95 protein-coding genes, 1 tRNA gene and 1 pseudogene (2 of these 97 running past the window's edge) are annotated in these 115343 nt (G+C 69.3%); 48 read left to right on the top strand and 49 right to left on the bottom strand.

Annotation, left to right across the window (positions count from 1 at the left end; translation table 11 throughout):
• Together H0B54_RS12105 and H0B54_RS12100 are read right to left on the bottom strand one after the other, a co-directional pair.
• On the bottom strand, positions 1-10938 hold part of the coding region annotated (locus H0B54_RS12105) for a two-partner secretion domain-containing protein (protein WP_188260516.1) (this coding region is incomplete at its 3' end). 1154 nt of the annotated region lie to the left of the window's left edge; 10938 of 12092 annotated nt are visible.
• 21 nt (positions 10939-10959) lie between these two features.
• Positions 10960-12519, bottom strand: a complete 1560-nt coding sequence (locus H0B54_RS12100; protein ID WP_246472499.1) for a ShlB/FhaC/HecB family hemolysin secretion/activation protein — start codon at positions 12517-12519, stop codon at positions 10960-10962.
• Positions 12520-13639: 1120 nt separating this feature from the next.
• Here H0B54_RS12100 and H0B54_RS12095 point away from each other — a divergent pair.
• From H0B54_RS12095 to H0B54_RS12065, 7 genes and pseudogenes are all read left to right on the top strand, one after another.
• Positions 13640-14632 carry an ABC transporter substrate-binding protein gene (locus tag H0B54_RS12095; protein ID WP_188260515.1) on the top strand — a complete coding sequence of 331 codons (993 nt, stop codon included), beginning with the start codon at positions 13640-13642 and terminating at the stop codon, positions 14630-14632.
• Between the two features lie 8 nt (positions 14633-14640).
• Positions 14641-15465 (top strand): ABC transporter permease, encoded by an 825-nt coding sequence (locus H0B54_RS12090; RefSeq protein ID WP_188260514.1) that lies wholly within the window; start codon positions 14641-14643, stop codon positions 15463-15465.
• Between the two features lie 162 nt (positions 15466-15627).
• Entirely contained in the window at positions 15628-17913 is a 2286-nt protein-coding gene (locus tag H0B54_RS12085) for a TonB-dependent receptor family protein (protein ID WP_246472498.1), read from the top strand.
• 20 nt (positions 17914-17933) lie between these two features.
• Positions 17934-18707, top strand: a complete 774-nt coding sequence (locus tag H0B54_RS12080; protein ID WP_188260513.1) for an ATP-binding cassette domain-containing protein — start codon at positions 17934-17936, stop codon at positions 18705-18707.
• On the top strand, positions 18704-19918 hold the full coding sequence (locus H0B54_RS12075) for an NnrS family protein (RefSeq protein ID WP_188260512.1): 1215 nt from the start codon (positions 18704-18706) through the stop codon (positions 19916-19918). Before H0B54_RS12080 ends, H0B54_RS12075 begins: the two co-directional genes overlap by 4 nt.
• Before the next feature lie 25 nt (positions 19919-19943).
• Positions 19944-21125 carry an NnrS family protein gene (locus H0B54_RS12070; protein ID WP_188260511.1) on the top strand — a complete coding sequence of 394 codons (1182 nt, stop codon included), beginning with the start codon at positions 19944-19946 and terminating at the stop codon, positions 21123-21125.
• Positions 21110-21247: pseudogene (locus H0B54_RS12065) on the top strand (IS256 family transposase); the annotation flags it as partial. The gene H0B54_RS12070 and the pseudogene H0B54_RS12065, both read left to right, overlap by 16 nt.
• A gap of 50 nt (positions 21248-21297) precedes the next feature.
• Here H0B54_RS12065 and H0B54_RS30410 read toward each other — a convergent pair.
• The gene (locus H0B54_RS30410; protein WP_343068929.1) at positions 21298-21684 is read right to left on the bottom strand and encodes a carboxylesterase family protein; all 387 of its coding nucleotides are present in this window, start codon (positions 21682-21684) and stop codon (positions 21298-21300) included.
• Positions 21620-21985, bottom strand: a complete 366-nt coding sequence (locus H0B54_RS12055) for a cupin domain-containing protein (protein WP_246472497.1) — start codon at positions 21983-21985, stop codon at positions 21620-21622. Before H0B54_RS12055 ends, H0B54_RS30410 begins: the two co-directional genes overlap by 65 nt.
• A gap of 293 nt (positions 21986-22278) precedes the next feature.
• On the opposite strand from H0B54_RS12055, the gene H0B54_RS12050 reads away from it, so the two are divergent.
• From H0B54_RS12050 to H0B54_RS12010, 9 genes are all read left to right on the top strand, one after another.
• Positions 22279-22354, top strand: a tRNA-Trp gene (locus H0B54_RS12050).
• A 482-nt stretch (positions 22355-22836) separates the two neighbouring features.
• Positions 22837-23583, top strand: a complete 747-nt coding sequence (locus H0B54_RS12045) for an RNA polymerase sigma factor (RefSeq protein WP_188260509.1) — start codon at positions 22837-22839, stop codon at positions 23581-23583.
• Positions 23584-23669: 86 nt separating this feature from the next.
• On the top strand, positions 23670-24734 hold the full coding sequence (locus H0B54_RS12040) for a patatin-like phospholipase family protein (RefSeq protein WP_188260508.1): 1065 nt from the start codon (positions 23670-23672) through the stop codon (positions 24732-24734).
• Positions 24731-25912 carry an alanine racemase gene (gene alr / locus H0B54_RS12035; protein ID WP_188260507.1) on the top strand — a complete coding sequence of 394 codons (1182 nt, stop codon included), beginning with the start codon at positions 24731-24733 and terminating at the stop codon, positions 25910-25912. The genes H0B54_RS12040 and alr overlap by 4 nt, the downstream gene beginning before the upstream one ends.
• Positions 25909-27108 (top strand): ABC transporter substrate binding protein, encoded by a 1200-nt coding sequence (locus tag H0B54_RS12030; protein WP_188260506.1) that lies wholly within the window; start codon positions 25909-25911, stop codon positions 27106-27108. The genes alr and H0B54_RS12030 overlap by 4 nt, the downstream gene beginning before the upstream one ends.
• 2 nt (positions 27109-27110) lie before the next feature.
• Positions 27111-29639 (top strand): MFS transporter, encoded by a 2529-nt coding sequence (locus H0B54_RS12025; RefSeq protein ID WP_188260505.1) that lies wholly within the window; start codon positions 27111-27113, stop codon positions 29637-29639.
• Positions 29636-30163, top strand: coding sequence for a GNAT family N-acetyltransferase (locus H0B54_RS12020; RefSeq protein WP_188260504.1), 528 nt, complete (start codon positions 29636-29638; stop codon positions 30161-30163). The genes H0B54_RS12025 and H0B54_RS12020 overlap by 4 nt, the downstream gene beginning before the upstream one ends.
• 44 nt (positions 30164-30207) lie before the next feature.
• Positions 30208-32349, top strand: a complete 2142-nt coding sequence (locus H0B54_RS12015) for an adenylate/guanylate cyclase domain-containing protein (RefSeq protein WP_188260503.1) — start codon at positions 30208-30210, stop codon at positions 32347-32349.
• A gap of 15 nt (positions 32350-32364) precedes the next feature.
• Positions 32365-33399, top strand: a complete 1035-nt coding sequence (locus tag H0B54_RS12010) for a TRAP transporter substrate-binding protein (RefSeq protein ID WP_188260502.1) — start codon at positions 32365-32367, stop codon at positions 33397-33399.
• A gap of 22 nt (positions 33400-33421) precedes the next feature.
• Here the strand turns inward: H0B54_RS12010 and H0B54_RS12005 are convergent, their stop codons facing one another.
• Both H0B54_RS12005 and H0B54_RS12000 read right to left on the bottom strand, forming a co-directional pair.
• Positions 33422-34105, bottom strand: coding sequence for a hypothetical protein (locus tag H0B54_RS12005; protein WP_188260501.1), 684 nt, complete (start codon positions 34103-34105; stop codon positions 33422-33424).
• A 9-nt stretch (positions 34106-34114) separates the two neighbouring features.
• Positions 34115-34969, bottom strand: coding sequence for a helix-turn-helix domain-containing protein (locus tag H0B54_RS12000; RefSeq protein WP_246472496.1), 855 nt, complete (start codon positions 34967-34969; stop codon positions 34115-34117).
• 764 nt (positions 34970-35733) lie between these two features.
• On the opposite strand from H0B54_RS12000, the gene H0B54_RS11995 reads away from it, so the two are divergent.
• Positions 35734-36951, top strand: coding sequence for a plasmid replication protein (locus tag H0B54_RS11995; RefSeq protein ID WP_188260499.1), 1218 nt, complete (start codon positions 35734-35736; stop codon positions 36949-36951).
• 19 nt (positions 36952-36970) lie between these two features.
• Here H0B54_RS11995 and H0B54_RS11990 read toward each other — a convergent pair whose 3' ends face one another.
• From H0B54_RS11990 to H0B54_RS11980, 3 genes are all read right to left on the bottom strand, one after another.
• Positions 36971-37426, bottom strand: coding sequence for a MarR family winged helix-turn-helix transcriptional regulator (locus H0B54_RS11990; RefSeq protein ID WP_188260498.1), 456 nt, complete (start codon positions 37424-37426; stop codon positions 36971-36973).
• A gap of 114 nt (positions 37427-37540) precedes the next feature.
• Complete coding sequence (locus H0B54_RS11985; RefSeq protein WP_188260497.1) at positions 37541-37960, bottom strand: organic hydroperoxide resistance protein; 420 nt, start codon at positions 37958-37960, stop codon at positions 37541-37543.
• Positions 37961-38144: 184 nt separating this feature from the next.
• Complete coding sequence (locus H0B54_RS11980; RefSeq protein WP_188260496.1) at positions 38145-38825, bottom strand: lysozyme inhibitor LprI family protein; 681 nt, start codon at positions 38823-38825, stop codon at positions 38145-38147.
• 443 nt (positions 38826-39268) lie between these two features.
• Here H0B54_RS11980 and H0B54_RS11975 point away from each other — a divergent pair, with 443 nt between their 5' ends.
• From H0B54_RS11975 to H0B54_RS11965, 3 genes are all read left to right on the top strand, one after another.
• Entirely contained in the window at positions 39269-39439 is a 171-nt protein-coding gene (locus tag H0B54_RS11975; protein WP_188260495.1) for a hypothetical protein, read from the top strand.
• A 156-nt stretch (positions 39440-39595) separates the two neighbouring features.
• Complete coding sequence (locus tag H0B54_RS11970; RefSeq protein WP_246472495.1) at positions 39596-40294, top strand: response regulator; 699 nt, start codon at positions 39596-39598, stop codon at positions 40292-40294.
• On the top strand, positions 40197-42086 hold the full coding sequence (locus tag H0B54_RS11965; RefSeq protein ID WP_246472494.1) for an ATP-binding protein: 1890 nt from the start codon (positions 40197-40199) through the stop codon (positions 42084-42086). The genes H0B54_RS11970 and H0B54_RS11965 overlap by 98 nt, the downstream gene beginning before the upstream one ends.
• Before the next feature lie 25 nt (positions 42087-42111).
• On the opposite strand, the gene H0B54_RS11960 is transcribed toward H0B54_RS11965, so the two are convergent.
• From H0B54_RS11960 to proV, 3 genes are read right to left on the bottom strand one after another with little or no spacing between them, the layout of a single operon-like run.
• The gene (locus H0B54_RS11960; protein ID WP_246472493.1) at positions 42112-43008 is read right to left on the bottom strand and encodes a glycine betaine ABC transporter substrate-binding protein; all 897 of its coding nucleotides are present in this window, start codon (positions 43006-43008) and stop codon (positions 42112-42114) included.
• Positions 43009-43049: 41 nt separating this feature from the next.
• On the bottom strand, positions 43050-43988 hold the full coding sequence (locus H0B54_RS11955) for an ABC transporter permease (RefSeq protein WP_188260494.1): 939 nt from the start codon (positions 43986-43988) through the stop codon (positions 43050-43052).
• Positions 43989-43990: 2 nt separating this feature from the next.
• Complete coding sequence (gene proV / locus H0B54_RS11950) at positions 43991-45187, bottom strand: glycine betaine/L-proline ABC transporter ATP-binding protein ProV (RefSeq protein ID WP_188260493.1); 1197 nt, start codon at positions 45185-45187, stop codon at positions 43991-43993.
• 630 nt (positions 45188-45817) lie between these two features.
• On the opposite strand from proV, the gene H0B54_RS11945 reads away from it, so the two are divergent.
• Together H0B54_RS11945 and H0B54_RS11940 are read left to right on the top strand one after the other, a co-directional pair.
• Positions 45818-47857, top strand: a complete 2040-nt coding sequence (locus H0B54_RS11945) for a M3 family metallopeptidase (RefSeq protein ID WP_188260492.1) — start codon at positions 45818-45820, stop codon at positions 47855-47857.
• An 89-nt stretch (positions 47858-47946) separates the two neighbouring features.
• Entirely contained in the window at positions 47947-48522 is a 576-nt protein-coding gene (locus H0B54_RS11940) for a HutD/Ves family protein (protein WP_211109332.1), read from the top strand.
• A gap of 181 nt (positions 48523-48703) precedes the next feature.
• On the opposite strand, the gene H0B54_RS11935 is transcribed toward H0B54_RS11940, so the two are convergent.
• The 3 genes from H0B54_RS11935 to hutG are packed head-to-tail and all read right to left on the bottom strand — an operon-like array spanning position 48704 to position 51698.
• Positions 48704-49492 (bottom strand): IclR family transcriptional regulator, encoded by a 789-nt coding sequence (locus H0B54_RS11935; RefSeq protein ID WP_188260491.1) that lies wholly within the window; start codon positions 49490-49492, stop codon positions 48704-48706.
• The gene (locus tag H0B54_RS11930) at positions 49489-50886 is read right to left on the bottom strand and encodes a formimidoylglutamate deiminase (protein WP_211109331.1); all 1398 of its coding nucleotides are present in this window, start codon (positions 50884-50886) and stop codon (positions 49489-49491) included. The genes H0B54_RS11935 and H0B54_RS11930 overlap by 4 nt, the downstream gene beginning before the upstream one ends.
• 11 nt (positions 50887-50897) lie before the next feature.
• Positions 50898-51698, bottom strand: a complete 801-nt coding sequence (gene hutG / locus H0B54_RS11925) for an N-formylglutamate deformylase (RefSeq protein ID WP_188260489.1) — start codon at positions 51696-51698, stop codon at positions 50898-50900.
• 287 nt (positions 51699-51985) lie between these two features.
• Between hutG and H0B54_RS11920 the strand changes: the two genes are divergently transcribed.
• From H0B54_RS11920 to H0B54_RS11900, 5 genes are all read left to right on the top strand, one after another.
• Positions 51986-52783, top strand: coding sequence for a glutamine ABC transporter substrate-binding protein (locus tag H0B54_RS11920; RefSeq protein WP_094303573.1), 798 nt, complete (start codon positions 51986-51988; stop codon positions 52781-52783).
• A gap of 31 nt (positions 52784-52814) precedes the next feature.
• On the top strand, positions 52815-53477 hold the full coding sequence (locus tag H0B54_RS11915) for an amino acid ABC transporter permease (RefSeq protein ID WP_094303574.1): 663 nt from the start codon (positions 52815-52817) through the stop codon (positions 53475-53477).
• A 4-nt stretch (positions 53478-53481) separates the two neighbouring features.
• On the top strand, positions 53482-54291 hold the full coding sequence (locus H0B54_RS11910; protein ID WP_188260488.1) for an ATP-binding cassette domain-containing protein: 810 nt from the start codon (positions 53482-53484) through the stop codon (positions 54289-54291).
• A 13-nt stretch (positions 54292-54304) separates the two neighbouring features.
• Positions 54305-55498, top strand: coding sequence for an MFS transporter (locus tag H0B54_RS11905; protein ID WP_188260487.1), 1194 nt, complete (start codon positions 54305-54307; stop codon positions 55496-55498).
• Between the two features lie 65 nt (positions 55499-55563).
• Entirely contained in the window at positions 55564-56760 is a 1197-nt protein-coding gene (locus H0B54_RS11900; protein ID WP_188260486.1) for an ATP-dependent DNA helicase, read from the top strand.
• Between the two features lie 61 nt (positions 56761-56821).
• Here the strand turns inward: H0B54_RS11900 and H0B54_RS11895 are convergent, their stop codons facing one another.
• The 4 genes from H0B54_RS11895 to bla form a co-directional block, all read right to left on the bottom strand.
• Positions 56822-59929 carry a molybdopterin dinucleotide binding domain-containing protein gene (locus tag H0B54_RS11895; protein WP_188260485.1) on the bottom strand — a complete coding sequence of 1036 codons (3108 nt, stop codon included), beginning with the start codon at positions 59927-59929 and terminating at the stop codon, positions 56822-56824.
• A gap of 13 nt (positions 59930-59942) precedes the next feature.
• Entirely contained in the window at positions 59943-61076 is a 1134-nt protein-coding gene (gene nrfD / locus H0B54_RS11890; protein ID WP_188260484.1) for an NrfD/PsrC family molybdoenzyme membrane anchor subunit, read from the bottom strand.
• A complete protein-coding gene (dsrO, locus tag H0B54_RS11885) occupies positions 61076-61828 on the bottom strand; it encodes a sulfate reduction electron transfer complex DsrMKJOP subunit DsrO (protein WP_188260483.1) in 753 nt (250 codons plus the stop codon). The genes nrfD and dsrO overlap by 1 nt, the downstream gene beginning before the upstream one ends.
• Before the next feature lie 216 nt (positions 61829-62044).
• Positions 62045-62935 (bottom strand): class A beta-lactamase, encoded by an 891-nt coding sequence (gene bla, locus H0B54_RS11880; RefSeq protein WP_188260482.1) that lies wholly within the window; start codon positions 62933-62935, stop codon positions 62045-62047.
• A 107-nt stretch (positions 62936-63042) separates the two neighbouring features.
• Between bla and H0B54_RS11875 the strand changes: the two genes are divergently transcribed.
• Positions 63043-63918, top strand: a complete 876-nt coding sequence (locus H0B54_RS11875; protein ID WP_188260481.1) for a LysR family transcriptional regulator — start codon at positions 63043-63045, stop codon at positions 63916-63918.
• 9 nt (positions 63919-63927) lie between these two features.
• On the opposite strand, the gene H0B54_RS11870 is transcribed toward H0B54_RS11875, so the two are convergent.
• Positions 63928-64914 carry an aldo/keto reductase gene (locus H0B54_RS11870; RefSeq protein ID WP_188260480.1) on the bottom strand — a complete coding sequence of 329 codons (987 nt, stop codon included), beginning with the start codon at positions 64912-64914 and terminating at the stop codon, positions 63928-63930.
• Between the two features lie 344 nt (positions 64915-65258).
• On the opposite strand from H0B54_RS11870, the gene H0B54_RS11865 reads away from it, so the two are divergent.
• The 3 genes from H0B54_RS11865 to H0B54_RS11855 all read left to right on the top strand — a co-directional run bounded on the left by H0B54_RS11865 (position 65259) and on the right by H0B54_RS11855 (position 69816).
• Positions 65259-67286 (top strand): methyl-accepting chemotaxis protein, encoded by a 2028-nt coding sequence (locus H0B54_RS11865; protein ID WP_188260479.1) that lies wholly within the window; start codon positions 65259-65261, stop codon positions 67284-67286.
• Between the two features lie 116 nt (positions 67287-67402).
• Entirely contained in the window at positions 67403-68542 is a 1140-nt protein-coding gene (locus tag H0B54_RS11860) for an SbmA/BacA-like family transporter (RefSeq protein ID WP_188260478.1), read from the top strand.
• Between the two features lie 89 nt (positions 68543-68631).
• A complete protein-coding gene (locus tag H0B54_RS11855) occupies positions 68632-69816 on the top strand; it encodes an HPP family protein (RefSeq protein ID WP_188260477.1) in 1185 nt (394 codons plus the stop codon).
• Between the two features lie 57 nt (positions 69817-69873).
• On the opposite strand, the gene H0B54_RS11850 is transcribed toward H0B54_RS11855, so the two are convergent.
• The 3 genes from H0B54_RS11850 to H0B54_RS11840 all read right to left on the bottom strand — a co-directional run bounded on the left by H0B54_RS11850 (position 69874) and on the right by H0B54_RS11840 (position 72717).
• Positions 69874-70758, bottom strand: coding sequence for a ParB/RepB/Spo0J family partition protein (locus tag H0B54_RS11850; protein WP_188260476.1), 885 nt, complete (start codon positions 70756-70758; stop codon positions 69874-69876).
• Positions 70748-71782, bottom strand: coding sequence for an AAA family ATPase (locus H0B54_RS11845; protein WP_137142548.1), 1035 nt, complete (start codon positions 71780-71782; stop codon positions 70748-70750). Before H0B54_RS11845 ends, H0B54_RS11850 begins: the two co-directional genes overlap by 11 nt.
• Before the next feature lie 170 nt (positions 71783-71952).
• On the bottom strand, positions 71953-72717 hold the full coding sequence (locus H0B54_RS11840) for a M48 family metallopeptidase (protein ID WP_246472492.1): 765 nt from the start codon (positions 72715-72717) through the stop codon (positions 71953-71955).
• Positions 72718-72885: 168 nt separating this feature from the next.
• Here H0B54_RS11840 and H0B54_RS11835 point away from each other — a divergent pair, with 168 nt between their 5' ends.
• Together H0B54_RS11835 and H0B54_RS11830 are read left to right on the top strand one after the other, a co-directional pair.
• Positions 72886-73242, top strand: a complete 357-nt coding sequence (locus H0B54_RS11835; RefSeq protein WP_188260474.1) for a hypothetical protein — start codon at positions 72886-72888, stop codon at positions 73240-73242.
• A 161-nt stretch (positions 73243-73403) separates the two neighbouring features.
• The gene (locus tag H0B54_RS11830) at positions 73404-74081 is read left to right on the top strand and encodes a hypothetical protein (RefSeq protein ID WP_188260473.1); all 678 of its coding nucleotides are present in this window, start codon (positions 73404-73406) and stop codon (positions 74079-74081) included.
• Between the two features lie 8 nt (positions 74082-74089).
• Here the strand turns inward: H0B54_RS11830 and H0B54_RS11825 are convergent, their stop codons facing one another.
• A complete protein-coding gene (locus H0B54_RS11825) occupies positions 74090-75118 on the bottom strand; it encodes an AbrB family transcriptional regulator (protein ID WP_188260472.1) in 1029 nt (342 codons plus the stop codon).
• Positions 75119-75332: 214 nt separating this feature from the next.
• Here H0B54_RS11825 and otnI point away from each other — a divergent pair, with 214 nt between their 5' ends.
• Both otnI and H0B54_RS11815 read left to right on the top strand, forming a co-directional pair.
• A complete protein-coding gene (otnI, locus tag H0B54_RS11820; protein WP_188260471.1) occupies positions 75333-76121 on the top strand; it encodes a 2-oxo-tetronate isomerase in 789 nt (262 codons plus the stop codon).
• Positions 76122-76123: 2 nt separating this feature from the next.
• Positions 76124-77014 (top strand): AEC family transporter, encoded by an 891-nt coding sequence (locus H0B54_RS11815; protein ID WP_188260470.1) that lies wholly within the window; start codon positions 76124-76126, stop codon positions 77012-77014.
• 127 nt (positions 77015-77141) lie between these two features.
• On the opposite strand, the gene H0B54_RS11810 is transcribed toward H0B54_RS11815, so the two are convergent.
• From H0B54_RS11810 to H0B54_RS11755, 12 genes are all read right to left on the bottom strand, one after another.
• Positions 77142-78128: a glycosyltransferase family 2 protein gene (locus H0B54_RS11810; protein ID WP_014241999.1), complete on the bottom strand. Its 987-nt coding sequence runs from the start codon at positions 78126-78128 to the stop codon at positions 77142-77144.
• Positions 78125-79048 (bottom strand): glycosyltransferase family 2 protein, encoded by a 924-nt coding sequence (locus H0B54_RS11805; RefSeq protein ID WP_188260469.1) that lies wholly within the window; start codon positions 79046-79048, stop codon positions 78125-78127. The genes H0B54_RS11810 and H0B54_RS11805 overlap by 4 nt, the downstream gene beginning before the upstream one ends.
• A 35-nt stretch (positions 79049-79083) precedes the next feature.
• Positions 79084-80517 carry a lipopolysaccharide biosynthesis protein gene (locus H0B54_RS11800; RefSeq protein ID WP_188260468.1) on the bottom strand — a complete coding sequence of 478 codons (1434 nt, stop codon included), beginning with the start codon at positions 80515-80517 and terminating at the stop codon, positions 79084-79086.
• Positions 80514-81944, bottom strand: coding sequence for an O-antigen ligase family protein (locus H0B54_RS11795; protein WP_188260467.1), 1431 nt, complete (start codon positions 81942-81944; stop codon positions 80514-80516). The genes H0B54_RS11800 and H0B54_RS11795 overlap by 4 nt, the downstream gene beginning before the upstream one ends.
• A gap of 97 nt (positions 81945-82041) precedes the next feature.
• Positions 82042-84294, bottom strand: a complete 2253-nt coding sequence (locus tag H0B54_RS11790; RefSeq protein ID WP_188260466.1) for a GumC family protein — start codon at positions 84292-84294, stop codon at positions 82042-82044.
• A 43-nt stretch (positions 84295-84337) separates the two neighbouring features.
• The gene (locus H0B54_RS11785; protein WP_188260465.1) at positions 84338-85732 is read right to left on the bottom strand and encodes a nucleotide sugar dehydrogenase; all 1395 of its coding nucleotides are present in this window, start codon (positions 85730-85732) and stop codon (positions 84338-84340) included.
• Positions 85733-86136: 404 nt separating this feature from the next.
• Positions 86137-87315 carry a GNAT family N-acetyltransferase gene (locus tag H0B54_RS11780; RefSeq protein WP_188260464.1) on the bottom strand — a complete coding sequence of 393 codons (1179 nt, stop codon included), beginning with the start codon at positions 87313-87315 and terminating at the stop codon, positions 86137-86139.
• 73 nt (positions 87316-87388) lie between these two features.
• Positions 87389-88612: a right-handed parallel beta-helix repeat-containing protein gene (locus H0B54_RS11775; RefSeq protein WP_188260463.1), complete on the bottom strand. Its 1224-nt coding sequence runs from the start codon at positions 88610-88612 to the stop codon at positions 87389-87391.
• Positions 88613-88631: 19 nt separating this feature from the next.
• Complete coding sequence (locus H0B54_RS11770) at positions 88632-88835, bottom strand: hypothetical protein (protein WP_094303600.1); 204 nt, start codon at positions 88833-88835, stop codon at positions 88632-88634.
• A gap of 277 nt (positions 88836-89112) precedes the next feature.
• Positions 89113-90153 carry a polysaccharide deacetylase family protein gene (locus H0B54_RS11765; RefSeq protein ID WP_188260462.1) on the bottom strand — a complete coding sequence of 347 codons (1041 nt, stop codon included), beginning with the start codon at positions 90151-90153 and terminating at the stop codon, positions 89113-89115.
• 21 nt (positions 90154-90174) lie between these two features.
• On the bottom strand, positions 90175-91056 hold the full coding sequence (locus tag H0B54_RS11760) for a glycosyltransferase (protein ID WP_094303602.1): 882 nt from the start codon (positions 91054-91056) through the stop codon (positions 90175-90177).
• A gap of 846 nt (positions 91057-91902) precedes the next feature.
• Positions 91903-94077: a carbohydrate-binding domain-containing protein gene (locus H0B54_RS11755; RefSeq protein ID WP_188260461.1), complete on the bottom strand. Its 2175-nt coding sequence runs from the start codon at positions 94075-94077 to the stop codon at positions 91903-91905.
• A gap of 429 nt (positions 94078-94506) precedes the next feature.
• Between H0B54_RS11755 and H0B54_RS11750 the strand changes: the two genes are divergently transcribed.
• Positions 94507-94653 (top strand): hypothetical protein, encoded by a 147-nt coding sequence (locus H0B54_RS11750; protein ID WP_170295754.1) that lies wholly within the window; start codon positions 94507-94509, stop codon positions 94651-94653.
• 18 nt (positions 94654-94671) lie between these two features.
• Here the strand turns inward: H0B54_RS11750 and H0B54_RS11745 are convergent, their stop codons facing one another.
• On the bottom strand, positions 94672-95133 hold the full coding sequence (locus tag H0B54_RS11745) for an Lrp/AsnC ligand binding domain-containing protein (protein WP_014242014.1): 462 nt from the start codon (positions 95131-95133) through the stop codon (positions 94672-94674).
• Between the two features lie 168 nt (positions 95134-95301).
• Here H0B54_RS11745 and proC point away from each other — a divergent pair, with 168 nt between their 5' ends.
• Together proC and putA are read left to right on the top strand one after the other, a co-directional pair.
• Positions 95302-96171 (top strand): pyrroline-5-carboxylate reductase, encoded by an 870-nt coding sequence (gene proC, locus H0B54_RS11740; RefSeq protein ID WP_343068928.1) that lies wholly within the window; start codon positions 95302-95304, stop codon positions 96169-96171.
• Between the two features lie 68 nt (positions 96172-96239).
• Positions 96240-99968 (top strand): trifunctional transcriptional regulator/proline dehydrogenase/L-glutamate gamma-semialdehyde dehydrogenase, encoded by a 3729-nt coding sequence (putA, locus tag H0B54_RS11735; protein ID WP_211109330.1) that lies wholly within the window; start codon positions 96240-96242, stop codon positions 99966-99968.
• 35 nt (positions 99969-100003) lie between these two features.
• Here the strand turns inward: putA and H0B54_RS11730 are convergent, their stop codons facing one another.
• Complete coding sequence (locus H0B54_RS11730) at positions 100004-100192, bottom strand: hypothetical protein (RefSeq protein ID WP_035680009.1); 189 nt, start codon at positions 100190-100192, stop codon at positions 100004-100006.
• 208 nt (positions 100193-100400) lie between these two features.
• Between H0B54_RS11730 and H0B54_RS11725 the strand changes: the two genes are divergently transcribed.
• The gene (locus H0B54_RS11725) at positions 100401-101441 is read left to right on the top strand and encodes an MBL fold metallo-hydrolase (RefSeq protein WP_188260460.1); all 1041 of its coding nucleotides are present in this window, start codon (positions 100401-100403) and stop codon (positions 101439-101441) included.
• Between the two features lie 33 nt (positions 101442-101474).
• Here H0B54_RS11725 and H0B54_RS11720 read toward each other — a convergent pair whose 3' ends face one another.
• Positions 101475-102194 (bottom strand): extensin-like domain-containing protein, encoded by a 720-nt coding sequence (locus H0B54_RS11720; RefSeq protein WP_188260459.1) that lies wholly within the window; start codon positions 102192-102194, stop codon positions 101475-101477.
• A gap of 217 nt (positions 102195-102411) precedes the next feature.
• Here H0B54_RS11720 and H0B54_RS11715 point away from each other — a divergent pair, with 217 nt between their 5' ends.
• Complete coding sequence (locus tag H0B54_RS11715; RefSeq protein WP_188260458.1) at positions 102412-102717, top strand: hypothetical protein; 306 nt, start codon at positions 102412-102414, stop codon at positions 102715-102717.
• Positions 102718-102735: 18 nt separating this feature from the next.
• On the opposite strand, the gene H0B54_RS11710 is transcribed toward H0B54_RS11715, so the two are convergent.
• The 5 genes from H0B54_RS11710 to H0B54_RS11690 form a co-directional block, all read right to left on the bottom strand.
• Positions 102736-103167 (bottom strand): hypothetical protein, encoded by a 432-nt coding sequence (locus H0B54_RS11710; protein WP_094303609.1) that lies wholly within the window; start codon positions 103165-103167, stop codon positions 102736-102738.
• 138 nt (positions 103168-103305) lie between these two features.
• Positions 103306-103641, bottom strand: a complete 336-nt coding sequence (locus tag H0B54_RS11705; RefSeq protein ID WP_188260457.1) for a hypothetical protein — start codon at positions 103639-103641, stop codon at positions 103306-103308.
• A 71-nt stretch (positions 103642-103712) separates the two neighbouring features.
• Positions 103713-104531, bottom strand: a complete 819-nt coding sequence (locus H0B54_RS11700; protein WP_188260456.1) for an anti-sigma factor family protein — start codon at positions 104529-104531, stop codon at positions 103713-103715.
• 3 nt (positions 104532-104534) lie between these two features.
• Positions 104535-105053, bottom strand: a complete 519-nt coding sequence (locus H0B54_RS11695) for a sigma-70 family RNA polymerase sigma factor (protein ID WP_188260455.1) — start codon at positions 105051-105053, stop codon at positions 104535-104537.
• Positions 105050-105529 (bottom strand): cytochrome c maturation protein CcmE domain-containing protein, encoded by a 480-nt coding sequence (locus H0B54_RS11690; RefSeq protein ID WP_246472491.1) that lies wholly within the window; start codon positions 105527-105529, stop codon positions 105050-105052. The genes H0B54_RS11695 and H0B54_RS11690 overlap by 4 nt, the downstream gene beginning before the upstream one ends.
• Positions 105530-105714: 185 nt before the next feature.
• On the opposite strand from H0B54_RS11690, the gene H0B54_RS11685 reads away from it, so the two are divergent.
• Complete coding sequence (locus H0B54_RS11685) at positions 105715-106089, top strand: ArsR/SmtB family transcription factor (protein WP_188260454.1); 375 nt, start codon at positions 105715-105717, stop codon at positions 106087-106089.
• Between the two features lie 10 nt (positions 106090-106099).
• On the opposite strand, the gene H0B54_RS11680 is transcribed toward H0B54_RS11685, so the two are convergent.
• Both H0B54_RS11680 and H0B54_RS11675 read right to left on the bottom strand, forming a co-directional pair.
• Positions 106100-106474, bottom strand: a complete 375-nt coding sequence (locus tag H0B54_RS11680) for a rhodanese-like domain-containing protein (RefSeq protein WP_246472490.1) — start codon at positions 106472-106474, stop codon at positions 106100-106102.
• Between the two features lie 2 nt (positions 106475-106476).
• Positions 106477-106710: a hypothetical protein gene (locus H0B54_RS11675; protein WP_246472489.1), complete on the bottom strand. Its 234-nt coding sequence runs from the start codon at positions 106708-106710 to the stop codon at positions 106477-106479.
• A gap of 131 nt (positions 106711-106841) precedes the next feature.
• Here H0B54_RS11675 and H0B54_RS11670 point away from each other — a divergent pair, with 131 nt between their 5' ends.
• The 3 genes from H0B54_RS11670 (at position 106842) to H0B54_RS11660 (ending at position 109607) form a co-directional block, all read left to right on the top strand.
• Positions 106842-107045, top strand: a complete 204-nt coding sequence (locus H0B54_RS11670; RefSeq protein WP_040137050.1) for a YgaP family membrane protein — start codon at positions 106842-106844, stop codon at positions 107043-107045.
• Positions 107046-107149: 104 nt separating this feature from the next.
• Positions 107150-109006: a sensor histidine kinase gene (locus H0B54_RS11665; RefSeq protein WP_188260452.1), complete on the top strand. Its 1857-nt coding sequence runs from the start codon at positions 107150-107152 to the stop codon at positions 109004-109006.
• A complete protein-coding gene (locus H0B54_RS11660) occupies positions 108996-109607 on the top strand; it encodes a response regulator transcription factor (protein WP_188260451.1) in 612 nt (203 codons plus the stop codon). Before H0B54_RS11665 ends, H0B54_RS11660 begins: the two co-directional genes overlap by 11 nt.
• A gap of 3 nt (positions 109608-109610) precedes the next feature.
• On the opposite strand, the gene trxC is transcribed toward H0B54_RS11660, so the two are convergent.
• On the bottom strand, positions 109611-110060 hold the full coding sequence (gene trxC, locus H0B54_RS11655; protein ID WP_188260450.1) for a thioredoxin TrxC: 450 nt from the start codon (positions 110058-110060) through the stop codon (positions 109611-109613).
• A gap of 291 nt (positions 110061-110351) precedes the next feature.
• Between trxC and H0B54_RS11650 the strand changes: the two genes are divergently transcribed.
• The 4 genes from H0B54_RS11650 (at position 110352) to H0B54_RS11635 (ending at position 113969) form a co-directional block, all read left to right on the top strand.
• Positions 110352-110897, top strand: coding sequence for a hypothetical protein (locus tag H0B54_RS11650; RefSeq protein WP_343068927.1), 546 nt, complete (start codon positions 110352-110354; stop codon positions 110895-110897).
• A 74-nt stretch (positions 110898-110971) separates the two neighbouring features.
• The gene (locus H0B54_RS11645; protein WP_188260448.1) at positions 110972-111757 is read left to right on the top strand and encodes an SDR family oxidoreductase; all 786 of its coding nucleotides are present in this window, start codon (positions 110972-110974) and stop codon (positions 111755-111757) included.
• Positions 111758-111786: 29 nt separating this feature from the next.
• Entirely contained in the window at positions 111787-113148 is a 1362-nt protein-coding gene (gene pabB, locus H0B54_RS11640; protein WP_188260447.1) for an aminodeoxychorismate synthase component I, read from the top strand.
• Positions 113145-113969: an aminotransferase class IV gene (locus H0B54_RS11635; protein WP_246472488.1), complete on the top strand. Its 825-nt coding sequence runs from the start codon at positions 113145-113147 to the stop codon at positions 113967-113969. Before pabB ends, H0B54_RS11635 begins: the two co-directional genes overlap by 4 nt.
• 9 nt (positions 113970-113978) lie before the next feature.
• On the opposite strand, the gene H0B54_RS11630 is transcribed toward H0B54_RS11635, so the two are convergent.
• Both H0B54_RS11630 and H0B54_RS11625 read right to left on the bottom strand, forming a co-directional pair.
• A complete protein-coding gene (locus H0B54_RS11630; RefSeq protein ID WP_188260446.1) occupies positions 113979-114446 on the bottom strand; it encodes a DsrE family protein in 468 nt (155 codons plus the stop codon).
• Positions 114447-114550: 104 nt separating this feature from the next.
• Positions 114551-115343, bottom strand: the 3' portion of a protein-coding gene (locus H0B54_RS11625; protein ID WP_188260445.1) for a site-2 protease family protein. 293 nt of this gene lie beyond the right edge of the window; 793 of the gene's 1086 nt are visible here — the last part of the coding sequence; its start codon lies off the right edge, out of view; the stop codon is at positions 114551-114553.

Here is a 115343-nt window from a genome sequence, read left to right as displayed (position 1 = left end):
GCTGGTGCCGTTGCCGGTCAGCAGGCTACCAGCCGCCGCCGACAGGTTGATCGTGCCGGTCGTCCCGGCGTTGATCGTGCCGACCGTCAGGTCACCCGCCGTCGCGGTCAGGCTGACCGTGCCGACGCCGGTCACCGAGGTCGCGGTCATGCCGGTGCTGCTGGTGGCGGTGACGGTGCCGTTGGCGCTGAGGGTCGCCGACGTCAGCGTGCCGGTGTTGTTGACGCTCAGGCTCTTGCCGGCGCCGGTCAGGCTGGCGTCGATCGTGCCGACCGTGGTGTTGAGGGTGGTGTTGCCGCCGCTGGAGCCGCTGGCGAAGGTCAGCGAGCCCGCGGTGATCGACAGCGTCCGCGGCGAGGCGCCCGCAGCCACCACGTCGGTGGTGCCCTTCAACGTCAGCGCGCCCGTGCCGAGGTTGATCGCCGCCGTCGGCAGGGTCAGCACCCCGCCGGACTGCAGCAGCAGGTTGCCGCTGGTCATCGACAGACCGGCGCTGGCGTCCAGGTTCCCCGCCGTGCGGATGTAGGCGGACCCGCCCGCCCCCAGGGCAACGAGGTTGTTGCCCAGCGTCAGGGCGGCGCTGTTGACGTTGTCGACGGAGATGACCGGCGTGGTGCCGGTGGCGGTCAGGCCGGTGAGGCTGGACACGTTCATCGTGATCGGCGTGCCGGCGCCGGTGGCGGTGTCGGTGACGGTGCCGATGCTGCCGCCGGAGGCGGTCAGGCTGGCCGAGTGGCCGGTCACATGGATGCCGTTGCCGCTGCCCAGGATGGAACCGGCCGCGGTCAGGGCGACCGCTCCGCTGGTGGTGTTGGCCGACACCGACTGGACCGTCATCGTGCCGGCGGACTCGATGGTGACCGAGCCGCTGGAGGCGGTGGCCGAGGCGACGGTGACGCCGCTGGTGGTGGCGTCGGTCAGATAGATGCTGCCGGTGGCGCTCGCCAGGGTGAGGCTGCCGGTGGTGGTCTGGACCGACCGGCTGGAAGTGCCGACGCCCTTGCCGCCGGTCAGCGACACCGAGCCGCCGACGATCCGCGTCTCGGCAAGGCCGTCGTCATACACCCCGCCCCCGGTCGAGCTGAGGGTGACCGCACCGGTGCCGGCGTTGAGGCTGCCGGCAATGATGTCGGCGTCCACCGCGGTGGAGGAGATCGAAATCGCTCCGCCGCCGGTGCTGGCGCTGACCACCTGGAGGCGATCGCCGGCCAGCACGTCGATCTTGCCGCCGGTCGTCGCGGCGTAGGCCAGCGCGGTGGCGCCGGTCGTGCTCAGATAGATGTCGCCCGACCCGCCGTTCGCCTGCACCTGGGCACCGCCCACGCCGACACGGGCGGAGGAGGTGCCGATGCCGCCGGCACCGTTCAGCGCGACGGTCTTGGCGGTGACCGCGGAGCCGCCGCTGGCGGCCAGGATCTTGCCGCCGTTGCCGGTGGCGCTCAGCGTGACCGAACCGTTGTTGGCGCCCGCCGTCACCGTGCCGGCCGTGATGGAACCGCCGGTCGAGGTCACGGTGATGCTGTTGCCCGCCGCATCGGTGGCGATGGCGACGTTGGTCAGCGTGATGTTGCCGCTGCTCGCCACCACCACCGGACCGTTGTGGACGGCGGCGCTCAGCCCGCCCGTCAGATGCCCGGCGATGTTGAGATAGACGCCGCCCGCGCCCGTGACGTTGGTGGTCAGCGCCCCGGTGCCGGACGCCGAGATCTTCAGCGCCGAGTCGGCCGTGCCGATGCCGGCTCCCGCCGTCAGCGTGGTGCTGCCGTTGCCCAGGCTCAGGCTGGAACCGCCGCTGAGGATCCGGCCGGTCGTAGCCGTCAGGGTCAGCGCCTTGCTGGTGTCGTAGGAAAGGTTGGAGACGGTCAGGTCGCCGGTCGCCGCGGCCACCGTCAGGGCGCCGCCCGTGGTGATGGAGCTGAGGTTCAGCCCCGCCGCGTTCTTCACGAAGAGGCCGCCGGAGCCGCTGCTGGCGGTCAGGCTGGACACGTTCATGCCCAGCGCCGTGGCGCTGCCGCCGATGGCGCTGCTGTTGCCCGTCTCGTTGGTCCTCTTCTGCGCGTCCAGCTTCAGGGAGCCCGCAGTGATGATGGACGCGCTGTCCACCGCCGTGATGTTGCCGGCGGTCGTGCTGTTGCCCGTGGCCGTCAGGCTGACCGTGCTGGAGGCACCCGTGTTCACCGTGCCGATGGCGATCGCCCCCGGCGCCTTGAAGGTGAAGTCCAGGCCGGTGCTGTCGGTCAGCGTGGTGAAGGTGGTGGTGCCGCCGCTGTCCGTGACGTTCCAGCTCAGGTTGGCCGCCGTCAGGCTCATCGTGCCGGAGGTGGTGGTGCCGATGGACGGCGTGCGGTCGATGCTCAGCTTGGCGAGGTCGAGCGTGTCGGCGACGTTGAAGGTGCCGGGGGTCTTGATCGTCAGATCGGTCGTCGCGACGTTGAGCGTGGAGCCCGTGTCGGCGATGGCGCCCTTGGTCGCGGACAATTCGACGCTGCCGCCGGTCACCAGATTGCCGCTGTTGCCCCGGATGTTGCCGTCGCTGCTGGTCAGCGACACCGACCCGGTCGTGGTGATGGTGCCGGCGGTCAGGAGGCCGGTCCCCTGGGAGCCGGTCGACAGCTTGATCGCACCGCCACCGGTGCTCACCACCGATTGGGCGATCAGGCTCTTGCTTTCCGACACCGCGATGCTGCCGGCGGCGCTGGCGGTCAGCGTGGTGCTGGTGGAATTGGCCTGCGTCGCGATGGCGCTGACGTTGCCGATGGAGCCGGTCGCCGTCAGGTTCACCAGATTGCTGCCGCTGATCGTGCCGCTGAGGATCGACCCGCCCTGGTTGTTGATGACCGCGTTGGCGCCGTTCATGGAGATCGAGCCAAGCGCGATGTCGCCGGTGGAGTTGTTCAGGGTCAGCGCACCGGCCAGGTTCATGGCGTCGATGACCGTCGAACCGTGCAGGTTGATCACGGCGCCGTTGTTGGCGTTCACCGTCAGGTTGCCGGTGGTGATGCTGATGAATTCACCCCCGTTCGCACCGACCACGTTGGAGGAGGACGTCAGGCTCGCGACGCCGGCGTTGATCTTGAGGACCGAGTGGCCGTTCCCGACGATGCCGGGGTCGGCGATCAGGCTGATCGTGCCGGTCTTGCCGACGTCCAGGCCGCCGACGACCAATTTGCGGTGACTGTCGAAGGTGAAGCGCACGCCGCTGCGGTCGGTCAGCGAGGCCAGCACCGTCTGGGTGTTGCTCTCGGCGCCGGTCAGCGCGATGGCCGAGCCCGACGTGTCGACCGAGGTCAGGCTGTAGCTGCGGTTGGCGATGGAGGACGAGGAGCTCTTGATCTTCAGCGTGTCGATGCGGGTGTCGGATTCAACGTAGAGGTCGCCGGTGACGTTGAAGGTCGCGGACGAAGCCGACAGGTGGATCTTGTTGCTGGAGGAGCCGATGGCGCCGCCGCCGCTGCTCAGGGTCGCGGTGCCCGCGGTGATGCGGTTGGTCGGATTGTCCGCCATCGCCGAAGCGGCGCCCAGGATGTTCCCCGCGCTGGTCAGGTCGACGGTGCCCCAGTTCTGCACGTTGAGCGTGCCGATGGACAGCGCGTGCTGGGTGTCCAGCTTGAAGGCGAGGCCCGTGGTGTCGGTCAACCCGCTCAGCGTGGTGGTGGTGCCGTCGTCCGCCATGGTGAAGACGAGTTGCGGCGCGGTGATCTGATAGGTGCCGGCGCCGGTCGTCCGCTTGCTGGTCAGCGACAGCGCGGTCAGATCCTTGCCGTTGTCCACAAAGGCGTCGGTCCCCGTGGTCAGCGCCAGCGTGTCGGCCATCGTCCCGATGTGGTTGGCCGACGATCCAGCCTGACCGATGCCGCCGGTCGAGGTGAGGGTGACCGTGCCGGCGGTCACCATCGCGCTGCCGTTGCTGAGGATGTCCTTGTTGGTGCCGGTGGTCTCGACGGTCACCTTGCGGGCCAGGCCGCCGTTGATCGTCCCCAAGGCGACGCTGTTTTCGCTCTTGAACGAGAAGTCGAGGCCGCTTGCGTCCACGACGCTGCCGAGGGTGTACTGGCTGCCGGTGTTGCTGTCGGTCAGCGCGAAGTTCAGCCCTTCCGACCGGATGTCGTAGACGTTCTGCGTGCCTGTGGAGGCGTGCTTGAGATTCAGGTTGAGGGCATACAGGTCGGCGCTGTTCGTCAGGTGGACGTTGCGTCCGGCGATCACCTCCAGGGTCCGCGTCTCGGTCAGCAGCGGCGTGCCGGACGCCCCGATGGAGCCGCCCTCGACCGTGAGCGTCACCTTGTCCGCGCTCAGCGGCTTGGTTCCGGACTGGAGGAGCGACCCGTTGTTGGTCACCTGGATGTCCGCCGAGGAGCCGGCCTTCACGTCCTTCAGCGTCAGGGTGCCGGAATTGCTGAGCGCCAGCGATCCGGTCAGATTGGCCGACAGGGTGCCGACCTGGGTGGTGAAGTAGGAACCGCTGCCGTTGGTATGGCCGACGCTGGTCGCCTTCAGCGTCAGGCTGCCCGCGGTGATTGCGGCGCCGCTGCTGTTGGAAGCGTTGATGGCGGACGTGCCGGAATTGGCGGTCAGATCGACGGTGCCGCTGTTCCCGACGTCGATCTTCGCGATCCGCAGGGCCTTGTCGTTGCTGATGTTCAGCTTCAGCCCGCTCTGGGTGACGTTCGTCACCGTCAGACCTTCCTGCAGCGACGAATCGCTGAAGGAGGCGGTCAGACCGGTCGAGCTGATGGAGTAGGTGTTGCTGCCCCCGCCGGACTTGTTGTGCCGGAAGTCCAGAGTGAGATCGGTCAGGGTCGTGTTGTTGCTGACCGTCACGTTGCCGCCCGACGCGATGGACAGCTTCTGCGTGCTGGTCAGCACCTGGTTGGTGCCGCCGACGTTGCCGTTGCTGCCGGTCGCGGTCAGGGAGACCGAGCCCGCCGTGATCGTGCCCGACCCGTTGATCGATGGGCCGCCGGACGCGCCCGACGCCGACCCGGTGGAAATCAGCGTCACCGAACCGGTGGAGCTGGTGCCGGCGTCGATGGTGTCGGCCACGATGCCGCGATCCACGCTGTAGCGCAGATTCATGCTGCCGTTGCTCGGCGTGGACAGGGCCAGCGTCTGGATGCCGCTGGCTTCGGTCACCGTGAAGCTGCGGTTGGAGCCGAGGGCGTTGAACTGGTAGGTGCCCGCGGTGGTCGACGTCTTGTGCGTGACGGTGACGTCCAGCGCGGTCAGCGCGGCGTTGCTGTTGTTGATGTAAAGGTCGCCGTTGCTCACCAGGGTCAGCGACGCGGCGGAGGTCTTCACCGCCCGCGTGCTGGTGCCGATGGAACCGCCGTTGGTGCCGGAGCCGTTGGCAGACAGGGTAACGGAGGACGCCGTGATGGTTCCGCTTCCCGCCATGGTGATCGTCGAGTTCTCCCCGCCGCCCGCCGTGGTCAGGCTGACCGAGCCGCCGCCGGCGGTAATCTGGTTGACCTCGATGTTCTTCTTGCCGGTGAAGCTGAAGTTGCTGTTCTGGGCGCTGGCGATGTCGATGCCGACCTTGGTGCCGCTGTCGACCAGCGTGTAGATCTGAGCACCGGTGCTGCCGATGGAGAAGGTGCTCGCGGTCGAGGAGTTGGTGGTGCTGTTCGTGCTGGTGATCGCCAGGCTGTTGAAGGCGCGCCCGTTGTTGTCGACGTGGATGTTGCGCCCGGCGGTCACCGACAGGTCGCCGGTGTCGAGGCTGATGGCCCCGTAGAGGGTCGAATCACCGATGGAGGAGGAGGTCCCCGCCTCCAGCGACACCTTGCCGGCGGTGATCTTGCTGCCGTTGCCGGTGTTGGTGACGCCGCTGGACGAGACGATGGCGACGCTGCCGCCCGTTCCGACGTTGACGGTGCCGACCTTGATCGCACGCGACGAATTGAAGGCGAAGTTCAGCGCCGTGCTGCTGGTGACGGTCTGGATCGTGGACTGCGACGAGCTGTCCGACAGGGTGAAGACCTGCCCGTTGACCGTGTTGATCCCGATGGTGCCGCCGGAGTAGGAGCCGCGCGTCAGGGTGAGATCGGTCAGCGCCATCGTGCCGGCGATGCCGATGGACCCGCCCGCTTTGATCGACAGGTTCGCCGTCGCCACATCCAGCGCGTTCACGCTGCCGACGCTGCCGCTGGCGTCCAGGATCACCTTGCCCGCGGAAATGCGGGTGGTGGTGTCGGTGTCGCCCTGGATGCTGCCGCTGCCAACCTTCAGCTCGACGGTGCCGGTGCCGTTGTTGGCGTTGACCGTCCCGACGGTCATCGTGCCGCTGGACTGCGTGACGCTGATGTCGCCGCCCGCCGTCAGGCTGTTCAGCGCGACCGGGTTCCCGCCCGTCAGGCCGAGCCACAGGGAGCCGCCGGCACTGGCGACCAGCGTGCCGCCCCGCACCACAAGGGCGTTGGACGCGGAGCCGATGTCCTTCCCGGCGGTGAGGGTCACCGTGCCGGTGTCGCTGGCGCGCAAGCTGGCGCTGTTCGGGTTCAGGATCGACCCGTGGGTCGCCTTTACCGTGATGTCGCTGCTGGCGCTGGACGAGAAATTAGAGCCGAAGGCGATGTCGCCCCAGGTCGCCGTCACCACGATGGGGTTGTTGGCGGCGCTGAAGAAGCTGCTGCCCAGCGTGATCAGGTTCTTCTGGTTGTCGACGCCCGTCGAGGTCGGCAGGGTGATGTAGATTCCGCCGTCCGACGCGCGGGCGTTCAGGACGGGGGTGACGACGTCCAGATACTCGGTGCCCGAGCCGCTGCCGATCGCCTTGCTGGCCTTCAGGTTGACCGACCCGGCCAAGACCAGCGTGGTCTTCGATCCATCGTCCAGAATGGAGCCGTTCGTCGTCTCGGCGTTGAAGATGCTGTAGGTCTGGCCGAGCGAAGGCATCCCATTGTTGGGGAGGACGCCGCTCATGTCGGTCAGATCGACCCGGCCCAGCCGGATGTCGCGGTCGCCCTTGAAGGAGAAGATCTGGCCGGTGGTGTCGACCAGCGTGCGCAGCAGATAGCCGCTGGTGGCGTCGTCGGTCAGGTCGAAGGCGAAGTTCGGCGCGGTGATCGAGTAGCTGTTCACCACCGTCGTGTCGGCATGCGTGCTGGTGACGGTCAGCTCCGCCATGTCGGACAGGTTGGTGACGTGCAGGTCGCCGCCGGTGGTCAGCACCAGCTTCGTGGCGTTGAGGCCCAGCGGAGCGGAGGCCTCGCCCAGGCTGCCCGCCGCGGCGCTCAACGTCGCGGTGTCGGCGTTGATCCGCGTGTTCAGGCTGCCGTCGTCACGGATGCTGCCGGCGGTGGAGGTCAGCGTGACCGTGCCGCCCACCCCAACCGTGGCCAGATCGCCGACGATCAGGTCGATGTCGCTGTTGAAGCTGAGGGTGGACAGCTTCGGGCTGCCGACCGCCTCCAGGATGGTCGCGGTGCCGTTGTCGCCGACCACGAAGTTGAAGTATTCGGAGGTGAGTTCCAGCGCGTTGGCGGTCGTGCCGACATGACGATTGGTGATCGACAGGCCGGTCAGGATCACGCCGCTGTTGTCGAGATACAGATCCCCGACATTGGTCAGCGTCAGCGAACCCGTTGAGGTGCGCAGATGGGTGGCGGCACTTCCGATGGCGCCGTCCGTGCTCAGGGCGATGGCGTTGGCGGACAGCCGGTTGTTGGCGTCCTTGCCCAGAATGGCGCCGCCGGTCGCCGTCACGGAGATCGCGCCGGTGTTCGACGCCTTGATCGTCCCCAGCGTGGCGGCGCCGCCGGTGACGGTGAGCGAGACCGAGGAACTGGCCGAGGTGATGTTGTCAACGGTCACAGCGCCGGTCTGCAAGACCGTGACGTTGCCCGAACCGTTGGTGACCGTCAGCCGCTTCGCCGCGGTGTTCACCGTCACCGTGGAGGTGCTGCCTCCGGCGGCGAGGGTGACGTTGTCGCCGGTGATCGTGCCGGACAGGGCGGTGATGCTGCCGTTGGCGGTCGTGAGGGTGACGTTGCCGTTGGCCCCGGCATCGACCGTGGTCGCGGTGATGTCGGACACCGTGCCGTTCGCCGTGACGGCGATGCTGCTGGTCCCGTTGGCGCTGGTGATCGTCCCGATGGTGGTGGTGCCGCCGGTGGTGATCGCGACGTCGCCGTTGGTCGAGACGATGGAGCCCAGCACCGCCGAGCCCGACGTGGTCAGGAAGACGCCGCCCGCGCCGGAGGTGGCGTCGATGTTGTAGGAACCGGCGGTCAGGGCCGTGCCGCTGGTGCCGATGCTGCCGGCGGCGCTTAGGGCCAAGCTGTAGGCGCTGATGGTGGTCGACGCGTTGGCGTCGTTCAGGATGCTGCCACCGCTGCTGGTGAGAGTCAGGGCACCGCCGCTGGTCACCGCACCGACCGTCAGGTCGCCGGTGGCGGTGACGGTGGTGGCGCCGCTGCTGGTCAGGCTGGCGAGGGCCAGCGCGCCGGTGTTCGACAGAGAGACGCCGCCGCTGCCGGCCGTCGCGGTGAGGCTGCCGCCGGCGGTGTTCAGCGCCTGCAACGACGTGCCGATGGCGCCGTTGCTGCCCGAGGAGCCGCCGGCCGTCAGCGTCAGCGCGCCGCCGGTCAGCAGGCTCGCGCTGGTGCCGGTGATGTTGCCGGCGGTGCTGGTCAGCGCGACGGACCCCGTTCCGGCGCTGACCGTGCCGACCTGGATGTTCCGGTCGCTGCGGAAGGCGAAGCTGTTCAGCCCGCCGGTCTGGCCGATCGTGTCGAGCGCGGTGCCCCCGACCGAGTCGGTGACGGTGAAGGTCAGGCCCGTGGAGGCCACGAAGAACTGGCTGTTGGCCCCGGCCGCCCGGTGCGTGCTGGTGACGGAGAGGTCGGTCAGCGTCCGGTCGTTGGTGACGAACAGGTTGCCGCCGGTGACCAGGGAGAGCTGGGTGCTGCTGGTCGACACCGCCGCGCCGGTGGCGCCGATGTCGCCGCCGGCGGTCAGGGTGACCGGACCGCCGACGATCCGGCCGGCGTCCAGCGCGCTCAGGGAGCCGCTCTGGGCGCTGACGGAGACCGCCCCGGCGCTTCCCGAGACCGGCGTGGTGTCGATCAGGTTGGCGAGCTGGACGTTGTTGGTGGCGGTCAGCCGCACCGCACCGCCACGGGTCGTCAGCTTGCCGATGTTGGTCAGGTTGCTGGCCATGCCGTTGGCTTCCAGCACGATGTCGCCGCCGTTGGTGCGGATCTCGTAGCTGGCGTCGGTGAAGGCGATGCCGCTGGTGGTCAGCGACCGCAGCGTGAAGCTGTGGCCGGCGGTGGTCTGGAGATCGAGGCTGGTCTCCACTTTGATGAGGCCCGAGGCCTCCAGCACGATGTTCGCGTTGCCGGCGATGCTCTCCAGCACCTGCTTCGACACCGTGTTGACGGCGTCGCCGCTGCCCAGGTTGGGGTCGTTGACGCCGATCGTGCCGTCCGCCGCGGCGCCGTCCTGGCTGCCGCCGACGGAGCTGACGATGCGCAGGCTTTCCGGGTCGAGAAGGAAGACGCCGGCCGCACCCTTGGGCGCGGTCAGGTCGACGCTGCCGGTCAGCGTGATGTCCTTGTGGCTGGAGACCTCGGCGAAGCCGCCGTCGCCGCCCTCCGCACCGCCGCGGGCGGAGATTTTACCGGCGTGCTTTGTGCTTTTCTGCGACAGCACCGTCACGCTGCCGCCCTTGCCGGCCTTGACGGCGTCGGCGGACAGGGTGGCGCCGGCCTCCACCGTCACCTTGTCCGACCAGGTGCCGGAGCGGCCCGTCTTGCTGCCGATGGCGACCTCGCCGCCGCCCTTGCTGCCGGAGGCGTCGACGCGGGCGTTCTTCTTCACGGCGATCTCGGCGCCGGTGGCGACGACGGTGCCGCCGGTCTGCCCCTCCCCGCGCCCGCTGGCATCGACGGTGCCGCCGATGGTGACCTTGCCGGTGTCGCCACCCGACAGGACGATCTTGCCGTTGGCGCTGCCGACCGAGGTGGCCTTGATGACGCCGTCGGTGTTGATGACGTTGTCGATCACGCCCTTCACGGCGCGCGCCGACAGGGTGACGCTGCCGCCCTCCGCGGCGATCTCGCCGGAATTGACGACCAGCGCGGCGACCGGCTTGCCGTCCGCGTCCTTCGCCACCGTCTTCACGGCGGAGCTGGCGTCGAAGCTGATCAGCCCGTCGCCGTGGAAGTCGAGCGTGAAGGTCTCGGCACCGCCCAGCGCGACCTTGCCCAGCTTCGCGCGGATGACGCCGGAGTTGCGGACGTGCGGGGCCACCAGGGCGGCCAGACCGCTGTCCTTGACGGTGATGTCGCCCTCGTTCACCACCATCGCGTTCGGCTTGGTGGAGGCTTGGTCGAACTGGTACTTGCCCGCCATGAAGTTGGCGTCGGAGATGTTGGCGGTGGTCGCCACCAGCCCGCCGACATCCACCTTCGCCCCGGCGCCGATCACCACGCCGTTGGGGTTGACGAGCATGACCGTGCCGTTGGCCGACAGGCTGCCCATGATCTTGGACGGGTCGTTGCCGGTGACCCGGTTCAGCGTGACGCTGGACGTCGACGGCTGCTGGAAGGTGACCTTCTCGCCGGCGTCGATGCTGAAGGACTTCCAGTTGATGATGGCCTTGTCGGTGGACTGCAGGATCTCCATCGACTTCGGGGTCGCCGACTGGATGGTCGCCGCGCCCGCCGTGACGGTGCCTTCCAGCGGGTTGGCGTAGGCGGCGCCCGCGAACAGGGTGGACAGCGCCACGCCGATCACGCTGCGCAGCGCCAGCCGCGCGAAATCGATGCCCCCCCGTGCCTTCGCCGCGCGGCGCTGGCGCCGGGTGCCGCCGCCGCGCTGGGGCGCCTCCGTCGCGGACGACAGCAGCAGCCGCTGGCGCAGCGTCTGGCGGTGACGGCGCGCGCCGGGAATCTCGGTGATGCCGGAGGTGGTGGTGACGTTGCCCTTGCCCATGTCCTGTGTCCCCCGGCCCTATCAGTATTGCGCAGTGATGTTGAAGAAGACCCGCATGTCCTTGTCGCCCTCGGTCGCGACGCGGCGGGTCAGCGGCTTGTCGATCTCAAGCGTCGCGAACAGCCGTTCCACGAGGCTGGCGCGCACGCCGCCGCCCACGGAGACCAGAGAGTTCCGGCTGTTCTGCTCCAGGCTGGAGCGGTTCCACACCTCGCCGCCATCGACGAAGCCGTAAATCTGGACGGCTTGGGCGAAGCTGTTGTCCGGCAGCACCGGCGTGTAGCGCAACTCCAGCGACCCGGCCCAACCGTTGTCGCCGGAGATCTCGCCCTCGTCGAAGGCGCGTCCGTAGCTCGGGCCGCCCAGCGCGATCTGCTCGCTGGCCAGCAGCGGCGTGCCCGCGGCCTGCATGGTGGCCGTCGCCAGGATGCTGAAGTTGGCCGGCAGCTGCTGCACGCGGGTGATGTCGGCGGTCAGCTTGGTGAAGTCGCTGCGCCCGCGCTCACGCGATGCGTAGGCAGAGCCGAGCTTCGTCGCATCGAGGATGTCCAGCCCCTGGTGGACGAGGCCGCGCACCGCGGTGATGCCGTCCCAGCCATCGGTCCGGTCGTAGCTGAAGCCGCCGCGCAGGATGCGCAGACGGTCGCGGTTGAAGCGGTCGCCGGAAATGTCGGTGTTCACGTCGCGGTATTCGAACTCGCCCACGGCGCGGAGGTTCTCCAGACGCGAGCGGATCACCGGGTAACTGAGCGTGCCCACGCCCGCGGCGACCCAGCTTTCCACGTCCAGCGGGTCCAGCGTCAGGCCGGGCCGCGACTTGGAGTAGGAGCCGGTGGCGGAGAAGGTCAGCCCGTCGCCGGTTACCAGCGCCTGGTAGCCGGCGCCGACCGACCAGGCCCGCGACGCCGGAGACGACACGCGCCCGCTGAGATTCACCGTGTCGGCGTTCGGTCCGAAGGAGTTCAGCGCCGCCGTCGCGGTCGTCTGGGCGGTGCCGAGATAGGGCGTGTTGCGGTTGCTGAACGACACCAGGGCGTCCACCGCCTTGCGGTCCGTCTTCACCACCACCACCGAAGCGCCGAGCGTGTCCGGCGCCGGCTCCAGGCTGGCGCGCACGGTCAGGCCGGCGAGGTCGTTCGCCAGGAGAAGGCGGCGCTCGACCTCGGCGACGTTGATCGGCTTGACGCCGCGCAGCGGCTCCACCAGCCGCTTCACCGCGGCGAGCGCCGGGCCGATGTCGTCGGGATAGGTGATGTCGGACACGAAGCCCTCGACCACCTGGAGGCGGAAGGTGCCGTCCTCGATCGTCTGGGCCGGAACGATGACCCGGCTGGTGATGAAGCCGTCGTTGCGGTAGCGGAACTCGATGTCGTTGGCGATCTTGAACAGGTCCGCAACCGACACCTCGCGGCCCAGCATATCCTGGTAGGCGGCCTTGAGGCTGTCCTGGCTGTAGGCGGTGGCGCCTTCAATGGCGACATCCCGCAACGTCAGGCGGTAATTCTCGGCTCCCGCCGGGGCCTCCGCTGCGGGCGTCTTCGGCACGGCCACCGCGCCGCCCGGCACGGAGGGCAGCGGCATCACCGGGCGCGGCGCCTCCGGTCGCGGCTCCGCTCCCGAAGGAAGCTGGGTCGGCAGCTGCTGCGCGAGCGCTGGAACTGTTACACCCGCGACAATTGCGCTTGCCACAAGGCAAACCCACCATGACACTCCCCGCTTATCCGCATCTTCTTTAAGGATGAAGGTGGCGGAGGTGGCTTTGGTGGACGAGTGCATGGAACGATACCTTCGCGCGATGGTCGTTTTTAATCTCTGATTAACGAAGACCCCGTCGGATCTCCATCTGAGGTAACTATTTCTATCATACGATTTCGGAGTGGGTGTTAGTTCTAGTTTGTCGGAATTTGTAACATTCACATCCTTGTCATGATCGATGCTGGCGCGGTGAACCGCGCCGGGACAACGCGCCGACCACACGCGCGCCGCACGAACCCTCTGCGGCAGCGCACAGAATTCCCGACGGGTGATGACCGATACGCTCGTCGCGTGAGGACACGTCGCCGCGGAACGGTCGCGGCATGGCGTCCTGCCCGGTGTATGTTTTTAGTTGCATAAGGCGGAGGAGCGTGCCGCACATGGTGCGCTCCGTGAATTTCTCAGGACCCGAAGGTCACCAGGGTTCGCGAGTTGGTTCGTCGTTGTGCTGAGCTGATCGCACACTGCGGACTGCGATCGGATGCGGCTCCCGCCAATCCTTCCGCCGTTTGGGCGGCATCCCGGCCGTCGAATCCTTCAGCGTCGGCGTGAGACAGCACGAGGCGGCGGAGCAGGTCAACAAGCGGGAGTTCATCGGACGATGCCCCGGTGCGACCGCGTCCTAAGCCGGGTCAACTCCGACTGGGAGATGAACGTCTTTCGTAAACTTGCTTGTTCTGGCGCAACGATCCCGTGGCGGTCCAGTCGGCATCGTCGTCTCCAACATCGTTCATGAACATGCGGCCTCGGTTGGAGATACCATCATGCCCCGTGCAGCCATGGGCATCGCGCTGTATCGTCATCATCACGTCACCGCTGGACAGCCCTCCGGTTGGATCGCCTCCCGGCTGAGGAGGCGTATCGCCCGCAGGAGTAGGGAGCCGCACGACGCCATCGACGGCGCCCCTGCCTCCGACAAGGCGGCAAACCGTTGACGGCGCTTCCCATGATCCACCCGAACCGCCGCGCCACGCTGTGGGGCCTCGCCGCCCTGCTGGGCGCTCCCGCCCTCCGCCGTGCCTCAGCCGCCGCCACGGCACCCTTGCCGCAACTCACCCTGTGGGGTCCGCCGGCAGGGCCTTCGATCACGCTGGTCCACGCCATCGCCTCCGGCCTGCTCCGCCCGGTCGCCGACAAGGTGCTGTTCAAGGCGTGGCGCACCCCCGACGAGCTGCGCGCCGGGCTGACCTCGGGCACCATGCAGACCTTCGTTCTGCCGACCCAATCCGCTGCCAACCTCTTCAACAAGGGGCTCGGCGTCCGGCTGGTCAATGTGATGACCAACGGACTGCTGTATCTGCTGTCCACCGATCCGTCGCTGACCTCGGTGGCCGCGCTGAAAGGCCGGAGCGTCGCGATCCCCTTCCGCAACGACACGCCGGAATACGTGTTCCGGCGCCTGCTGGCAGCGGAGCGGCTGACGCCCGATGGCGATGTCGCCCTTCAATTCACCGGCACGCCGATGGAGGCGATCCAGCTTCTCGTCACCGGACGGGCCGACACCGCCCTGCTGCCAGAGCCGGCGGCCTCCGCCGCCATCTTGCGCGCTGGGATGGCCGGCAAGACGGTGACGCGGGTCCTCGACATCCAGCACGCCTGGGGCGCCGCCACCGGGTTGGCGACCGTGCTGCCGCAGGCCGGCCTCGGCGTCTCCGCCGCCTTCCTGGCGGAGCACCCCGCCGCCGTCGAGGCACTGCACGACGCGCTGGTCAAGGCGACCGCCTCGGTCAACGCCGACCCGGCGCGGGCCGCCAACGACGCCGCGGCGCCGCTCGGCCTGCCCTGGCCGGTCATCGAGCAGGCGATCCCCCATTCCAATCTGGTCGCCCAGCGGGCCAGCGCCGTCCGCGAACCGATGGAAGCTGTCTTCCGCGCCTTGGCGGAATTCGACCCCAGGATCATCGGCGGCGCGCCGCCTGCGGCGGACTTTTATCTGTGAGGTGCGGCATGACGACGGGGCGCGCCGGCGCGGTTCTCGACCGGCTGGGCCGGGTGGGACAATTCCTGTGGTCGGGTTGGGCCGGGCTGGCAGGGCTGGCCCTGTTCGCCGCCCTCTGGCAGGCGGGGCATGAGCGCTACGGCGACTTCATCCTGCCGGCCCCGCTGGCGACGCTGGCCGCCGGCCTGACCATCGCCGCCGATCCCGCCGCCTGGGAACTCGCCGGACAGACCACGCTGCGCGCGGTCGAGGGATTCGCTCTGGCCGCCCTTGCCGGGGCGGCGGGCGGCCTTGCCGCCGGTTATTCGCCGGCGACGATGCGGCTGGTCCGCCCGATCCTGACCGTCCTGCTGGGGGTTCCGCCCATCGCCTGGATCGTGCTGGCGATGATCTGGTTCGGCTCCACCGACGGAACGATCATCACGACGGTGCTGGTCGCCGCGACCCCGGTGGTGTTCGTCGGCGTCGCCGAGGGCGCCGTCACCCGCGACCGCGGGCTGGACGACATGGCCCGCGCCTTCGGCGCCGGCCCGCTCGCCCGGCTGACCACGCTCGGGCTGCGCCACGTCGCCGCCTTCCTGTTCCCAGCGCTGACCGTGGCGCTCGGCTCGGCCTTCAAGGTGGCGGTGATGGCCGAGCTTCTCGCCAACACCGGCGGCATCGGCGGCGCGCTGGCCGCCGCCCGCTCCAACCTCGACGTGGCCGAGGCGCTGGCCTGGGTGCTGATCGCGGTGACCGGGCTGATCGTCGTCGAATACACGCTGGTCCATCCCATCCGGTCCGAGTTCGAACGCTGGCGCGACGCCGCGCGCCCCTGGGGCGTCAAGCGCTGACCGGAAAAGCAGGCGACGGCGGAAAAAATCGCCCCTGCACCCTGCTTTTCCGCCGCGAGCTTGACCGCGGACAAACAGCCCGCCCGAAAGGCCGATAAAATGCGAACGACAATCATTCGCATTTTTATCCGAGACATCGGCTTTTCCGGGGAAACGAGAATCATGACGACACGGGGACAGGCCGGCCAAGCGGCGTTCCGAACCGCACGAGCGGACACCGCCAGCCGCGCCCCCATCCTTCTGGCCGGGCTGGCCATGGCCTCTATGACCGCCGCGGCACCGCAGCCGGCCCACGCTCAGTCGGCGGCGCCGGGGGCCGCCGTCGTCCTCGCACCCGTCATGGTCGAGGGACAGGCCGACAGCGCCGAGGCGACCGCCCGCCGCCGTCTGGAAGCGATTCCCGGCGGCACCGCCCTGGTGGCGGAGGAGAATCTGGCCGGCAAGGCGAACGTCACGGTGTCCGACGCACTGTCCGGCGTGCCCGGCGTGGTGGTGCAGAACTTCTTCGGCGGCAACGACCAGCCGCGCATCCAGATCCGCGGCTCCGGGCTTCAGCAAAATCCGGTGGAGCGCGGCATTCTGGCCCTGCAGAACGGCCTGCCGCTGAACCGCGCCGACGGTTCCTACATCGTCGGGCTGGCCAACCCGCGTCAGGCGGAATTCACCGAGATCTACCGCGGCTACACCGCCAACCGGCTGGGCGCCAGCATGCTGGGCGGGGCGATCAACGTCATCGCGCCCACCGGCTCCTCCGCGCCGGGCTACCGGCTGGGCATCGAGGGCGGCAGCTTCGGCCAGTTCAACACCAGCCTGCAGGCCGGCGGCAGCGCCGGAAAGCTGGACGGGCTGATCCAGGTCCAACGCAGCCAGCGCGACGGCTACCGCGACTACAACAGCTCGGAACGCACCGGCTTCGACGCCAACGCGGGCGCCGCCCTGTCCGACGACGTCACCACCCGCTTCTTCGCCGGCTACACCAACCTGTCCTTCGACGTGGCCGGCCCGCTGACCCGCCAGCTTCTGGAATCGAACCCCAAGGCGGTCTACACCGGCCCCCGCGTGGTCGGCGGCGTTGCCACCAATCCGGGACCGAACGTCGTCCGCGACCGGCCCGAGCGCGAAGCCAGGCAGTTCCGCGCCGGCAACCGGACGACGGCGACCTTCGGGGCGCACCTGCTGGACGTGGCGCTGGGCTACACCCACACGGACGACACGTTCCGCTTCCCGATCTCCTCGGGCATCCGCAAGACCGAGGGCGGCGACGTCACCGCCGTCGCGCGCTACGCCTACAGCCCCGACGCCAGCCAGCCCCTGCCGCTGTTCGAGACGACCCTGCGCTACGTCGTCGGCTCGGCGGACCGCGAGGATTATCTGAACAACGCCGGCAGCCAGGGCGCCCTGTTCGGACGCAGCACGATGGACGCCTCCACCCTAGCGCTCCACGGCGGCCTGAACCTGCCGCTCGGCAACGCGGTCACCCTGTCCCCGGCACTCACCGTCACCCACGCCACGCGCGAGAACGACGACACCTTCGGCGCGGCGCGGCGGCCGACCATCGCCTTCAACCCGGCCAACCCGCGGGTGGCGCTGCCCGCCGGCTCGATCCCCGCGGGGAACACCAGCTACGACCGCAGCTACGACGGGGTCAGCCCCAGCCTCGGCCTGACCTGGAAGCCGCGGGAGGACCACACCCTCTACGCTGCGGTCAGCCGCAGCTTCGAGCCACCCACCCACGACGATCTGATCGCCACCGTCAACGGCACGCCGAACAGCAGCGCCGGACGCCCGAGCCCGGCCCAGCCCGGCCTCGTCTCCACCGCCTACCGCACGCCGGACCTCAAGGCGCAGACGGCGACCACCGTCGAGACGGGCTGGCGCGGCCGTTTCGGGGTCGTCGCGGTCGATGCCGGGACCTATTACTCCTGGGTCAAGAACGAGTTGCTGAGCCTGCGCGACTCCACCGGGGCCTCGCTCGGCGCGGTGAACGCCGACCGGACCCGGCATTTCGGCGTCGATCTCGGGCTGTCGGCCTTCCTCAGCGACCGGCTGAGCGGTCGGATCGCCTACACCTTCCAGGATTTCCGCTTCCAGGACGATCCGGTGCGCGGCGACAACCGACTGGCCGGCGCGCCACGCCACGTCATCAACGCCTCGGCGCGCTACGACATCACGACGGCCCTGTCGGTGGGGGCGGAGGTGGACTGGTATCCCGGCAGGACTCCCGTGGACAACATGAACAGCGTCTACGCGGACGGCTACGCCACCGTCGATCTGCGCAGCACCTACGCCATCAACGAGCGTGTCAGCGTCTATGGCGAGGCGCGCAACATCTTCGACGCAACCTACGCCTCCTCGACCCTGATCGTCGATCAGGCGTCGCCCACCCAGGCGGTCTATCTGCCGGGCGACGGGCGGGCCTTCTACGCCGGCCTGAAGGTCAGCTTCTAAAATCGCAAAGGCACCCTGCCATGACTCTGGAAACGACGGGCGCCACCCCCTCCCTGACGCTGACCGGCATCGGCCACGCCTATCTCGGCCGCACGGTGCTCGACGCCGTGGACCTGTCGCTGGCGGCGGGCGAGGTGGCGGCGCTCGTCGGCCCCTCGGGCTGCGGCAAGAGCACGCTGGCGCACATCGCCGCCGGGGTGGTCGAGCCGTCGCGGGGCCGCGTCGCGCGGCGCTACCGCCGCCACGGCATGGTGTTCCAGGACCCGCGCCTGCTGCCCTGGGCGACGGCGCGGGCCAACATCGCCTACCCGCTGCGCCTGCTCGGCCTGCCCCGCCGCGAACGGCGGGAGCGGGCGGAGGAGGCCGCGCGGCGGGTGGCGCTCGACCGCGCCGACCTCGACAAGTATCCCATCGAGCTGTCGGGGGGCATGCGCCAGCGCGCGGCCATTGCGCGGGCGCTGGCGATCGACCCCGACTTCGTCTATTTCGACGAGCCCTTCACCGCGCTCGACGTCGCCCTGAAGCGCCGCATGCAGGATCTGGTGATCGAGGCGGCGCGCGGGGCACGGTTCGGCGCCCTGTTCATCACCCATGACCTGATGGAGGCGGTGCGCATCGCCCACCGTGTGGTGGTCATGGACGCCCAGGGGCGCGGCATCGCCGGGACGCGCGCCGTTCCCGGCGAACCGGGCGGGCGCGACGACGGCACCGTCTACCGGCTGGTCGCCGGGTTCCTGTCCGACGACCCGCTGTTCCGCCACATTCACGACATCGACGAAAGGCGGGTTCCATGACGGACACAATCCGAACCGCCCCCGCGCCGACCCTCGCCGGCATCCTCGGCGACGAGGGGCTGCGAATGTTCTTCCCGCTGTCGGCCCTGCACGCCGCGCTGTGGCCGCTGCTGTGGGCGGTGGTCAACGGCTTCGCCCTGCCCTTCGACGGCGCGATCCCGCCGGGACTGTGGCACGCGCACGAGATGCTGTTCGGCTCCTTCGGCGCGGCGGTGATCGGCTTCATCACCACGGCCATTCCGGAATGGACGGACAGCCGGCGGCTTCAGGGGCGCGCCCTTTTCGCGCTGGCGGCGCTGTGGGGGATCGGGCGGGTCGCCGGGCTGTCCGGTGCCGACGGCGCGGCCGCCGCCGCCGCGGTGGCCGACACGGCGTGGCTCGCCGCCCTGCCCGTCTATATCGCGATGGTGTCCTGGCGCAAGCGCACGAGCCGGCTGGCTGGCGTTCTCCTCTGGCTGAGCGCTCTGGCGGTGTCGGGGGCGGCGGTCCACGCCGCCTTCGTTCTCGGCGACGTGGAGCGGGCAAAGGCCGGGCTGCACGCCGCCGGTCTGGTGCTGCTCGGGCTGCTCGGGCTCGTTCTGGCGCGCATTTCGGTGCCCGTCACGAATCTCGTGCTCGACCCCGGCCAGGGCAGCTCGCCCTACCGGCCCCATCCGGGGCGGCTGAACCTGGCGCCTGGTCTGGTCGCCATCGCCCTTGCCGGGGAGATCGCCGGGCTGTCGCCCGCGGTGAGCGCCTACCTCTTCATCGCGGCCGGAGCCGCCTTCCTCGACCGGGTCGCCGAGTCCTTCATCGGACGCGCCTTCTTCCGCACGGAAATCCTGGCCCTGGCCGGCTCGAGCCTGATGGCGGGCGCCGGGCTGCTGCTGGTCGGCGTCTCCCGGCTGGGGACGGGATTCGCGGATACGCCGGCGCTGCATCTGGCGCTGATGGGCGGGCTGGGCCTCGGCGTGCTGGCGGTCTTCGCCATCGCCGGGCTGTTCCACACCGGCCGGACCTTTCCCCTTCCGGCGACGGCACGGCTGGCCATTGCGCTGCTGGTCGGGGCCGCAGCCCTGCGGGTGCTGCCGGGATTGGGCGTCCTGCCGGTGCCGCCCGGACCGCCCCACGCGCTGGCGGCGCTGCTCTGGGCGGCGGCCTTCCTGCTCTGGCTGAAAGTCTACTGGCCATTCCTGTCGAAGCCCCGCGTGGACCAGGCCGCGGTGTGCTGAGCCGCGGCGCATGAGGCAAGTCCCAATGAAACCCACCACTCTTTTCAACGCCGGCTTCCGTCCCTTCTTCCTGTTCGGCGCGCTCTACGCCGTGGCGCTGATCGCCGTCTGGGTGCCATGGTTCCTCGGCCTTACCAGCCTAGAAGGGGCGTTCTCCCCCGTCTCCTGGCACGCGCACGAGCTGCTGTTCGGCTTCGTGCCGGCCATCGTCGCCGGCGTCCTGCTGACGGCGGTTCCGACATGGACCGGGTGCCCACCGCTGGTTGGCTGGCCACTGGCCGCACTGTTCGCCGCCTGGATCGTGGGACGGCTGGGCGTGGCCGGATCGGCGGCGCTGGGACCGTTCGCCGCCGCGGTGTCCACGCTGCTGTTTCCGGTGGCATTGGCTGTCGTGATCGGGCGCCAGATTGCCGCCGCCAGGGCTTGGCGCGGCTTGCCGATTCTGGCCATCCTCGCCGCTCTGATCGGTGCGCAGAGTCTGTTCCATTGGGAGTTGTGGCGCATCGGGCGGAGCACCTATGGGACGCGCCTCGCGCTGGTGGCGATGCTGACATGGATTATGCTGGGCGGCGGGCGGATCATCCCGAGCTTCACCGGGAATTCGCTGAAGGCGCGCGGCGCCACCTGGTTGCCTACGCCCTTCTCCCGTTCCGACGGGGCGGCGATGGGGCTCGGGCTGCTTGCCCTGACGACTTGGATCTTCCGGGACGACGGTGTCTTGGACGAACGCCTGACCGGCGCCCTGCTGCTGGCCGCCGGATTCGCGCAGGCAGCGCGGCTCGCGCGGTGGCACCCGCACCGCAGGTTGTCCGAACCGCTCGTGGCCGTGCTGCACGTCGCCTACGGCTTCATCCCGGCCGGGTTCCTATTGGCGGCCTGGGCCTCGCTGGGCGGAGGCGCCGCCTTCAACACCGCGGCGCTCCACGCCTGGACCGTGGGCGCAATCGGAGGGATGACGCTGGCGGTCATGACGTGGACCGCCGTCGGCCATGACGGGCGGGCGCTCACCGCCTCCTGGCTGAAGGTCGGAATCCATCTTGCCGTGACTGCGGCGGCTTGCGCTCGGATCGCTGCCGCACTCGACCCACAGCGCACGATGCTGCTGATTCCACTGGCGGGTGCCTTGTGGATCGTCACTTTCCTATTGTTCGCGCTGGCCTGTGGGCGGATGTCAGCGCGCGGCGTGGATGGGCGGCCCCCCGACTGATCGGCACCGTTCTGCTTGAGCAGAATGACGAATGGGCAGTTCAGCCGGCACGCTGCATGACCCTGGAGACCATCGCCCCGCTGCGCGATGATCTCGCCCTCACGTTGCCCGCTGCGGCTGCGTGCGCGTCCCGGCCGGATCTGCCGGCCACCGCAAGAGCACCCTGGCTCTTTCACCACGCCTCGGGACACGACCCAAACACACCGAGCTCGGCGTTTTGCGCGCAGCCGCTTGGCAGCGTGTTTGCTTTCATGGGCGAAGCCCACGGCGTTGCAGGCCGGAGTGGCCGCCAGCGTAACGGTCCCACCGGTGGAGCGGCGTACGGTATGCCGAGCCAGGACCCGATCCCGTTGCGCGCCGTCCCGATGACGGTGCCGGTGCCGTATCGATCACGCGTGATTGCTGAGCCTGGCCGGGTGAAGCGGCGCCCAGACCTACCATGGCGATGATGGTTGCCAGCACATTGCGTGGGCGGACATCGCCTTTCATGGCCATCACGGCCGGGCTTCGTATTCCTGGTCGGTGACCAATTGCATCCAATCGGCGTTCTTGCCGTCACGGACGTGGGTAACCGCGATGTGGCTCATGCCGTTGGTGCTGGTCGCGCCATGCCAGTGCTTAACCCCAGCCGGGATCCACACGACATCGCTGGATTTCATCTCACGACGAGCCTGGCCGTCCTGCTGAACCCATCCCTTGCCAGCCGTGACGATGAGCATTTGTCCGGCCGGATGGGTGTGCCAAGCGGTGCGGCTATGGCGTGAGGCTTCTGCCTGGCCAAGCGGTCCTGAAGCGCCATGGCTTTGCCGTCCCATGACGTCACGCCCGTCACCGGAGGCCTCTTTTTCCAGGTTACTCAAGAGGACCGCCGCACAATTTTCTGAAACTGACATCTGTATTTTCAAATATGGAATAACCAGACCCGCAAAAAAACCTTTTTACTTGTTTTGTGACAAAGATTGACGTTTCTCGGCGGATTTTTCCTTTTCCAATTGCGCGGATGGGGATGAGCGGCGTTAGGGTCCACCCGCTTCACCGCCAATTTCCCACGTTACTGCGGTGAAAGCGCGTTTCAAGCGCAATTGCCGTAATTTTCTTCTGGTGCAAAGCCCTGAAATCGCCTACAAGCGGCTTCCCGCTGCGAAGCGGCGACAGGAGTGTAGCTCAATTGGTAGAGCACCGGTCTCCAAAACCGGGGGTTGGGGGTTCGAGCCCCTCCACTCCTGCCATTCGACACGGAATTCGAATGGCCCCGCGCACAGTCGCACAGACCTCCTGAATTGTAGAAATTTGGAAACACGCTTCGGCACCGGGATCAAGGATTCCACTTTTTTTGGTTAATAAATCTTCATCCTCATTCCTCTAGACGGCCCGGGGCCGCACGGCGTTATTAGCCGCTTCTCCGTCCTTCGACACCAGCCGACAGAATCGACGCGCCCACACGCGCGCGTATAGCCAAGGCTTGATTATCAAGACATAGTACGGTTGCGTTTGGATAGGCTCTTTTTTTGATAAGCTTCTACGAAATACATAGGTATTTCGAAAAAAAGTATATCCACTTCGTTCACGCATAGAACGTGGCGAGCGTCCCTTGAGCAAAACGCGCAAGGGACGTCATATGCAGCAAAGAATGCAACCTCTGGGGGGCAACCCCACCGGAACAGCGTTGGACCGGCAGCGGGAACCGAAACGCCCCTGGCCCTCCCTGTCCATGACTGGATCACCCCGGCTTCATTCCCGCACCGGGGAAGATCTCAACGAACTTGATGATGTCGGCCTTCTGGAGCGCATCGCGACCAGGGATCAGACCGCCTTCTGGGTCTTCTGGTGCCGCCATTACACCGACCTGTTCTGGACGTACCACAGGTTGTGCAAAGGAAACCGGCAAGAGATCCACGACTGCCTGAGCGGGCTCTGCATCAACCTGTCGGAAGCCCTTCCCCTCTACGCGCGCTCCATCATCAAGACGCGCACTTGGCTGCGGCGCACCGCCATCAACCATTTCATCGACCGGCACCGCGCCCACCAGCGCCATCCCGTCCTGGTCGGCTCCCTCGTCGAGATTGCCTCCATCGCCGACGGGACCAGCGGCCGGGACGCCATGGACCCGGAACGCTCCAACGCCGACCGCGCCTTGCTCGCCAAGGTTCTGGAGTCGCTCGACGGCATCCGGGACGAGCGGATGCGTCAGGCAGCCCGCATGCGCTTCATCGAGGAGCAGCCCTACGCGGACATCGCCGCGGAGCTGTCCATCTCCGAAGAACTGGCGCGCAAATGGATTCAGCAGATCCGCAGCTACCTGCGCAGCGCGGTTCCGGACCATCGCGACCTGCTGGCGAAGCCGCCCCCCGACACGCCGCAGTCGCGGCGCGCGACCAAGCACGGCGTGCTGACCAGAACGCGTCCGCCCAAGCCCCCCTCCACTCCCCCCTCCAAGACGATGAAGCCGGCGCTCTGACCCGCACCGCCGCCCGAGCGCGACCATTCCCACACCCCTTCCCACCCTGCCACCCCTCACCAAGACGCCAACGACCGGAGCCATCCATGCCCGACCAGACCATGCCCGCCCCCGCCGTTCAGCCCGCCAACCGGAAGAGCGCCAAGCCGATCAACTTGGCGCTCCAGGGGGGCGGTGCCCACGGCTCCTTCACCTGGGGCGTGATCGATCGCATCCTGGAGGACGGGCGCCTGACCATCGACGGCATCGTCGGAACCAGCGCCGGCGCCATGAACTGCGCCGTCACCGCCTATGGCCTGACCATCGGCGGCCATGAGGGCGCGCGAAGCAAGCTGCGCGAATTCTGGCGCCGCATCTCCGACGAGGCGAAGAAGGGGCCGCTCCAGCCGACCCCGCTCGACAAGATGTTCAGCAAGGGGAACATGGACTTCTCCCCGCTCTGGCAAATGTTCGACGCGCTGTCGCGCATGATGTCGCCGTACGAGCTGAACCCGATGAACATGAACCCGCTGCGCGACGTGCTGTTGGACGTGGTGGACTTCAAGCGGCTGCGCAAGGCGCCGGCCTGCAAGACCTTCATTGCGGCGACCGACGTCTGCGCCGGCCGGCTGAAGGTGTTCGGCCCGAAGGACATTTCGGTCGACGCGGTCCTCGCCTCGGCCTGCCTGCCCTTCCTGTTCCAGGCGGTGCAGGTCGGCAATGCCTTCTACTGGGACGGCGGCTATTCCGGAAACCCGCCGCTGTTCCCGCTGATCGACCAGTGCGACAGCCGCGACATCCTGATCGTCCAGATCAACCCGGTTCGCGTGCCGGTGCCGCCGCGCACCGCCCGCGAGATCATGGACCGCGTCAACACGCTCAGCTTCAACTCCAGCATGATGCGCGAGCTGCGCGTCGTCGACTTCGTCTCCAAGCTGATCGACTCCGGCGAGCTCAGCCCCGAGAAGCACAAGAAAATGCACATCCACACCGTCGACGCCGAAGAGGTCGTGGAGAAGCTGGGCGTCACCAGCAAGCTGAACGCCGACTGGGACTTCCTGATGTACATGTTCGAAACGGGCCGCCACAAGGCCGAGGAGTTCCTGGACCAGCACTTCGACCAGATCGGCAGGGAATCCTCGACCGACATCAGCGCGAAGTTCCTTGCATGACGGGAACGCGGACGGGCCGGCGAGGCAGCACCACCGCCTGGGCGGACATCGATCTGCACGCCCTCGGCCGGAATCTGGAACGGCTGCGCCGCGGCCTTTCCCCCGGCCAGGCCGTCTTAGGCGTGGTGAAGGCGGACGCCTACGGCCATGGCGCCGGGCCGGTCGGACGGGCGCTCCAGCGGTTCGGGATCGACGGGCTGGTGGTGGCCGACATGGGCGAGGGCATCGCCCTGCGGCGGGCGGGAGTCACGACCCCCATCCTGGTCATCGACCCGCCACTGCCCAGCCAGCTCCGGCTGCCTGCCCTGCACCGGCTGGACGCCACCGTCACCAGCGTGGCGGAGGCATGCGTGCTCGCCACCGCCGCCAGCCGCGCCGGTCGGACGGTCGACGTGCATGTCCGGGTGAACACCGGCTTCGCCGGCTTCGGAGCGCCACGGGCGGGCCTGACCGACGTGTTGGCCGCGGTCGCCGCCACGCCGGCGCTGCGGCTGGAGGGACTGTACACCCACCTGTCCGGTGCCTATGGCTCCCATGAAGACGGCGGCGTGGCGGAGCTGGAACGGTTCGGCGAGGCGGTCGAGGCGGCGCGGGCCGCCGGGCTGCTGCCACCGCTGGTCCATGCGCTCAGCAGCGCGGCTCTCGGCCGCCCCCTGCTGACCGGGGCCGCGGCGCGCATCGGCTGCACGGCGGTGCGTTGCGGCGCCGCGCTGTTCGGCATCCGCATGGTGGATGGGGATTTGCCCCTCCCCCTCGCCCCGGTGATGAGCGTGAAGACCCGCGTCACCCGTGTGACGGCGCTGGAGCCGGGCGATGTCGCCGACTACGCCGCCGCCAGCGCCGCGCCCCGGCGCACACCGGTGGCCGTGCTGCCCTTCGGCTTCTCGGACGGCCACCACCTGCACCGGCTGGCCGGAGGGGTCCTGCTGATCCGGGGACGCCCGGCACCGGTCCTCGGTCGCCCCTTCATGAGCGGGCTGCTCGCCGACCTGACGGACATCCCCGGCGTCCAGCCGGGCGACGAGGCCGTCCTGATCGGGCGGCAGGGCGATCACCGGATCACGGTGGAGGACATTGCGGCGCGGTCCGGGCTGCGCCCCAGCGCGGTTACGCTGCTCGGATCGCGGGTCGTCCGCCGCTACCGGTCCAGCGCCGCGGGGAAGGACCAACCGGAATGACCCCCCATCCCCCCCCCCCCGCCGGCCGATCCACCGCCGCCCGCCCAGCCGCGGCGATGCCCCGCCGCGGCTGGATGGCCGGAGCGGCCGCCGCCGGCCTCGGCGCCCTCTGCCCGTCGCCCCCGGTTCTGGCCGCTCCCCGACCGCTCCCATCCGTCCGGGACGTGCCGCGTCGCTGGCGCATCGGCTACGCCGAATCCATGCCCTACGGCAATTACGCCGCGACGCTCGCCGCCATCCTCGGCGAACTGGAGCGGATGGGCTGGACCGGCGCGCTGACTGGGATGCCCTACCGTCCGGGGCAGACCGACACCGCCGCCCTGTGGTCCTGGCTGGCCGCTCACGCCGGCAGTCCGGTTCTGGACTTCGTCGCCGACGCCCACACCACCAACCTGACAGCCGAAGGCGCCGCCGCGCTGACGGAGCGTCTGCGCGACGGGCGTGGCATCGACCTGATGATCGTCATGGGGACGGTCGCGGGAGTCGCCCTGGCGACCGACGCCCACCGGGTCCCGGTCCTCGCCTTCTCCTGCACCAACCCGATCGCCGCCGGGATCGTCGCGTCGGAAACCGACACCGGGCGCGACCATGTGTGGGCTCATCTGGATCCGCGGCGGTTCCAGCGCCAACTGGCCATCTTCCACAAGACCTTCCGGTTCCGGCGGCTGGGCATCGCCTACGACGACAGCCCGACGGGCCGGGCCATCGCCTCGCTGCCCGACATCGAGGCGATGGCCGAGCGGATTGGTTTTGAATTGGTGCGGCGGCACGTCCGCGCGCCGATCGACCACCTCGACCAGTACCGCTACGAGGTCGATCTGACCGCCGCCTGGGAGGCGCTGTCGCGCGAGGCGGAGGCCGTCTACATCACCTATGGGCGCTGGCCGCTGGACCGCTTCTCCTCGCTGGTCCGGCCCATTCTGAGACGCCGCATCCCAACCTTCTCGCAACTCGGCCCCGAGGAGGTGGAGCGCGGCGCGCTGATGAGCATCGCCCGCGCCGACATGGCGGGCATCGGCCATTTCGGCGCCGCCACCCTCGCCCGCGTCATGGCCGGCGAGCCGTTGCGCCACCTGCCGCAGGTCTATTTCGACACGCCCTCCATCGCCTGGAACGCCGCGACCGCGGCGGCCATCGGCTACCGCATCCCCTTCCCGGCGCTGCTGGCGGCGGATTCACTGCACGGAGTGCTCTAGCCATGGCCTCACCCGGCGCCCCGTCCGGCCGCTCCGGCCCCCTCCGCGCCTTTCTGGTGTCCGTGCTTCTGGTGGGTGTGACGCTGGCCTTCAGCCTGAGCATCAATCTCGGCTCCTTCCGCCAGAACTACGCGGGCACGCTGATGGCCGCCTTCGCGGTGGTCGGTGGCAAGACCGTGGAGAACATCCAGGACGCGCTGGGCTACGGCAAGCCGTTGGACGATTTCCACGGGCTGGAGGCGATCCTCGACCAGCTCGCCGCCAACCTGCCCTGGGCGCGGGGAATCGGGGTGGCGGTGGCGGACGGACGCGTCGTCGCTACCGCCAAGGGGCGGCCCGTGGAGCCGATGACGGAGGCCACCTTGCGCCGCGCCCGCGCCGAACTGGAGCGGCGCCCCCATTGGTTCCGGAACGACCCCGACCGCGGGGCCTTCTTCCTCTATCTGCCGATCCGCAATCCCGGCGAGACCGAGCGGGACGGCCGGCAGGCCGACGCTCCCGCCGGCGCCGGCTTTCTCATCATCCAGTCCGACAGCGCCAGGGTGGACGAGCGCGTCGAGGAGTTCCGCGACCGCACCCTGCCGCAGCTCCTGTGGACGGGGCTGGGGACGGTCGGCTTCCTTGGCCTGACCGGCCTTGCCATGGCCTTCGGGCTGCGCCGCGCGTCGGAAGGGCGCCGGGTCCGGCTGGAGCGCCTGCGCCGGCTGTTGGCGCTCGGCGCGATGCTGGCCGCTCAGACCGCGGCGGCGGCGGAATGCTACACGCTGATTTCCACCGCCCATCTGGAGGCCGCCGAACAGGCGACCCAGATCGTCGCCCGGATGATCCGCAACGACGTCGAGTCGGTGGTCCGGCGCGGGCTGGACTACGAGTCCCTGGCCGGTGTGGACGACTATTTCGAGCGCATCCGCGCCAGCATGCCCACCCTGCGATCCATCGAACTGGCCGCGCCCGGCGCAACCCCGGCTGCCCACGACGCCCGCCACAGGGTGAGCGGCATCTCCTTCCTGTCGGACATGCCGGACGTGACGCTGCGCTGGCCGCTCGCCCAGGACCGCAGCGGCGAGGCGCGCGAGCTGGTGACCGTGGTGGACGGCGACCGCGTGGCCGCGCAGCTGACCGAGTTCGGGCTCGACATGGCGACCATCCTCGTCACCTCGCTGCTGTTCATGTTCGAGATGGACCGCGTGCTGGGAGGGCGGACGCGGATGGCCCGCCGCTCGGGCGAAGGGCGGGCCGAACCAGCCGGGGCCGGGGCGGGTGGAAGCGGCAACCTCGCCGGCTCCATCCGCTTCTCGGCCTTTCTGATGTATTTCGGTGCCTTTCTGCCGGTGTCCTTCGTCCCGCTGCTGATGACCAGCTTCGGCGGGCAACCCTTTCCCTTTCTGTCGCCGTCCCAAGTCGCCGCGGCACCGCTGACGGCGGAAATGCTGTGCGGAGTCGCCGCGGCTCTGGCCGCCGGACGGCTGACCGGGCGGCTCGGCTGGCGGGCGGTTTCGCTGACCGGCTTCGCCGCGGCGGCGGCGGGAATGGCGCTGGCCGCCGTGGCGGCGATGACCGCCGACCCGCTGCTCTTCGTCCTCGCCCGTGGGTTGAGCGGGGCGGGCGGCATGGCCGGGCTGATCGCGGCGAACGCCCTGATCGGGCGGCTGCGCGGGGTTTCCGACACCTCAGCCCTGCAATCCGGCCTGTTCGCCGGCATGTACGCCGGGGTGAATTGCGGGGCCGTGTCGGGCGCCCTGCTTTCGACCACCTACGGACCGGTGACCGTGTTCGCCGCGGGCGCCCTGATCCCGTTGGCGGGGCTGTTCTACACCGCTTTTGGTGTCCCCCGCCTGCCTGGGCCCGTCCCGCCGGACGCGCATTGCGCGCCCGCGGCGGTTCCCCCGCCCGGCAGCGTGACGGTCGACCCGCAGCGGCGGCGCATCAAGGTGCCGCTGTTCCTGGCGCTGATCTCCCTGCCCACCGCGGTGGCGGCGATGTTCCTGCCCTTCTATCTGCCGCTGTTCGTCGCGGATCTCGGCCTGTCGTCGGCGACGGTGGGCCGCGCCTATCTGCTGCACGGCCTGTGCGTCGTTCTGGCCGGACCGCTGCTGACCCGGATGGCGGCGCGGCGCCTGCCGATCCCGGGGGTGACGCTGCTGTCCGCGGCGATGATCGCCGGGGTGCTGGCGCTGTTCGGTTTCCAGGCGTCGCTGTGGACGGCCTTCGCGACGGTGTTCGTCATCGGCTTGGCGGAGAGCTTCGGCCTGTCCGCCCAGATGCGCCATATCGAGCTGCTGGCGGCGCGCGAGGCGCGGCGGCGCGATTCCGTGCTCGCCCTGCACGTCAACACCCGCAAGCTGGGGCAGGCCGCCGGGCCGTTGCTGTTCGGCACGCTGGCCGCCGCCGTCCCGCTGGGCGCCGGACCCGAGGGGGTGAGCCTGATCGGCGGGCTGCTGGCCGGCAGTCTGCTGCTCTTCGCCCTGCTGACATGGCGGCGGACCGTCCCGTCCCGCACGCCGCACGGACGGACGGCGGACGGGCGATGACCGGCTTGCGCTTCGCCCCTCTCACCCCGGACGCGCTGGGCGCCGTCCTGGCGCTGCAGCGGGAGGCCTGCGGCCCGCTGATGCACCCGCTCACCGAGGCCGAGCTGTCGGACATGCTGGCCGGGCCGGCGGAAGGGCACGGCGTGGTGCTCGGCGCGCTGACCGGCGGCACGCTCGCCGCCTTCCTCGCCGTGCAGTTTCCCGGCCGGGCCGCCCACAATCTGGGCCGCGACTATGGCCTTACCGACGGGGATCTCGACCGGGCGCTGCACTTCACCGGCATCCTCGTGCATCCGGACCGGCGCGGGCAGGGCCTGCACCGGCGCCTGATCGAAGCCGCCGCCCAAAGGGCGCTGCCGCCGGACCGGCACCGCTACTGGTTCGCCACCGTCCGGCCCGAGAACACGGCCAGCGTGCGCGGGATGCTGTCGGTCGGCATGCGCGTCTTCGCGCGCAAGCCCAAGCATGACGGGCACGACCGCCTTCTCTTCGTCCGCGACCTGTCCGCCCCGGCCGGCGGCTGAGGCTCCCCTTGTCACCGCTCCACTGGCCCTCCGGAGACCGCCCGATGTCCCAAACGCCGTACCGGATACGCCTGCGCGTGGGAATCGCGCTGGCCTTCCTGCTGACGACGGTGCCGCTGATCGCGGTGATGCTCAGCTACCTCCACCACGAGAACTCCCGCACCGCGCTGGAGGTGGCGTCCCAGTCCATCGCGCGCACCACCCAGACCGTCACCAACGACTTGAACGGGCTGGTCAGCCCGGTGGCCCGCGTCGCCGAGGCGATGGCCGGGTTCGGGCGGATCGACCGGAACGGGCTGCGCCGCATCGAATCGCTGCGCTACTTCTCCGACGCCCTGGCCACCCTGCCGCAGCTCGCCTCGCTCTATGTCGGCTTCGCCGGGGACGGCGCCTTCTTCCAGGTGGCGCGGCTGGCGCCAGATGGCGGGCGTTTCGGCCCAGCCACCCCGCCACCCGGCAGCGCGCTCGCCCTGCGCATGCAGGATTCCAGTTCGGGCCGGTTCGCCGACTCTTATTTCTACCTGCGCTCCTGGGGGCAGGTGACCGGCGTGGAGCGGGCGGAGGCGACGGATGACCCGCGCACCGCCCCCTGGTACGTGGCGGCGCAGAAGGCCGGGGCGGCGGTGATGTCTGACGCCTTCGTCCTGCCGGCGACCCGGCGGCCGGTGGTCACCGTCTCCTACCGGATGGCCACCGACGACGGGGTGCCCATCGGCACCATCGGGGCCGACGTCTCGCTGGACCGGCTGGCGGCCCGGCTGGACGCCCTGCGCATCGGACCCTCCGGGGCGGTGTTCGTGATCGACGGCAACGGGCGGGTGATCTGCCACAACCGGGCCGACCTGCTGGTCGGCGGAGACGGCGCGACGGCCGCGCTCCACACCACCGCGTCCTTCCCCGATCCGGTGCTGGCCGAGGCGGTGGAGCGCCGCAACAGCGGGGCCGGCGACCGCTTCATCGCCCCGCTGGGGCCGCTGGGCCGCGACTACATCGTCGAGTTCGCGACCCTGACCGACGGAGTCGGCAGCGGCTGGACCGTCGGCGTGGCGGTGGAGGTGGACGAATTCGTCGGCTCCATCCGCCGCGCCACCTACCGCATCGTCGTAATCGGCGCCGGGCTGCTCGCGGTCTCGGTCCTGCTGCTGCTGTGGCTGTCGCACCGGCTGACCCGCCCGATGCAGGACATCGTGTCGGAGACCAAGCGCATCCGCCATTTCGACCTGACCGGCCGCTTCGCCGTCCGCACCCGCGTGCAGGAGGTGGCGGAGCTGGCCGGCGCCGTGGAGGCCATGAAGGGCGGCCTGCGCCGCTTCGGCGCCTATGTGCCCAAGGCGCTGGTACGCGACATCATCGTGACCGGCGACGGCGGCGAGCTGGGCGGCGAGACGCGCCCCCTCAGCATCCTGTTCAGCGACATCGCCGGCTTCACCGCGACCAGCGAAGCCATGCCGCCGCAGCAGGTGCTGGACCGGCTGACCACCTATTTCGAGCGGATGACCGCCTGCATCCACGGCCATGGCGGCACGGTGGACAAGTTCATCGGCGACGCCATCATGGCCTTCTGGAACGCGCCGCGCCCTGATCCGGACCATGCGGAGCACGCCTGCCTCGCGGCGCTGGGCTGCCTGTCGGTCAACCGCGCCATCAACGACGCCTGCCTCGCCGCCGGCATGCCGCCGATGCCGACCCGCTTCGGCCTGCATCTGGGGGAGGTGGTGGTGGGCAACGTCGGCTCCTCCGACCGCATGCAGTACACGGCGCTGGGCTCCCACGTGAACCTCGCCTCGCGGATCGAGGGGCTGAACAAGGCCTACGGCACCAGCATCCTGGTCACCGGGGCGGTGGAGCACGCGGTGCGCGGGCGCTTCCTGTTCCGGCCCGTCGATCTCGCCGTGCCTTCGGGCCTGTCGGCGCCGATCGAGCTGTTCGAGCTGGTCGGCGCGCTCGACCCCCATTCGGCCTTCGCCCGCCCGCCGGAGACCCACGACCTGTGCCGCCAGTGGCACGTCGCCGTCTCGCTCTACCGCGGCCGGCGCTGGTCGGCCGCGCTCGACCTGCTGCGTCCCCTGGCCGACGAGCCGGAGGTGGCGGCGCTGGCCCGGCTCTACATCGCGCGCTGCGAGCGGCTGATCGCAGACCCGCCCGGCGACGGCTGGGACCCCGCCGAGCATTTCAAGACCAAGTAGCCAAAAGAGGACGCGATGAAAAGCAGATGGACGGCGCGGCTGATGGCCGCCTGCATGGTACTGGCGCTCGCCGCCGCCGGGGTGTCCGCCGAGACGGTCATCAAGCTGGCCCACCCCAACCGCAACGACGCCTTCGACAACACCGCCGGGGCCATGGCGATCGTCTTCAAGAACCATGTGGAGGTGGCGACCGAGAAGCGCGTGCGCGTCGAGATCTTTCCCGAAGGCCAGATGGGCCGCGACGGCGACGCGGTGAAGCTGGTCCGCCAGGGGACCATCCAGTCGGCCATCTCCTCGGTCGGCGGGGTGGCGCCGCTCTACCCGATGCTGGCGGTCATCGACCTGCCCTTCGCCTATTCCTCCGTCGCCAACGCCTACGACGTCTTCGACGGCTCCTTCGGCCACAGGCTGGCCGAAGAGATCCGGCGCAAGGCGGGCCTTGCCGTGCTGGGCTTCGGCGATCCGGGCGGGCTGTTCACCATCACCAATTCCAAGCGCCCGATCCGCCTGCCCGAGGACATGAAGGGCCTGAAGATCCGCACCATGGATCTGGAGACGCACCGGACCATGATCGGCAGCCTGGGCGGCGCGCCGGTCAACGTCGCCTGGTCGGATCTCTACAACGCGCTGGGCACCGGGGCGGTGGACGGCCAGATGAATCCCGTGCCGATCGTCCGCTTCGCCCGCTTCGACGAGGTCCAGCGCCACCTGACGCTGAGCAACCACCTGTTCCTCCCCTATGTCTGGGTGATGAACGCCAAGTTCCTGGACGACCTCGCCCCGAGCGACCGCGCGGCCGTGATGAACGGCGCCCGGCTGGGCGTCGTCGCCAGCCGCGGTCTCAGCCGCCTGATCGAATCCTCGGACCGCGGCCTGCCGCCGCTGGCCCAGCGCATGGAAGTCCACACGCTGACCCCGCGCGAGGCGGAGGCGTTCCGCAAGGTCACCCAACCCGCGGTGCGGCAGGCGATCGAGCGGCGGTTCGGTGCCGAGGGGGTGGAGATGCTGGCCACCTTCGAACGGGCGATCCGCGAGGAGCAGACGCCGTAAGCGGCCCAGCCGGAGGGTCAGTTCATCCCATCCGCCGGACCGCTCCCCCGGCCAGCGCGCGCAGCCGGCCGGCGCGGCCGTGGCCGGTCCCCTCGCCCGCCCCGTCCGCGGATGCGCTTCCCGCCGCCGCGATCACCGACAGCCGCCGCGCCAGCGCCCATTCCGGTGCACAGGCCTCCTCGCACAGCGCCCGCATCTCCGCGATGGACGGGCGCCATTTCTGCGTCCGGCGCCATGTCCGCGCCGCCGCGTCGACCGCCCAGGCCGGGAACTCGCCGAGATCCTCCGCCCAGTCGAGCGCGACCAGATGCTCCACCTCCGGCGCGGTTCCCTTGGCCGGATAATGGCTGAGCAGGGCCAGGACACGGGCCAGCAGGTGGTCCGGCGACGCCGGAGCCAGAATGGAGCCGATCAGCTCGTCGAGCGCGCGCCGCGCCATCGCGGCGTGCTGGCCGGTCACACCGTCGGGCGGCGTCCAGTCCTCCGTCACCCCGTCGAAGCCGCGGTCGCCGAAGCGCGGCCGGCGCTCCACCCGGCCGGAAGCGAGGAGGTTCCTGAGCGGCACCGGCAGCGCCGAGGCCAGCGCCAGACCGCGCTCATGGGCGGGGGCGGCGGGATCGAAGGGAAGCGGCGGACGGGACGGCAAATGGGTCACGACCGATGGGTTCGGAGCCCCAGGCGGGGCGGATCGCGGCTGTGCGGTCATGGCCTTTCCTCAGCTCCAGACGTTCGGGCGGATTTGCGGGGGGGTGCCGTGGGTGGCGTTGAGCTTCGCCGCGGCGGCCATCCAGGCGCCGAGCTTCTGTTCGGGAACGGGCGCTGTGGCCGCCGGCCTTGCGGTGGCGGAGCGGCTTGACGATCGGAGCAGCGGTGCCTTGCCGGCGGCGGCGTCCTGGGCCAGCCAGGCTTTCCAGGCGGCCCCGGCATCGCGGTAGCGGTAGCCGTGGGCACGGCAGCGCAGCCGGAATCCTTCGGCGTGGCGATCCAGATCCACCCCGGTGAAGCGGCTTTCTGCCCAGGCACGATCCTCGGCATCGGGCATCCACCCGTCGGGCACGGCCTGCGCAGGCCCGCGGGAAGCGTGCGAGTCCGGAGTCTGTTCGGATTCCGGCTGTTTCTGTCGCACCGACGCACAAGGGGAGTCGGTGCGAGCGACATCCTTGGCCGGCGCCTGCACAGGGGGTATTCCGGTCCGTCCGGTTTCTGCACCGGCCACCGGAATCGCTCCTTCGCCGGGGACCAGCCGCAGCCGGTACAGGCAGGACAGGCGCCCGCCCGAGGCGGAGCGGCGGGACTCCCTCGCGATCACCCCGGCGTCCGCGAGGTGGCCGAGGATGCGGTTCACCGTGCTGCGGCTGCGCTTCAGCGCCGTGGCGAGGGTCGCCTGGGACGGCCAGCACTCGCCGCGGGCGTTGGCATAGGTCGCCAGCGCCGCCAGCACGGCCAAACCGTCGGCGTCGATGGCGGGGTGGCCGAGCCACCAAGCCGGAATCCGGCCCCACCGCCCGGTGTCCGCGGGCGGACCGTCATCCGGTGGGGTGTCCATTGGTGTGTCGTCGCGCGCTGTCATGATGCGGTCTCCGCAAGGCTGTCGGGACCGGCTCCGCACGGACTGCGGGCCGGTCGCTTTGCGGATCAGGATTCCCGGCGATGCGCGGCTCTTCAAACCGCGGGCTGTCACTCCATAGCCGGGCATGGAGCGGTAACCCGCACCGTTGAAGCCTTGGCCCGCGCTCCTGGAGCCTTTGCCCGCCGCTATGGAGCGACAGCCCGCGCTTGGTCGCCGAATCGGAATCCTGGAGCGGGAACCCGCGGTCATGGAGCGATAGCCCGCGCCTTCGGAATCCCACCGGTTGGAGCCATAGGCCGCGGCTGGTTCGCGGGGCCATGGAGCAACAGCCCGCGTTTCAGCGGCGATCCACCCACTCACCATGGAGCGATAGCCCGCGGCTATGGAGTGATAGCCCGCGCCCTGCCGTCCTCATCCGCTCTGCATGGCAATCCGGCGGCGAGCAGAGGATGGAGCTTTTGCTCGCGCTTCGCCGGTCCGACCCATGGAGTTCCGACTCGCGGTGAAACTCGCGGTCATGGAGCGATAGCCCGCGCCTTGGTCCCCGTCGGTATGGAGCGATTCGCAGCGGGCGGCGGAGTCGCCGGCAGAGTCGAAAGATGTCAACGCGGTGCCGGGAAAGCGCGGGCTGTTGCTCCATACCCGCGAGCTATCGCTCCATGGGCGCGGGCAATGGCTCCATACCGAAGGAGGTCGCCCGTCACGAAGCGGTTGTCAGCGCGCGTCTGCCGCCGCATGGTCATTGCCGGGCAAGGAGGGATTGGATGAGCAAGATCGCGACACCCGGCGCGCTGCAACTGGTGCTGTTCGAGCTGGAGGACCGCTCGCAGTCGCACCTGATCGCGCTGTACGATCTGGCGCCGCGCTACGTCTTCGCCTCGCGCGACGGCGGACGGTCTGCGGAGACCGCACCCGCCAAAGGCAATTTCGTCGCGTCGATCAAGCGCGAGTTCACCTATCACGGCAGCACCTTCCACCTGACCATCCAGCCCGCCCGTCTGACCAAGATGGTCAACCGCGACGACGGGGCCGCCCAGGCCGACGGCCAGACCGAGATCGAATACGAGGTCTTCCCCGCCGAGCGCGAGCAGGTGGTCGAGCATGTGGTGCGCCGCCTCGCCATGGACCGCTCGCGCCTGTCGCTGGGCGGCGAGAACCGCGACAAGGTCCAGATGCGCTTCACCCTCTACGAGATTCAGCGCGAACTGAAGGCGGTCGGCCACACGCTGTCGATCCGCGACATCCGCGAGTCGCTGACCATCCTGGCGCGCTCGCGCATCATCATCGGCAAGCCGGCGGAGGGAGTGAAGAAGGGCCGCGGGGCGAACCTGCTGGAGTCCACGGCCTTCCCGGTGCTGGCCATCCGGTCCCGCCCCGACCTGATCGGCGACGAAGGGGGCGACGAGGAAACCCATCTGCAGTTCAATCCGCTTGTCTCCTCGGCCATCCGGAACCTGGAATTCAAGCCGGTCAGCTACCAGTGGCTGATGCGGCTGAAGAGCCCGGTGTCCCGCTGGCTCTACAACCGTCTCAGCGCCGAGTACGATTATTCGGGGGCGGAGGCGCCGGGCGATCTGGGCGCCAAGGCGATGACCCTGTCGGCGGACGAGATCATCAAGAACAGTGGCATGAATGTGTGGAGCCGCCGCCGCGACACGTTGCGCGCGGTGACCTCCGCGGTGGACGCCCTGGTCGAGGAAGGCATCCTGACCAGCGCGGAGAAGCTCTATGACAAGGTGGGGGCCCGCATCGAGGGGATCACCTACGTGATGCTGCCCAGCGCCAAGTTCCTGGCCCAGGTGCGCAAGGCGCAGGCGGTGGAGAGCGCCAACGTGGCGGCCATGCGGGCAATCACCGGCGACGACCGCCGGCCCACCGACTTCGTGCCGGTCACGCCCGCCGCGACGGTGGAAACCCGCGCCCGCCGCGCCAAGCGGCTGACCGAGGAGCCGCCGCGTCTGCCGATGGCCGAGGCCGGCTGACGGGGGCGTCGCGACCGGTTCAGTCCCGGTCGGCGGCGTCGTTCAGCGAGTCGCGCAAGCGCAGCAGCGCGTCGCGCAGGCCGGCCAGATCGGGCAGCGGGCAGTTCGCCGCCGCGGCGATGTGTTCCGGCAGCGCCGTCGCCCGCTCCCGCAGGGTGGTGCCCTGCGGCGTCAGGCGGATGCGCACCAGCCGCTCGTCCGCCGGGTCCCGCGCGCGGGTGACCAGCCCCTGCCCTTCCAGCCGCTTCAGCAGCGGGGTCAGCGTGCCGCTGTCGAGCAGCAGCCGCTCCCCCAGCGTCTTCATGGTCTGGCCGTCCTGTTCCCAAAGGAGGAGCATGACCAGATACTGCGGGTAGGTCAGCTCCAGCGCCTCCAGCAGCGGGCGGTAAACCCGCGTCATCGCCAGATTCGCCGAATACAAGGCGAAGCAGGCCTGATTGGCCAGAAGAAGCGGGTTGTCGTTCTCGGTGCTCATCGTTCGGGGGTTCCCAGCCAGGGACGCGTCGCGGGCCTGTTGCGCGCGCCCCCATAGCCCATGGGGGTATGGCGCGCAACAGGCCCGCAAGCACGAAACCCAGTTATGCGCCCTTTACGCGATGGCCGTGTTCACCGCGATGTTGCCCTTGGTCGCGTGGCTGTAGGGGCAGACCTTGTGCGCGCGGGCCACCAGATCCTCAGCCGCCGCCTTGTCCAGGCCGGGCAGCGACACGGTGAGGTCCACCGCGATGCCGAAGCCCTCGCCGTCGTCGCGCGGGCCGATGCCGACCTGGGCGGTCACCGTCACGTCCGCCGGAACGGCGATCTTGTCGCGGTTGCCCACGAACTTCATGGCACCGAGGAAGCAGGCCGAATAGCCGGCGGCGAACAGCTGCTCGGGGTTGGTGGCGCCGCCCTTGCCGCCCAGCTCCTTCGGAGCGGCCAGCGCCACCGACAGCAGGCCGTCATCGGTCTCCGCCTTGCCGTCACGCCCGCCGGTGGCCGTCGCCTTGGTCGTGTAGAGGATCTTCATTGCGTGCACTCCTTTGAACAGATGGATCGTTTCGATCGGGGAAGCGGGTTGCCGCTTGTTGTCGAGAAGGACTGTCGCGCAAAATTGAATTGTGCGCAATGTATTTGGTTATGCGCTGTTGAATTGTGCGCAATGCATTGACGGAATGGCGCCGAGGCACGCGCTTCGCAAGGTGAAAACGGGGTCAGGGAGCGCGGCGGTAGTTCCAGATGAAGCTGCCGTTGTGACCGCACCAATAGCCGCTGGCGGCGCGGTTGGGTTCCAGGTCGGGGATGATCATCCCGCCATCCTCCTCGGCCACCAGGATCAGGCCGCCGCCCTCCGCGTCCGGCGTGCCGACCATCAGCCGCCCTTTGTCATCCAGCCGCCCGATGCCGGAAAAGTCGCACACCCAGCGCCCTGCCGAAGGCTCGGCGCCGCTGACGCTGACGGCGACCGTCCCGTTGCGCAGGGCGATGGCGGCAACGCTGATGAAGCCCTCATGGTCGAAGCGGCCCACATAGCGCCCGATGGGCGACGACGGGGCGGTGGGATCGGTGCGGAAGGACAGGACCGCCACGCGCCCGTCATAGGCGCGGCGCAGGCACGCGGCGTCGGCACGGCAGGAGTCGCGGTCGCGCAGCCACGCCCGTTGGTCGGCCTTCACGGCGGCCACGGCGGCGCTCTCCTCCGGGCTGGCGCCGGACAGACGGTCCAGGGCGGCGCGATAGGTCGCGGCCAGTTTTCCATCCAGCGCGGAGAGCGCCGGATCGGCGCAGATCGCCTTTTCCGTCGGTGTGGTGGCCTTGGAGCAGGGGAAACCCGCCGCGATGGCGGCGGTCGGCAGCGCCAGAAGGCCAAGGGCGAGCAGCACTGGGCGGAGCATGCGGATTCCCCTTCGGCGGTCGGGCTTCAACTCTGCCGTGGTGGCGGAGTGTGGTCAAGCCGTCCCCCGAGGGTCGCCCGGTCCGGTGCCTTCCCGTCACGCCGGAAAGGCAGAAGATTCGCGCTTCGCAGCGCTGCGGAAGTCCTCAACGTCGTAGCGCTACGATGAACTCTTTTAACAGCGCTGCGAAGACTTGCGTTCTTGGAAGATGATGCGCCATTTTATTCATGGTTGTGCGCTGCATCATAGTAATGGAAGCCATGCGTTATCGGCGCGTCGTCTTTCGGGGTGGTGGTGTCAATATATCCAGGCAGGCAGCACCGCCCCTTCGCCGGCATCGCGCAGGCCCCTTCCACGGCCAGCCGCCGACCCCGGCGCCCGAGCGGCACCGCCAGAGACATTCCCATCGAACCGCGGCCCTTGATGCCGCCATGAGGACAGCCATGAACGCCAATAGCTTTGCGAACCCCCTGTCGTCCACGGAACTGCGCAACATTCGCCGCGAGGCGGAAGCCCTGCGGGCCGCCTATCTGCGCAGCCTGTTCCGCCGTCTGGCCGGGGCCTTCAGCCGTCCGGGCACCCCGGCCAACGGCGGTCTGACCGCCGCCCGCTGAGGCGCACCCGACAGAGCAGGTTTCCTGCACGCGGCCGGACGGTCCGGCCGCGACTTTTTCGCCCGTGCATGACCAGTTTCAGCAAGATTCGTTAAGATCTTGCCGGGTATCATTTTCTAATGATACCCGAAATGGTGGTCTAGGGCTGGCGCAGAAATGCAGGTTGTAATCGTCGATGACGATCCCTCCACGCTGTTCATCACCAGCGCGGTGATTCGGCGGATCGACGACGCGGAGCCCATCGGCATGGGCGGTCCGCTGGCGGCTCTGGACTGGCTGGCGGGCAACACGCCCGACCTGATCCTGATCGACAACGTCATGCCGGACCTCGACGGCATGGCGATGCTGGAGCGCATCCGCGCCCAGCGGCACCTCGCCGACGTTCCGGTGGTGATGATCACCGCCGACACGTCGGTGAAGCTGCGGGTGGCCGCTCTCGAAAGCGGCTGCACCGATTTCCTGACCAAACCCATCGTCGTCCCGGAATTGCTGGCCCGGGCGCAGAACCTGCTGCGCCTGCGGCTGAGCCAGCGGATGATGCGCGATCAGGCCGCCGTGCTGCGCAGCCGGGTGGAGGAGGCGACCGCCCAGCTCCGCCAGCAGGCGCAGGAGCTGGTCGCCCGCCTCGCCCGGGCCGCCGAATACCGCGACCCTGAAACCGGCCTGCACATCGAGCGGATGGCGAGCTACTCGCGCGTCATCGGAGCGGCGCCGGGCGGAACGGTCGCTGAGCGACAGCGAGCGGCGCTACCGCGCCATGTTCGCCGCGGTCGGCCAGCCCATCGTGGTGACCGACCAGAACGCCGTGATCACCGGCTTCAACCCGGCGGCGGAGGCCCTCTTCGGCTACCGTGAGGCGGAGATGATCGGGCGGAACGTCACGGCCCTGATGCCGGACAGCCATGCCGTCAACCACGACCGCCTGTTCCGGGATGACCAGTCCAGCGGCCGGAACAGCCCGAGCGGCATGATCCGTGAGGTGCCGGTCCGGCGCGCCGACGGCGCCCTGGTGCCCACCGAGATCGCCCTGTCGAGCTGGCGGGCCGGCGAGCGGGAGCATTTCATCGGCGTCTTCCACGACCTGTCCAAGGCCAAGCAGATCGAGGCGGACCTGCGCCGCGCCCGCGACAGCGCCGAGCACGCCAACCGGATGAAGAGCGAGTTCCTGGCGACCATCAGCCACGAGATCCGCACGCCGATGAACGGCGTGCTGGGCACATTGACGCTGCTCGACGGCGAAGGGCTGAATCCGGAGGAGCGGCGGCTGGCCGGCGTCGCCCGCCGCTCGGCGGAAAGCCTGCTGCGCCTGCTGGACGACATCCTGGACTTTTCCAAACTGGAGGCCGGACGGATCGCCATCGAGCAGGAGACCTGCGCGCCCGCCGACCTCGCGGAGGCGGTGATGGCGGTGTTCAACCCGTCGGCGACGGACAAGGGGCTGACCCTGTCCTGTCGCGTGCTGCCCACCGTGCCGGAGGCGGTGGTCACCGATCCAGCCCGTCTGCGGCAGATCCTGTTCAATCTGGTCGGCAACGCGGTCAAGTTCACCAGCGCCGGCCATGTGGCCGTGCGCGCCCGCCGCGGCGCCGACCTGCCGGACGGGCGTTTTCTTCTGGAGTTCGAGGTGGAGGACAGCGGCATCGGCATCACCGGGGAAGCGATCCCGTCCCTGTTCGACCGCTTCACCCAGGCCGACAGCTCCATCACCCGCCGCTACGGCGGCACCGGTCTGGGGCTGGCGATCTGCAAGGAGCTGTGCGGGCTCCTCGGCGGGACGATTTCCGTCACCAGCGCGCCGGGCAAGGGAACCCTGTTCCGGTTCTCGGTCGCCTGCGCGCCGGGCGATCCGGCGGCGCTGCGCCACTCCGCCGAGGCGCCGCCGGCCGCCCCCCTACCCCCCTTGCGGGTTCTGGCGGTGGACGACAACGCGGTGAACCGGGACATCGTGCGCGGCCTCCTGGTGCGCGACGGGCACAGCGTGGTCACCGCCGTGGATGGGGACGAGGCGGTGCGGACCGTCGAGCGGTCGGAGGAGCCCTTCGATGTTGTCCTGATGGACATCCAGATGCCGGGTATGGACGGGCTGACCGCCACCCGCCTGATCCGTGCGCTGCCGACGCCGCGCAACGGGGTTCCGGTGATCGCGTTGACCGCGCACGCTTCGGGCAGTTCGCTTCCGGAATGCATGGCGGCGGGGATGAACGGGTTCGTGCCGAAACCGCTGCGTCCGGCGGCGCTCGACGCGGCGATCCGCGCGGTCGTCGGCAGCCTCGCTCCCAAGGCGGCTGCCGAGGCGGTTGCGGAGGCGGACCTGCTGGACCGTGAACAGATGGACAGCGTGGCTGAGGCGCTCGGGCCGGAGAGCTGGTCCGAGGCCGTGGAGGGCTTTTCCCGCACCGCGCGGGAGCAGGTGACGCGGATCAGCGCCGCCCTGGTCAGCGGCGAGGAGCACCGCCGCGCCGCCCATACGCTTAAGGGGCTGTCCTGGAACGTGGGGGCGAAGCGGCTGGGTGACCTCGCGCTGGCGCTGGAAAGGGCGCCGCCGGACGAGGCCCTGGCCCTGGCGGGAAGTCTGGAGGGTGTGCTGAAGGACAGTGTGGAGGCCCTGTCCGAGCCCTTGTTCGAGCCCTCGCCCGAGCCGTTGTGAGGCTCGGACAGGGGTTTCGGGTTCGTTAGGAGGCCGGCATCTCGCCGGTCACCCAATAGTCCACGCGCCGCTTGTTGTTGGCGATGTAGGCGTCGATCGCCTTGTCGTAGGAGGTGGCGTCGGCCTCCAGCATGATCTTCTCCAGATCCTCCAGCGGCAGATACATCCGGGTCAGGAACTCGGCGACCTTGGGGTGCTCCTGGTAGAAGTTCTTGCGGGCCATGACGTGGACGCGCTCAAGGCCGCCCAGCGACCCCTTCGGGTCCTCCAGATAGCGCAGCTTCCACTTGGCGAACATCCAGTGCGGGCTCCAGGCGGTGACCGCGATCCAGTCCTCGCGCCGCTCGGCGCGGCCGAGCGCGGCGGTCATCGCGGCGCCGCTGGCCGACACCAGCTCGTAATCGTTGAGGCCGTAGTCCTTCAGCGCCTTCTCCGACGCCTGCATCAGGCCCGAACCGGGGTCGATGCCCTGGATCCTGCCCTTCAGCTTCTCACGGATTTCCGGCTTGGCGAGGTCGGCGATGGTCTTCACCTGATCCTCCGGCACATAGTCCGGCACGGCCCAGCCCAGGCGGGCGCGGGTGTAGAGCATGCCCAGCGGCACGATGTCCTTGCCCACCTTGTCCAGATAGGAGGCGTGGGTGGTCGGCAGCCAGGACATCATCATGAAGTCGAGGTCGCCCTTGGCGAGCCCCTGATACTGCAGGCCGATGTCGGCCAGCACCAGCTCGACCGGCTGATCCAGCCGTTCCTGGATGAGGCGTTGGGCGAGCTTGGTCACCGCCTCGGCGTCGGACCATGCGGTCCAGCCGATGCGGACCGGCTTCCTGTCCTCGGCGGCAACGCTGGCGGAGGACAGGGCGGTGCTGCCGATCACGGCGGCGACGCCGAGGGCCATCATCTTCAGAAACGTGCGTCTCATGGAAAAAATCCTTTGTTCGGTATGGCTTTGGGGATGGCGGTTCATCCCGCTTCCGTGACTCCGTGCGTGGGAGACAGGCGCGCGTCATCCCTCGGCCGTTCCGCGCGGCGGCGGTTCAGCAGGGCGCGCAGGACGGACCGGGGGGAGCGGCCCCCCGCATCCGGGGTTCCGAAACTCTGGGTGATGCGGTCGAGCAGGATCGCCAGGATCACCACGGCCAGCCCGCCTTCGACGCCGAGGCCGATGTCCAGCCGCTGGATGCCGCGCAGCACCTCGTTGCCGACTCCGCCCGCCCCGATCATCGAGGCGATGACCACCATCGACAGGGACAGCATGATGGTCTGGTTGATGCCCGCCATGATCGACGGCAGAGCGGTCGGCATCTGCACCTTGAACAGGAGCTGGCGCGGCGTGCAGCCGAAGGCGAGACCGGCCTCGACCAGCTCGTGCGGGACCTGACGGATGCCCAGGCTGGTCAGGCGGACCACCGGCGGCATGGCGAAGATGATCGTCGCGATGATCCCCGGCACCTGGCCCAGCCCGAACAGCATGGCCGCCGGGATCAGATAGACGAAGGCCGGCATGGTCTGCATCAGGTCGAGCGCCGGGCGCACCACCGCCTCCACCCGGTCGTTGCGCGCGGCGACGATGCCCAGCGGAATGCCGATAGTCAGGGCGATGGCGGTCGCCGTCAGCACCAGCGCCAGCGTGTCCACCGTCTGGTGCCACATGCCCAGCCCGGCGACGACCAGGAGGGAGGCCGCCGCGAACAGCGCGAAGCGCCAGCCGTTGCGCCACAGCCCGATCAGCACCACGATGGCGGCCAGCGCCACGCCGGGCAGCGAGGTCAGGGCGGCTTGAACGGCGCCCGCGACCGCTCCGACCACGAGGTCGATGCCGTCGAACAGCCATTGCGCGTGGTCCAGGAGGAACATCACGGCGGCGTCGGCCCAGTCGCCGATGGGAAGCTTGAAGTCCATGGTCAGCGCGTCCGTCCAAGGGTTTCCAGATAGGCGGTCTTGGAGATCGCCCCGACATAGGCGCCCTGCCCGTCCACCACCGGCAGCGGGCACGGGGCCGACGCGATGCGCGGCAGCACCTCGTCCATCGGCAGGTCGACGGGAATCGGCTCGATGCCCGACAGCAGCGCCTCGTCCAGCGTGGCGGAGCCGTTGTGCCGCTCGATGGCGGTGACCAGCGTTTCCACCGACACCACGCCGTGGAAGCGGCGGCGTCCGTCCTGGACATAGCCGAACTCGCGGTCGCGCTCGCGCAGCTGGCGGACGGCGGCGCGCGGGCCTTCGCCGGTGTGGCGGATCAGAGTCACCTGATCGCGCCGGGCGATGTCGCCCGCCGTCAGGATTTTGGTGACGTCGATGTTGCGGAAGAAGGAGCGGACGTAATCGTTGGCCGGCTGCTTCAGGATCTCGTCCGGGCGCCCGACCTGGATGATCTGGCCGCCCTCCATGATCGCCAGCCGGTCGCCGATGCGGATCGCCTCGTCCAGATCGTGGCTGATGAAGACGATGGTGCGCTGCCGTTCGGCCTGAAGGCGCAGCAACTCGTCCTGCATCTCCGTGCGGATCAACGGGTCGAGGGCCGAGAAGGCTTCGTCCATCAGCAGGACGGACGGCTCGTTGGCGAGCGCGCGGGCGAGGCCGACGCGCTGCTGCATGCCGCCCGACAGCTCCCGCGGGAAGCTTTCCGCGTAGGCGCCGAGGCCGACCGCGTCCAGCGCCTGCTGCGCCTTGTCGCGCCGCGCCGTCAGACTTTCCCCGGCGATCTCCAGCCCGAAGGCGGCGTTCTCCCACACCCGCAGGTGCGGCAGCAGGGCGAAGGACTGGAACACCATGCTGAGGTCGCGCCGCCGCAGCTCGGTCAGCTCGGCGCGCGACAGCTTGGTGATGTCGCGCCCGTCGATCCGGATCTCGCCCGCGGTCGGGTCGATCAGCCGGTTGAGCATCCGGACCAGCGTCGATTTGCCGGAGCCCGACAGGCCCATGATGACGAAGATTTCACCGGCCTCGACCTCGAAACTGGCGTCCAGGACGCCGACGGTCTGGCCGGTTCTTTTAAAGATCTCTTCTTTGGAAAGACCCGCCTTCAGCAGGTCGAGCGCCTGACGTGGGTGGCGCCCGAAAATCCGGGTGACGCCGTTTACGGCGATTTTCGCGGTCATCCGCTGATGCCTCCGCTCTTGGCAAAATGCGTGTGGTTCCGGACCCCGAACGGGACCGGTCCGTCTTGCAGCCTTCATTGGAAGCAGGGGGAAGCAGGGGCGTGCCGGGGGTGGAGAGGCACGCAAGGCAAGGACTTTCGTCCGCACGCCAGCAATTTTGACAGCCGCGTCGCGACTGCCTCCCGCCAACCACAGGGAAAGTAAAGTTACATGAGAAAGCGCAAAAACAGCGAAGACTCATGAAATTGAAGGCCAAGGAAACAAGAAAGAAGCATTATCTATGCATGCATACCGATTTCACCTCTAAAACACACTGACGTTGTAGGGATGCGCGCACAGAAAAATGCGCTCCTGAAGCGCCTTCAAGAGAGCAAGTCCTGGCCGCCACTGACAAGAGGCTAACAAACTTTAGGAGAGATTTGAAGCCTTTTTATGTCTCGGTTGGATATGGCGCCGGATCAATGTCGTTCAAGTATGAGTTTTGAGGCTTATTATCCTATAACCGCGTTGTCGTTCCTGCCTTTTTCGCTGCTCTGGAATGCGCCTCGCTGTGACCGGCGTGTTGTGGCGGCGGGCCGGTTGCGGCACCATGTCAGACTGTCTTCCGTCTCCGGTCAGCAAGGGGCCTTGATGAGCAACCCGTTCTTCGAAACCTGGACCACGCCCTTCGGCCTGCCGCCCTTCGACCGCATCCAGGCCGAGCATTTTCCGCCTGCCTTCGACCATGGCATGGCGGAGAACATCGCGGAGATCGAGGCGATCACCGGAAACCCCGATGCCCCGACCTTCGCCAACACCATCGAGGCGATGGAGCGCAGCGGGCGCTTCCTGAACCGGGTCGGCGGCGTGTTCTGGAACCTGAACTCCAGCAACACCACCGATGCGCTGGAGACGATCGCCCGCGACTACGCGCCGAAATTCGCCCAGCATTCCATGCGCATCGCGCTGGACCCGGCGCTGTTCGCCCGCGTCGCCGACCTGTACGAGCGCCGTGCGACGCTGGACCTCGCCCCCGACCAGTTGCGCCTTCTGGAACGCCAGCATCTCGGCTTCGTGCGCAGCGGCGCGCTGCTGCCGCCGGACGCCAAGGCGCGGATGACCGCGATCACCGAGCGGCTGGCGACCCTGCACACGCTGTTCGGCCAGAACGTGCTGCACGACGAGAAGGACTGGCAGCTCGTCCTGGAGGAGAGCGACCTGGTCGGCCTGCCGGACTTCGCGCGCAACGCCGCCGCCCAGGCCGCCAAGGAACGCGGGCAGGAGGGCAAGTACGTCATCACGCTGGCCCGTTCCTCGGTGGAGCCGTTCCTGACCTTCTCGGCCCGCCGCGACCTGCGTCAGGTCGCCTACGAGGCCTGGATCCGCCGCGGCGAGCATGAGGGCGAGCACGACAACCGCCCGCTGATCCGGGAGATCGTCGCGCTGCGCACCGAACAGGCGAAGTTGATGGGCTACGCCAGCTACGCCGACTTCAAGCTGGACGACAGCATGGCGAAGGACACCTCCGCCGTCGAACGGCTGCTGCTGCAGGTCTGGGGGCCGGCCAAGGAGAAGGCCGCAGCCGAGCGTGCGGAGCTTCAGGACTGCGCCCGTGCGGAGGGCATGAACGAGCCGATCGCCCCCTGGGACTGGCGCTACTACGCGGAGAAGGTGCGGCAGGCCAAGTACGACATCGACGAAGCGGAGGTGAAGCCCTACTTCGTGCTGGAGAACATGGTGCGCGCGGCCTTCGACACCGCCGGGCGCCTGTTCGGCCTGACCTTCACCGAGCGGCCCGACCTGCCGGTCTACCACCCGGACGTCCGTGTCTACGAGGTGACGGAAAAGGACGGGCGCCATGTCGGCATCTTCCTGCACGACAATTTCGCCCGGTCGTCGAAGCGCTCCGGCGCCTGGATGAGCAGCTACCGCGATCAGGAGACTTTCGACGGGGCGGTGTCGCCGATCATCGTCAACAACAACAACTTCTCGAAGGGCGAGCCGACGCTTCTCAGCTTCGACGACGCCGAGACGCTGTTCCACGAGTTCGGCCATTTCCTGCACGGCTGCCTCAGCAACGTCCGCTACCCGAGCCAGTCCGGCACCTCGGTCCGCCGCGACTTCGTGGAACTGCCCTCGCAGATCTACGAGCACTGGCTGGCGGTTCCGGAAACGCTGTCGACCTACGCCCGCCATCACCAGACCGGGGAGCCGATCCCGCAGGATCTGCTGCGCCGCCTGCTGGCCGCCCGCAACTTCAACCAGGGCTTCGGCACGGTGGAGTACACCGCGGCGGCGTTGCTCGATCTGGAGTTCCACACCCGGAGCGACGCTGCCGACCTCGACGTGGCCGCCTTCGAGCGGTCGGTGCTGGACAAGATCGGCATGCCGGCGGAGATCGCCGTGCGCCATCGCCCGACCCATTTCCAGCACCTGTTCGCCGGCAGCGGCTACGCCGCGGGCTATTACGCCTATCTGTGGGCCGAGGTGCTCGACGCCGACGGGTTCGAGGCGTTCTTGGAGACGGGCAACCCCTTCGATCCCGACCTTGCGGCGAAGCTGAAGACGATTTATTCGTCGGGCGACACCCGCGACCCGATGGAACTGTACACCGCCTTCCGCGGACGCGAGCCGCGCATCGAGGCGCTTCTCAAGCACCGGGGCCTGACCCAATCGCTCGGGGACGCCTGACGCACCGCCCATCGGTGCCGCAGACACATTGACGAGGATAAGGGACGGGGGATGGGCTGGACGCCCTCCCCCGTCGCGTGAGGATTTCCATGGCTGTTTCTCTGCTCGACCCCGCCCGTTACCGCCGCATGCCCTGGAAGAACGGCGGTGGAACGACCACCGAAATCGCCCTCCAGGAGTTGCCCGGCAACGCCGGCCGCTTCCTCTGGCGGGTCAGCATCGCCGACGTGGCGGAGGCCGGTCCCTTCTCCGCTTTCACCGGCTACGAGCGGCTGATCGCCGTGGTCGAGGGGGCCGGCATGCGGCTGACCGTGGGCGGCGTCCCGGCGACCGTGACCAACCGCGCCGAACCCTTCCGCTTTTCCGGCGACGCCGCGGTGGATTGCGCCCTGCTGGACGGGCCGATCCGCGACTTCAACCTGATCTTCGACCGCGAGCGGGCCGACGCGCGGCTCGACATCCTGCCGGCCGACAAAGTGGCGGACATTCCGGCTGGCGGCGTGGCGCTGGTCCATGCCCTGGACGGAGAGGTGATCCTGCGCACCGGCGACAGCGTGGCGCGGGTCTCTCCAGGCTGGACCGCCCGTCTGGACGGCACCGCCGCCACGCTGGAAACCGGGCCGGGGGCTTGCGCCGTCCTCGCCCGCGTCGCGGCGCGCGGGTAAAGGCGCTCGCCCTGATTAAATCCTCTCCCCTCTGGGGAGAGGGTGGTGCGAAGCACCGGGTGAGGGGGTCGTGCGTGGCATTACGTCCGGCAAAAGCGCAACCCCCTCACCCTCCCCACGCCTACGGCGCGGGTCCCCTCCCTCTCCCCGGAGAGGCGAGGGTCATTTAAGCAGCCGCTCCTCATCCTCGCGGCAGGTAGCCGAGCTGGTGCGAGATCGCGTCCGCCGTCTCCACCACCTTGGTCCGCAGATGGTCGAGCATGGCGGGCTGGTCCATCACGGCGCTGGGGCCGGAGAGGTTGATGGCGGCGATGACCTCGCCCCGGTGGTCGCGGATGGCCGCCGCGATGGCGACGATCCCCGACACGAAGGAGGAGCGGTTCATCGTCCAGCCGCGCTTGCGGTCCTCCGCCACCTCCTGGATCAGCGAGGTCAGCGTGACCGCCGTGGTGTCGCTGTAGCGGTCCAGCCGCACGCCGGTGTAGAGCTGCGCGATGGCCTCGTCGCTGAGGCCGCTCAGCAGCATCCGCCCCATCGCGGTGGCGTGGGCCGGCAGGCGGTAGCCGACCGCGATGTTGCTGGACAGCGTCATGTGCGAGTGCGCGCGGTAGACGTAGACGATCTCCGTCCCGTCGCGCACCGCCATGTGGGCGGAGATTTGCGTGCTGTCGCGCAGCCCGTCGATGTAGGGGATCGCCACCTCGATCCCGTCCAGCCCCGACAGGTAATGGTAGCCGAGCTGCATCGACCGCGGCGCCAGGCGGTAGGACTTGCCGTCCCCCGCCCGCCCGATGTAGCCGAGATGCTCCAGCGTGAAGACCAGCCGGTAGGCCGAGGCCCGCCCGATCCCCAGCGCCTTGGCGATGTCGGTCAGGGACAGGGTCCGGCGCTGTGGCGTGAACAGCTCCAGGATGGCCAGCCCGCGCTGCAGCGCCGGGGCGATGTAGGTGTTCGGATCCGTTTCGCTCATGTGTCCCGGCGCAACCCCTCGATGGCGCGCCGGTAGGCGGCCCGGATGGCGTCCTCCCGGACGTGGCGGCCCTCGCGCACCACGGTCCGCCCCGCGGCGACCACGTCGCGCACGGCGTGCCCGTCGCTGGCGAAGACATAGGCGTCCAGAAGGCTGTCGTCGGTCCGAGAAAGCAGTTTCGGGTTGTCGGCGTCAAGCACGACGAGGTCGGCGGGCTGACCCACCTGAATACCGCCTCCGGCCACCGGCTGGCCCAGCGCCTGCGCGCCGCCGGCCACCGCCGCCCGGTAGAGGCCGCCGCCGATGGACGGGCAATCCCCGATGCGCAACACGTTGCGCCGCCGCTGCACCAGCCGCTGGCCGTATTCCAGGAGGCGCAGTTCCTCCGCCGCAGAGACGCTGATGTGGCTGTCCGACCCGACGCCGAACCGCCCGCCCTGTGCCAGGAAGGGGATCGCCGGGAACAGCCCGTCGCCCAGATTGGCCTCGGTCGTCAGGCAGAGACCGGCCACGGCCCCGCTCGCGGCCATGCCGTCCACCTCCGCCGGGGCGACGTGGGTGGCGTGGACGAGGCACCAGCGCGGCCCGACCGGAGCGTTCTCCAGCAGCCATTCCACCGGGCGCTTGCCGCTCCAGGCGACGCAGTCGTCCACCTCCGCCGTCTGCTCGGCGATGTGGATGTGGATGGGCGCGCCGGGGTCGAGCGCGTCAAGGCCGGCCAGCGCGTCGCGCATCTCCTCCGGCGTCACCGCGCGCAGGGAATGCAGGGCGAGGCCGGCGCGGCGACCCGCCCGCTCCGCGCCCATCGCCTTCTGCATGGTGGAGACGATGGACAGCAGCCCGTCCACGTCGTTGATGAAGCGCTTCTGCCCGTCGGACGGCGGCTTGCCGCCGAAGCCGCTGTGGGCGTAGAGCACCGGCAGGTGGGTCAGGCCGATCCCCGCCGTGTCCGCGGCGGCCAGGATGCGGCGCGACATCTCCGCCCGGTCGGCGTAGGGGCGGCCGTCGGCGCCGTGGTGCAGGTAATGGAACTCCGCCACCGCCGTGTAGCCCTGCTTCGCCATCTCCATGTAGAGCAGCGCCGCGACGGCCTCCGCCGCCTCCGGCGTCATCCGGCGGACGAAGCCGTACATGGCGTCGCGCCACGTCCAGAAGCTGTCCTCCGACGCACCGGCGTATTCGGTCAGCCCGGCCATGGCGCGCTGGAAGGCGTGGCTGTGCAGGTTGGGCATGCCAGGGATCACCGGCCCGGCGGCCTGCGGGAGGCCGTTCGCCTCCGCGTCCCGTTCGACCGCGATCAGCGTGCCCCGCGCGTCGAAACGCAGCGCCACGTTCGAGGCCCAACCTTCGGGCAGCAGCGCCCGTCCGCAGAAAAGCCCGTTCACGCTGTCCATCGCCGCCTCCGTCACGCCCGCTCCTCCGCCCAATCAGCCATCGCACCGACGAACCGCCGCAGATGCGGGCGGATCCGCGCGGCGCGCGACTCGTCGAAGGCGAAGGGAGCATCCTCCTCCATGTAGGTCACCTGCGCCATCTCGAGCTGCACGGCGTGCCAGCCCTCGGACGGGCGCCCGAAATGGCGGGTGATGTGGCCACCCTTGAAGCGCCCGTTGAGGACATGGGTGAAGCCGTCGGCCCCGGCGTCCGCGCCGACCGCGACCAGCCGGTCGCTCAGCGCGGGGTCGACGCTGCGCCCGTCGTTGGTGCCGATGTTCAGGTCGGGAAGCCGCCCCTCGAACAGCCGCGGCACGACGGAGCGGATGGAATGGGCGTCGAACAGAACCGCGCGCCCGAACTGGTCGCGCAGCCGGGTCATCTCCGCGGTGATGGCGTCGTGGTAGGGCGCCCAGTAACGGGTGACCCGCTCCGCCACCTCCGCCGCGTCCGGTTCCGCGCTCGGCCGGTACAGCGGCGCCCCGTCGAACAGGGTCGTCGGGCAGAGGCCCGTGGTGGCGCCGCTGTAGAGCGGCGTATCGTTGCTGGGGCGGTTCAGATCGACGACGTAGCGCGAGAAGCGCGCCTGGATCACCCCGACTCCAAGGTCCTCCAGGAAGTCGTAGAGACGCGGCAGGTGCCAGTCCGTGTCGGGCAGGCCCTGCCCCTCCGGCACCAGCCGACCGATGAATCCGTCCGGCAGCGCCGTGCCGACATGGGGCAGGCTGACCAGCACCGGACGGCGCGCGGCACGAAACCCGAAGATCTCCATACCCTCTCTCCCCTGCGACATCTGTTTTGTCAGCAAAACTTTTTGCATCCCTGTTGTGGCGCCCATGACCGTCGCGGCGTTCGCGGCACGCAGCCCCAACACCGGCGTTGCCATAAGGCGTCCGTCATGCTCCAGTATGACAAACGGCGTTGACGCGGCTGTTTTCCCTGGGCAACATATGTTTTATAGGCAAAACACGGCGCTGCCAAGCCGGTCGCTGCTCGGGGGGGCACCCAGGGCTTTCGAACTTGGCGACGCAGGCGCAACGAACAGGGAAAATCTGATCCATGAAGTCCATCGGTAAGTTTCTCGCCGCCGCCTCCTTCGCCGCCGCCGCGGTCGTCACCGTGGTCGGCGCCGGGTCCGTCCCGGCGCGCGCCCAGGACGCGGTGATCGCCTCGATCAAGCAGAACGGCACCTTCCGCGTCGGCGTGGACGCCACCTTCGCGCCCTTCGAATTTTCGCAGGACGGCAAGAAGACCGGCTTCGACATCGAGCTGGTCGAGGCCATCGCCAAGGAGCTGGGCGCCACCAAGGGCGTCGAGTGGGTGGACATCGACTTCAAGGGCCTGATCCCCGGCCTGATGGCCAACCGCTTCGACATGATCGCCTCGGCCATGTACATCACCGAGGAGCGCCGCAAGGTCGTCGCCTTCTCCGACACCTACTATCCGGGCGGCCTCGTCATCATGGTCAAGGCGAACAACACCACCGTGAAGGGGCCGTCGGACCTCGAAGGCAAGACCGCCGCCGTGCAGATCGGCACCAAGTCGGTCGTCCATCTGAAGGAACATTTCCCGAAGACGAAGATCGTCGAGGTGGAGACCAACGCCGAGATGTTCGGGCAGGTCGAGACCGGCCGCACCGACGTCGCAGTGACCGGCAAGCCCGCCGCCAAGCTCTACGCCCAGACGCACCCGACCGTGAAGGTGCTGGACGACCAGCTCACCACCGAGGATTACGGCTTCGCCATGCGCAAGGAGAACACCGAGCTGGTGACCAAGGTGAACGCCGCCATCACCAAGCTGAAGGCCGACGGCACCTACCAGAAGCTCATCGACAAGTGGTTCGAAGCCAAGAAGTGATTGATATCCTTGTGAACGGAGGACCCCTCCCGTGACGCTCGACTTCGCCCCCGTCTGGGGAGGGTTGCCGGAGCTTCTGAAGGGCACCGTGGTCACCATCGAGGTGACCGCGGCGGCCTTCCTGCTCAGCGCCGTGCTTGGGCTGCTTGTCGGCATCATCCGCCTCAATCCGGCGCGGCGCGTGCTGTATGGCATCGCGTCGGCCTACGTCGCCTTCATCCGCGGCACGCCGCTGCTGGTGCAGCTGTTCCTGCTGTTCTTCGGCCTGCCGCAGTTCGGCATCCTGCTGCCGGCGATGCTGTGCGGCGTGATCGGGCTTGGCATCTACAGCGGCTCCTACGTGTCGGAGGTGGTGCGCGGCGCCATCCAGTCGATCGACCGCGGCCAGATGGAGGCCGCCCGCTCGCTCGGCATGTCCTACCGCGAGGCGATGTGGGAGGTGGTCCTGCCCCAGGCCTTCCGCCGCATGCTGCCGCCGCTGGGCAACGAGACCATCGCGCTGATCAAGAACTCGGCGCTGGTGTCGCTGCTGACCATCGACGACGTCATGCGCGAAGGCCAGCGGATCATCTCCACCAGCTTCCGCGCGCTGGAGGTCTACATCGCGGTGGCGCTGATCTATTTCGTGCTGACCAACGCGGCCACCTGGATCCTGCGCCAGCTCGAAAAGCGCATGACCGTGGAAAGAGGGTAAGCCGGTGATCGAGATCCGCAACGTCTACAAGAGCTTCGGCAGCACCGAGGTGCTGAAGGACGTCAGCCTGACCGTGCCGCCGTCGCGCACCACCGTGGTCATCGGCCCGTCGGGTTCGGGCAAGAGCACGCTGCTGCGCTGTTGCAACTGCCTGGAGACCGCCGACCGCGGCGAGATCCGCATCAACCACCGGACCATCATCTCCGACGGCAAGCCGCTGCCCGACAAGGAGCTGAACGCGCTGCGCGCCGAGACCGGCATGGTCTTCCAGTCCTTCAACCTGTTCCCGCACATGACCACGGTGGAGAACGTCATGCGCGCCCCCGTCGTGGTGCGCGGCATGGCCAAGGCCGAGGCGCGGGAGCTGGCCATGGAGCTGCTGCGCAAGGTCGGGCTGGGCGACAAGGCCGACGTCTATCCGTCCACCCTGTCGGGCGGGCAGAAGCAGCGCGCCGCCATCGCCCGCGCGCTCGCCATGAAGCCGAAGGTGATGCTGTTCGACGAGCCGACCTCCGCGCTCGACCCCGAGCTGGTCGGCGAGGTGCTCCAGGTCATGAAGACGCTGGCCGAGGAAGGCATGACCATGATGGTGGTGACCCACGAGATGGGCTTCGCCCGCGAGGTCGCCGACACCGTCGTCGTCATGGCCGACGGGCGCATCGTCGAATCCGGCCCGCCGGAGCAGATCTTCACCAACCCGACGCAGGAGCGCACCCGCGGCTTCCTGCGCGCTCTGGTGGACGGCCATCTCGCCGGTGCCCGCCCGCAGCCGGTGGCGGACGACCCGCTGGACGCCCTGCCCGGCAACCACTGACGCTCCGTCCATCTTGCCCCACACCCATCGGGCGCCCGCCTCGCCGGTCACGGTGCTGGCCGCGCTGATCCTCGGCGTCTGCGTCATCCAGGTCGCCAACGGCATCCTGCAGATCCTGCTGCCGCTCCGCCTCGCCGAGGCGGCGGCCCCGCCGCTGGTCGTCGGGGCGGTGGCGTCGGCCTATTCGGTCGGCTTCGTGCTGGGCTGCTGGGCCGCACCCTGGATGATTCGCCGGGTGGGCGGGGTGTGGTCCTTCGCCGCCTTCGGGCTGCTCGCCGCCGTCGCCACGCTGCTGCTGAACCTGCTGCCCGACGCGCGGGCCTGGGTGGGGCTGCGGGTGCTGATGGGGGTGTCCTATGTCGGGATGCTCACCGTCGCGGAAAGCGGGCTGGCCACCCTGTCCCCGCCGGGATCGCGGGGCAGCGTCTTCTCCCTTTACATGATCGCCTGCAAGGTGGCGGTGATCGGCGGCCAGATGCTGCTCGCCAGCCCGGACCTGTCGGCCCTGTGGCTGACCGTCCTGGCGGCCGGTTGCTATGGCCTGTCGCTGGTTCCGGTGGCGGTGATCCGCCCGCCGGCCAGCGCCGCGCCGAAAGGGCCGGCGCCGTCGCCCTGGCAGTATGTGCGGCGGGCGCCGGTGGCCTTCGCCGGTTGTCTGATGGTTGGGCTGTGCAACACCGCGGTCACCGGCATCGGCCCGGCCTGGCTCGCCGGGCTCGCCCTGCCCGCCGCCGGGGTCGCCCTGATCATGTCGGGCATCCAGGTCGGCAGCGTGGTGCTGCAATGGCCGATCGGCCGGTTTTCGGACCGCCACGACCGGCGGCTGGTGATCTTCGCAGTGTCCGCCGTGGCGACGGTCGCCGCCTTCCTGATCGCCGCCTTCGCCAACCCACCCGGCGGGGCGGCGCCGCAGACCGTCCTGCTCGGCCTGTTCACCCTGTGGGGCAGCGCCGCCCTGTCGCTCTACGCGATCTGCGTGGCCCACGCCAACGACCATGTGACGGTGGAGGAGACGGTGCCGCTGGCCAGCGCGCTCCTGCTCGCCTGGGCGTTGGGTGCTGCCCTCGGCCCGCTGCTGGCGACGGCGGCCATGGAATGGTTCGGGCATGACGCGCTGTTCGTCTATGTCGGGGTGGTGTCGGGCGGGCTGACCCTGTTCGCCGGCCTGCGCCGCCTCATCAGCGGCCCCTTCCGCTCGGAGCCGTAAGGCTTGGCCGTGGGAGGCCGGCCGGGCTACTGTGTCCCGCCCAGCAGCCCCCTCCCCCGCGCTCCATGCCCAGCACCACCGACACCCCGACCGACGAGCAGTTCCGGGCGATCCAGGCCATCGACGCCTGGTACGCCGACCCCGCGGCCCCCCAGATGTTCTGGCTGGCCGGCGAGGCCGGGACCGGCAAGACCAAGACCACCGTCTTCGCCCTGGACCATCTCCAGGACCGCCGCAACCTGGAGAATTTCGTGGTCGGCGCGCCCACCGGCAAGGCGGCGCAGGTGCTGCGCCGCAAGGGCATCGACCGGGCGGCGACGCTGCATTCGCTGATCTACGCGCCGCGGCAGGACGACGACACCGGCGAGCTGTTCTTCGCCCGCAAGTCGGAGGGCAAGTTCGCCGAGGCCGACCTGATCGTCTGCGACGAGGGCTCGATGGTCGGGGACGACGTGGCGGGCGACCTGCTGCGCTCCGGCAAGAAGATCCTGATGATCGCCGACGACTACCAGCTTCCGCCGGTGACCGGCCAGGGCACGCTGACCAAGGGCGAGCCGGATTTCCGGCTGGTCGAGCCGCACCGCACGGCGCGGGAGAGCCCGGTGATCCGGCTCGCCCATCTGCTGCGCCGGCAGGAGCTGCCGCGCCGCTTCGGCACCGCCGGGAACGCCCATGTCCTGCCGCTGAACCGGATGACCGAGCCGCTGGCCCTGCGGGTGGACACCCAGACCATCTGCGGCACCCACCGTGTGCGCACCGACTTCACCCGGCGCATCCGCACCCGCCACGGCTTCGACACGGTGATGCCCCAGGCGGGCGAGCGGGTGATCTGCCGCCGCAACGACCGCGAGGAGGGGCTGTTCAACGGCATGATCGGCACGCTGACCCGCCCGGCGGCGGAGGGGCGGGGCCGCCAGGACGGGCTGTGGTCGCTCGGCGTCCATATGGAGGACGAGGTGAAGCCCCGCAGCAAGCTGATGGTCCACCCCTGGATGTTCCAGGCCCACTACAGCGGCGAGACCAAGGCGCCGCGGGTGGAGCGCGACGTGCAGCAGTTCGATTGGGCCTGGATGATCACCTGCCATTCCGCTCAGGGGTCGGAGTTCCCCTCCGTCACCGTGCTCGACGACTCCGCCGCCTTCCGCGAGCACAAGTGGCGCTGGCTCTACACCGCCGTCACCCGCTCGCAGGACGAGCTGTTCCTGCTGTTGCGCAACGCCGATCTCGGCGGGAACTGGCGGATGCCGGACATCGACGCGTGACGGTGTAGCCCTCTCCCCGGAGGGGAGAGGGAATTTTAGCCGTGATTACCGGACGGAAGGCTCACGCCGCCGCGGCCACCCGCTCCAGCTTGGCGGGGAGGCCCTGGCGCACCGCCGTTCCGGCGATGGGATCGACCCAGACCGAGGCGCCCGGACGGGTCGGGTCGTGCAGGCCGAGGTCGTTGATGTTCACCCCCGCCCCGATCTCCGGCACCACCGGCTGGCGGTGGCCGCCGATGACGTGCGGCCGCGCGCCGAACTCCTTGTGGCCGAAGCCGTGCTCGACGGCCAGCACGCCGGGCATCACGCCGTGCCGGACGATGGCGGTCGCCAGCTCCGACTCGCCCGGCGTGGCGATGCGGATGCGGTCGCCGGTGGCGATGCCCAGCCGCCGCGCGTCCTCCGCGTTGATGCCCACCGGATTCTCAGGGTGCAGGTGGCGCAGGCGGCTCGCCGCGATGGTGTAAGCGCTGACCAGCACCGACTTCGAGCTGATGAGCTGGAAGGGCCAATCCTCCGCCGTGTGGACCTGCCGCATCGGCGTGCCGTCGGCGAAGGCCGGGGGCGTCCAGGCGGCGGTGCCGGTCCAGCGCTTGCCGGTGACACTGCTCCGCGCCGCGCCGACCGCCTCGTTGTAGACCAGAAGCCCGTCCTTGAAGCGGTGGGTGGCCCTGTCGCCCTCGAAGCCCTCCGCCTGGTTCTGGTAGCGCCCGCCGCGCGCCAGGATGAAAGCGACCTTGCGCCACTCTTCCTCCTTCAGCACCGCCTGGAGCGCCGGCAGGACGCGGGCGACGCCGGACAGGGCGATGTCCTCGTCCGTGGCGTCGGGCACCGGCTGCTTGCCCAGCCACGCGATGTTGGCGCCGCCGCGCAGGTACCAATCCTCCGGCCGTTCCAGCGGATAAGTGCTTCCGTCCATGTCGGCGATGGCGTCCGGGCCGAAGCCGGGCAGGCCCAGCCGCTTCGCCAAGGCGATCAGGAAGGTCTCCATCTGGACGTGCCGGCCATCCGGCAGCGGCTCGGTGCGCGGCGTCACCACCGGCCAGCGCGCCGTCGAGGTCTTGGTCGGCACGCCCGCCCAGGGCGCCGCCCAGCCCCAGGTCTCGTACAGCACGGTGTCGGGGATGATGTAGTCGGCGAAGGCCGTGGATTCGTTGATGAAGGGGTCGATGGCGACGATCAGCGGCAGCGCCTTCGGGTCGCGCAGCGTCGCCTCCACCTGGGTTCGGACGCCGGGGATGCCGTAGAGCGGGTTGCTGTTCCACAGGAACAGGGCCTTCAGCGGGTACGGGTAGCCGTCCACCACGCCGCTGGTCAGATACTCGGTGGTGAGCTGCGGGGCGTTGGGGTACCAGGGTGCCTTGGCCGGATAGGGCTTGCCGGCCTCCTTCTTCGCCTTGAACTCGCTGGATTTCTCGTAGGGGACGGGGCGGCTGATCGGCGTGCCGGAGGGCTTCACCTGCCCGGGGAAGCTCGCCAGCTTGTAGCGCGGGCCGTCCTGCTCGTCCGGAAAGCGCCCGCCGCCGAAGATGGTGCCGCCCTTCCAGTTGAGGTTGCCGATCAGCGTGTTCAGCGTCACCACGCTGAAGGCGTTGTAGAAGCCGTTGCCGGCCATCATGCCGCCGTGGGCGTTGGCGGCGGCCTTCTTGCCGTGGCTGGTGAACTCCCGCGCCAGACCGGCGATGACGTCGGCGGGGATGCCGCAGGCGTCGGCGTAGCCGGCGAGGTCGAGCCGCATCGCCTGCTCGCGCAGCAGGGTCAGGCTGGTCTTCACCGCCACCTCGTCCACCGGGGTCGCCACCGTCCCACTGTGGAACAGCGTGGCGGGTCCCGTCAGGGCGTCGTGGGCGACCGGGGTGCCGGCGGGGTCGAGCACGACGAAGGCGTCCTTGGCGCCGTAGCGCTCCTTGTCGTCCAGCGTCACCCAGCCGAGGTCGGAGGCGCGCAGCATCCGCCCGTCGCGCGGGTGGCCCGCTTGCTGGATCACCAGATGGGTGGCGTTGCACCAGCCGGCCTCGCCCGCCGCCTCCGCCGCCTTGCCGTTGGGCTGGGAGAGATAGTTGCTGTCAATGCGCCCGTTCTCGAACATCCAGCGCATCATGCCCATGACCAGGGCGCCGTCGGTGCCCGGCCGGATGGGAATCCAGTTGGACCGCTCCGCCGCCGCGCGGTTGTCGGCGTTGGTCAACACCGGATCGACGACGACGTAGTTCAGCACGCCGTCCGTTCGCCCCTTGGCGAGCAGCATGGCCTGCCGCTTGAACGGGTTGCCGGCGTTCGACGGGGCAGTGCCGATGAACAGCACGAACTCGGCGTTCTGCAGGTCCGGCTTGGCGTGCGGCATCTTTTTGGCGTCGCCGAACACCGCCCCCGAGCCGGACCGGTAGGCGCCGCCGCAATAGGAGCCGTGGCCGACGAAGTTGATCGTCCCCAGCGCCTGGTTGAAGAAGCGCCGCACGAAGGGCTCCCGCCCGTCGTTGACCGACGACAGCAGGGCCACCTGGTTGACCTTCGGCCCCAGTTCGGGTGCGGCCGGATCGATGAGCGTCTTCAGGTCGCGCAAGCTGCGCAGGCCGGGCACCGAACCTTCGCCGAACAGGTCGCCGCCCTCCGCGATCTCCTCCACCAGCCTGTCGAAGGCGATGGGTTCCCAGCGCCCGGAGCCGCGTGGGCCGACGCGCTTCATCGGCGTGGCGACGCGGAAGGGCGAGGTCAGCATCTCCAGCGCCGCGTTGCCCCGCCCGCAGGCGGTCGAGCGGCCCTTCAGCCCCTTCTCGTCCAGCCGCGACAGGGACTTGAAGCTCTCCTTGATCGGCGTGCCGTAGGGCAGGAAGGGATCGGTGGACAGCGGGCTGTAGGGGTTGCCGGCAACGCGCAGCACCTTGTTCTTCTCCACATCCACCCGGACGCGGACGCCGCACAGCGTGGTGCAGCCGAGGCAGGCGACGTTGGCGACGATCTGGCCCGGCGTCGGGGTGAGGGCGCCGGTCGCTGGATCGACGCGGAATTCCGGGGCCGGGGCGTTGCCGGAGATGGCGTGGTCGGGCTTGTCCCCGGCCCAGGCGCCCTTCACGAGCTTGCGCCCGGTGTCGGAGAAGCCACCCGCGAAGGCGGCGAGCGCGCCGCCGGCGGCGCTGGTCTTCAGGAGAAGGCGACGGGAAATCGACATGATGGTGCTCCGTTCACTCGGCGGCGGCCACGGGTCCGGCGGGCGCCTGGGCGGCGCGGGTCGGAGCGGGCGCCGGGCGGCGCGGGGAAGGCAGGATGGCGGTGAGGGCGATCAGCAGGAACAGCCAGAGCCCGGCCGTGCCGACGATCCCCAGCAGCCCCTCCGGACCGGCGGGCAGCGCGTAGTCGTAGAAGCCGGCGCCGGTCTTCGGCACGGTCTGGCCGCCGATGAAGACGGTCCAGCGGAACATCCAGGCGCCATGCAGCGCGATCAGCCCGGTCAGCAGGCCCGTCCTGGCGGGCTTGGCGACGGCGATGGCGAAGGGCAGCGCGGTGGCAGCGACGGCCCAGACGGCGGTGACGCGCCACGCCTCCGACCCGGCGACGCTGCCCAGCGCCTCCGCGTGGGTGGAGTCCAGCCCGAACAGGCCCAGCGCCAGCCACAGCGCGCCGGCCAGCATGACGCCGCCCAGGAAGCCGGCGAGCAGCCGGTTCGCCCGCACCTCCACCGCGCGGTCGTTGCCGGCGGCGAAGCGGTTCAGCACCAGCACCAGGCCGGCGGCCCCGGCCAGCGCGGTCATCAGAAACTGAATGGGCAGGAAGGGCGTGTGCCACAGCGGGCGCGCCTTGACCACCGCGACCTCCGCCCCGGTGTAGAGGGCGACGAGAAGCGCGCCGGCCAGGGCGAACAGGCCGGCGGCGCGGATCAGCGCGTCGTTGCGGCCGCCGCCCAGCGACGCCAGCCGGTAGAGCGCGGCGAGGCGGCTGTCCACTTGGCCATGCGCCTGCAACTCCTCGCGGAATCCGGCCCAGCCGTAGACCAGCAGGCCCGTGACGTAGAACGGGATGAAAACCGAGCCCCACCACATCCACGATGTCGGGCGCAGCACGACGTAGAAGTGCCAGAAGCGGCCTGGCTGGTGCAGGTCGGATAGCAGCGCCACCGGGGCGGCCAGACCGCAGGTCAGCGCCACCAGCAGGGCGATGCGCCCGAGCGCGCGCCAGTCCTCGCGGGCGAAGGCGTAGCCGGGCAGGCTGAGCAGCAGACCGCCGACCGACAGGCCGATCAGGAAGAAATACTGGACGGCCCAGGGAAGCCACGCGACCTCGCGGGTCACGTTGATGACCTCGACGATGTGGTTGTCCATCACGCGTGCTCCTTCTTGGCGTGGGTTTCGCCGCTGGGCCGCCAGAGCGTCGGCGTGCCGTCGACCTTCCCTTGGAAGCGGGGATCGAGGCCGAGGTAGAAGACGCGGGGCCGGGTCCCCTGCTCGGGCTTCAGCACCTTGGGGTTCTCGTCGCGGACCAGGGTGGAGACGGCGCTGTCCGGGTCGTTCAGGTCACCGAAAATGCGCGCGCCGCCGACGCAGGTCTCCACGCAGGCGGGCAGCAGCCCGGCCTCCACGCGGTGGACGCAGAAGGTGCATTTGTCGGCGGTCTGGGTCTCGTGGTTGATGAAGCGCGCGTCGTAGGGGCAGGCCTGGACGCAGTAGGCGCAGCCGACGCAGACGGTGTTGTCCACCACGACGATGCCGTCCCGGCGCTGGAAGGTCGCGCCGGTCGGGCAGACGGGGATGCAGGGCGGCTCCTCGCAGTGGTTGCACAGGCGCGGCAGCATGTAGCTGCCGGCCTTGCCCTGCTCCGTCACCTCGTAGGTGGAGACGATGGTGCGGAAGCTGTTTTCCGGGACGTCGTTCTCCATGATGCAGGCGACCGTGCAGGCCTGGCAGCCCACGCATTTGCCCACGTCCACCACCATCGCCCAGCGGTGCGCCGGATCGCCGTCGCGGCGGAGCGGCACGGCGCCGGGGGCGGCGGCGGCGGGCATCGCAGCCACCGTCGCGGCCCCGATGGTCGCGGCGCCCGCGCCGAGGCAGAAGTTGCGCCTTGATCGGTCCATGGCTGGCCTCTTCGCACCTGATTCCTTCGGCCGCGACGAACCGCGGCCCTACGGTGCGAAGGGTACCGGCCCCCTGTCCCCACTCCCATTGGGGGCATCCCTACACTTCTTAGGGTAAACCCCAGTGACGACATGCCGCAGGGGGCGGTCGTTCAAGGCAATCGCACTTGACCTTCATAGCCCTCTCCCTCTGGGGAGAGGGGATTTCAAATGCGGTCAGCCCTTGAGGGCGTTGGCGACCGCGTTGGCCACGCCGGCGTGGATGGCGTCCCGCTCCTTGAAGCCATCCGCCGTCTCGGTCAGGTAGCTGGCGATCAGCAGCGGTGCCCTCCCCTCCGGCCAGACGATGCCGATGTCGTTGGCCGTCCCGCGCACGCCGGTGCCGGTCTTGTCGCCGACGCGCCAGCCCTTCGGCAGCCCGGCGCGCAGGCGCTTGTCACCGGTCCGGTTGGCGATCATCCAGGCGATGAGCCGATCGCGTGACGCCGGGGTCAGCGCGTCGCCCAGCATCAGCCGCTCCATGCTGTGGACCATCGCCGCGGGCGTGGTGGTGTCGCGGGGATCGCCGGGAATGGCGCTGTTCAGCGACGGCTCATTGCGGTCCAGCCGGGTATTCTGGTCGCCCAATGTGCGCAGGAAGGCGGTCAGCCCGGCGGGGTCGCCCACCGCCGGCAGCAGCAGGTTCGCCGCCACATTGTCGCTGAGCGTCATCGTCGCCTCGCACAGCTCGGCCACCGTGGGGGGCGGGCCGTCAAGGCGGGTTTCGGCGAAGGGGGCGTAGGGGACCATGTCCGCCTTGGTCACCGGGATGGGCCGGTCCAGCAGCTCGCGTCCCTCATCCACCCGCTTCAGGACGGCGCCAGCCAAAAGAAATTTAAAGGTGCTGCACATCGGGAAGCGCTCGTCCGCGCGATGCCCGAAGCGCTGCCCGGTGCCGGCGTCGAACACCGCCACGCCCAGCCGCCCGCCGCTGCGCTTTTCCAGCGCGGCGATCGCGTCCGCCAGCCGCTTGTCCCCGAATTTCCTGGGTTTCTCCGCCTTCACGCCGGTTGCCGCCAGCACCGTTATGCCGCCCGCCGCGGCCAGGAAAGCCCGCCGTCCGATCATCGTGTCCTCGTGTCATGCCGTGTCGATGGGCGGACGATAAAAAGCTCCCAGCGCTCGAACAAACGATGATAGTTTTCTCAACCCACAAGAAAAACTTATGGCTGTCCATGGCCCGTCCCCAGCTTCCGCTCAACGCGCTGCGCGCCTTCGAGGCGTCGGCCCGCCATCTCAGCTTTACCCGCGCCGGGCTGGAACTGTGCGTCAGCCAGGCGGCGGTCAGCCAGCAGATCCGCACGCTGGAAGCGCGGCTGGGCGTCACCCTGTTCCGCCGCCTGCCGCGCGGCCTCGCTTTGACCGACGAGGGGGCGGCGCTGGTGCCGGTGCTGATGGACGCCTTCGAGCGCATCGGCGCGACGCTCGACCGCTTCGCCGACGGGCGTTACCACGAGGTGCTGACGGTCGGGGTGGTGGGGACCTTCGCCACGGGCTGGCTGCTGCCGCGCTTGCCGGCCTTCACCGCGGCGAACCCGGCGGTCGATCTGCGCATCCTGACCAACAACAACCGGGTCGATCTGGCCGGCGAGGGGCTGGATTTCGCCATCCGCTTCGGCGACGGCTCCTGGCACGGGGTGGAGGCGGTGCCGCTGCTCGACGCTCCGCTGACTCCGCTCTGCGCCCCGGCGCTGGCGCAACGGCTGTCCGCCCCGGCGGACCTCGCGCGGGAGGTGCTGCTGCGCTCCTACCGGGTCGAGGAGTGGCAGCGCTGGTTCGCATTGGCTGGGGTGCCCTGCCCGGCCATCCGCGGTCCTGTCTTCGACTCCTCGCCCACCATCGCCGCCGCCGCCGCGATGGGCGCCGGGGTGGCGCTGCTGCCCGCACGCCTGTTCGGGCACGACCTCGCCACCGACCGGCTGGTCCGCCCCTTCGCCATCGAGGTGCCGGCGGGCCGCTACTGGCTGACCCGCCTGCACTCCCGTCCCGAGACGGCGGCGATGCAGAGCTTTCGCCACTGGATCGCCGCTGCCGTCCGCGCGGAGGATTAGGCCGGTGCCTCAGGCGGGAGTCGGGGCCTGCTCCGGCAGGACGCCGGCCTGTTTCAGCTCCCGCCAGAAGTCCGCCGGGATCGGCTGCTTCATCAACGCCATATTCTCGTGCACGCGCGGCGGGTTCTTGGTGCCCGGAATGACCGACGCGACGACCGGGTGCGCCGCGCAGAATTGCAGCGCCGCCGCCCGCAGGTCCACGCCGTGCCGGTTGGCGATCTCGGCCAGACGGTCGCGCGCCGCCACCTTGTCCGGCGGAGCCTCCTGGTACTCGAAATTCTTGCCTCCGGCGATCAGGCCGGAGTTGTAGGGGCCGCCGACCACGACATGGACGCCGCGTTCCTGGCAGCGCGGGAACAGGGTGTCCAGCGCCGGCTGGTTCAGAAGGCTGTAGCGCCCGGCCAGCAGGAAGACGTCCGGGTCGGCCCGCTCCAATGCCATCACGCAGGGTTCCACCCGGTTGACGCCAAGGCCCCAGCCGCGGATCACGCCCTCTTCGCGGAGCCGGGTCAGCGCCACGGCGGCGCCCTTCATGGCGGTGTCGAACACCTCCAGCCAGCGGTCGCCGTGGGCGTCCTCCGCGCAGTCGTGGATGTAGGCGATGTCGATGCGCGCCATGCCCAGCCGTTGCAGGCTGTCCTCGATGGAGCGGCGCACCCCGTCGGCGGTGTAATCATAGTCCACTCGGAAGGGCAGCCCCTTCACGAAGGGGCCGTGCTTGCCGCCCTTGCTGGAGTCGGCGCGCAGCAGGCGCCCGACCTTGGTGGACAGGACGAACTCGTCGCGCGGACGGTTGCGCAGAACATGGCCGAACCGGTGCTCCGATATGCCGGGGCCATACTCCGGCGCCGTGTCGAAATAGCGGATGCCGGCGTCCCAGGCGGCGGTCAGGGTGGCCTCGGCCACGTCGTCCGGCACCTCCTCGAACATGTTGCCGAGCGGAGCGCCACCAAATCCGATGGGTCCGGGCGGAGCGAAATGCTTGCGATCCGGCATGATCGACCTCTCGTTGTTTTGTGCGTGCGCGGGGGGTTCCAGTCTGCGCTCCGACGGCGCGTCTCTCAACATCCGCCCTCAACATCGGCCCTCAACATCGGGGCGGCTGCGGCGTTCCCATTCGCAACCCGCCGACACGGGCGTGGCAATTTGCGACGCGGATGGGAGCTCGTTGGCAAATTGCAACGGTTGGGAAGGAACAACCGCGCGCCCTTCTCAGGAATTTTGCTGGGTGGAACAGCAATTGCGCGGGGATTGGGAGTTGGTACGGAATTTGAGAATGATTTGATCCGGTGCGGGCAACCGCCGACGAACAAAAAATACCCCAGGCAGGACATCCCATCATGACCACCTCCGTTCGTGCTTTCGCCAACTTGCGCACCGCCACCAAGGTCTACACCGGCTTCGGGGTCACGCTGGCCCTGCTGGTCACGTTGGGGGCGGTTTCCTGGAGTGGCCTTCGGTCCAACGACGAAGCGTTGCGCAGCTACGCGGTCCAGTCCGACGTCACCCTGACGCTGGCGGAGGCCGACACCGCGGTGTCCGACGCGCTGGGGGCTGCGGCGGAGTTTCTCGTCTCCGGGACGGACGGCGCGGCCAACCGCTTCCGCGCCACCGCCGGCGAACTCCGCCGGCAACTGGACAAGGCAGCCCCCGGCATCGGCGATTCGCCCGACCGTCAGGCGGTGGAGGAGATCCGCGGGCTGGAGCGGGACTTCCTGACCGGCTTCGACCGTCTGGTCGCCCTGCGCACCGAACGTGACGGCATCGTCGCGGAGGTCGTGAACAAGCTGGGCGCCGACATCCGCCGGACGCTGAGCGAGTTGGTGACGGTCGAACGGCAAACCGGCAATCTGGACCGCACCGTTCAGGCCGCGGGCGTCAGCGAGCAGTTTCTGCTGGTGCGCGTGCTGGTCGCCCGCTTCGTGACCGAGACGAAGCCCGAGGATCTGGTCCGCATCCGCCAGGATCTGGCGGCGGTTGCCGCCGACGTCGAGAGCGAAGCCAAGGGCTGGGCCGACTCCCCGGGCGCCGCCAAGCGCACCGAGATGCTCGCCAAGCTGCCGCGCTACACCGCCGGCATCGAGCGCATCGCCGCCATCGCCGAGGAGATGACGCGCGTCAACGCTGACACGCTGACCCGTGCCGGGGCCCAGATCAATGGGAAGATCGGGTCGATCCGCCAGCACTCCACCGAGGTCCTGAAGGAGCTGGAGCGCAGCGCCGCCGCCGCGGTGAGTGCCGCCGAACGCCAGGGCGCCGCGGTGACCGCCGCCGCCGTGGCGCTGGGCCTGCTGCTGGCCTGGATGATCTCGCGGGCGATCACCCGTCCGCTCGGCGCCATCACCGGGGCGATGGGCCGGCTGGCCGAGGGCGACCGGACGGTGCAGGTCGACGAGGGATGGCGAAAGGACGAGATCGGGGCGCTGGCCCGCGCGCTCCAGGTCTTCAAGTCGAACGCCGAGGAGATGGAGCGCATGCGCAAGGCGCAGGAGGAGGCCGAACGGCAGGCCGCCGCGCAGCGCCGCGCCACCATGATCCGCATGGCTGACACCTTCGAGGCCACCGTCCAGGGCATCGTCGAGGCGGTGGCGAGCGCCGCCGGCGGCATGCACAACGCCGCCAGCACCCTGTCCGGCACCGCGGCGGACGCCAGCGAGCGCTCGCTTCTCGTCGCCTCCGCCTCCGAGGAGGCGTCGGCCAACGTGCAGACCGTCGCCAGCGCGACGGAGGAGCTGTCGGCCTCCATCGCCGAAATCGGCCAGCAGGTGGAGATCTCCACCCGCATCGCCGGTCAGGCGGTGACCGACGCGGAAGGCGCCGATCGCACCATGCGCGCCCTGGTCACCGCGGCCGACCAGATCGGCCAGGTGGTGGAGATCATCAGCGGCATCGCCGCCCAGACCAACCTGCTGGCGTTGAACGCCACCATCGAGGCCGCCCGCGCCGGCGAGGCCGGCAAGGGCTTCGCGGTGGTGGCGGGCGAGGTGAAGGCGCTGGCCAACCAGACCGCCAAGGCGACCGATGAGATTCAGTCGAAGGTGCAGGAAATCCAGCAGACCACCGGCGGCGCGCAAAAGGCCATCGGCAGCATCGGCCAGACCATCGGGCGGATGAGCGAGATCGCCACCACCATCGCCGCCGCCATCGAGGAGCAGGCCGCCGCCACTCGCGAGATCGCCAGCAGCGTCTCCCAGGCCGCCCAGGGAACGGAGGAGGTGTCGCGCAACATCGCCGGCGTCAGCACGGCCGTGTCGGAGACTGGCAGTGCCGCCAGCCATGTCCACGGCACGTCGGAGGAACTGGCCGCCGAGGCGGAGCGTCTGCGCAGCGAGGTGCGCAGCTTCATCGCCACCGTCCGGGCCGCCTGATCCGGCAAGAGGAGGGATCGCCGCTTGTTCCGGCTTCCATTCGCCGGATGGGTGGTAGGCTGAATCGGGGCGCCTGAACGTCGGGCGTCTCGGTTGGGCGGCCGGGATGGACGGCCATGGCGAAAAGGATTTCTCCAAAGACGGCCTCCGGTTTCGCACGGCGCTTTGCCGGGCTGGCCGGGGGCTACTGGTCGGGACAGGACCGCTGGTCGGTGCGGCTGCTGGCAGCGGCCCTGCTGGTTCTGACGGTGGCGCAGGTGTCCGTTCCGGTGATGATGAACCTGTGGAGCCAGCGCCTGTTCGACGCGCTGGAGCAGCGGGCGATGGACCGCCTGCCCGTTCTGGCCGCGGCGGCCGGCGGCATCCTGCTGTACAACATCGCCGTTACTGTGGCGCATCTGTGGGTGAAGCGGCGCCTCCAGTTCGGCTGGCGGGCGTGGCTGACCCGGCGGCTGGTCGGCGCGTGGGTGTCGGACGGACGGGAACTGGCCCTCCCCTCCCATCCCGGGGACCACGACAACCCGGACGGGCGCATCGCCGAGGACGCTCGTGTCGTCACCGAACTCGCCATCGATCTGGGTCATTCGCTGACCTATTGCCTGCTGCTTCTGGTCAGTTTCGCCAGCATCCTGTGGCAGCTTTCCGGCGTGGTGCCTGTCACTCTCGGGGGTGTGAGCGTACCGGTGCCCGGCCATCTGCTCCTCCTCGCCCTGGCCTTTGCCGCCGCCGGGACCGCCGCGGCCATCGCCGTCGCCCGGCCGCTGGTCCGCGCGGCGAAGCGCAGGCAGGGGCTGGAGGCCGATTTCCGCTTCGGGCTGGCGCGGGTTCGCGAGAACGCCCCGGTCATCGCCCGGCAGCGCGCCGAGGCTGTAGAGCGCGGCCGCATGGCCCTGCTGTTCGGCGGGGTGCGCCGCGGCTGGGACCGGCAGACCGGCGCGCTGGTCCGCGTGATGGCCTTCGGCGCGTCCTATTCGGTGCTGTCCGCGGTCTTTCCCATCCTGGTGGTGGCGCCCCGCTACGCCGCGGGAGCCATCACGCTGGGGGTGATGATGCAGACCGCGCAGGCCTTCCAGCAGGCCGTCGCGGCGCTGTCCTGGCCCATCGACAATCTGGCGACCGTCGCCCAGTGGACGGCGTCGATCGAGCGCGTTCTGGGGCTGAAGGAGGCGCTGGACGGAATCACCCCCTTGCCCCCGATCAAGGCGCCCGCTCCCGGCTTCCTGTCCGATGGCGGCAACACCGCGCGGAAACGGTGAGGCGGTCCGGCACTTTCCGTTTGACCTCAACTTAGCTTGAGGTTCTATCCTGCCGCCGCACGCCGAAACCTTGGGAGGGACCGGGCCGAATGCACCGCGAGATACGGCTCCTGCTGCGCCGCTGGAAAATCATTCTGCTGAAGAAACGCGAAAACCGTCGCCGCCTTGCCCTGTTCAGGCCCATCCTGCCCGGCGCCAACCTGAAGGACCGGCTGATCGCCTGCTGCGGCGCCATGCTCGGCCTCGCCGCGACGGGCCTGCTGTGCCACAACCTGCTGACCCACATCACCAGCGCGCCGGCTTTGGTGGCGCCCATGGGGGCGTCGGCGGTCCTGCTGTTCGCGGTGCCGGCAAGCCCGCTGGCCCAGCCCTGGTCGATCATCGGCGGCAACACCCTGTCGGCGCTGGTCGGGGTGATGGTCGCGGCGCTGATCCCCGACCCAATGCTGGCCGGCGGCGTGGCGGTGGCGCTGGCCATCGCGACCATGTCGATGACGCGCTGTCTGCATCCGCCGGGCGGTGCCGCCGCGCTGACCGCGGTGATCGGCGGGCCGGCGGTCGCGGCGTCGGGGATGCAGTTCGTGCTCTATCCGGTGGCCGTGAATTCCATCCTTCTGGTGCTGGCGGGGTGGACGTTCCACCGCTTCTCCGGCCATTCCTACCCGCACCGGGCGCCGCCCAAGCCGGCCAACACCCACGGCACCGCCGACCCGCCAGCCCGTATGCGTGCCGGCGTGACCGCCGATGACCTGGACGAGGCGATCCGCGAGCTGGGGGAGGCGTTGGACGTCAACCGCGACGACCTGAGCGCCCTTTTGGAGAAGGCCGAGCTTCACGCTATGGAGCGGATGCACAGCGGGATCACCTGCGGCGACATCATGGCCCGCGATGTCGTGACGGTGAGCGCGGAAGCCCATCCGGAGGTGGCCCGTGCCTGCCTGATCGAGCACGCCTTCCGCACCCTCCCGGTGGTGGACCGGCACAACATGGTGGTCGGGCTGGTCGGGCACCAGCATCTGGTCGGGGATGCCGCGACGGTGGCCGCGGTGATGGCCCCGCCGGTGACCGCCGGCCCGGAAACCCCGGCCTTCCGCCTGCTCGGCCCGCTGTCGGACGGGGGCACGCACGAGGTCGCCATCGTGGATGGGAGCGGTGGGCTGCTGGGGGTGGTGACCCAGACGGACCTGCTGCTGGTGATGGCCCGCACGAATCTTTTGCAATCGCTGGACAGTGTCCGGAGTCCAGACGGGCTGTTGGCATCGGCAAGCCGCTGAACCGCAACAGCAGCCACGGCTCCGCGAGAAAATTTTCTCGCGGAGCCGTGGCTTCTCTCACTCCCCTCCCCTGCCCTTCCCGGAGTTCAGGATCGCGTCGATGTCGTCACGGATCGCGCGGAGCGTCTCCCGGTCGATGTCCGCCAGGGCCAAGCCCTGTTCACGAACGCTGGCGACGGTCTGGCGCGCCCCGAACACCGCCTTCGCCAACGGCTTCGGCAGGGCGCTGCCGGTCGGAACCGCGGTGCTGCGGGGCTTTGCCGCTGCGGGCGCCGGGGCCTCCTCGTCGGCGGACCGCCGGGTCATCTCCTTGACCAGCGCGTCCCAGCCGCGCAGCTGTTCGCCCTCCCCTTTCAGCCGGGCGATCTCCACCAGCCGATAGCGCGCTGGGCGATGCAGCGGATACTCGTCGCGGATGCGCTGCGGCAGTCGGCTGATGAGGAGCGCGCGGGAAATGTCCACCCGGTCCTTGCCGACGATCCGGCCGACATCCTCCTGCCGATAGCCGTGACGCTCCATCAGCCGGGCGTAGGCGTCGCCCTCTTCGAAGGGGGACAGATCGGCGCGGACGACGTTCTCGATCAGCGCCAGCTCGTCCGACGCGCCGGTGACGGTCACGGCGTAGATGGTCGGATGGCCGAGCGCCCGCACGGCGCGGAAGCGCCGCTCCCCGAAGACGAGCTGGAACCGTCCGTCGCCCAACTGCTGCACACCGACCGGCTGGGCCAGCCCATGCTGCGCAATGGAGGACTTCAGCGCCTCCATGTCCGCCTCGTCGAAATGGCGGCGGGGTTGGTCGGGGTTGGTGACGATGCGGCCGACGTCGATCTCCACGACGACCGGACCGCGGCGGCTGAAGCCCTGCCCGTCCTCGCGGGCCTGACGTTCCGCTGCTGCGGTGGTCAGCACGCCGGTGTTCGTCCGGGCCAGTTTACGCGACATGGGCCATCACCTCCGGCATGCGGGCACGTTCCTGGATCAGCGCGTCGGCGACGGCCTGATAAACCTCGTAGCCCGGCGCGTCCGGCACCGCCTCCAGCGCGGCGCGCCCGGCGGCCACCGCCTGGGCGTAGACGGTCGCCCGCGGGATCGGGCCGAAGACGCGCAGCTTGGCGCCGAACAGGTTGCGGATGTCGTCGAGCGACGCCTGGTCCTGGGTCAGCCGCGCGTTGAACATCGTCGGCAGGATGCCGAGAACGCTGACCCCCGGGTTGGCCCGGCGGCGGATCATGTCCAGGTTCTCCAGCAGGAACTCCACGCCCGCGACGCTCAGCATCTCGGTCTGGCAGGGAATGGCGACGGTGTTGGCGGCGGTCAGCGCGTTGCGCGCCAGCATGCCGAAATGCGGCGGGGTGTCCACGAAGATGAAATCGTAGCTCTGCCGCGCCCCGCCATCCAGGCACTCACGAAGCGCACAATCCCCCGAGGACTGGCTTTGCAGTTCGGCCTCCGCGTCGCCCAACCGCATGCCGCTGGGGATCACGTCCAGCCCGCTGTCGGTGGTGACGATGTAGTCGCTGAGGTCGAAACCTTTCCCCCGCGATTTCAGCGCCTCCACGGACGCCTTCAGCGCGTAATAGAGGGTCTTCTCCTCGCGTTCACGCTCGATGGAGTTGATGCCGAGATGGATGGTGGCGTTGGCCTGCGGGTCCGCGTCGATCAGCAGGACCTTGAAGTGCCGGGCGAGCAGGGTGGCGGTGTTGACGGTGAAGGCGGTCTTGCCCACGCCCCCCTTGCGGTTGGCCGCCGCACAGATCAGCGCCGGGCCGTGATGAGTCACCGTTCCGATCTTCTCCTGCAACAGCAGGGAAATGACCGGGGCCGGGATCTTCTCGCTGCCGTTCTCCCAGCGCGAGATCTTCGCCTTGTCGTATTTCCGGCCGAGCTTCTCGTTCAGCCAAGCCGCAAAATCCGGCTGGTTCAGCGTCCGGCCTTCCCGGAACGCCTTGATGTCCTCGCCGCGCATGGTTCATTCCCCTGCCTTGCCCCGAGGCCACTTTTGCGCGGCGCCAAAGCCCGGTCAAGCCGGAATGTTGACTCCGGGGCAGGGGAGAGGAGTCAACATTCGGCGAGAAAATTTTCTCACGGGAAAGCGCCCGGCGGGCGGTGCGACCACGGCACCGCCCGCCTCTGCGGTCAGCCCGGCTTGTAGGCCGCCTTCGCTTCGGGCATCAGCTTTTGCAGGGCGGCGATGCGGTCCGCCGTGCCGGGGTGGGTGGACATGAAGGTGGGCTGCTCGGCCCCCGCCTGCTTCATGTTCTGCCACAGCTCGATGGCCGCCTGCGGGTCGTAGCCGGCGCGGGCCATCATCAGCAGCCCGGCGCGGTCGGCTGCCAGCTCCTGGTTGCGGGAGTAGGGCAGCAGCAGGCCGTATTGCGCGCCGGTGCCCAGCGCCGCGGCGATCATCTCGCTGCCGCCGACCCCGCTCGCCCCGGCGACGGCCCCCAGGATGCTGGTGCCGGCGTCGGTGGCCATCTGGGTGCTCACCCGCTCGGCGGCGTGGCCCTCCAGATTGTGGGCGATCTCATGGCCGATGACCGCGGCGAGCTGCGCGTCGGTCTTGGCGTATTGGAACAGCCCCTCATAGACGCCGATCTTCTGGCCGGGCAGGGCGAAGGCGTTGGCTTCCTTACCCTGGAACACGCGCACCTCCCAACCCGCGGGGTCGAGCGAGGCGGCGCGCAGCAGGCGGGCCGAGATCTGCTCGGCGCGGCGCTGATAGCTGGCGTTGGTGGTGGCCGGAGTCGACTGGATCAGGCGTTGCCAGTCTTGCTGACCGAGTTCGACGAGCTGCTCCTGCGAGACGAGGTTCAGCCCGAGCCCCGTCGAGTTTCCGGCGCATCCGGCCAGCGCCAGGGACCCGGCCAGCGCCGCGGCAAGGCACAGGGGTCGGACGGTCATGATCGGCATTGCTGTTCCTCCATTGTGGTTCTGTCCTCCGCATCCTATCCGATGGCGGATGGGCTGTGCCGGGGCAATTCGGTGGCCGTGTCGTGAGAGCCGCAACGTTTCACGGGGCGGGATGTTGCCTCCGATCACCGCCGATACGAAACGAACCGGGAGTACGGCATGCCGATCAAAGCCTTTGCACTCAACTGCACCTTGAAGCGGTCGGGAAAGCCATCCTCGACCGACGCGACGATCGGCTTGCTTCAGAAGGACCTTGCCGCCCATGGGGTCGAGGTGGGGGCGCCGGTCCGCGTCGCCGACCATGACGTGAAGCCCGGCGTCCCCTCGGACGAGGGGCCGGGCGATGCCTGGCCGGACCTGCGCCGCCGCGTGCGGGTGGGGAGGCTAGGCAGAAGACCGATTTTCAGGGTCTGGACACGGTCCGGACAAAAGGTGGTCTCCACCTCCGCCATGGCCGCGCGCAACGCCGCCCACCTCGCGGGCTTCCTGAAGGAGAAGCAGTATCCCGGCGATTAGACGTCTAATAGCGTCGCATCGCCGTCTCCTCCCGGCCGTGCCATTCTGTGGATATCCTCACAAGAGCCTTCTCAACCGCCCGCGCGATTCCATGTATAGTCGGTCTTGTAGGCCGGCGATGCGATGGCGTCGCCGCGGGTGGATGGCGGCAGGAGGAACGGGTGACGACGCTCAAGGAATTCGAAGAAGCCTTGAAGACGGCGGGCAACACGGAGGCCCTGGAGATCCTGGGCAAGCTGCGCGAGCGCGACAAGGCCCAGCGGTCGATCCGCCCGGCGCGGCGCGTCGTCGGCAAGAAAATGACGCCCGAACTCGCCGCGCAGATCCTGGAGCTTCACCGCACCACCGACATGACGCAGCAGGAAATCGCGTTCCAGCTCAGCGTCAACCAGGGCCGCGTGAACGAGGTCATCAAGCGCGGCAAGTGGCTGAACGACGACCCCAACGCGCCGGAGGCGGTCGCCCGCGACAAGGCCAAGGCCCGCGCCAAGGACGGGGTGGGCATCGACCCGCGCCCAACCCGCCCGAAGAAGAAAAAGGCGGCCAAGCCGGCCGAGGAATCGGCGGTCGAGCCGGTCCAAGAGGCCGTGGCGGAGGACGCGCCGCCTGTCGAAGCTCCGGCTACGGAAGAACCGACACACACCCCTGAGCCGGTCGAGGCGGCCTTGCAAACGCCCATTCCCGAACCGGCTCCTCTGGAGCGGGTCGAGATGGCTCTGGACCCGAACGCCCAGGATGCGCCGGCAGAAGACAAGCCGGCTGCGGAGAAGGCGCCCAAGGAAAAGAAGAAAAAGCGGAAAGCCGAACCGCCGGCGCAGCTTCTCTTCGACGGGCTGTAAGGCGTCGGTTAGCCGCGGCGGGGCTGCCACCAACGGGCCAGGAAGCCCAGCCCGGCGAAGCGCACGACGTGGTGCGTGCCGACGAAGGCGGTGTCGAGGCCGAGCACGAAGGCCACGATGGTCATCGCCTCCACCCCGCCCGGCGCGTAGGCGAGCCAGAGCTGGCCGAAGGGAAGCCCGAGCATCCACGCTCCCGCCCAGGCGAAGGCCGAGGACAGGGCGAGCGCCAGGGCCACGCTCTCCAGCGACGGGCGCAGCGCCGCCCGCAGGGACGCCAGCGTGACCCCGGCGAAACGCGACCCGATCAGCGCCCCCGTCACCACGAAGCCCGCGTTGAGCAGCCAGTTCGGCAAGCGGTGGTCCACGAGGCCGCTGCCGTGCAGCAGCGCGCTTCCCAGCATGGCGCCGAGCAGCACGCCGCCGGGCACGCGCAGCTTCTGGAACAGCAGGCCGGCCAGGGCGCTGGCCCCGACCAGCAACGCCAGTTCGGGCAGGGCGCCCGCCGCGTCGGACAGGGCAGGGCGGGGCGGCAGGCCCGGCGTGGACGACACCAGTTCCAGAAGCCAAGGCATGGCGGCGACCAGGACGAACAGCCGCAGGCTTTGCGCCAGCGCCACCCGCGGCAGGTCGGCCCGGCTCTCCGCCGCCAGCACCAGCACCGCGCCCAGCGCGCCGGGAACGGCGGCGTAGCGCGCGGTCGCCGGGTCCCAGCGGTGCACCCGCTCCAGCCACGCCGAGCAGGCGTGCAGGCAGGCCATCACCGAACCGGCGAGCAGGGCCATGCTGAGCGGCCAGGAGGCCATCTGGTGCAGCGTGTCGGGCGTCACCCCGGCGCCCATGGAGATGCCCAGCAGAACGAAGGCGGCGGTGCCGAGCGGGGAGGGCAGGCGCAGCGTCAGCCCGCCGAGCGCCCCGCCGGCCACCGCGGTCATCGCCCCCATCAGCCACGCCGCGGGAAGCCCGGCGACGGCGAACAGCCCGCCACCCAGGGCGGCCAGAAGGAGGGTCTGGGCGGTGGAGGCGAGTCGCTTCATCATCCGTCGGGTCCGGCTTCGGCAAAGGGCCGTGCACTGTGCGTGTCCCCCGCAATGTCGTGCAACCGGTAAGGGCGGTCACCTGCCAAGCGTGTGCGGCATGGGCCGGCGATTGTCCGGACCGTCCGCCTGCTGCATTGTCGGAACAACCAGCCGCCACGGCGGCCCAGACGACGCGGGAGGGGACCATGCCCAAGAAATCCACGGGACGGACGCCATGAGGTTCGCCGCCAACCTGTCCATGATGTTCACCGAGCGGCCCTTCCTGGAGCGGTTCGGTGCCGCGGCGGCGGCCGGCTTCGACGCGGTGGAATTCCTGTTCCCCTACGACGTTCCGGCGGAGCGGATCAAGGCGGCGCTGGACGCCCATGGGCTGACCCAGGCGCTGTTCAACCTGCCCCCCGGCGATTGGGCGGCGGGGGAGCGCGGCATCGCCAGCCTGCCGGGCCGCGAGGCGGAGTTCCGCGAGGGCGTGGCGACGGCCATCGCCTACGCCAAGGTGCTGGGCAACCGGCTGCTGCACTGCATGGCCGGCACCCCGCCGGAGGAACTGGAACGGGACGCGGCGCTGGCGACCTACACCGGCAATCTGCGCCATGCCGCGGCGGCCTGTGCGGAGGCCGGGTTGACGCTGCTGGTGGAGCCGATCAACAACCGCGACATGCCCGGCTATCTGATGAACGGAACCGCGCTGGCCCGCCGGGTGATCGGAGACGTGGGGGCGTCGAACCTGAAGCTCCAGCTCGATCTCTACCATTGCCAGATCAGCGAGGGCGACCTCGCCACCCGCATCCGGGCCAACGCCGACTTCACCGCCCATGTGCAGATCGCCGGTGTCCCCGACCGCCAGGAGCCCGACCGCGGCGAAGTCAATTATCCCTATCTGTTCGAGGTTCTGGCCGGCACCGGCTACCGCGGCTTCATCGGCTGCGAGTACCGTCCCCGCGCCCGGACGGAGGACGGGCTGGGCTGGTTCCACGCCGCCGCCACGCAGGCCGCGCGCTGACCATGGATCTGCTCGCCCCCCTGTCCAGCATCGCCGCGGTCGTCGTGCCGGTGTTCCTGATTGCCGCCCTCGGCTTCGGCTGGAGCCGCGCCAAGCTGCCCTACGACAGCGCCTTCATCACCACCTTCGCGATCAACGTTTCCACCCCCTGCCTGGTCTTCTCCTCGCTGGCCCGCCTGACGTTGGGAGGGGACGATCTGCTGACCATGGCGGTGGCCTCGGTCGGGAGCATGGCGCTGGCCGGGTTGATGGCGACGCCGATCCTGCTCGCCAGCCGTTTGCCGCTGCGCGTCTATCTGCCGGCGCTCAGCTTCCCCAACGGCGGCAACATGGGCATTCCCGTCTGCCTGTTCGCCTTCGGGGAAACCGGGATGGGGCTGGCGGTGCTGTTCTTCGCGACGCTCGCCGTCCTGCAGTTCACCATCGGCCCGGCCCTGGCGGCGGGGCGCACGGACGCCAAGCAGGTGCTGCGCACCCCGGTGATCTACGCGGTCGCGCTGGCCGTGCTGGTCCTGATGACCGGCCTCCAACCGCCGCAATGGGTGACCAACACAACGACGCTGCTCGGCAACTGCGCGGTGCCGCTGATGCTGTTCTCGCTGGGGGTGGCCCTGGCAGGGCTGCGGATGCAGGGAATGCTGCGCTCGCTGGCCATGTCGGCGCTCCGCCTGCTGCTCGGCTTCGCCGCCGGGCTGACGGTGGTTGAGGCGCTGGACCTGGAGGGCACGATGCGCGGCGTCGTGCTGCTGGAAAGCACCATGCCGGTGGCGGTGTTCAACTACCTCTGGGCGCTGCGCTACAACAACGCGCCGCAGGAGGTCGCCGGGATGGTGCTAGGGTCCACGGCGCTGTCGTTCCTGACGCTGCCGCTGCTGTTGGCCGTGGTGATGTGAAGAGGGCAGGGGAGTTGATTTCCCCCACCCTGGCCCTCCCCCGCTGGGCGGGGGAGGGAGAGGCAGTCTCCTCCCCTGCGGGGGAGGGTTAGGGTGGGGGCAAAACTCCGCAACGTCTGAACTGGCCTCACGCCGTCGCGGCGTCCGAATGGGTTGCCGCGCGCACCCGGCGGTGGAAGGACGGCGGCACCACGCAGGTCCCGAAGAACATCAGGTAATGCCGCATCTTCGGGTCGCCCGCCCGCGTCGCCTCGGCCAGCAGGCGGCGGACGGCGTTCCAGTCACCCTCGCGGCGGGCCATGCCGACGACCTTGGTCATCAGGAAGGCGGCGTAGGCGTTGCCGGTCATCAGCGGACGGTGCGTGCGCGCCCATTCGAAGGCTTGGCGCCAGTCGTCCACCGAATGCAGCGAGGCGCGGCCCTCGTCGATCTCCACGAAGCACAGCGGCTCGTCGACGAAGACCAGCTCGGCCCCCGGCTGGTCGAGCGCCCGGAACAGCCAGCCCCAATCCTCGAAATGGCGGTAGTCCGGCATCGGCACGGCGAGCGCCAGCGAGCGCGGTACCATGATGGTCGGGGTGGCGAGATAGCCAGGGCGGGACAGCGGGCTGCGGCGGTCGATCAGGTAATCGCTGATCGGCTCGCCCGGCTCCGGCCGGCGCTGCGGCCAGACGTAGCGGCGCTCGCCGATGCTGACGCTGGTGCTGCAGGAGACCACCGGCAGCTTGGCGCCCGACGCTTTGGCGGCGGCGAGCTGGCGTTCCAGCTTCTCCGGCGCCCAGGAATCGTCGTCGTCCAGGAAAGCGATCCACTCGCCCAGCGCCGCCTGCACACCGGCGTTGCGCGCCCCCGCGGGACCGAGCGACGCCGGGTTCTGCACGATGCGCAGGCGGCGGTCCTCCACCGCCTCCAGCGCCGCGACGGTGGCGGGGTCCGGCCCGTCGACGACGACGACGATCTCGACGTCCTTGAGCGTCTGGGCGCGCACGCTCTCGACGGCGTTCAGCACGAGATGCGGACGGTTGCGCGTCGGGATGACCGCGCTGACGGTGACGGGCGGGGCTTCCGCCGTCCCGCCCTTCGCCTTTCCGCCGTTCACCTCAACGTCCTTCATCGCTTGTACTCCAGATATTGGAAGCCCATCAGGCCGTAGAGATAGCCGCTGCCGACGCAGATTTTCTGGAGCCGGCGGATCGGCCAGCTCGTGTCGAAGGCCATCACCATCGGCACCAGCGGCAGGGCGGCGAGGTTCAGCGCGATGTGCGCAAGGCCGAGCGTGGAGCGCTTGACCAGCGTGCGGCGCTGGCCGTTCAGCTTGGCCTCGGTCAGCGACACGCAGGTGCCCAGGCGAAAGGCCCGGCGCAGGATCCAGCGCGCGGTCATGCGGCTGGCCGGCACATGCTCCTCGATGGTCGCTTCGTCGCACCAGACGATGCGGTGGCCCTGGCGGCGGATCTGCTCGAAGAACAGCACGTCGCTGCCGCCGGACAGGCTCAGCTCCGGGTCGAAGCGCACGCCGCCCTTCAGGATGGAGCGGCGGAACAGCACGTTGCCGGTGGCGCAATAGGCCGGTTCGCTGCCCGTGGGCATGCGCTGCAGATCGTGGAAGCGGCCCTTGGTCAGCCAATCGGGCGGGCGCTTCTCGTAGATCGGCAGGACCGGGCCGGCGACCACGGCGGCGCCGGTGCGCTCCATGGCCGTCACCAGCCAGTCCAGCCAGCCGGGGCTCGCCACCTCGTCGTCGTCGATGAAGGCGATCAGGTCGGCGTCCGTGGTCTCGTCCAGGCAGCGGTTGCGGGCGGCGGGAATGCCCGGCACCGGCTCCGCCGCGTAGCGGATGGGGAAGCGCCAGTCCTGCGCCAGTTCGCGGCACAGCGGTTCGGCGGAGCGCGCCGGGTCGTTGTCCACCACCAGCACTTCGACGTCCAGCGGGGCGTCGGGGTTGAAGGTCAGCCCCTCCAGCGACAGCAGCGTGCGGTGGAGATCCTTCGGCCTGCGGTAGGTGCACACGCAAACCACCAGCTTTTTCGACATGATGCCTGTTCCTTCCTCACGCCTGTTCATGGGGTTCATGCCGGGGATCGGGTGCGTTTCAGCCGGGCCAGCGCGATCCGCACCTGACCCATCAGGTTGGCGGGGTTGAGCACGGCCAGGGCCAGCAGATAGAGGCTGCCCGCCGGGGCGAGCTGGACGAGCAGCAGGTCGCTTTCCATCGCCGCGATCTTCAGCCCGGCGGCGAAGAGCAGGGCGGCGGTGGTCACCTTCAGAAGATCCTTCACCGGCACCGCCAGGACGCCGGCGCGCGGCATCAGGATGGTCGCGGCCACCACCCAGCCGAGCTGCGCCGCCAGCGAGCCGTAGGCCGCTCCGATCACCCCGAAGCGCGGGATCAGGAACAGGTTGGCGCCGATGTTCAGCACCGCCGTCAGCATGGTGAGCTTCAGGATGTAGCCGGTCTTCTTGGTCAGGTGCAGCGACAGGTCGAAGTGGTAGATGCGCAGGATGCTGATGAAGACCGACAGGGCGACGAGCGGCATGATCGCCGCACCCGTCTCGCGGTACGCCTCGCCGAGCAGCAGCCCGACGATCCCCTGGGCGGAGATGACCTCCATGAGCACCAGGGGCAGGCAGACCAGCAGGAGGATCGTCAGGTTCTGCGCCATGATCGGGCGCGCGGCGCGCGGGCCGGCGCTGTCGAAGGCGCGCGACGCCATCGGCAACGTGACCAGCGAGGCCGCCGACGCCACCAGCATGATCGGCTGCTTGGCGAGGTCGAAGGCCATGGCGTAGGCACCGGCCGCCGCCTCGCCGATGAACCAGTAGATCAGGAAGCGGTCGGCGAAATCGAGCGCCCAGCCGACCATCAGGCTCAGCATCAGCGGGCCGCCGAAGGTCAGCAGCAGGCCGACCCGCTCCCGCGCCGGCCAGCGCAGCGAGATGCCCTTCAGGTCGGAGCGCAGCCAGATCGCGGTGACCAGCAGGAAGCCGATGCTGGTGCCGAGCAGCAGCCCCTCCTCCTTCCAGCCGATCAGCACGAAGGCGGAGCCGAGCGCCAGCCCGAACAGCGCCTTGGCGAAGGACTTGGCCGCGAAGACGGAGCCCTTCAGCCGCGCCCGCGACATCTGGATCGACAGGTCGAACCAGGAGATCAGGATCGCGATGACCGGCAGATACAGCACATAGTCGATGCCGTTCATGCCGGGGTAGAAGGCGACCACCGCGCCCAGGATGGCGAGCACCCCGCAGGCCACCACCAGGAAGGCGGTGACCACGGTGGAGAGCCAGGCGTCCCGCTCCGCCGCGTCGCTGCCGCATTTGCGCAGGACGAACAGGCCCATCCAGGAGAAGCCGCAGGCGTTGATCGCCGCCGCCGCCGCCATCACCAGCGCGTAATGGCCGTAGGCCTCCGGCGTGACGATGCGCGAGAAGACCGCGACCGCCGCGAATCCCAGGATGCCGACGGCGATCCGGGTCGCGAAGAAGGCGAAGCCGCTCGACATCATGACCGCGACTCCGCCACCGGGATGCCGTTCTGCAGCTTGGGCCGCCGTCCCGCCGACGGACGCGGCGTCAGGGCATGGGCGTGGACCGTCTTGGCCAGCCGCGTCTGGAAGGCGGTGAAGAGGAACCACAGCAGGCCGTTCTGGATCAGCAGGCTGCTCTCGGCGACGTTGCCCAGCAGGAGCATCATGGCGAAGACGATGTGCCAGCGCGCCGCCCCGCTGCGGTCGACCGGGACGATCCGGGCGATCCGCGACAGGTAGATCACGTAGGCCACCAGGAAGAGGCCGAGGCCGAGCAGGCCGACGTCCAGCGTCGTCTGGATGAAGCCGTTGTGGGCGTGGATGTCGAAGCGGCCTGAGGTGCGCCAGAACAGCGCGCCCGGCGCGTCCAGCCCCGACCAGAAGGCGCTGAAGCCGTAGCCCAGCACCGGCTGCTGCTCGATCATCCGGATCGCGAAGTCCCAGATCAGCGTGCGCCCGGTCAGCGTGATGTCGCGGCCGAGCAGCGCGACGATGCTTTCCAGGTTCAGCAGCGCGAAGATGGCGGCCAGCATGATGACCATGGTGCCGCCGTACAGCTCCAGCGCCAGCGACCCGGCGTCCTGCCGGTGGGTGACCAGCATCACCAGCGTCATGCCGGCCGTGGCGACGATCAGCGCCGTGGCGGAGCCGGACATGGCGAGGCAGCCGGCCATGATGGCGAAGGTGCCCAGCCGCCAGACCAGCGCCATGGTGTCGGTCACCGGGCGGGAGCGCAGGACGAACAGCCCGGCGGTGAGGCCGAAAGCCATGGCGTCGCCCAGGCCGTTCTTGTGGGAAAAGACGCCGCGCCACTGCGATCCCTGCTCCGCCGGCATCAGGCCGTAGCTCGGCAGGCCGACCGCCAGCAGCGCGCTCAGCACCGCCAGGACGAAGACCGCGCGGTGGATCAGCCGGGCCAGGGCGACCTCGCCGTAGGACAGGCCGACATAGAGGCCGAAGATGGTCGTGCCGACCAGGGCCACGCTGCGGCGGATGGTCAGCGACGGGTCATGCGACCACTGGCTGGACGCGATGGCCAACACCACCATGAGGGCCATGGGAATGCTGAGATAGCGGAAGGCCCGGACGCCGTGGAGCATGACGATCCGCAGCAGGGCCGTGGCGTAGAGGCCGGCGAAGATGAGCTGCTTGATGGTGTCGCCGGAGGATTCCGGCGCGCCGCCCGCGCGCAGGATGAAGCGCTGCGAGGGCGCGGACATCATCACCGACAGCAGAGCGTCCCACAGCAGGATCAGGCCGATGGCGCACACCACCTGATCGAACAGGCTGGGCGTGAGATCGGCCGCGCTGCGCAGGAGCGGCGTCCGTGGCCGGGCGGGCGGCGCGTCCGCAGCGGGCGCCGCCGCCAGAGCGGCTCGGTTTCGCGGAAATGGCGTTGCACTCATCCTGTTCCCCCGATGAACCCCCTGGGTCAACTCCTGCCCGGGGGTACGGAAACGCCCGGCCGCCGGGGCGCCGGGCGTTTCCGCCGTCACGTCATGGTCAGCGCGTGTAGTAGCGGCGCGCCTCGTTCATGCCGTAGGCCTCTTCCGACGCGTCGGTGCGGGCCAGCTTCTTCAGGTCCACCCGGCTCAGCACGACGCTGGTCACGTCGCGGCCCAGCTCGGTCAGCCGGTCGATGGCCCGCTGGACGACGGCGCGCGGCGTCTGCTCCCAGCGCACCACGAACAGGCATTCCGTCGCCGACCGGGTCAGCACGCCCGCGTCCGCCACGACCGCCATCGGCGGGGTGTCGAGGATGACGCAGTCGTATTCGAGCGAGGCGAACTTGATGATGCTCGCCAGCTTCTCCGACCCCAGAAGCTCCTGCGGGTGGTCGCAATGCGGGCGGCCGACGACGTAGTGCAGTCCGCTGCGGCCATCCACCTGGACCACGTCCTGCCATTCCGCCTTGCCGACGATCAGGTCGCTCAGGTCGCCCGGCGCGTTGTCGCCCAGCACGTTCCCGATGCGCGGGCAGCGCAGGTCGCATTCCAGAAGCAGAACCCGCCGGCCGGACGCCGCCAGCATGCGCGCCAGGGTCAGGCAGACGGTGGTCTTGCCCTCGCCGGGAACGGCGGAGGTCACCATCACCACGCTGCCGGTGTTCAGGGCGCCGCGGGCGTAGAGCGACACGCCGATGGCGCGCACCGCCTCGCTGTACTCCGACCGCGGACGATCGAGGACGTAGTCCTCCGGCTTGGCGTTCTTGTGGTGCGGCAGGGACGGCACCAGCCCGATGGCCGGCACGCCGATCGTCTCTTCCACATGCTGGGTGTTGCGGAAGGTCTTGTTCAGATGGTCGCGCAGGAAGGCCAGGAACATGCCGATCAGCAGGCCCACGGCCAGACCGCCGCCGACGAACAGCTTCTTGCCCGGCGTCGACGGCTCCAGCGGCGGTTCCGCCTTGGACACGACGCGGGCGTCGCGCTGCTGAAGGTCGCCTTGCTCGCGCGTTTCGACGAGACGCTGGAGCAGCCCTTCATAGACGCGGCGGTTGGCGTCGGCTTCGCGCTGAAGCTGCGCCAGACGGACGTTGGCGCCCAGCTCGCCGGCGGTTTCGGCGGTCAGCTTCTTCAACGCGGCCTCAAGCTCGCGCTCGCGGGCGCGGGCGATCTCGACCTCGTTGTTGATGACCGCCATGATCTTGGTGGCTTCCTCACGCATCTTCTGGCGCAGGTTCGTCAACTGGTTGACGTAGGCCTGCACCGCCGGATGCTGGTCGCCGTAGCGGGTGCGGTATTCGGCCAGCCGCCGCGCGATGCCCGATTCCTCCTCGCCCAGCCGCTGGATCAGCGGCGAGCCGAGCACCTCGGCGGCGTTGCCCTCGGTCGGGCTGCGCGCGACGATCCGGGCGTTCTGCGCCCGCGCCTCCGCCCGGCCGCGCTCCGTCTGGGCGACGACCAGGGCGCGGTTCAGCTCGGCCAACTGCTGCGACAGGAAGGTCTCGCCGCCGGCGCTGCCGAGCACGAGGCCCTGCTGCGCGCGGTAGTCCTGCACCGCCTTGTCCGACACCTCGACCTGGGAGCGAAGTTCGTTGATGCGGTCCTCCAGCCACTTGTTGGCCTGCTGGGTGACCTCCTGCTTCGTTTGGAGCTGGTCGAGCAGATACTCGTCCACGAAGGCGTTGGCGATGCGCGCCGCCTTGTCGGCTTCCTTCGCCTTGAAGGAGACGACGATGGTGTAGGACTGCGCGTCGCTGGTCGCCGACAGGCCGCGGCGAACGTCCGCGATGACCGCGGCGCGCTCCTTCTCCGGCGACGTCGGCTCCTTCAGGCCGATTCCGGCGGAATTCAGGTAGCCGGTGATCTGCTGGCGCAGCGGCGACAGGTCGTAGCCGACGGTGTCGTTGATGCCGGCGATGGCCCGGTCGATGGCCGAAGGCCGCTCGATGGCGCCGTTGAACTCCGGGTCATGGACCAGCCCCAGCCGGTCCACCACCTTGGCGGCGGTGGCGGTGGAGGTGATCATGTCGATTTCGGTCCGGATCGCCGCCGCCTCGCGCGGCAGGTTGGAGATCACGGCGTTGATGTCCGTGACCTCCGTCGTGCGCGGGTCGATGATGAGCACGGCCTGGCTGGTGAACCGCGGCTCATAGAGCAGGGCACCGGTGGTGGCCAGCGCGGTGCAGCACAGGACGCTGGCGATGATCGTGCTCCGGCGCCGGCGCAGCACCTGAAGGAGGTCGCGGAGCGCGACCTCCCGCGTGCTGGCTTCGGACCCCAGGGCTCCGTCTACATGAGTGTACGCGGCCATCCCATTCTCCTGAGGATCGGTCGGTTAGGGTCCAGGCCGGCGGTCAGCCCTTCACGATCTTCTCGTCGACGATGCCCGCCTTGCCGAAGGCGTTGCGGGTGTCGACGATCAGCGGCAGACCGTCCAGGAAGGCCTTCAGATCGAAGGAGTCATGGTCGGTGCACAGGATCGCGGCGTCGAAGGCGCCTTCCTGGATCTCCTCCAGCGCGACCGACGGCGTGCCGGCCATGCGGGCCAGACGGCGCGTCTCCGGAAGCTCCGGCACATGCGGGTCGTAGTAGAAGACCTCGCAGCCGCGGTCCTGGAGAAGATCGATGATCTTCAGCGCCGGGCTTTCGCGCATGTCCTCGATGTTCTTCTTGTAGGCGACGCCCAGCACGAGGATGCGCGACCCGCGCAGCGCGCGGCCCAGCTTCGAGTCCATGGCCTGGGACAGCCGTTCCACCACGTAATGCGGCATGCGGGTGTTGATCTCGCCGGCCAGCTCGATGAAGCGGGTGGCGACGTCGAACTCGCGGGCCTTCCAGGTCAGGTAGAAGGGGTCGATCGGAATGCAGTGACCGCCCAGGCCGGGGCCGGGGTAGAAGGGCATGTAGCCGAAGGGCTTGGTCTTGGCGCCCTCGATCACCTCCCATACGTCGATGCCCATCGCGTCGTAGACGACCTTCAGCTCGTTGACGAGCGCGATGTTGACGCAGCGGAAGATGTTCTCGGTCAGCTTCACCGCCTCGGCCGCCTCAAGCGACGAGACTGGGATCACGCGCTCCAGCGCGCGGCCGTACATCGAGCAGGCGATGCGCAGCGCGTTGGGGTCCTCGCCGCCGACGATCTTCGGGATGCGGGCGGTGGTGAAGGTTTCGTTGCCGGGGTCCTCGCGCTCCGGCGAGAAGGCCAGCAGGAAGTCCGTGCCGCTGACGAGGCCGGTCTTCTCCAGGATCGGGCGAACCACCTCGCGCGTCGTGCCGGGGTAGGTGGTCGATTCGAGGACGATCAGCTGGCCGGGGCGCAGCACCTGGGCGATCTGCCGGGTGGTGACCTCGATGCAGCTCATGTCCGGTTCGCGGTTGCGCGTCAGCGGCGTCGGCACGCAGATGACGATGGTGTCCATGTCGGCCAGCGTCTGGAAATTCGCCGTGGCCGTGAAGCGGCCCTCCTCCAGCATCCCGCGCACCTCGTCGGTCGACACGGTGCCGATGTAGGAGGTGCCGCCGTTCAGGCTGGCGACCTTCTCCGGGTCGATGTCGAAGCCCGTCACCGAGAAGCCGGCCCGCGCGAACAGCCGCGCCAAAGGCAGGCCGACGTAACCCAGGCCGATGACGCCGATGCTGGCGGTGCCCGCCGCGATCTTCGACTCCAGCGCCGCCAGGGCTTCCGGAATGCCGGACGTGCCGACCGAACCCCCGCTCACCAACAGGTCGGCAAACTCATTGCTCGACATAAGACGTCTCCTTTTCCGGCTCTCTTGCTCGTAGAGGTTTCACCGTTATTCGCGCTGTATTGCAGAGACCAAATTCACTGACACAAAACCGAAGCCAAGGTCCGGTTCTGAAATCGGGCCTTGGCTTTTGCTGTTCATAAGACTGATCGATCGGCGTTTCCTCTCACCGAATACATTAGGCTGCTTTCTCTAAGCACCCAGCAATCGTGATAGAAAAAGTGGCAGCCGTAAACGTCGTAAAAGGCCGAACTACCGTCAGTTGACCGGGTGACCTTTCTTGTGAGACTTTCGGGATGACCATCCCGAAAGGTGCTTTATTAACCCCTTTTGAGTAACCACGGGCAGAATAGACGAAAGGAGCCGGACCGGCGCGTCAGCGGCCGGACGGCTCCTTCGCACCGCGGTCATCCCTGGACGGCGACTCCCTCCGGTTGCAGCCCGGCGGTCTCGGGCAGCGTGTTGTGCATCAGGAAGCTGGCGTCGCCGTCGCCCATGGTCAGCAGCCAGTTGCCACGCTGGGCGAACTCCTCCCGGTCGATGCCGGCGTCCGGCCCGGCGTGCGCCATCACCCGCACCGGGAAGCCCACGCGGTCGGGCACCTTCATCATGCCCATGGCGAGGAAGGTCCGCTCCGCCCGCGTGTTCAGCGTCCGGCAGATGAGGGCGGTCGCGCGCTCCGTCGCGGCGATGCGCAGCGTGTGGCTCAGCAGGACCCACAGCCACTTCGGCTCGCACAGGTAATCCACGATGGCGAGGCAGGGCTCCTTGCGCCAGGTCTCGCGCCGCAGCACGACGTAGCCCAGCGGCTCGTTCCCGCGCGTCAGGATGAAGCGGCGGTAGGCCGAGGCGCAGGGGATCGCGTCGTAGCGCCAGCGCAGATGCGTCAGGTCGCGCAACGCGATCAGCGGGTAGTGCGGGGAGGCGCGCCGCCAGATGGCGTCGGCCCGCCCGTCGAACCGCCCGATCTCCTCGAACCGCGCGCCGGTGGCCCGGCTCAGAAGATGGCCACCGATCCGCGCACCGTGCAGGGCCGGACCGGCGATCGTCCCGATGGTCCGCATGCGGCCCTGGAGCGAGGACGCCTCCAGGCAGCGCCGCGTGTCCACCGGGAAGACGTAGGCGGGCAAGGCGCCGATGTCGATCCAGCCGGCCTTGCTGTAGGCCTTGTAGGCGGAATCCGAGATGTGGATGGCCATGGCCAGCGGACGGCTGTCGAGCTGGGCTTCCGCCAAGGGCGTGAAGGCGCCGCGCATCCGCCATTCCGGCAGGACCATCAGGCTGTTGGCCCAGGAGGCCGGGATTTCCCGGTCCCGCGCCTTCAGGCGGAACGGAATCCCGCATTGCTGGCCGACGATCTGCCCCTGCCGCTTGCACACCCAGACTTGCGGCCCGTCCGCGTCCCGGTCGGGCACCTCGTCGAAGAGCCAGCGGTTGTAGGCTTCGTCCACCTGCCAGACCCGTTCCCCGAACATCTTGCGCTGGAAGCCGCGCAGTTCTCCCGTGTCGGAAGCGTCGAAACGGAAAACGGTTTTCTTCAGCCGGTCGGTGATCGACTGACCGACGGTGCTGCTGCTGGTGCTCACATGCCCCCCCTTGTTCGAACGCGCCGTCCCTTTGCCCGGCCCGCGGCTCGCCCGCGGACGTCGGAGCGGAAGGTCAGCGCACGGATTCCGGCCGCATTCCGGATGCTTCCTGCACGGTTCCTCCTGATGGTTGGTTGGCGGTGGTCCCGATCCGGGGTTCGGTCCTGGCTTCTGTTCGGGCGTCGTTGCTGACCCGGTTGCCGGTGACGGCCTTGTCGATGGTGTCGGCGATGATGATGGCGGCCCGCTTGCCGTTGCGGTGGAAGACGTTGTCGCGCAGCTCCAGCGTGATCGAACCGTTGCCCTTCTGGTGCTGCAGGACACCGCCGTTGTTGTCGTAGAACTCGTTGTCGTAGACCCGGTAGGTCACGTCGATCCCGCGATTCTGGCCGAGCGAGATGCCGGCATCGGCGTTGCGGAAGATGACGTTGCGGTAGATCTCGGTGCTGGACTTCGCCAGGATGCCGGCGCCGCGCGGGTTGTCGTGGATCAGGTTGTCGTGGATCTTCAGCGCGCTGCCGGCCTGCCCCTGGTCGTGGTAGAGGCCGTGGGAGCGGCCTTCGCCGCCGTTGATGCCGTTGTTGAAGACCCGGTTGTGGGCGATCTCGCCGGTCAGGATGCGCCCGTTCCAGCCGGAATAGACTCCGCCGTCCTTGCGCCAGCCGTTGTCGGCGATGGTGTTGCGCGTGATGACCTGATCGGTGTTGTCCGCGGCGTAATGCACGATCCCGTAGGCGCCGTTGCCGGTGATGGCCGACCCGTCGATCCGCAGCCCGTCGGAGGTGCCGGCAACGACGATGCCGGAGCCGCCGTTGCCCGCGACCGTCACGTTCGTCACCGACACGTTGCGCGCCCGCGGGCCGAGCAGCAGGCCGGTGTCGGCCGCGCCGGTGATGGTCAGCCCGTCGAAGGCGACATCCGTCCGCCCGTTCAGGCTGACCGCGATGGAAGCGCCCCGCGCGTCGATCACCGGAGCGTCGCCCGTGCCATAGGCGCCATAGGTGATCGGCCGATCCGTCGTGCCGGAGGAGGAGGCCAGGAGGCTGCCCCGCCAGCTCTCCCCGCGCTCGAACAGAACGCGGCTGCCCGGCGGGAAGGCCGTGGCGTTCACCTTTTCCAGCGATTTCCAAGCCTCCTTCGGGCCGCGGCCCGACCGACGGTCGTCGCCGTCCGTGGCGTCGACGTAGAAGACCGGCGCGTTGTCGGCATTGCGGTCGGTGTTCCGGCGCGCGCTGACAGGCTGCGACGGCTGGGCGGGACGCACAATGGCGGGGGGAGGCGGGGGCAGGTAATCCATGGGTCCGGCTCGCGCGGCCTTACAGGGCGACGCGGATCAGCGCGTAGGCCAGGCCCCAGGCCGCCAGCGCGCAGCCGGTGCACAGCAAGGCCCAGCCGGCCCGGTGGAGATCGAGCAGCGCGGGGGCGACGCGGTCCGCCGCCTTCGGAGCGGCGTCCGTCGGAAGGACGTCAGCAACCCCACCCAGCAGGTTTGGGCTGGCCGGCGTGGCTTGCTCGATCATAGCGATCTCCTCGCGGGGGGCCTGATAAGCGGAGGAACAGGCGACCAAAGCCGCAGCGTGTCCCTATATCGGTATTTTGTGTTACGTCACGGACAAATAAAGGGAAATGAAAAGGGATCACGCTTAAGCGATCAGAGTACGATAAGGGGGCATTCCAAAGGGAGGAATAGGCATTCTCTTTGGAATTGCTGTGTCGTGATCGCCCGCAATGCATATGCCAACGGCAAGAACTCCCTCTCCCGCGGTGGGAGAGGGAGCTTTCCATGGGCCGGACAGCTCAGCCAGCCAGAGCGCGCTTCATGTTGCCGGCGCCACCGCGCAGCAGGCGCTTAATCAGCTGCTGCTTTGCGGGAGCCGGACCGTTCTCGAAGCAAATCCTCTGAATCCGCCGCTGCGGAGCGCTGCGGCGTGGCCAGGAGGTGCCGAAGGTGACATCGACCCCATCGCCATACAGTTCCCCGAACATCGTGTCGGGCAGGCCCTCGTCCGAATAGGGGAAGGCGAAGGAGCCGCAGCCGGGGCCGAACAGTTCCCGAATCCCGGCGACGCTGCCCGTCACCTCCTGCTTCCGCTGCTCGGGCGTCAGCAGGCGGTGGTTGGGGTGGTCGAAGCCGTGGGCGCCGATCGATACGCCTTCCGCCATCAAATCCGTGATCTCGTCGCGGGTCAGATAGGGCTTTCGGGTCGCCAGGAAGCCGGCCGTGTCGAACTCCAGGACGGTGGCGATCTCGTCCAGCACGGCGCGCTGGTGCCAGCTCACCATCATGACGCCCGCGGCGGGATCAGCGGCGATGGCGCCCGCCCGCGCCAGGGTGGCGGCGCAGACGGCGCGGCGGGGATCGGCCACCGCCAGCCGGCTCAGCCGCTCCGCCAGAAGGCTCGCCTTGTGCCGATAGAAAAGCGTCTTGTTGTCGAGGAAGTTCAGGTTCAGGTACAGCGCCGGACGGATTCCCTTGCGGCGCAGGATGGGCATCGCCACCTCCGCGACCTCGCGCATGCCGTCGTCGAAGGTGACCAGCAGCGACGGGCGACGGATCTCCGGCCCGCCCATGGCCGACCCGGTGACCGTGGGCAGGTCCGTCGGCTCGAAGTGCTTCAGGAGGAAGTCGAGATCCTCCGTGAACTCCTTGGGCGTGCGGGGCCGGTAGATGTGCTTGAGATGGTCCGGCACCGTGTCGCAGACGGCGTGGTAGACGACGGCCAGCACCGGGCTGCCGTAGGCGTGATGGCAGGCGGTCCCCAGCGGGTTGCGCAGCGCGTCCATCCACCCGAGCCGCCGGCCCAGACCGCCACCGGAAATCACGTCGGCAACGCTCATTCAAGTCCTCCCGGGGAAGGGTCAGAGGGCGTCCGCGCCATCGGGGGCGAGGCGCTTGGGCTGCATCATGGCAGTGTGGATTCGGGCCATGGCCTGCGCCTCGGTCGGCGTGCGGACCATGCGGTACAGCATCTTCTTCAAGCCCGGCGGCGTCAGCCGGAAGCCGATCTGAAGGGAGGCCGTCGCCAGGAACTCCGAGTTGGTCAGGAAGCCCGACCGCCAGCACCAGACCCGGAAGGCCCATTCGTTGACGGCGTAGCGCAACCCGCCCCGGCGGACGCGCTGCGCCATGCTCGTGCGGAAGAGCAGAAGCGCCTCCTGCACCGTCTCCATGCGCGCCCCGGCCTGCAGCAGGCGGACATACAAATCGTAGTCCTCCAGATTCCCGAAGCAGGAGCGGTAGCCGCCGATGGCAGTCAGCGCCCGCCGCCGCACCATCATGGTGGGGTGCGACAGGACGCAGTGCCACTTCATGCCCTGGCTGATCTCCTCATGGGTCGCCGGGCTGCGCTTCACGCAGGTGATGGCGCCGGGATCCTGCTCGAATTCCGCGTGCCAGGAGAACGACGCGTCCAGCGACCCCTGCTCGGCGAAGGCGCGCGCCTGCGTCTCGAAGCGGTGGGGCAGGCAGATGTCGTCGCTGTCCATGCGGGCCACCAGGTAGCCCGTGCAATATTGCAACCCGTCGTTCAGCGCGCGGGCCAAGCCCCCCTGGTTGCGCCGCCGCACCACCACCAGCGGGCAGGCGCGGGACGCCTGATAGCGGGCGATGACCTTCTCCTGCTCCTCCCCGATCCGTCCATCGACCACCAGCACGCATTCGCGCGGGAGGAGCGTCTGCGTATAGACGCTTTCCAGCGCGGCCTGAAGGTTGTCCGCCTTCTCGCCCGCATAGGTGGCCATAAGCACGCTGATCGATTGAGTGTCCCGACCGTCCCTCGGTCCGCTCACGTGATTCATACCTGGTCTCCACCCCTCTTGTCGTGGCGACGCGGACGGCGTCCCTTGGTCCGGCCATCGGAGGGCGCCCAGCGAAGGGCGACTCTCGATGGCCATGACCACGGACACCGCGGCCCTTGGGAATGGAGGCATGTGCGTGCCGCCCTGAGCCTTGATCCCGCGGCACGCGCGCGGAATCGGTTTCGGCGTTCCTTCCCCGGTGGCCGTTGGTCCGACGCCTCTGCGGCGCCGGCCGTCCCGTCCTTGTCGTCGTTTCCAGTGCCGTTGTTGCCCTGTCTCGTCCCTTTCCTGGTCGGTTCTGCGAGGGTCTCCGTCCGATCCGCATCCCGGACTAGGACACCCCTGGCCGTCGTGTCGGCCTGTGCCGATGCACGCATAGGCACGGAATAAGTCTGCGGACGCTATCAAAGGGCGGATGGCAGGTAAACCTACATAAAGTGCAAGATAAATATCCCCTTCGCAGCGTCCTAAAGGGAAAGCCGTCTGCCACTTTGGTCGATCTTGGAGAAAGTGGGGGATGCCGCGCGCACTGAGCAGAAATAACGGCTGAGCGTTATGAAAAGCCGGTGAACAGGGGTGGCGGCTGGCCTTCATCACTCCGATGAAGCGCATCCTATTGTGCAACGCACAAGGAATAGAGGCGAAAGCGGCGGTGCCGGCCGGGCTGTGCTTCCGATTATTGCCGTTTTGCGTCGCGAGCGGAAGCCGGAAAAGTCACCCGGACACGCCAACGCCCGGCCAGAGACTGGCCGGGCGCGGACGTTGCCAAAGGGTCGGAGCCGCCGATCGTCAGACGACCGGGTTGGCCTTGGAGACCGAGGAGATGGTGTTGTTGGTCACCGTCTGCTTGATGCTGTCGGCGATGTTGATCGCCGCACGGCCGTTGTTGTTGTAGAAGGTGTTGTCGTACAGGCTCAGCGTGATCGACCCGCTGCCCTTCAGGTGCTCCATGATGCCACCGTTGTTGTTGAAGATCTCGTTGCCGTAGATCTTGTAGGTGACGTTGGTGGTCTGGTTCTGGCCGATGGAGATGCCGACGTTCGAGTTGCCGTAGATCGTGTTGTTGTAGATCTCGGTGCTCGACTTGGCGAGGATGCCGGCGCCGCGCGGGTTCGAGTAGATCACGTTGTCGTGGATCTTCAGCGTGCTGTTGGCCTGGCTGTGGTCGTGGTACAGCCCGTGCGACCGGCCGTCGCCGCCGCCGCTGCCGTTGTTGAAGATCGTGTTGCCGGCGATCTCGCCGCTCAGGATGCGGCCGTTCCAGCCCGAATACACCGCATCGGTCCGCCAGCCGTTGTCGCTGATGATGTTGTTGGTGAAGTACTGGTTGGCGTTGTCGGCGGAGTAATGCACGAGGCCGTAGCCGCCGTTGCCATCGATCGTGGAATGATCGATTCGCAGGTTGTTGGAGGTGCCGCTGATCACCACGCCCGAACCGCGGTTGTCGATGATCTGCGCGTTGGTGACCTTCACGTTGTTGGCGCCGCCGTTGAGCAGCAGGCCGGTGTCGTTCGAACCCGTCATCGTCAGGTTGTCGAACGTGATGTTGTCCTTGTTGTTCAGGCTGACGGCGTAGCTGGCGCCGCTCTTGGCCTTGATGATCGGATCGGCGCCGGTGCCGTAGGCGCCGTAGATGATCGGCTTGTCGGAGGTGCCGGAGGTGGAGACCAGCAGGCTGTCGGTCCAGGTCTCGCCACGCTCGAACAAAACCAGCGAGCCGGCGGCGAAGTTGGTGGAGTTCACCTTGGCCAGCGACTTCCAGGCCTGGTTCGGGTCATGGCCGGAGTTGCTGTCGCTGCCGTGCGTCGCGTCGATGTAGAAGATCTGCGACGCCGGGGTCGCCGGGTAATCCGACGTGCCGCCGCCCGGGTTCGACGGGGCGGGCGGAGCCGTCGGCGTGGTGGGGGTGGTCGGCGTGGTCGGCGTGGTCGGAGTCGTGGGGGTAGTGGGCGTCGTGGTCGCGGCGGGGAAGAACTCCTTGGGCGCGGCGACGACCAGCGTGCCGTCCCACCACATGCCGGACTGGCCCTTGACCACGTCCTTGCTGTCCAGCGCGCCCTTGTCATAGGTGACGGAGGCGTCGGTGGGATTGACGGCGTTGCCGTTGATGGTGATCTTGTTGACGATCAGGTTGCGGTCCTGACCGTTCACGAAGCCATCGTTGTCGTACTGGATCTGGACCTTGTGGGCCTGACCGGCGGCGATGTTCGCGTTGAAGGTGAAGTCCTTGGCGGTGGTGCCGGCGGAGCCCTCGCCGATGACCTTGCCGTCCACCATCACCTTGAAGTGCGGGGACACACCGCCCGCCACGTTGCCGGCGGCGTTGACGACGATCTTCGTGGCGCCCGTCACCGCCTCGGCGGTCGCGGCGGGGAAGAAGTCCTTGGGCGCGGCGACGACCAGCGTGCCGTTCCACCACATGCCGGACTGGCCCTTGACCACGTCCTTGCCGTCCAGCGCGCCCTTGTCGTAGGTCACCGACGGGTCGGCCGCGTCGAGCGCGTGGCCGTTGATGGTGATCTTGTTGACGATCAGGTTGCGGTCCTGGCCGTTCACGAAGCCATCGTTGTCGTACTGGATCTGGATCTTGTGGGCCTGATCCGCCGTCACGTTGGCGTTGAAGGTGAAGTCCTTGGCATCGGTGCCGGCGGAACCTTCGCCGATGACCTTGCCGTCCACCAGCACCTTGAAGTGCGGAGCGACACCGCCCGCCACGTTGCCGGCGGCGTTGATGACGATCTTCGTGGCGTTGTCGGCGGTCGCGGCGGCATCGGCGAGCGCGAGCGGCTGCACCGTCTGGAGGGCCTGGGCCTGGAGGAGGGAGGCCGGCGTCGCAAACGGATCGGCGGTGGACACGGCGGTCTCGCTGATCGTCAGGTGCGACGTGTCGGCGCCGAGATCGCCGGCGTAATTCGTGTGGTCGGTCAGATCCTGGTGGTGGAGGTCGATACCCAGATCGTCCATGGTCTGCACTCTCTTCCTTGTGAGGACGCCACCGCGGTTGGTGGCCAGCGGGGCCGGCACGCGGTCGGTGCGTCCCCATCCTTTCGGTTAGCGCTTTTGCCTTTTGGCTTACCCCTTAAGACTATCCGCTTCGCTGTGGCCTTAAATGGGACGATTTTAGGATAATAAATCTCAAATGTGTGATATCTCAGTCACAGTGATGCCGATGCGCCCCGGTGGCGCGATGATCTGGCGTTGCAACCGTTGGGACAAGCTTCAGCGCCACCCACCGCAGCGGCGGGACCGAGGCGAGCGGTGCGCAGCCAGCAATGGCGATGATGCGGACAAAAAAGGGGATGGTTACGGAATCAGACCGTCCATTGACTCGGGTCAATCCGCCGGAGCCGGTCCGGGCGTAGCCTCCCTGCATGCTTTGCAAGGAGGTATGACATGGAGACGATGGTCTTTCTGGTGCTGGCGCTTCTGCTGACCGGCTTCCTGACGGCGCTGTCGGTGTTGGGCTTGGCCACGCTGCACGCCACCGTGCGGGCCGTCATTCCGCCGCGCCGTCCGATGACCCCCGTCCGGGCGTCGTGACCGGACATCGCCTTTGAATCAAAGGGGGAGGGGGCCGTCGTTCTTGACCTCCTCCATCACCGCGTAGGTGCGGGTTTCCCGGACGCCGGGCAGCGACAGCAGCACATCCCCCAGGAAGCGTCGGTAGGCCGCCATGTCGGCCACCCGCGTCTTCACCAGATAATCGAACCCGCCGGCCACCATGTGGCACTCCAGAACCTCCGGCGCGTGGCGGATGGCCTGGGCGAAGCGGTCGAACACGTCGGGCGTTGTCTTGTCGAGCAGCACCTCGACGAACACCATCAGCCCGAAACCCAGCCGGTGCGGATCGAGCCGCGCCGTGAATCCCGTCACATAGCCATCCTTCAGCAACCGCCGCATCCGCTCGCCGGCTGTGGTGGGCGACAGGCCGACCCGCTCCGCCAGATCCACGGCGGAAATCCGCCCGTCCATCTGCAAAATCGCCAGGATGCGCCGGTCGGTCCGGTCAAGCTCCGTCATTTTCGCGCTCCATGCCGCCTCTGACCGTTGATATCGCGGCCTGAAGGCAAAAACAACCGTGGAGGTACGGCGAACTCCGCGATAGTCTGCGGATGCCGCAGTGGAACAAGCAAAACAAAGCGAACACGGCGGCCTTGAGAAGACGAATTGGATCGGGTGAGAGACACCGTGACCTTCGACAATGGCTCCAATGCCGCGGATGGTGCCGGATCGGCGCCGGGTGGCGGCACGATCCTTCTGCTGGGTGCCGGACGCATGGGCGGCGCCATGCTGCGCGGCTGGCTGGCGCAGGGCGTGCCGGCCTCCGCCATCTCGGTCGCCGATCCCAGCCCCGCGCCGGACTTGGTTGAACTGTCCGCCCGGACCGGCGTTCGGCTGAACCCGGCGGACGGCGCCGCGGTCGATACCCTCGTGGTCGCGGTCAAGCCGCAGATGGTGGAGAGCGCCGCGACGGGCGTGCAGGCGATGCTGGCGCCGCACACGCTGGTGCTGTCGATCATGGCGGGCAAGACGCTGGCCGACCTGCGCCGCCTGTTCCCGGCGGCGGGCAGCGTGGTGCGGGCGATGCCGAACCTTCCGGCGGCGGTTGGGCGCGGCGCCACCGTCGCGGTGGCCGAGGCGGGGTGTCCTGCGGATCGCAAGGAGCGCGCCGCCTCCCTGCTGACCGCCGTCGGGAGCCTGGAATGGCTGGCCGACGAGGCGCTGGTCGATGCCGCCACGGCGCTGTCCGGCTCCGGCCCCGCCTATGTCTTCTATCTCGTGGAGTGCCTGACCCGTGCCGGAGTGGAGGTGGGGCTGCCCGCCGACGTTTCCGAACGGCTGGCCCGCGCCACGGTCGAGGGGGCGGGGGCGCTGATGGGCGCCACCGGCCAGCCGGCGGCGGAGCTGCGGGCCGGCGTGACCTCCCCCGGCGGGACCACGGCGGCGGGTCTTTCCAAGCTGATGGCCGATGACCACCTCCAGAATCTGTTGAACGCGACCCTGCGCGCGGCGGCCCAGCGTGCCGCCGAACTGGGCGGAACCGGCCCGAAAGCCTGAAAAGCATCCCCCTTTCACCATCAGGGACCGGCTCGCCCCCGGCCTGCGGATTCGAGCGGACGACACCGATGAACAGCATGACCAACCCGACCGCCACCCGGACCGTTACCCCGTCCGCCGCCTCTGGCCGCGCGGCCCCGTTCGCGGACTTCGCTCCGCCCATCCGCCCGGCGACCGACCTGCGCGCGGCGATCACCGCCGCCTATCGCCGGCCCGAGCCGGAGTGCCTGCCCTTCCTGTTCGAACAGGCGTCGCTGCCGCCCGGCATCGTCACCGCGGCGGCATCCACCGCCCGCAAGCTGATCACCGCCCTGCGCGCCAAGCCGCGGGGCCGCGGCGTCGAAGGGCTGATCCACGAATACAGCCTGTCCAGCCAGGAGGGCATGGCGCTGATGTGCCTGGCGGAGGCGCTGCTGCGCATCCCCGACCACGCCACGCGCGACGCGCTGATCCGCGACAAGATCGCCGGGGGCGACTGGCAGGCGCATCTCGGCAAGGGCGGCTCGATGTTCGTCAACGCCGCCACCTGGGGCCTGCTGATCACCGGCAAGCTGACCTCGGCGGGGGGGGAGCAGGCGCTGTCCTCCGCCCTGACGCGCCTGATCGCACGCGGCGGCGAGCCGCTGATCCGCCGCGGCGTCGATTTCGCCATGCGCATGATGGGCGAGCAGTTCGTCACCGGCCAGACCATCCAGGAGGCGCTGACCAACGCCCGCCCGATGGAGGCCGAGGGCTTCCGCTACTCATACGACATGCTGGGCGAGGCGGCGCTGACGGCGGAGGACGCCGCGCGCTACTACGCCGACTACGAGAACGCCATCCACGCCATCGGCAAGGCGTCGGCGGGGCGTGGCGTCTATGAGGGGCCGGGCATCTCGATCAAGCTGTCGGCGATCCACCCGCGCTATTCCCGCGCCCAGGCCGACCGGGTGATGGACGAGCTGCTGCCGCGCGTGAAGGCGCTGGCGCTGCTCGCCAAGGGCTACGACATCGGCCTGAACATCGACGCCGAGGAGGCCGACCGGCTGGAGCTGTCGCTCGACCTGATGGAATCGCTGTGCTTCGATCCGGATCTGGCGGGCTGGAACGGCATCGGCTTCGTCGTCCAGGCCTACGGCAAGCGCTGCCCCTACGTCATCGACTTCCTGGTCGATCTGGCGCGGCGCAGCGGCCATCGGCTGATGATCCGGCTGGTCAAGGGCGCCTATTGGGACAGCGAGATCAAGCGCGCCCAGCTCGACGGGCTGCCCGACTTCCCGGTCTACACGCGCAAGGTCTACACCGACGTCTCCTACGTCGCCTGCGCCCGCAAGCTGCTGGCCGCCCCCGACGCGGTGTTCCCGCAGTTCGCCACGCACAACGCCCAGACGCTCGCCACCATCTATGAGATGGCCGGCAGCGACTTCCAGGTCGGCAAATACGAGTTCCAGTGCCTGCACGGCATGGGCGAGCCGCTTTACAAGGAGGTCGTCGGCCCGCTGAAGCGGCCCTGCCGCATCTACGCGCCGGTCGGCACGCACGAGACGCTGCTGGCCTATCTGGTCCGCCGCCTGCTGGAGAACGGGGCCAACAGCTCCTTCGTCAACCGCATCGCCGACCCGGCGGTCCCCGTCGACGAACTGGTCGCCGATCCGGTGTCGGTCGCCAAGGCCATCGCCCCGCTGGGCGCGCCGCACGCGCTGATCGCCCTGCCGCGGAACCTCTACGCGCCGGAGCGGGCCAACTCCGCCGGCATCGACCTGTCCGACGAGACGGAGCTGGACCGCCTGTCCGCCGCCCTGTCGGCCAGCGCCGACATGACCTGGACCGCCGCGCCGCTGCTGGCGGACGGCGAACGGGCGGGGCAGGCCCAGCCGGTGCGCAACCCGGCCGACCGCCGCGACGTGGTGGGTACAGTGACCGAGGCGAGCGAGGCCCTGGTGGCGGAGGCCTTCGGCCACGCCGTCGCGGCGGCGTCCGCCTGGGCCGCCACCCCGCCGGAGGAGCGCGCCGCCTGCCTGTTCCGCGCCGCCGACACGATGCAGGAGCGGATGCCGACCCTGCTCGGCCTGATCGTCCGCGAGGCCGGCAAGTCGCTGCCCAACGCCATCGCCGAGGTGCGGGAGGCCATCGACTTCCTGCGCTATTACGGGGCGCAGGCACGCGACCGTTTCGACAACGCCACCCACCGCCCGTTGGGGCCGGTGGTCTGCATCAGCCCGTGGAACTTCCCGCTGGCCATCTTCTCCGGCCAGATCGCCGCGGCTCTGGCCGCCGGCAACCCAGTGCTGGCGAAGCCGGCCGAGGAAACCCCGCTGATCGCCGCCGAGGCCGTGCGCATCCTCCACGCGGCGGGCATCCCCGCCGGCGCGCTCCAGCTTCTGCCCGGCGCGGGGGAGGTCGGCGCCGCCCTGGTCGGGAACGAGGCGGTGCGCGGCGTGATGTTCACCGGCTCCACCGAGGTGGCGCGGCTGATCCAGCGCCAGCTCGCCGGACGCCTGCTGCCGGACGGCGCGCCGATTCCGCTGATCGCCGAGACCGGCGGCCAGAACGCCATGATCGTGGACAGCTCCGCCCTGGCCGAGCAGGTGGTCGGCGACGTGATCGCCTCCGCCTTCGACAGCGCCGGGCAGCGCTGCTCCGCCCTGCGCATCCTCTGCCTGCAGGAGGACGTGGCCGACCGCACGCTCGCCATGCTGAAGGGCGCCATGCGGGAGCTGCGCATCGGCAACCCGGACCGGCTGGCCGTCGATGTCGGTCCGGTCATCAGCGAGGAGGCCCGCGCCACCATCGCCGGCCACATCGAGGCGATGCGCGCCAAGGGCCGCAATGTGGAGTTCCTGCCGCTGCCCGCCGAAACGGCGGAGGGCACCTTCGTCGCCCCGACCGTGATCGAGATCGGCGGCATCCATGAGCTTGAGCGGGAGGTCTTCGGCCCGGTCCTGCACGTCGTCCGTTTCCACCGCGACGATCTGGACGCCCTGGTCGACTCCATCAACGCGACCGGCTACGGCCTGACCTTCGGCCTGCACACCCGCATCGACGCCACCATCGAGCGGGTCACCGAGCGGATCGGCGCCGGCAACGTCTATGTCAACCGCAACACCATCGGCGCGGTGGTCGGGGTGCAGCCCTTCGGCGGTCACGGCCTGTCGGGCACCGGCCCCAAGGCGGGCGGCCCGCTCTACCTCTCCCGGCTGCTGAGCCGCCGCCCCAAGGGCTGGCTGGAGTTCCGCGGGCCGGACGCGGCGCGCGCGGCGGGGCAGACCTACGGCGAGTGGCTGCGCGCCAAGGGCTTCACGGCGGAGGCGTCGCGCTGCGCCGGCTATGCGGCGCGCAGCGCCATCGGTGGCAGCGCGGAGCTGAACGGCCCGGTGGGCGAGCGCAACCTCTATGAGCTGCACGGGCGGGGCCGCGTCCTGCTGCTGCCGCAGACGCGGACGGGCCTGCTGCTCCAGCTCGGCGCGGTCCTGGCGACGGGCAACAGCGCCGCGGTGGACGCCCCGCCGGACTTGGCCGAGCTGCTGCGCGGCCTGCCCCCGGCGTTGGCCGCGCGGGTGCGGACCACGGCGGATTGGCGCGACGTCGGGCCGCTCGCCGCGGTTCTGGTGGAAGGCGACCGCGAGCGCGTGACCGCCGTCAACCGGCGCGTCGCGGAGCTTCCCGGCCCGATCCTGCTGGTGCAGGCGGCGACCGCCGAGGCGCTGGCGGCGGGACGGGGCGAGGGCTACGACCTCGACCTGCTGCTGAACGAGCGGTCGATCAGCGTCAACACCGCGGCGGCCGGCGGCAACGCCAGCCTCGTCGCGATGAGCTGACAGTGACGAACGGGTCGGGGTGGGCGGTGCGCCGTCTACCCCGCAACCTCCCGTTCGATCACCAGTTCCTCGTCGTCGATGCGCAGGAAGGATCCGACCTCCAGGTCACCACGCGCGATGGCGTCGTTGATGATGATCTGCGCCTCCGCGAGTGTGATCGTCCGGTCATCAAAGAAAACCGGCCCGTCGGCGTGGCGGATGATCCTGAACGTTGCGGTGGTCATCCGGGTATTCTCCTTTGGCAATGCCCTTTCGTTAACCGGCGTGCGGCGCATTCGTCGCGAATCCCGATGCTGCCGCGGCGGAGCGGGCATGGGACAGGACGCAAGGTGTGTCAATAGCCGGAATGTTCTATTTACGGATAGTTGACCGGACACGAACCAACGGGTAGCCAAGAGGTCGGGGGCACCGCAGCGCAGGAGGATCATCAGGGTGAAAGACGACGCCGAACTCATCCGCCATCCGTTTTCCGAACCGCCGGACAATGGAACGGTCCGGGAGGTGGCGCCGGGTGTGTTGTGGCTGCGCCTGCCGCTGCCGTACGCGCTGGACCATGTCAACCTCTACCTTTTCGAGGAAGGGGACGGCTGGGCGCTGTTCGACACCGGGCTGGGCGACGATGTCAGCCGCGACTGCTGGGATCGGCTGCTGCGCGGCCCGTTGGGCGGCAAGCCGATCGTCCGGCTGGTGATCAGCCACTTCCACCCCGACCATGTCGGGCTGGCCGGTTGGCTGCACGAGCGTTTCGCCCCGCCGCTGCACATGACGCAGAGCGAATATTTCTACGCCAAGCTTCTGCAACAAGGGAGAGATCCCCAGACGCTGGAGGCGCAGGACGCCTTCTACCAGTCCGGGGGCCTGTCGCCCGACGAGATCCAGCAGATGCTGAAGCGCGGCCTCAGCTACCTCAACCGCACGACCGGGCTGGCCCCCAGCTTCGAGCGGATGATCCCCGGCCAGACCATGCGGCTGGGCGGGCGCGACTGGCGCATCCTGACCGGCGGCGGCCATTCGCCGGAACAGGCGATGCTCTATTGCGCCGCCGACCGGCTGTTCCTCGCCGCCGATCAGGTCATCGCGCGCATTTCCCCCAACGTCAGCGTCTCGGCGATGCAGCCCAAGGCCGACCCGCTGGGGCTCTACCTGTCGTCCCTGGCCGCGATCCGCGAGGAGGTGGCGGCGGACTCGCTGGTCCTGTCCGGGCACAGGCTGCCCTTCTACGGGCTGGACCACCGCACCCGCGCGCTGGAGGCCCACCACGCCGACCGCTGCGCGCAGATCGCCGAGGCCTGCCGTGCCAAGCCGCTGAGCTGCAAGGAGCTGGTTCCGGTGCTGTTCCGCCGGGCGCTGGATTCGCACCAGTTGAGCTTCGCCTTCGGGGAGGCGCTGGCCCACCTCAACCACATGGTCGGGCGCGGGGAGCTGCGCACCGAGACTCGCGCGGACGGCGTGCTGGCCTACCACAGCGCCTGACCCTTGAACGCCAGACCCTGAAGCGCCACCACCTCACCGGCAGACGCGGTAGGCTCCCATGTCGAGGTGGAAGTGGTCGCGGTGGGCCTCGTTGTAGTCGGGGCCCAGCACCGCGCGGAAGACGTCGCAGGCGCCGTCGCGGACCTCGCGCAGGAAGGCGCCCTTCCCGGTGGCTGTCCGCCCGTCCCCCGGCGTCCAGTCGCCGGGCAGGGCGATGCTGGTTCCGTCGGCCAGCGTGAAGCCGGCGATGTCGAGGGCGTTGGCGGTGGCGTGCTCGCTGCGGCGTCCCTCCGCGCGGCCGTAGACGTTGCGGCAGGCGTAGCTTCCCAGATGGCGCACCCGCGTCACGCGCTGGCCGAAATGCCGCTGCGCTGCGGGCTGGAGCGTGTGCGTCTCGAACAGCATCCAGGCGGCGGCGAGCGGACAGGTGACGGTGAAGCCGCTGTTGAAGGCCACAGCCGAGCGGCTGACCTGGACCGCGTCGGTCAGGCCGCATCCTTCGCCGGTTTGTCGGTCGGTCACCGGACTGAAGCGCAAGCCCGCGGCATCCAGAACGGCGTGGCACTGCCGTGGCGCGCCCTCCAGCCGGGACAGCTTGAGGCGGGTCAACAGGTTCGGCACATCACCGATGTCCAGCGGTGCCCAGGGGTCGTAGCGGGGTGGAACCGTCACCGCGCCCGTTCCCACCATCGCCGCTCCGCCCATGGCGGCCAGAAGCAGCAAAGCCGCCGTCCAACGGAAGAACCGTCCCATACGTCTGTCGTCTCTCCCCGTTGCGCTGCCGCAGTCAGAACAGCCGGGACGGTTGCGTGGCTCCCCCGGACCGTATTCCTCCTAATTGCTTATGAACCGGCGGTGGGGGCGGACTGTTGTCCAAGCGGCGGCTCATCCGTTCGTGCAATTGGACGGAGCGTGACTTCCATGCCACAGTTCAAGCGTTACCCTTCGTCACGCGGTGAGGGAGAGGCCCATGTCCGATGCTCACGATGAAGTCCTGGCCATGCAGGGCCGGACCGAACGCGCGAATTCCACGATCCCGCTCACCGCTTCCTCCGCGCTGGCCTCCGCCGCGGCGCTGTTCCGGAAGATCGAAACGCCCCCGCCGCCGCCGCCCGCCGAGGATTGGATCGTCGGCGACGCCGGGACCTTCGGCATCGGCGCTTATGGCCGTCTGCCCACCACGGCCCCTGCGGCAACGGTGGCGCCGGAGCTGCTGGCGCGGCGGGAGTTGGCGGCGAGGCTCGACGGCGGGATGGCCGAGGACACCGCCGGCTGATTCGCCGCGCGGTTCGCCTCAGCCGTCCTTGCGGTACAGGTCCACCAGCGCCGTGAGGACGGCGGGATCGTCGTAGCGGCCCAGGAACAGGTCGCCGATGGCCCGGCGCAGCAGGATGCTGATCCGGGCGCGGGCGCGGCCATGGACGGCGCCCTCCAGCCGGCGGCAGCGGTTGCACAGCAGGCGGACCCGCTCGACGGCGGAGCGGGTGATGCGCAGCGCCTCGACGCTGACCAGAATGTCGGTGGTGGCGGCGTATTCGGTGGCGTCCGGCCAGGGCACGCGGCGCCCGCGGCCGTCGCGCCACGTCTCGTCCGCCCCGTCGTACCAGCGCCCGTCGGGAAGGCAGCGCACGACCACCCCGTCGGGCCGCCCGCAGCAGCGGCAGCGCAGGTTTCCCGAGGTTTCCCCCACACGCACCGGGTCAAGATAGGGCGCACGGATCTGCATCCGGCTCCCGGAGCGTGTCTGCCTGCCCCGCATCGGCTGTTCCATTCCCTGGCCTGAAATCCCCGCACGGGGGAGGTCCCCGGCGGGACGGGGACCATGACACGGAACGGCCGCTTCGGCGCGTGACTTCTGCGCGGATCAGGCTGCGAACGGCATCAGGAGCAGCGTGACCGAGGCCAGCAGGAAGGCGGCCATCGACCGGCGCCCCACGGCGACGGCGGCTTCGTCCTGCCCGCTCTCCTCCAGGCGCAGCGCCAGGAAGCCCTGGGCCATGCCGGACGCGAAGGTGATGATGTGGATGATCGCGAGGCCGGGCAGCGCATCCAGCCCCAGGAACAGGGTGACCGCGCCCAGCACCATGCCGTTGAAGGCGGCCTGCCGCAGGATCGGTTCCCAATGCTCGCGGGCGACGAAGGTTTCGACCATGTCCAGTGGATGGCCGTTCCGCTCGTCCGGATCGGTGTACAGGCTCATGGCTGGGCTCCACAGTCTTGGTGGGGCTCCGCCCGGCGCGGATGAGGGTGCGGGTTCCGGGCGGGGCGGTGTCAGGACCGGCGGATGCTGTCCGCCATCTTCTTGGCGACGGCCAGCAGATCGCCGTCGGCCTTGTTGCCGGTGACGGTGTAAGCGACCAGCCCGGCCCGCCAATAGACGAGCCGCAGGCTGTCCTGCACGACGGTGTGCAGGGTGCCGTCCTGCGCCGGGCCTCCGGACGCGACGAACAGGGTCAGCAGTTCGCCGTCCGGTTCCCTGTAGAGAAACTGGAGAGCGGTGCCATGGTTCCACGGCACGATGCTGGCCCGGATCAGCGTCAGTTCCGAACCGATGGCGGGAAGCGCCACCGTCATTCCGCGACCCTCCGGCAGCGGCACCTGGGCGGTCTGCGCCGGAACCGGCGTGACGTTCGTCTGGGGCGGCGACGTCTGCAGCGTGTTGAGCGCGACGGCCTTGGAATGCGCCTCCACCGCCTCGTCGGCGAAGGCGGGGACGTCATCGACCTCGCCGGCCAGTTGCGGTCCGGTGGCCCCGCCCGACTGCACCCACACGGTCAGGCTCCATCCCCCCATGACCAGCAGCATCGCGGCGGCCAGCGGGGCGACCCGCCGGGTGAAGCGGTCCATGTCCAGACGCCAGCGCAGGCGCCCGGCCAGCGTTTCGGTCTCCTGCACCGAAACGCTGGCCATCATGTCCAGACCCAGCTTCAGCATCTCCTGCTGGTGCCGATACTCGTTCAGCTTGGCGGCCAGGGCCGGGTTGGCCGCCAACTGCGCTTCGAAGGCGGCGCGGCGGGCCGGCTCCATCTCGCCGTCCATATAGAGATGCAGGTCGGCGTCCTGGTTGAGGCTGATGGGATCGCTGCCCATGGCTCACCTCACCGCCCGCAGGGCGGTCTGGTTGCGGTCCCGGTGGCCCATCTCCACCCGCAGCGCCTCCCGCCCGCGGGCCAGGCGCGACATCAGCGTGCCGAGGGGGATGTCCAGCTGGCGGGCGGCCTCCTGGTAGCTCATCCCCTCCACGGCGACGAGGGTCAGGACGCGGCGCTGCTCGTCCGGAAGGGTGGAGAAGGCCTCGATGGTCCGCATCAGCTCGACATGGTCCGGCTGGTTGGGCGGCATCTGCCCGTAGGTCATGGCCTCGATGGCCGAAGCGCCGCGCGCCCGCACCTGCTCCCGCCGCACCCCGTTGACGTGGACGTTGTGCAGGATGCCGAACAGCCAGGACCGCAGGTCGCCGTTCGGCCGGAAGGTCCGGGAGCCGGAGATGGCGCGCACCAGCGTCTCCTGCACGAGATCCTCCGCGTCGTCGCGGTTGCGCGCCAGCGCGAGGGCGTAGCGGCGCAGGGAGCGCAGTTGATTCGACAGTTGATCGCGCAGGCTGAACGTCACGTCTCCACCCCGTGGACTGGATTTTCCCGAATTCCTGCTCCGTTTTCGTTCCGGGAGGGCCTTTTAATCCCGGGGTGGGACGCTTTCCGCGGTCGATCGTCGTCGTGGTCGCGGGACGGCCGGTGCAGGGAGCCATCGGCGAGGATGATCTCGCTGGCCATCAGCCCGCCCTTGCGGACACGTCCGGTGACGGTGATGGGAGCGCCCGGCTCGATGCCTTCCGGCAGGAGGCCGCGCACCCTGACATCCGTCCGGGCGCTGTCGTCCTGAACGGTCATCCAGTTGACGCCCACCGCGGCGACCGACCCGGAGACGGTCCCGCCCCCGGTTCGCAGCACCTCGGCGACCGGCTGCGGCGAGGCGGCCTGGACCGTGCGGTGCCGCTCGCCGGCGTCGGCGGGGCCGGACAGAAGGACGGCGACGGCCGCGGCCAGAGCGGGAGCGGCAAGGACGGGGAGGGTGGTGGAACGGCGCATGATCCTGTCTCCATCGCAAGGGGCGGGAGGTCCGCCCGAACAGGAGGGATCATGGCAAGGCGCGGCTGAGCCTCGTCTGAACGGGGCGTTCAACCGCGGTTCAGGAAGACCGATCACAATCCGCTTGCTCGGCGGGAGTCAGCCTAAAAATTAGAGATATCTTATTTTAAGGGCGGATGAGGCCCATGTCGTCCACCGAGCCATCCACCGAGCCATTCATCGAGCCGCCGCTCGACCCCGCCGAGCTGGAAGCTCGGGCCGCCGAGGCGGAAGCCTTCCTGCGCTCCATCGCCGGCCGGCACCGGCTGATGATCCTGTGCAGCCTGCTGGATGGGGAGGTGCCGGTGGGCGGCCTCGCGCGGCGGCTCGGCCTGTCGCAGTCGAACCTGTCCCAGCATCTCGCCAAACTGCGGGACGAGGGGTTGGTCGCCACCCGGCGGGACGGCACCTCGATCCACTACCGCATCGGGTCGGACCGGGTGCGTCCGATTCTGCCGGAGTTGTACCGGCAGCTCTGCGTCGGCGCGCGCTGCGTGGCCGACGCGGACCCAATGCCCTGATGTCCTCCTCTCAGCGTTCGACCGGGCCGGATGCGGCCATCCAGGCGGCCATGCCGCCGTTCAGCCGATGGATGTCTCCAGTGTAGCCGCCGGCCGCCATCCTGGCCGACGCCGGGCCGCAGCGCCGCCCGCTCTGGCAATGGAAGACGAGATGCTTGCCCGTCGCGTCCGGCACGCGGGCCGGGTCGAACTGCGACAGCGGCACCAGCGTGGCGCCGGGGATGTGGCCGGCGCGGTGCTCGTGCGGTTCGCGGACATCGACGATCACCGCCGAGCCGTCCTTCAGCCAGTCCATGACGGTGGTGGCGTCGACGGTCTTGATCTGGCCGCTCATGGCGTTGGCGCTCCGGTTCAGGCCGAGAAAGGAAAGAAGGGTCTTGAGCATGGTCATCCCTGGATGTTGGAACGGTCACGATGGTCGGCGGCGTTCCCGCGCAGGACGATGCAGATCGCCGGGATCGCCAGCACCATCAGGAGGGTCGAACTGAACAGCCCGAACAGCAGCGAGATCGCCAGCCCCTGGAAGATCGGGTCGGTCAGGATGAAGGCGGCGCCGATCATCGCGGCGACGGCGAACAGCGCCGCGCGGGCCGGCGAGCGTGGGAGGAGGGAACGGGGCATGGCGGGCCACTTCACACGGGAAGAACGGGGCTCTGGGTGTCTTGACATATTATTTTAGAAGTTACTAAATTAGTGTCAACGAATGAAATGACCCAACCGCCACCCCGAACCGGCACAGAGGAGACCGCATCATGAGCATCGACCGCGTCGTCATGGCCTTCGCCGGAACCATGATCCTGCTGAGCCTCGCCTTGTCCCAGATTCACGGCCCGAACTGGCTGTGGCTGACCGCCTTCGTCGGGGCCAACCTGCTGCAGGCGGCCTTCACCGGCTTCTGTCCGCTGGCGATCGTGCTGAAGCGGATCGGGCTGCGCCCCGGCGTCGCCTTCCCCTGAGCGCGTGTGGCCAGGCGGATTGAAAGCGGCAGCGTAAGGGTGTATGCGGCGCGTCGGGGGCCGTTCCGGCGGTTCCCCGCGTCTTCACCCGTCCGAAGGATGCCATGCGGTTCACGGTCCGCCCGGGTTGCCTGATGCTAGCGCTGCTGGGGGCGCTCTCCGCCGGGCTTCCCGCCCGGGCGGCGGAGCCGCCGATCCGCGTCGGCGTGCTGGCCTACCGCGGCGGCGACCACGCCAACGCCGTCTGGGAACCGACCGTCCGTTATCTGGCGGACCGCTTTCCGCAGCGCGGGGCGGAGATGGTGCCGCTCGACCTGCCGGGCATGGACGCGGCGGTGGCCGCCGGCAGCGTCGATTTCGTTCTGACCAACACCGGCAATTATGTGGAACTGGAGGCCCGTCACGGCGTCACCCGCATTGCCACGCTCCATTCCTCCCGCTCCGGCGCGTCGGGGGCGGCGGTGGGATCGGCGCTGATCGTCCGGGCCGGGCGCGACGACATCCGCAGCCTCGCCGACCTCAAGGGCAAGTCTGTGATGGCGGTGGACCCCGACGCCTTCGGCGGCTTCCAGGTTGCCTGGGGCGCGATGCTGACGGCCGGGGTCGATCCCTACGCCGACTTGAAGGAACTGCGCTTCTCCGGTTTCCCCGTGGACCGCGTCGCCTTCGCCGTCCGCGACGGCGCGGTGGACGCTGGCGTTCTGCGCGCCTGCGTGCTGGAGGAACTGGCCCAGGAAGGCCACCTCGACCGCGCGGGTTTCCTGGTCGTTGGCGCGCGGACGGAGCCGGGGTTCGGCTGCGCCCTGTCCACCGGCCTCTACCCCGACTGGCCGCTCGCCCGGCTGGCCGAAACGCCGGAGGATCTGGCGAAGGCGGTGGTGGTCGCGCTGTTCCAGATGCCGGAACGCCATCCGGCGGCGCTGGCCGGCGGCTACGAGGGCTGGACGGTGCCGATGGACTACCAGCCGGTCCATGGCCTGTTCCGCAGCCTGCGCATCGGCCCCTACGAGCATCTGCGCGACGTCACCCTTCTCGACCTCGCGCGGGAGCATTGGCACTGGCTGGCGCTGGCGGCGCTGGCCCTGCTGTGGTGGGCGGTCCATTCGCTGCGGGTCGAGCATCTCATCAAGGTGCGCACCGCCGAGCTGCGCGCGGCCAACCGCGAGCTGCGCCGCGAGATGGCCGAGCGCCGCCGCGCCGAGGACACCGCGCGGGAACGGCAGAAGGAGATGGACCACGTCGCCCGCCTCTCCATCCTCGGCGAGATGGCCAGCAACATCGCGCATGAGCTGAACCAGCCGCTGGGCGCCATCGCCAATTACGCGCGCGGCTGCACGCGGCGGCTGGAGGCGGGGGTGGGCAGCGCCGCGGAGTTCGCGGAGGCGTCCCGCGCCATCGCCGCCCAGGCCGACCGTGCCGGGCAGATCATCGCCCGCATCCGCGACTTCGTGCGCAAGCGCGCCGTCCAGTTGGAGCCGGCCGACGTCAACGGCGCGGTGGAGGCGGCGCTGCAGCTCTGCGAGGGGCGGGCGCGCAGCGGCAACATCCCGGTCACCCGCACTCTGGCCGCCGGCCTGCCGCCGGTCCTGGCCGACCGGGTGCAGATCGAGCAGGTCGTTCTGAACCTCGTCAAGAACGCGCTGGACGCGATGGACAGTCCGGCGGACGGCAAGGAGGCGGGGGAGGGACGCAGCGTCACCGTGCGGACCGGGCTGGACGCGGAGGGGCGGGTGGAGATCGCCGTGGCCGACCGCGGACACGGGTTGTCGGAGGACGCGCGGGCGCGCCTGTTCGATCCCTTCTTCACCACCAAGCCCGGCGGCATGGGGCTGGGGCTGTCGATCTGCCGGACCATCGTGGAAAGCCACGGCGGCCACCTCTGGGCCACCGATCATCCGGGCGGGGGCACCGTGGTGCGCCTCGTCCTGCCCGCAGCGGAGGAAAAGGTCAATGCAGGCTGACGCGGCCCGCACCGTTTACGTGGTGGACGACGATCCGGCGATGCGCCATTCGCTGGGCTGGCTGATCGGGTCGCTGGGCGTGGCGGTGGAGTCCTTTGGTTCCGGCGAGGAGTTCCTGCGCGCCGTCCGCACCGACCGGCCCGGCTGTCTCGTCACCGACGTGCGCATGCCGGGGATGAGCGGGCTGGAGTTGCAGGACACGCTGACCCGCGCCGGTTCCGTCCTGGCCGTCGTGGTCATCACCGGCCACGGCGACGTGCCGATGGCCGCCCGCGCCTTCCGCGCCGGGGCGGTGGACTTCATCGAGAAGCCCTTCAACGACCAGCTTCTCCTCGACCGGGTGCACGAGGCGCTGGAGACGTCCCGTCGGGCGTGGGAGGCGCAGGCGCGCAAGGCCCTTGTCCGCTCCCTGCTGGGCCGTCTGACCCCGCGGGAGCGGCAGGTCGCCGATCTGGTGGTGCAGGGCAAGCCGAACAAGGTGATTGCGGCGGAGATCAACCTCAGCCTGAAGACGGTGGAGGTGCACCGCCACAATGTCATGGACAAGCTGGAGGTCGCCTCCGTCTCCGACCTGACCCGGCTGCTTCTGGAAGCGGAATAATGGTCAGACGGCCGCCATGGCCTGCCGCACCCAGCCGAGCAGGGCAGGCAGCGGCATCGCCCCGGCGGTGCGCGCCACCTCGCGCCCATGGTGGACCAGAACGAGGGTCGGAATGCTGCGCACGCCGAAGCGGGCGGCCAGATCGGGTGCGGCCTCGGTGTTGACCTTGGCGAGGCGGACATGGGGTTCCAACCGGCCGGCCGCCTGTTCGAAGACCGGGGCCATCATTCGGCACGGTCCGCACCACTCCGCCCAGAAGTCGATGAGCAGCGGCAGGTCGCTGCGCTCCGCCTGGGCGGTGAAGCGGGCGGCGGTCAGCGCGATCGGCTTGCCCTGGAACAGCGGTTGCCCGCAACGGCCGCATTTCCCGGCGCCGGGCTGGTCCAGGCGTCCGCGCGGCATGCGGTTCAGGGTGTCGCAGTTCGGGCAGGCGACGTGCAGAAGATCGGACATGGCGCGGCTTTCCTCCAGGACGGGCGTCTTTATGAGCGTGATCTAATGCAGCGCGCGGCAGGCGCAAGAGGCGGGCGGCGGCCCTTTTCATTGCGGGGTCAAGGGGATGGCACGACGCAGGGATGTGCGCCTTCGGCATTGCGGTTGGCGGTGCGCTGTTCCTAGAATGCCGGCCCGTGGCCGCTGCCCCCGCCGGGAGCGGTCAAGTCCTTCCGCCCACATCCTTCCGCAGAACCGCGACTCCGAATGAAGCCTTCCTTTTCGTCCGCCTCCGCCGCCGGCTGTTCCCCCGTGGACGATTCCGGTTCCGTCCTGGCGCGCGCGCGGGCGCTGACGGTGGGATGGGGGGCCGGAGCGCGGGCGCTGTCCACGCTGCCCGCCGCCGCGGTCCCGGCGCCCTATCGGGCGTTGCTCGACCACGACCGTGGCATGACCGCCGTCCTGTCGGAGCGGTGGGGCGAGCCGGTGGGCGTGCGGGTGCTGCGCCAGCGGACGGAGCCGAGCGGGGCGGCGCTGCTTCGCGACATCGTATTGACGGTCGGGCCGGACGCGCTGCCGGTGGAACTGGCGAGCATCCGCATCGCGCTCGACGGCTTTCCCGCGGCCTTCGCCGAACAGCTTCAGGAGGGAACGGAGCCCTTCGGGCGCCTGCTGACCCGCAACGGCGTCGTCTTTTCGGTGGAGGTGTCGGGCCTGTTGGCCGCCCCCGCCGCCGAGGCCTGGGCCCCGGAGGGGCGCGTGTCCCCCGGCGCCACGCTGTACGGGCGCATCGGGCGGCTGGTGCGGGCGGACGGCTGGACCATTGCGGAAACGGTGGAACTCCTTCCTCGCGCCTGACGCCGAACGGGGTGCCATCCGGCGGGGCATCTGCTAAACCTGCAAAACCGTCCACGCCCTTCGCATCGGTGACCATGACCGCCCCGCATCTTCCCTATCTGTCGCAGTTCTCGCTGGAAGGACGGCTGGCGCTGGTCACCGGGTCCGGACGCGGGCTGGGTCTGGAAATCGCCCGCGCCATGGCCGGGTCCGGCGCCCATGTGCTGCTGAACGGGCGCGACGCCGCGCGGCTGGAGCCGTTGGCCGAGGCCATCGCCGCGGCGGGCGGGCGGGCCTCCGTGCTGGCCTTCGACGTGGCCGACCGGGACGCGGTGCGGGACGCCTTCGCGCGGATCGGGCGGGATTACGGGCGGCTGGACGTGCTGGTCCAGAATGTCGGGCAGCGCAACCGCAAGCCGCTGACCGACTTCGCGGACGAGGAAATCAGCGACCTTCTCAACGTCGATCTGGGCGCCGGCCTGATCCTGGCGCGGGAGGCGGCGCGGCTGATGCTGCCCCAGGGCTTCGGGCGGCTGATCACGGTGACCTCCATCTCGGGGCAGATCGCCCGCGCCAACGACGCGGTCTACGCCGCCGCCAAGGCCGGGCTGGCCGGCATGGTGCGGGCGCTGGCCGCCGAGTACGGCGGAAAGGGCCTGACCAGCAACGCCATCGCGCCGGGCTTCTTCGCGACGGAGACCAACGCCGGCATCACCGGCAACCCGGCCCTGTCCGCCTACTTCGAGGGACGCACCCCGATCGGCCGCTGGGGCCGCCCGGAGGAAATCGCCGGGGCCGCCGTCTTCCTGGCCTCGCCCGCCGCGTCCTACGTCAATGGGCATGTGTTGGTGGTGGACGGCGGCGCCACCATTCTCATGTGAAGGCCGGTCTTACAGGAAGCTGTGCCGCCATGCTGGCGATCCCCTTGTCATGCGCCGATCCGGCGGAGGCCTTCCGCGCCCTGTCCGGACAGCCCTGGTCGATGCTGCTCGACAGCGCCGCTCCGCACCCGTCCCATGGCCGCTACAGCTACATCGCGGCGGAGCCCTTCCGCACCCTGGAGTCGTTGGACGGGCGGGCCTATCTCGACGGCCGGCCGGTCGAAGGCGACCCCTTCGCCGTGCTGGCGGAGGAGCTGGCGCGCCACGCCCGGCCAGAGGGCCCGCCGGGACCGGCGCCTTTCTGCGGCGGGGCGGTCGGCTTCATCGGTTACGAAGCGGGGCTGCGGCTGGAGCACATCCGCTCGCGCCACGCCAACCCCGGCGGCCAGCCGGAGATGGCCTTCGGCTTCTACGACGCGGTGGCCGCCTTCGACCATGCGGAGCGCCGAGCCTGGGTGATCGCCGCCCGCCCGGAGGCGGAGGACCGCGCCCGCGCCCTGGCGGCCCGGCTGGAGGGCGGCGGGGCGTCCCCCCTCGGCCCCGTCCCGGCCGCCCCCTGGCGGAGCGAGCTGGAGCGCGACGACTATCTGGCGCGGGTGGAGCGGGTGCTGGAGTACATCCGGGCCGGCGACATCTATCAGGCCAACTTCACGCAGCGCTTCCTGGCCGCACGGCGCGACGGGCTGGACAGCTACGCGCTGTACCGGCGGCTGCGCGCGATCAGCCCGGCGCCCTTCGCCGCCTATCTCGATTGCGGTCCCCGCCTGCGCATCGCCAGCGCCTCGCCGGAGCGCTTCATCCGTCTCAGCGCCGCCGGTGAGGTGGAAACGCGCCCGATCAAGGGCACCCGCCCGCGCTACGCCGACCCCGCCGCGGACGCCGCCGCCGCCGCGGAACTGGTGGCCAGCGTCAAGGACCGGGCGGAAAATCTGATGATCACGGACCTTCTGCGCAACGACCTCGGCCGGGTGTCGCGCGTGGGCAGCGTCCGGGTGCCGACGCTCTACGGGCTGGAGAGCTTCGCCAGCGTGCATCACCTCGTCTCGGTGGTGACGGCACGGTTGCGGCCCGGCCTGGGGGCGGTGGACCTGCTGCGGGCGGCGCTTCCCGGCGGCTCGATCACCGGGGCGCCCAAGATCCGCGCCATGCAGATCATCGACGAGCTGGAGGTGGCGCGGCGTGGCGCCTATTGCGGCTCCGTCGCCTGGATCGGCTTCGACGGCGCGATGGACAGCAGCATCGTCATCCGCACCCTGTCGATCACCCCGGATACGGTGATCGCCCAGGCTGGCGGCGGCATCGTCGCGGATTCCGACCCGGCGGACGAGCATGAGGAGATGATGGTCAAGATCCGCGCCCAGCTCCGCGCGCTGGGGGAGGAACGGACATGAGCTCGGGCATGAACGTCGTCTGGCTGAACGGGCGCCTGCTGCCGGCGGAGGAGGCGCGGATCGACCCGGCGGACCGCGGTTTCACGCTGGGCGACGGGCTGTTCGAGACGATCCGCGTGTCCGGCGGCACCGCCCGGCATCTCGACCGGCATCTTGCCCGGCTGGGGGGCAGCGCCGCGCTGCTCGGCCTGCCGCTTCCCCGCGGCGCCGCGGCGCTGGCCGACGCCGCCGAAGCGCTGATCGCGGCGGAGGGCCGGGCGGAGGGCGTGCTGCGGGTGACGTTGACGCGGGGCACCGGAGCGCGCGGCGTGCTGCCGCCGGCGGACGCCGTGCCGACGCTGCTGATGACCCTGGCCCCCGCTCCGCCGCCCGGCGGCCCGGTGGAGGCGGTCATCGCCCGAACCACCCGGCGCAACGAGCATTCGCCGCTGTCGCGCGTGAAATCGCTGAACTATCTGGATTCCATCCTCGCCCGGCAGGAGGCGGCGACGCGCGGCGCAGGGGAGGCGCTCCTGCTCAACAGCGCGGGCCGTCTGGCCGAGTCCAGCGTTGCGAACCTGTTCATCGTCCGCGGCGGGCGCCTGTTGACCCCGCCGGTGGCCGAGGGCGCTCTGCCGGGCATCCGCCGCGCGCTGATTCTGGAATGGGGGGATGCCGAGGAGGCGCCGGTCTCCGTCGACGAACTGCTGGGAGCCGAGGAAGCCTTCCTGACGAACAGCCTGGGCCTGCGCCCGCTGCTGCGCGTCGACGGGCAGGCCATCGGCGCCGGGACCGTGGGAGCGGTGACGGCGGCCCTGCTGAAGGGCATCGCGACGGAGTAGAACGCCCCGTTACGGGCGGATGTAGGACCAGCCCTCTTCCTGAAGCTGCATCAGCCGGACGACGCCGGAGGGCACCAGCTTGGCTTCCGGCACCATGGGGACCTCGCCCTGCTCCACGCGGATCATGCCGTTGCGCGTGTTCTCGCAGGCGGAATAGGTCAGGGTCGGCAGGCTGCCCTTCAGCGACGTCAACCGATCCTTCACGGGCGAGCGGTCGGCGCGCAGCATGTGCAGGCCGGGGCCGAAGGTGACCAGCTCGACCTCCACCGTCTCGCCGATGTTCTTGTAGTATTCGATGATGTTCTTGACGTTGTTGAGCGCCATGTTCATCAGCGCCGGGTCGTTGCTGCTGACCTGGATGGCGACGCGGTGGATGGTGGGCTGGTCCGCCCCGGCCTTCCGCCCCGCCATGACGGCGGTCATCCCGGCGAATCCGGCCAGAGCCAACGCCGCCCGGCGCGTGGAGCGCATCGCCATGTCATCCTCCCTTCCGGTGTGGGGGCATCCGCTGTCCTAGCACAATGACCCCGGTCGCCGCTTGTTCCCGAAGGGAGATGCCGCGCAACGGAAGAGGGAGGCGGTCAGCGGCGTAGGGCGTGCCGGGCCGCTTGGACCATCATCATCTCCCCCACATTCTCCGGAGTGACCAGACCGACCAGCCGTCCGTTTCCGTCGTCGACGCCGACCGCGGGCAGGCTTTTCTCCTGCATCAGGCGCAGCGCCTCCTCCAGCTTGCCGTGCCGGTGGACCACGGGGATGTCGGGGCGCATCACCTCCAGCACCGGCGTGTCCGGGCCGCGGTCGCGCAGGGCGCGGATCAGGTCGTCGCGGGTCAGCACGCCGCGCAGCTTGCCGGCGCCGTCCACCACCGGAAATTCGTGCTGGGTCGTGCGGATCAGGCATTGCACCGCATCCTCCAGCATGCCGGAGGGGGGCAGCGTCTCGAAGCGGGTGACCATGGCGTCCGACACGACCACGCCGTGGGTGATCTCGCGCATCTGCACCGCGTGCGCCTCCGACGAGGCGCCCAGATAGACGAACAGCGCGATGAACAGCAGCATCGGGTTGCCGAACAGCCCCAGCAGTCCCAGCCCGATGGCCACCGCCTGCCCGACCGAGGCCGCCACCTGGGTGCCGCGGACATAGCCCATGCGGCTCGCCAGCACCGCCCGCAGCACGCGCCCACCATCCATTGGGAAGGCCGGGATGAGGTTGAACAGCGCCAGGAACAGGTTGACCACGGCCAGCCGCGACAGCACGTCGATGCCGGCGTTCCGCACCTCCGCCGCTGCCGACGGCACGAAGCCGCCGAGCGCCGCGTAGAGCAGCGCCGCGATGACCAGATTGACCGCCGGCCCGGCCAGAGCCACCACC

It is taken from the genome of Azospirillum tabaci, assembly GCF_014596085.1.
GTDB classification, from domain to species: Bacteria; Pseudomonadota; Alphaproteobacteria; order Azospirillales; family Azospirillaceae; genus Azospirillum; species Azospirillum tabaci.
This window is presented reverse-complemented; position numbering and strand designations above follow the sequence as displayed.

Bases quoted from the DNA above. Each gene is read 5' to 3' on its own strand.
- H0B54_RS11675 (WP_246472489.1), bottom strand. From the start codon at position 106,710: ATGCCCCGTTCCCTCCTCCCACGCTCGCCGGCCCGCGCGGCGCTGTTC.
- H0B54_RS11825 (WP_188260472.1), bottom strand. From the start codon at position 75,118: ATGATGAAGCGACTCGCCTCCACCGCCCAGACCCTCCTTCTGGCCGCC.
- H0B54_RS11815 (WP_188260470.1), top strand. From the start codon at position 76,124: ATGGATCTGCTCGCCCCCCTGTCCAGCATCGCCGCGGTCGTCGTGCCG.
- H0B54_RS11955 (WP_188260494.1), bottom strand. From the start codon at position 43,988: ATGGACTTCAAGCTTCCCATCGGCGACTGGGCCGACGCCGCCGTGATG.
- H0B54_RS11860 (WP_188260478.1), top strand. From the start codon at position 67,403: ATGGCGAAAAGGATTTCTCCAAAGACGGCCTCCGGTTTCGCACGGCGC.
- H0B54_RS12010 (WP_188260502.1), top strand. From the start codon at position 32,365: ATGAAAAGCAGATGGACGGCGCGGCTGATGGCCGCCTGCATGGTACTG.
- H0B54_RS11670 (WP_040137050.1), top strand. From the start codon at position 106,842: ATGAGCATCGACCGCGTCGTCATGGCCTTCGCCGGAACCATGATCCTG.
- H0B54_RS11850 (WP_188260476.1), bottom strand. From the start codon at position 70,758: ATGTCGCGTAAACTGGCCCGGACGAACACCGGCGTGCTGACCACCGCA.
- H0B54_RS11935 (WP_188260491.1), bottom strand. From the start codon at position 49,492: ATGAGCGAAACGGATCCGAACACCTACATCGCCCCGGCGCTGCAGCGC.
- H0B54_RS11970 (WP_246472495.1), top strand. From the start codon at position 39,596: ATGCAGGTTGTAATCGTCGATGACGATCCCTCCACGCTGTTCATCACC.
- H0B54_RS11700 (WP_188260456.1), bottom strand. From the start codon at position 104,531: ATGGGCAGCGATCCCATCAGCCTCAACCAGGACGCCGACCTGCATCTC.
- alr (WP_188260507.1), top strand. From the start codon at position 24,731: ATGACGGGAACGCGGACGGGCCGGCGAGGCAGCACCACCGCCTGGGCG.
- nrfD (WP_188260484.1), bottom strand. From the start codon at position 61,076: ATGGACAACCACATCGTCGAGGTCATCAACGTGACCCGCGAGGTCGCG.
- putA (WP_211109330.1), top strand. From the start codon at position 96,240: ATGAACAGCATGACCAACCCGACCGCCACCCGGACCGTTACCCCGTCC.
- bla (WP_188260482.1), bottom strand. From the start codon at position 62,935: ATGATCGGACGGCGGGCTTTCCTGGCCGCGGCGGGCGGCATAACGGTG.
- H0B54_RS11705 (WP_188260457.1), bottom strand. From the start codon at position 103,641: ATGAGCCTGTACACCGATCCGGACGAGCGGAACGGCCATCCACTGGAC.
- H0B54_RS11765 (WP_188260462.1), bottom strand. From the start codon at position 90,153: ATGAGCGTTGCCGACGTGATTTCCGGTGGCGGTCTGGGCCGGCGGCTC.
- H0B54_RS11710 (WP_094303609.1), bottom strand. From the start codon at position 103,167: ATGCAGATCCGTGCGCCCTATCTTGACCCGGTGCGTGTGGGGGAAACC.
- H0B54_RS11770 (WP_094303600.1), bottom strand. From the start codon at position 88,835: ATGATCGAGCAAGCCACGCCGGCCAGCCCAAACCTGCTGGGTGGGGTT.
- H0B54_RS11980 (WP_188260496.1), bottom strand. From the start codon at position 38,825: ATGCTCCGCCCAGTGCTGCTCGCCCTTGGCCTTCTGGCGCTGCCGACC.
- H0B54_RS11845 (WP_137142548.1), bottom strand. From the start codon at position 71,782: ATGCGCGGCGAGGACATCAAGGCGTTCCGGGAAGGCCGGACGCTGAAC.
- H0B54_RS11800 (WP_188260468.1), bottom strand. From the start codon at position 80,517: ATGATGTCGAGCGGCTTCGCCTTCTTCGCGACCCGGATCGCCGTCGGC.
- H0B54_RS11865 (WP_188260479.1), top strand. From the start codon at position 65,259: ATGACCACCTCCGTTCGTGCTTTCGCCAACTTGCGCACCGCCACCAAG.
- otnI (WP_188260471.1), top strand. From the start codon at position 75,333: ATGAGGTTCGCCGCCAACCTGTCCATGATGTTCACCGAGCGGCCCTTC.
- hutG (WP_188260489.1), bottom strand. From the start codon at position 51,698: ATGGAGATCTTCGGGTTTCGTGCCGCGCGCCGTCCGGTGCTGGTCAGC.
- H0B54_RS12085 (WP_246472498.1), top strand. From the start codon at position 15,628: ATGACGACACGGGGACAGGCCGGCCAAGCGGCGTTCCGAACCGCACGA.
- H0B54_RS11730 (WP_035680009.1), bottom strand. From the start codon at position 100,192: ATGACCACCGCAACGTTCAGGATCATCCGCCACGCCGACGGGCCGGTT.
- H0B54_RS11940 (WP_211109332.1), top strand. From the start codon at position 47,947: ATGGCTGTTTCTCTGCTCGACCCCGCCCGTTACCGCCGCATGCCCTGG.
- H0B54_RS11720 (WP_188260459.1), bottom strand. From the start codon at position 102,194: ATGGGACGGTTCTTCCGTTGGACGGCGGCTTTGCTGCTTCTGGCCGCC.
- H0B54_RS11985 (WP_188260497.1), bottom strand. From the start codon at position 37,960: ATGAAGATCCTCTACACGACCAAGGCGACGGCCACCGGCGGGCGTGAC.
- H0B54_RS11760 (WP_094303602.1), bottom strand. From the start codon at position 91,056: ATGGCCACCTATGCGGGCGAGAAGGCGGACAACCTTCAGGCCGCGCTG.
- H0B54_RS11715 (WP_188260458.1), top strand. From the start codon at position 102,412: ATGTCCGATGCTCACGATGAAGTCCTGGCCATGCAGGGCCGGACCGAA.
- H0B54_RS11745 (WP_014242014.1), bottom strand. From the start codon at position 95,133: ATGACGGAGCTTGACCGGACCGACCGGCGCATCCTGGCGATTTTGCAG.
- H0B54_RS12045 (WP_188260509.1), top strand. From the start codon at position 22,837: ATGACTGGATCACCCCGGCTTCATTCCCGCACCGGGGAAGATCTCAAC.
- H0B54_RS12030 (WP_188260506.1), top strand. From the start codon at position 25,909: ATGACCCCCCATCCCCCCCCCCCCGCCGGCCGATCCACCGCCGCCCGC.
- H0B54_RS12075 (WP_188260512.1), top strand. From the start codon at position 18,704: ATGACGGACACAATCCGAACCGCCCCCGCGCCGACCCTCGCCGGCATC.
- H0B54_RS11995 (WP_188260499.1), top strand. From the start codon at position 35,734: ATGAGCAAGATCGCGACACCCGGCGCGCTGCAACTGGTGCTGTTCGAG.
- H0B54_RS11810 (WP_014241999.1), bottom strand. From the start codon at position 78,128: ATGAAGGACGTTGAGGTGAACGGCGGAAAGGCGAAGGGCGGGACGGCG.
- H0B54_RS11945 (WP_188260492.1), top strand. From the start codon at position 45,818: ATGAGCAACCCGTTCTTCGAAACCTGGACCACGCCCTTCGGCCTGCCG.
- H0B54_RS11895 (WP_188260485.1), bottom strand. From the start codon at position 59,929: ATGTCGATTTCCCGTCGCCTTCTCCTGAAGACCAGCGCCGCCGGCGGC.
- H0B54_RS11930 (WP_211109331.1), bottom strand. From the start codon at position 50,886: ATGGACAGCGTGAACGGGCTTTTCTGCGGACGGGCGCTGCTGCCCGAA.
- H0B54_RS11635 (WP_246472488.1), top strand. From the start codon at position 113,145: ATGAGCTCGGGCATGAACGTCGTCTGGCTGAACGGGCGCCTGCTGCCG.
- H0B54_RS11805 (WP_188260469.1), bottom strand. From the start codon at position 79,048: ATGTCGAAAAAGCTGGTGGTTTGCGTGTGCACCTACCGCAGGCCGAAG.
- dsrO (WP_188260483.1), bottom strand. From the start codon at position 61,828: ATGGACCGATCAAGGCGCAACTTCTGCCTCGGCGCGGGCGCCGCGACC.
- H0B54_RS11990 (WP_188260498.1), bottom strand. From the start codon at position 37,426: ATGAGCACCGAGAACGACAACCCGCTTCTTCTGGCCAATCAGGCCTGC.
- H0B54_RS11665 (WP_188260452.1), top strand. From the start codon at position 107,150: ATGCGGTTCACGGTCCGCCCGGGTTGCCTGATGCTAGCGCTGCTGGGG.
- H0B54_RS11975 (WP_188260495.1), top strand. From the start codon at position 39,269: ATGAACGCCAATAGCTTTGCGAACCCCCTGTCGTCCACGGAACTGCGC.
- H0B54_RS12005 (WP_188260501.1), bottom strand. From the start codon at position 34,105: ATGACCGCACAGCCGCGATCCGCCCCGCCTGGGGCTCCGAACCCATCG.
- trxC (WP_188260450.1), bottom strand. From the start codon at position 110,060: ATGTCCGATCTTCTGCACGTCGCCTGCCCGAACTGCGACACCCTGAAC.
- H0B54_RS11835 (WP_188260474.1), top strand. From the start codon at position 72,886: ATGCCGATCAAAGCCTTTGCACTCAACTGCACCTTGAAGCGGTCGGGA.
- H0B54_RS11855 (WP_188260477.1), top strand. From the start codon at position 68,632: ATGCACCGCGAGATACGGCTCCTGCTGCGCCGCTGGAAAATCATTCTG.
- H0B54_RS11630 (WP_188260446.1), bottom strand. From the start codon at position 114,446: ATGGCGATGCGCTCCACGCGCCGGGCGGCGTTGGCTCTGGCCGGATTC.
- H0B54_RS12025 (WP_188260505.1), top strand. From the start codon at position 27,111: ATGGCCTCACCCGGCGCCCCGTCCGGCCGCTCCGGCCCCCTCCGCGCC.
- H0B54_RS12040 (WP_188260508.1), top strand. From the start codon at position 23,670: ATGCCCGACCAGACCATGCCCGCCCCCGCCGTTCAGCCCGCCAACCGG.
- H0B54_RS12015 (WP_188260503.1), top strand. From the start codon at position 30,208: ATGTCCCAAACGCCGTACCGGATACGCCTGCGCGTGGGAATCGCGCTG.
- H0B54_RS11900 (WP_188260486.1), top strand. From the start codon at position 55,564: ATGCCCAGCACCACCGACACCCCGACCGACGAGCAGTTCCGGGCGATC.
- H0B54_RS11750 (WP_170295754.1), top strand. From the start codon at position 94,507: ATGGAGACGATGGTCTTTCTGGTGCTGGCGCTTCTGCTGACCGGCTTC.
- H0B54_RS11875 (WP_188260481.1), top strand. From the start codon at position 63,043: ATGGCCCGTCCCCAGCTTCCGCTCAACGCGCTGCGCGCCTTCGAGGCG.
- H0B54_RS12020 (WP_188260504.1), top strand. From the start codon at position 29,636: ATGACCGGCTTGCGCTTCGCCCCTCTCACCCCGGACGCGCTGGGCGCC.
- H0B54_RS12090 (WP_188260514.1), top strand. From the start codon at position 14,641: ATGACGACGGGGCGCGCCGGCGCGGTTCTCGACCGGCTGGGCCGGGTG.
- H0B54_RS11840 (WP_246472492.1), bottom strand. From the start codon at position 72,717: ATGACCGTCCGACCCCTGTGCCTTGCCGCGGCGCTGGCCGGGTCCCTG.
- H0B54_RS11775 (WP_188260463.1), bottom strand. From the start codon at position 88,612: ATGGATTACCTGCCCCCGCCTCCCCCCGCCATTGTGCGTCCCGCCCAG.
- H0B54_RS12100 (WP_246472499.1), bottom strand. From the start codon at position 12,519: ATGCCGCTGCCCTCCGTGCCGGGCGGCGCGGTGGCCGTGCCGAAGACG.
- H0B54_RS11785 (WP_188260465.1), bottom strand. From the start codon at position 85,732: ATGTCGAGCAATGAGTTTGCCGACCTGTTGGTGAGCGGGGGTTCGGTC.
- H0B54_RS11755 (WP_188260461.1), bottom strand. From the start codon at position 94,077: ATGGACGATCTGGGTATCGACCTCCACCACCAGGATCTGACCGACCAC.
- H0B54_RS11660 (WP_188260451.1), top strand. From the start codon at position 108,996: ATGCAGGCTGACGCGGCCCGCACCGTTTACGTGGTGGACGACGATCCG.
- H0B54_RS11680 (WP_246472490.1), bottom strand. From the start codon at position 106,474: ATGCTCAAGACCCTTCTTTCCTTTCTCGGCCTGAACCGGAGCGCCAAC.
- H0B54_RS11920 (WP_094303573.1), top strand. From the start codon at position 51,986: ATGAAGTCCATCGGTAAGTTTCTCGCCGCCGCCTCCTTCGCCGCCGCC.
- H0B54_RS11790 (WP_188260466.1), bottom strand. From the start codon at position 84,294: ATGGCCGCGTACACTCATGTAGACGGAGCCCTGGGGTCCGAAGCCAGC.
- H0B54_RS11690 (WP_246472491.1), bottom strand. From the start codon at position 105,529: ATGCGCCGTTCCACCACCCTCCCCGTCCTTGCCGCTCCCGCTCTGGCC.
- H0B54_RS11685 (WP_188260454.1), top strand. From the start codon at position 105,715: ATGTCGTCCACCGAGCCATCCACCGAGCCATTCATCGAGCCGCCGCTC.
- H0B54_RS11645 (WP_188260448.1), top strand. From the start codon at position 110,972: ATGACCGCCCCGCATCTTCCCTATCTGTCGCAGTTCTCGCTGGAAGGA.
- H0B54_RS12000 (WP_246472496.1), bottom strand. From the start codon at position 34,969: ATGACAGCGCGCGACGACACACCAATGGACACCCCACCGGATGACGGT.
- proV (WP_188260493.1), bottom strand. From the start codon at position 45,187: ATGACCGCGAAAATCGCCGTAAACGGCGTCACCCGGATTTTCGGGCGC.
- H0B54_RS11960 (WP_246472493.1), bottom strand. From the start codon at position 43,008: ATGAGACGCACGTTTCTGAAGATGATGGCCCTCGGCGTCGCCGCCGTG.
- H0B54_RS11870 (WP_188260480.1), bottom strand. From the start codon at position 64,914: ATGCCGGATCGCAAGCATTTCGCTCCGCCCGGACCCATCGGATTTGGT.
- H0B54_RS12095 (WP_188260515.1), top strand. From the start codon at position 13,640: ATGATCCACCCGAACCGCCGCGCCACGCTGTGGGGCCTCGCCGCCCTG.
- H0B54_RS11965 (WP_246472494.1), top strand. From the start codon at position 40,197: ATGTTCGCCGCGGTCGGCCAGCCCATCGTGGTGACCGACCAGAACGCC.
- H0B54_RS11795 (WP_188260467.1), bottom strand. From the start codon at position 81,944: ATGAGTGCAACGCCATTTCCGCGAAACCGAGCCGCTCTGGCGGCGGCG.
- H0B54_RS12080 (WP_188260513.1), top strand. From the start codon at position 17,934: ATGACTCTGGAAACGACGGGCGCCACCCCCTCCCTGACGCTGACCGGC.
- H0B54_RS12070 (WP_188260511.1), top strand. From the start codon at position 19,944: ATGAAACCCACCACTCTTTTCAACGCCGGCTTCCGTCCCTTCTTCCTG.
- pabB (WP_188260447.1), top strand. From the start codon at position 111,787: ATGCTGGCGATCCCCTTGTCATGCGCCGATCCGGCGGAGGCCTTCCGC.